Annotated in this window: 93 protein-coding genes and 12 pseudogenes (2 of these 105 running past the window's edge); 58 read left to right on the top strand and 47 right to left on the bottom strand. The window is 70.9% G+C overall.

Translation table 11 applies throughout. The features are described from left to right. The 7 genes and pseudogenes from A8W25_RS13780 to A8W25_RS13750 all read right to left on the bottom strand — a co-directional run. Positions 1-1,784, bottom strand: partial view of an NACHT domain-containing protein gene (locus A8W25_RS13780; RefSeq protein WP_067160449.1) — the 5' portion only. 1,408 nt of this gene lie to the left of the window's left edge; only the first 1,784 of its 3,192 coding nucleotides appear in the window; it begins with the start codon at positions 1,782-1,784; its stop codon lies beyond the left edge, outside the window. 195 nt (positions 1,785-1,979) lie between these two features. Further along, a pseudogene (cseC, locus tag A8W25_RS13775) lies at positions 1,980-3,191 on the bottom strand (two-component system sensor histidine kinase CseC); the annotation flags it as partial. Positions 3,192-3,198: 7 nt separating this feature from the next. Further along, a complete protein-coding gene (gene cseB / locus A8W25_RS13770; protein WP_067160446.1) occupies positions 3,199-3,903 on the bottom strand; it encodes a two-component system response regulator CseB in 705 nt (234 codons plus the stop codon). A 78-nt stretch (positions 3,904-3,981) separates the two neighbouring features. Beyond that, positions 3,982-4,581, bottom strand: coding sequence for a hypothetical protein (locus A8W25_RS13765; protein ID WP_067160443.1), 600 nt, complete (start codon positions 4,579-4,581; stop codon positions 3,982-3,984). A gap of 41 nt (positions 4,582-4,622) precedes the next feature. Next, entirely contained in the window at positions 4,623-5,231 is a 609-nt protein-coding gene (locus A8W25_RS13760; RefSeq protein WP_067160440.1) for a SigE family RNA polymerase sigma factor, read from the bottom strand. A 361-nt stretch (positions 5,232-5,592) separates the two neighbouring features. Continuing rightward, positions 5,593-6,504, bottom strand: a complete 912-nt coding sequence (locus A8W25_RS13755; protein ID WP_067160437.1) for an A/G-specific adenine glycosylase — start codon at positions 6,502-6,504, stop codon at positions 5,593-5,595. Positions 6,505-6,556: 52 nt separating this feature from the next. Beyond that, positions 6,557-7,171, bottom strand: coding sequence for a phosphatase PAP2 family protein (locus A8W25_RS13750; RefSeq protein ID WP_067160434.1), 615 nt, complete (start codon positions 7,169-7,171; stop codon positions 6,557-6,559). A gap of 112 nt (positions 7,172-7,283) precedes the next feature. Here A8W25_RS13750 and A8W25_RS13745 point away from each other — a divergent pair, with 112 nt between their 5' ends. Next, a complete protein-coding gene (locus A8W25_RS13745; RefSeq protein WP_079126002.1) occupies positions 7,284-8,123 on the top strand; it encodes a hypothetical protein in 840 nt (279 codons plus the stop codon). A gap of 460 nt (positions 8,124-8,583) precedes the next feature. Here A8W25_RS13745 and disA read toward each other — a convergent pair whose 3' ends face one another. Continuing rightward, complete coding sequence (disA, locus tag A8W25_RS13740; RefSeq protein ID WP_067160428.1) at positions 8,584-9,708, bottom strand: DNA integrity scanning diadenylate cyclase DisA; 1,125 nt, start codon at positions 9,706-9,708, stop codon at positions 8,584-8,586. Positions 9,709-9,744: 36 nt separating this feature from the next. Further along, the gene (radA, locus tag A8W25_RS13735) at positions 9,745-11,154 is read right to left on the bottom strand and encodes a DNA repair protein RadA (RefSeq protein WP_067160425.1); all 1,410 of its coding nucleotides are present in this window, start codon (positions 11,152-11,154) and stop codon (positions 9,745-9,747) included. A 188-nt stretch (positions 11,155-11,342) separates the two neighbouring features. Here radA and A8W25_RS32315 point away from each other — a divergent pair. Then, a pseudogene (locus tag A8W25_RS32315) lies at positions 11,343-12,059 on the top strand (RNA polymerase sigma factor); the annotation flags it as partial. 27 nt (positions 12,060-12,086) lie between these two features. Here A8W25_RS32315 and A8W25_RS13725 read toward each other — a convergent pair. Both A8W25_RS13725 and A8W25_RS13720 read right to left on the bottom strand, forming a co-directional pair. Further along, on the bottom strand, positions 12,087-13,310 hold the full coding sequence (locus tag A8W25_RS13725) for a serine hydrolase domain-containing protein (protein ID WP_067160417.1): 1,224 nt from the start codon (positions 13,308-13,310) through the stop codon (positions 12,087-12,089). Positions 13,311-13,538: 228 nt separating this feature from the next. Next, entirely contained in the window at positions 13,539-13,988 is a 450-nt protein-coding gene (locus tag A8W25_RS13720) for a hypothetical protein (RefSeq protein ID WP_067160414.1), read from the bottom strand. Positions 13,989-14,161: 173 nt separating this feature from the next. On the opposite strand from A8W25_RS13720, the gene A8W25_RS33950 reads away from it, so the two are divergent. From A8W25_RS33950 to A8W25_RS13705, 4 genes are all read left to right on the top strand, one after another. After that, the gene (locus tag A8W25_RS33950) at positions 14,162-14,329 is read left to right on the top strand and encodes a hypothetical protein (RefSeq protein WP_158942503.1); all 168 of its coding nucleotides are present in this window, start codon (positions 14,162-14,164) and stop codon (positions 14,327-14,329) included. Between the two features lie 120 nt (positions 14,330-14,449). Continuing rightward, positions 14,450-16,351 carry an SMI1/KNR4 family protein gene (locus A8W25_RS13715; RefSeq protein ID WP_067160411.1) on the top strand — a complete coding sequence of 634 codons (1,902 nt, stop codon included), beginning with the start codon at positions 14,450-14,452 and terminating at the stop codon, positions 16,349-16,351. 377 nt (positions 16,352-16,728) lie between these two features. Continuing rightward, entirely contained in the window at positions 16,729-18,399 is a 1,671-nt protein-coding gene (gene cdgB, locus A8W25_RS13710; protein WP_067160407.1) for a diguanylate cyclase CdgB, read from the top strand. Between the two features lie 107 nt (positions 18,400-18,506). Then, positions 18,507-19,511, top strand: a complete 1,005-nt coding sequence (locus tag A8W25_RS13705; RefSeq protein ID WP_067160404.1) for a CBM35 domain-containing protein — start codon at positions 18,507-18,509, stop codon at positions 19,509-19,511. A gap of 26 nt (positions 19,512-19,537) precedes the next feature. Here the strand turns inward: A8W25_RS13705 and A8W25_RS13700 are convergent, their stop codons facing one another. From A8W25_RS13700 to A8W25_RS13690, 3 genes are all read right to left on the bottom strand, one after another. Beyond that, positions 19,538-20,458, bottom strand: coding sequence for a 1-phosphofructokinase family hexose kinase (locus A8W25_RS13700; protein WP_067160401.1), 921 nt, complete (start codon positions 20,456-20,458; stop codon positions 19,538-19,540). A 78-nt stretch (positions 20,459-20,536) separates the two neighbouring features. Continuing rightward, the gene (gene nagA, locus A8W25_RS13695) at positions 20,537-21,682 is read right to left on the bottom strand and encodes an N-acetylglucosamine-6-phosphate deacetylase (RefSeq protein ID WP_067160398.1); all 1,146 of its coding nucleotides are present in this window, start codon (positions 21,680-21,682) and stop codon (positions 20,537-20,539) included. Continuing rightward, positions 21,682-22,680 carry an ROK family protein gene (locus A8W25_RS13690; RefSeq protein ID WP_067160395.1) on the bottom strand — a complete coding sequence of 333 codons (999 nt, stop codon included), beginning with the start codon at positions 22,678-22,680 and terminating at the stop codon, positions 21,682-21,684. The genes nagA and A8W25_RS13690 overlap by 1 nt, the downstream gene beginning before the upstream one ends. A gap of 271 nt (positions 22,681-22,951) precedes the next feature. On the opposite strand from A8W25_RS13690, the gene A8W25_RS13685 reads away from it, so the two are divergent. After that, entirely contained in the window at positions 22,952-24,235 is a 1,284-nt protein-coding gene (locus A8W25_RS13685) for an extracellular solute-binding protein (protein ID WP_067160392.1), read from the top strand. A 160-nt stretch (positions 24,236-24,395) separates the two neighbouring features. Here A8W25_RS13685 and A8W25_RS13680 read toward each other — a convergent pair whose 3' ends face one another. Then, complete coding sequence (locus A8W25_RS13680) at positions 24,396-25,382, bottom strand: HAD family hydrolase (protein WP_067160389.1); 987 nt, start codon at positions 25,380-25,382, stop codon at positions 24,396-24,398. Positions 25,383-25,499: 117 nt separating this feature from the next. On the opposite strand from A8W25_RS13680, the gene A8W25_RS13675 reads away from it, so the two are divergent. The 7 genes and pseudogenes from A8W25_RS13675 (at position 25,500) to A8W25_RS13650 (ending at position 32,032) form a co-directional block, all read left to right on the top strand. Then, the gene (locus tag A8W25_RS13675) at positions 25,500-25,790 is read left to right on the top strand and encodes a glutaredoxin family protein (RefSeq protein ID WP_067160386.1); all 291 of its coding nucleotides are present in this window, start codon (positions 25,500-25,502) and stop codon (positions 25,788-25,790) included. Between the two features lie 367 nt (positions 25,791-26,157). After that, positions 26,158-26,931: a redox-sensing transcriptional repressor Rex gene (locus A8W25_RS13670; RefSeq protein ID WP_067160383.1), complete on the top strand. Its 774-nt coding sequence runs from the start codon at positions 26,158-26,160 to the stop codon at positions 26,929-26,931. Further along, entirely contained in the window at positions 26,928-28,520 is a 1,593-nt protein-coding gene (locus tag A8W25_RS13665) for a glutamyl-tRNA reductase (protein ID WP_067160380.1), read from the top strand. Before A8W25_RS13670 ends, A8W25_RS13665 begins: the two co-directional genes overlap by 4 nt. Then, positions 28,517-29,491, top strand: a complete 975-nt coding sequence (gene hemC / locus A8W25_RS13660) for a hydroxymethylbilane synthase (RefSeq protein ID WP_067160377.1) — start codon at positions 28,517-28,519, stop codon at positions 29,489-29,491. Before A8W25_RS13665 ends, hemC begins: the two co-directional genes overlap by 4 nt. Further along, on the top strand, positions 29,488-31,149 hold the full coding sequence (locus A8W25_RS13655; RefSeq protein WP_067160373.1) for a uroporphyrinogen-III synthase: 1,662 nt from the start codon (positions 29,488-29,490) through the stop codon (positions 31,147-31,149). Before hemC ends, A8W25_RS13655 begins: the two co-directional genes overlap by 4 nt. A 9-nt stretch (positions 31,150-31,158) precedes the next feature. Next, positions 31,159-31,335, top strand: a pseudogene (locus A8W25_RS33945) (bifunctional uroporphyrinogen-III C-methyltransferase/uroporphyrinogen-III synthase); the annotation flags it as partial. Positions 31,336-31,396: 61 nt separating this feature from the next. Then, positions 31,397-32,032, top strand: a complete 636-nt coding sequence (locus A8W25_RS13650) for a hypothetical protein (protein ID WP_067160370.1) — start codon at positions 31,397-31,399, stop codon at positions 32,030-32,032. 22 nt (positions 32,033-32,054) lie between these two features. Here A8W25_RS13650 and argS read toward each other — a convergent pair whose 3' ends face one another. Beyond that, the gene (argS, locus tag A8W25_RS13645) at positions 32,055-33,815 is read right to left on the bottom strand and encodes an arginine--tRNA ligase (protein WP_067160367.1); all 1,761 of its coding nucleotides are present in this window, start codon (positions 33,813-33,815) and stop codon (positions 32,055-32,057) included. A gap of 180 nt (positions 33,816-33,995) precedes the next feature. Here argS and lysS point away from each other — a divergent pair, with 180 nt between their 5' ends. Next, complete coding sequence (gene lysS / locus A8W25_RS13640) at positions 33,996-35,732, top strand: lysine--tRNA ligase (protein WP_067160364.1); 1,737 nt, start codon at positions 33,996-33,998, stop codon at positions 35,730-35,732. A gap of 68 nt (positions 35,733-35,800) precedes the next feature. Here the strand turns inward: lysS and A8W25_RS13635 are convergent, their stop codons facing one another. The 3 genes and pseudogenes from A8W25_RS13635 to A8W25_RS13625 all read right to left on the bottom strand — a co-directional run. Next, complete coding sequence (locus A8W25_RS13635) at positions 35,801-37,060, bottom strand: DUF2637 domain-containing protein (protein ID WP_067160362.1); 1,260 nt, start codon at positions 37,058-37,060, stop codon at positions 35,801-35,803. A 104-nt stretch (positions 37,061-37,164) separates the two neighbouring features. Then, positions 37,165-37,917, bottom strand: a complete 753-nt coding sequence (locus A8W25_RS13630; protein WP_067160359.1) for a DUF3558 family protein — start codon at positions 37,915-37,917, stop codon at positions 37,165-37,167. A gap of 71 nt (positions 37,918-37,988) precedes the next feature. Beyond that, positions 37,989-38,228 (bottom strand): annotated as a pseudogene (locus A8W25_RS13625) (DUF3558 domain-containing protein); the annotation flags it as partial. On the opposite strand from A8W25_RS13625, the pseudogene A8W25_RS13620 reads away from it, so the two are divergent. Further along, a pseudogene (locus tag A8W25_RS13620) lies at positions 38,229-39,005 on the top strand (RtcB family protein); the annotation flags it as partial. It abuts the pseudogene before it with no gap. A gap of 65 nt (positions 39,006-39,070) precedes the next feature. Here the strand turns inward: A8W25_RS13620 and A8W25_RS13615 are convergent. Continuing rightward, positions 39,071-39,835: an SDR family NAD(P)-dependent oxidoreductase gene (locus A8W25_RS13615; protein ID WP_067160353.1), complete on the bottom strand. Its 765-nt coding sequence runs from the start codon at positions 39,833-39,835 to the stop codon at positions 39,071-39,073. A gap of 91 nt (positions 39,836-39,926) precedes the next feature. Continuing rightward, positions 39,927-40,262 (bottom strand): YnfA family protein, encoded by a 336-nt coding sequence (locus tag A8W25_RS13610; RefSeq protein ID WP_067160351.1) that lies wholly within the window; start codon positions 40,260-40,262, stop codon positions 39,927-39,929. Between the two features lie 67 nt (positions 40,263-40,329). On the opposite strand from A8W25_RS13610, the gene A8W25_RS13605 reads away from it, so the two are divergent. Both A8W25_RS13605 and A8W25_RS13600 read left to right on the top strand, forming a co-directional pair. Beyond that, complete coding sequence (locus tag A8W25_RS13605) at positions 40,330-41,022, top strand: hypothetical protein (RefSeq protein WP_158942499.1); 693 nt, start codon at positions 40,330-40,332, stop codon at positions 41,020-41,022. Positions 41,023-41,127: 105 nt separating this feature from the next. Beyond that, positions 41,128-41,607 (top strand): MarR family winged helix-turn-helix transcriptional regulator, encoded by a 480-nt coding sequence (locus A8W25_RS13600; protein ID WP_067160347.1) that lies wholly within the window; start codon positions 41,128-41,130, stop codon positions 41,605-41,607. A gap of 33 nt (positions 41,608-41,640) precedes the next feature. On the opposite strand, the gene A8W25_RS13595 is transcribed toward A8W25_RS13600, so the two are convergent. Further along, entirely contained in the window at positions 41,641-42,405 is a 765-nt protein-coding gene (locus tag A8W25_RS13595) for a Mut7-C RNAse domain-containing protein (RefSeq protein WP_067160344.1), read from the bottom strand. Between the two features lie 236 nt (positions 42,406-42,641). Between A8W25_RS13595 and A8W25_RS13590 the strand changes: the two genes are divergently transcribed. From A8W25_RS13590 to A8W25_RS13565, 6 genes and pseudogenes are all read left to right on the top strand, one after another. Next, on the top strand, positions 42,642-43,880 hold the full coding sequence (locus tag A8W25_RS13590) for a hypothetical protein (RefSeq protein ID WP_079126057.1): 1,239 nt from the start codon (positions 42,642-42,644) through the stop codon (positions 43,878-43,880). Positions 43,881-43,981: 101 nt separating this feature from the next. Then, positions 43,982-44,590 (top strand): TlpA family protein disulfide reductase, encoded by a 609-nt coding sequence (locus A8W25_RS13585; protein WP_067160337.1) that lies wholly within the window; start codon positions 43,982-43,984, stop codon positions 44,588-44,590. 4 nt (positions 44,591-44,594) lie between these two features. After that, on the top strand, positions 44,595-45,395 hold the full coding sequence (locus A8W25_RS13580; RefSeq protein ID WP_420708450.1) for a cytochrome c biogenesis CcdA family protein: 801 nt from the start codon (positions 44,595-44,597) through the stop codon (positions 45,393-45,395). A 2-nt stretch (positions 45,396-45,397) separates the two neighbouring features. Continuing rightward, positions 45,398-47,252: pseudogene (gene resB, locus A8W25_RS13575) on the top strand (cytochrome c biogenesis protein ResB). Beyond that, positions 47,249-48,340, top strand: a complete 1,092-nt coding sequence (ccsB, locus tag A8W25_RS13570; protein ID WP_067160333.1) for a c-type cytochrome biogenesis protein CcsB — start codon at positions 47,249-47,251, stop codon at positions 48,338-48,340. The pseudogene resB and the gene ccsB overlap by 4 nt, the downstream one beginning before the upstream one ends. Before the next feature lie 56 nt (positions 48,341-48,396). Beyond that, positions 48,397-48,897 (top strand): SRPBCC domain-containing protein, encoded by a 501-nt coding sequence (locus A8W25_RS13565; protein ID WP_067160330.1) that lies wholly within the window; start codon positions 48,397-48,399, stop codon positions 48,895-48,897. An 11-nt stretch (positions 48,898-48,908) separates the two neighbouring features. Here A8W25_RS13565 and A8W25_RS13560 read toward each other — a convergent pair whose 3' ends face one another. Continuing rightward, positions 48,909-49,187 (bottom strand): PLD nuclease N-terminal domain-containing protein, encoded by a 279-nt coding sequence (locus tag A8W25_RS13560; RefSeq protein ID WP_067160327.1) that lies wholly within the window; start codon positions 49,185-49,187, stop codon positions 48,909-48,911. A gap of 89 nt (positions 49,188-49,276) precedes the next feature. Here A8W25_RS13560 and A8W25_RS13555 point away from each other — a divergent pair, with 89 nt between their 5' ends. The 3 genes and pseudogenes from A8W25_RS13555 to A8W25_RS32310 form a co-directional block, all read left to right on the top strand. Further along, the gene (locus tag A8W25_RS13555; RefSeq protein ID WP_067160325.1) at positions 49,277-50,731 is read left to right on the top strand and encodes a menaquinone biosynthesis decarboxylase; all 1,455 of its coding nucleotides are present in this window, start codon (positions 49,277-49,279) and stop codon (positions 50,729-50,731) included. Next, positions 50,728-51,630: a menaquinone biosynthesis prenyltransferase MqnP gene (gene mqnP, locus A8W25_RS13550; protein WP_067160322.1), complete on the top strand. Its 903-nt coding sequence runs from the start codon at positions 50,728-50,730 to the stop codon at positions 51,628-51,630. The genes A8W25_RS13555 and mqnP overlap by 4 nt, the downstream gene beginning before the upstream one ends. 47 nt (positions 51,631-51,677) lie before the next feature. After that, positions 51,678-52,256: pseudogene (locus A8W25_RS32310) on the top strand (flavoprotein); the annotation flags it as partial. Here A8W25_RS32310 and A8W25_RS33410 read toward each other — a convergent pair. From A8W25_RS33410 to A8W25_RS13535, 3 genes and pseudogenes are all read right to left on the bottom strand, one after another. Then, a pseudogene (locus tag A8W25_RS33410) lies at positions 52,226-52,924 on the bottom strand (right-handed parallel beta-helix repeat-containing protein); the annotation flags it as partial. The pseudogenes A8W25_RS32310 and A8W25_RS33410 overlap by 31 nt on opposite strands. Before the next feature lie 87 nt (positions 52,925-53,011). Further along, positions 53,012-53,839 carry a pectate lyase gene (locus A8W25_RS13540; protein WP_067160320.1) on the bottom strand — a complete coding sequence of 276 codons (828 nt, stop codon included), beginning with the start codon at positions 53,837-53,839 and terminating at the stop codon, positions 53,012-53,014. Between the two features lie 58 nt (positions 53,840-53,897). Then, a complete protein-coding gene (locus A8W25_RS13535; protein ID WP_067160317.1) occupies positions 53,898-54,890 on the bottom strand; it encodes a pectate lyase family protein in 993 nt (330 codons plus the stop codon). A 343-nt stretch (positions 54,891-55,233) separates the two neighbouring features. On the opposite strand from A8W25_RS13535, the gene A8W25_RS13530 reads away from it, so the two are divergent. The 11 genes from A8W25_RS13530 to A8W25_RS13480 all read left to right on the top strand — a co-directional run bounded on the left by A8W25_RS13530 (position 55,234) and on the right by A8W25_RS13480 (position 67,666). Beyond that, the gene (locus A8W25_RS13530) at positions 55,234-55,890 is read left to right on the top strand and encodes a GntR family transcriptional regulator (protein WP_107470667.1); all 657 of its coding nucleotides are present in this window, start codon (positions 55,234-55,236) and stop codon (positions 55,888-55,890) included. Further along, the gene (locus A8W25_RS13525; RefSeq protein ID WP_067160314.1) at positions 55,887-56,813 is read left to right on the top strand and encodes a dihydrodipicolinate synthase family protein; all 927 of its coding nucleotides are present in this window, start codon (positions 55,887-55,889) and stop codon (positions 56,811-56,813) included. Before A8W25_RS13530 ends, A8W25_RS13525 begins: the two co-directional genes overlap by 4 nt. Beyond that, positions 56,810-58,570, top strand: coding sequence for an L-arabinonate dehydratase (gene araD / locus A8W25_RS13520; RefSeq protein WP_067160311.1), 1,761 nt, complete (start codon positions 56,810-56,812; stop codon positions 58,568-58,570). Before A8W25_RS13525 ends, araD begins: the two co-directional genes overlap by 4 nt. Positions 58,571-58,655: 85 nt before the next feature. Beyond that, positions 58,656-59,597 (top strand): carbohydrate ABC transporter permease, encoded by a 942-nt coding sequence (locus tag A8W25_RS13515; protein ID WP_067160308.1) that lies wholly within the window; start codon positions 58,656-58,658, stop codon positions 59,595-59,597. A 109-nt stretch (positions 59,598-59,706) separates the two neighbouring features. Then, positions 59,707-60,507, top strand: coding sequence for a carbohydrate ABC transporter permease (locus A8W25_RS13510; RefSeq protein ID WP_234386420.1), 801 nt, complete (start codon positions 59,707-59,709; stop codon positions 60,505-60,507). Continuing rightward, positions 60,504-61,691: a Gfo/Idh/MocA family protein gene (locus A8W25_RS13505; protein WP_067160305.1), complete on the top strand. Its 1,188-nt coding sequence runs from the start codon at positions 60,504-60,506 to the stop codon at positions 61,689-61,691. Before A8W25_RS13510 ends, A8W25_RS13505 begins: the two co-directional genes overlap by 4 nt. Beyond that, entirely contained in the window at positions 61,688-62,557 is an 870-nt protein-coding gene (locus A8W25_RS13500; protein ID WP_067160302.1) for a PmoA family protein, read from the top strand. Before A8W25_RS13505 ends, A8W25_RS13500 begins: the two co-directional genes overlap by 4 nt. Further along, positions 62,554-64,065 carry a glycoside hydrolase 43 family protein gene (locus tag A8W25_RS13495; protein ID WP_067160300.1) on the top strand — a complete coding sequence of 504 codons (1,512 nt, stop codon included), beginning with the start codon at positions 62,554-62,556 and terminating at the stop codon, positions 64,063-64,065. The genes A8W25_RS13500 and A8W25_RS13495 overlap by 4 nt, the downstream gene beginning before the upstream one ends. A 101-nt stretch (positions 64,066-64,166) precedes the next feature. Beyond that, a complete protein-coding gene (locus A8W25_RS13490) occupies positions 64,167-65,522 on the top strand; it encodes an ABC transporter substrate-binding protein (RefSeq protein ID WP_067160297.1) in 1,356 nt (451 codons plus the stop codon). Then, entirely contained in the window at positions 65,519-66,331 is an 813-nt protein-coding gene (locus A8W25_RS13485) for a rhamnogalacturonan acetylesterase (protein WP_067160294.1), read from the top strand. The genes A8W25_RS13490 and A8W25_RS13485 overlap by 4 nt, the downstream gene beginning before the upstream one ends. A 27-nt stretch (positions 66,332-66,358) precedes the next feature. Then, the gene (locus tag A8W25_RS13480) at positions 66,359-67,666 is read left to right on the top strand and encodes a pectate lyase family protein (RefSeq protein WP_067160291.1); all 1,308 of its coding nucleotides are present in this window, start codon (positions 66,359-66,361) and stop codon (positions 67,664-67,666) included. 75 nt (positions 67,667-67,741) lie between these two features. Here A8W25_RS13480 and A8W25_RS13475 read toward each other — a convergent pair whose 3' ends face one another. From A8W25_RS13475 to A8W25_RS13440, 8 genes are all read right to left on the bottom strand, one after another. Continuing rightward, on the bottom strand, positions 67,742-70,663 hold the full coding sequence (locus A8W25_RS13475; RefSeq protein WP_067160288.1) for a glycoside hydrolase family 48 protein: 2,922 nt from the start codon (positions 70,661-70,663) through the stop codon (positions 67,742-67,744). A gap of 246 nt (positions 70,664-70,909) precedes the next feature. Then, complete coding sequence (locus A8W25_RS13470; protein WP_067160285.1) at positions 70,910-71,344, bottom strand: GNAT family N-acetyltransferase; 435 nt, start codon at positions 71,342-71,344, stop codon at positions 70,910-70,912. Between the two features lie 88 nt (positions 71,345-71,432). Then, a complete protein-coding gene (locus tag A8W25_RS13465) occupies positions 71,433-71,768 on the bottom strand; it encodes an SCO4225 family membrane protein (protein ID WP_067160283.1) in 336 nt (111 codons plus the stop codon). A gap of 113 nt (positions 71,769-71,881) precedes the next feature. Continuing rightward, positions 71,882-72,586: a DUF6766 family protein gene (locus tag A8W25_RS13460; protein ID WP_067160280.1), complete on the bottom strand. Its 705-nt coding sequence runs from the start codon at positions 72,584-72,586 to the stop codon at positions 71,882-71,884. Positions 72,587-72,668: 82 nt separating this feature from the next. Next, positions 72,669-73,196: a hypothetical protein gene (locus A8W25_RS34855; RefSeq protein ID WP_234386419.1), complete on the bottom strand. Its 528-nt coding sequence runs from the start codon at positions 73,194-73,196 to the stop codon at positions 72,669-72,671. 169 nt (positions 73,197-73,365) lie between these two features. Continuing rightward, the gene (locus A8W25_RS13450; protein ID WP_067160277.1) at positions 73,366-73,563 is read right to left on the bottom strand and encodes a hypothetical protein; all 198 of its coding nucleotides are present in this window, start codon (positions 73,561-73,563) and stop codon (positions 73,366-73,368) included. 110 nt (positions 73,564-73,673) lie between these two features. Further along, the gene (locus A8W25_RS13445; RefSeq protein WP_234386418.1) at positions 73,674-74,810 is read right to left on the bottom strand and encodes an acyltransferase family protein; all 1,137 of its coding nucleotides are present in this window, start codon (positions 74,808-74,810) and stop codon (positions 73,674-73,676) included. A gap of 260 nt (positions 74,811-75,070) precedes the next feature. Further along, positions 75,071-75,787, bottom strand: a complete 717-nt coding sequence (locus A8W25_RS13440) for an SDR family oxidoreductase (RefSeq protein WP_067160271.1) — start codon at positions 75,785-75,787, stop codon at positions 75,071-75,073. Between the two features lie 445 nt (positions 75,788-76,232). Here A8W25_RS13440 and A8W25_RS13435 point away from each other — a divergent pair. Continuing rightward, a pseudogene (locus A8W25_RS13435) lies at positions 76,233-76,376 on the top strand (aromatic acid decarboxylase); the annotation flags it as partial. On the opposite strand, the gene A8W25_RS35440 reads toward A8W25_RS13435, so the two are convergent. Beyond that, positions 76,373-76,498, bottom strand: coding sequence for a hypothetical protein (locus A8W25_RS35440; protein ID WP_267890376.1), 126 nt, complete (start codon positions 76,496-76,498; stop codon positions 76,373-76,375). The pseudogene A8W25_RS13435 and the gene A8W25_RS35440 overlap by 4 nt on opposite strands. Positions 76,499-76,642: 144 nt before the next feature. Between A8W25_RS35440 and A8W25_RS13430 the strand changes: the two genes are divergently transcribed. The 5 genes from A8W25_RS13430 (at position 76,643) to A8W25_RS13410 (ending at position 79,939) form a co-directional block, all read left to right on the top strand. Beyond that, positions 76,643-77,092, top strand: a complete 450-nt coding sequence (locus tag A8W25_RS13430) for an Lrp/AsnC family transcriptional regulator (RefSeq protein ID WP_067160265.1) — start codon at positions 76,643-76,645, stop codon at positions 77,090-77,092. Between the two features lie 54 nt (positions 77,093-77,146). Beyond that, a complete protein-coding gene (gene mqnE, locus A8W25_RS13425) occupies positions 77,147-78,325 on the top strand; it encodes an aminofutalosine synthase MqnE (protein WP_067160262.1) in 1,179 nt (392 codons plus the stop codon). Positions 78,326-78,330: 5 nt separating this feature from the next. Further along, positions 78,331-78,855 carry a GNAT family N-acetyltransferase gene (locus A8W25_RS13420; RefSeq protein WP_067160259.1) on the top strand — a complete coding sequence of 175 codons (525 nt, stop codon included), beginning with the start codon at positions 78,331-78,333 and terminating at the stop codon, positions 78,853-78,855. A 61-nt stretch (positions 78,856-78,916) separates the two neighbouring features. After that, positions 78,917-79,213, top strand: a complete 297-nt coding sequence (locus tag A8W25_RS13415; RefSeq protein ID WP_067160256.1) for a DUF4229 domain-containing protein — start codon at positions 78,917-78,919, stop codon at positions 79,211-79,213. 57 nt (positions 79,214-79,270) lie between these two features. Beyond that, entirely contained in the window at positions 79,271-79,939 is a 669-nt protein-coding gene (locus A8W25_RS13410) for a TetR/AcrR family transcriptional regulator (RefSeq protein WP_067160253.1), read from the top strand. Between the two features lie 45 nt (positions 79,940-79,984). Here A8W25_RS13410 and A8W25_RS13405 read toward each other — a convergent pair whose 3' ends face one another. Beyond that, positions 79,985-80,173, bottom strand: coding sequence for a hypothetical protein (locus tag A8W25_RS13405; RefSeq protein WP_067160250.1), 189 nt, complete (start codon positions 80,171-80,173; stop codon positions 79,985-79,987). Positions 80,174-80,186: 13 nt separating this feature from the next. Further along, positions 80,187-81,389: a glycosyltransferase family 2 protein gene (locus A8W25_RS13400; protein ID WP_079125998.1), complete on the bottom strand. Its 1,203-nt coding sequence runs from the start codon at positions 81,387-81,389 to the stop codon at positions 80,187-80,189. 372 nt (positions 81,390-81,761) lie between these two features. Between A8W25_RS13400 and A8W25_RS13395 the strand changes: the two genes are divergently transcribed. After that, on the top strand, positions 81,762-83,201 hold the full coding sequence (locus A8W25_RS13395; protein WP_067160244.1) for a cellulose binding domain-containing protein: 1,440 nt from the start codon (positions 81,762-81,764) through the stop codon (positions 83,199-83,201). Positions 83,202-83,268: 67 nt separating this feature from the next. On the opposite strand, the gene A8W25_RS13390 is transcribed toward A8W25_RS13395, so the two are convergent. Beyond that, complete coding sequence (locus tag A8W25_RS13390) at positions 83,269-86,586, bottom strand: ricin-type beta-trefoil lectin domain protein (RefSeq protein ID WP_158942497.1); 3,318 nt, start codon at positions 86,584-86,586, stop codon at positions 83,269-83,271. Between the two features lie 598 nt (positions 86,587-87,184). Here A8W25_RS13390 and A8W25_RS13385 point away from each other — a divergent pair. The 3 genes from A8W25_RS13385 to A8W25_RS13375 all read left to right on the top strand — a co-directional run bounded on the left by A8W25_RS13385 (position 87,185) and on the right by A8W25_RS13375 (position 94,758). Next, positions 87,185-93,640 carry an RHS repeat domain-containing protein gene (locus tag A8W25_RS13385; protein WP_067160237.1) on the top strand — a complete coding sequence of 2,152 codons (6,456 nt, stop codon included), beginning with the start codon at positions 87,185-87,187 and terminating at the stop codon, positions 93,638-93,640. After that, positions 93,637-93,999, top strand: coding sequence for a hypothetical protein (locus A8W25_RS13380; RefSeq protein ID WP_067160234.1), 363 nt, complete (start codon positions 93,637-93,639; stop codon positions 93,997-93,999). The genes A8W25_RS13385 and A8W25_RS13380 overlap by 4 nt, the downstream gene beginning before the upstream one ends. A gap of 321 nt (positions 94,000-94,320) precedes the next feature. Beyond that, complete coding sequence (locus tag A8W25_RS13375) at positions 94,321-94,758, top strand: RICIN domain-containing protein (RefSeq protein ID WP_067160231.1); 438 nt, start codon at positions 94,321-94,323, stop codon at positions 94,756-94,758. A gap of 59 nt (positions 94,759-94,817) precedes the next feature. Here the strand turns inward: A8W25_RS13375 and A8W25_RS13370 are convergent, their stop codons facing one another. Next, on the bottom strand, positions 94,818-95,045 hold the full coding sequence (locus A8W25_RS13370) for a DUF397 domain-containing protein (protein WP_067160228.1): 228 nt from the start codon (positions 95,043-95,045) through the stop codon (positions 94,818-94,820). Continuing rightward, on the bottom strand, positions 95,042-95,875 hold the full coding sequence (locus A8W25_RS13365; protein ID WP_067160225.1) for a helix-turn-helix domain-containing protein: 834 nt from the start codon (positions 95,873-95,875) through the stop codon (positions 95,042-95,044). Before A8W25_RS13365 ends, A8W25_RS13370 begins: the two co-directional genes overlap by 4 nt. A gap of 122 nt (positions 95,876-95,997) precedes the next feature. Between A8W25_RS13365 and A8W25_RS13360 the strand changes: the two genes are divergently transcribed. Next, positions 95,998-96,408, top strand: a complete 411-nt coding sequence (locus A8W25_RS13360; protein WP_067160223.1) for an ATP-binding protein — start codon at positions 95,998-96,000, stop codon at positions 96,406-96,408. Here A8W25_RS13360 and A8W25_RS13355 read toward each other — a convergent pair. Together A8W25_RS13355 and A8W25_RS13350 are read right to left on the bottom strand one after the other, a co-directional pair. Then, entirely contained in the window at positions 96,405-97,568 is a 1,164-nt protein-coding gene (locus tag A8W25_RS13355) for a lipase family protein (RefSeq protein WP_067160220.1), read from the bottom strand. The two genes, A8W25_RS13360 and A8W25_RS13355, sit on opposite strands and share 4 nt — an antisense overlap. A 136-nt stretch (positions 97,569-97,704) precedes the next feature. After that, positions 97,705-98,712: an AraC family transcriptional regulator gene (locus A8W25_RS13350; RefSeq protein WP_067160218.1), complete on the bottom strand. Its 1,008-nt coding sequence runs from the start codon at positions 98,710-98,712 to the stop codon at positions 97,705-97,707. Positions 98,713-98,807: 95 nt separating this feature from the next. Here A8W25_RS13350 and A8W25_RS13345 point away from each other — a divergent pair, with 95 nt between their 5' ends. Next, positions 98,808-100,637 carry an AMP-dependent synthetase/ligase gene (locus A8W25_RS13345; protein ID WP_067160215.1) on the top strand — a complete coding sequence of 610 codons (1,830 nt, stop codon included), beginning with the start codon at positions 98,808-98,810 and terminating at the stop codon, positions 100,635-100,637. Positions 100,638-100,750: 113 nt separating this feature from the next. Here A8W25_RS13345 and A8W25_RS13340 read toward each other — a convergent pair whose 3' ends face one another. Beyond that, on the bottom strand, positions 100,751-100,954 hold the full coding sequence (locus tag A8W25_RS13340; protein WP_006347360.1) for a cold-shock protein: 204 nt from the start codon (positions 100,952-100,954) through the stop codon (positions 100,751-100,753). Between the two features lie 261 nt (positions 100,955-101,215). Here A8W25_RS13340 and A8W25_RS13335 point away from each other — a divergent pair, with 261 nt between their 5' ends. Further along, the gene (locus tag A8W25_RS13335; RefSeq protein ID WP_067160212.1) at positions 101,216-102,064 is read left to right on the top strand and encodes a menaquinone biosynthetic enzyme MqnA/MqnD family protein; all 849 of its coding nucleotides are present in this window, start codon (positions 101,216-101,218) and stop codon (positions 102,062-102,064) included. A gap of 66 nt (positions 102,065-102,130) precedes the next feature. On the opposite strand, the gene A8W25_RS13330 is transcribed toward A8W25_RS13335, so the two are convergent. Beyond that, positions 102,131-103,177, bottom strand: coding sequence for an alpha/beta hydrolase (locus A8W25_RS13330; protein WP_067160209.1), 1,047 nt, complete (start codon positions 103,175-103,177; stop codon positions 102,131-102,133). A 201-nt stretch (positions 103,178-103,378) separates the two neighbouring features. Here A8W25_RS13330 and A8W25_RS13325 point away from each other — a divergent pair. From A8W25_RS13325 to A8W25_RS13305, 5 genes and pseudogenes are all read left to right on the top strand, one after another. Further along, positions 103,379-105,114: pseudogene (locus tag A8W25_RS13325) on the top strand (serine/threonine-protein kinase). Between the two features lie 108 nt (positions 105,115-105,222). Next, on the top strand, positions 105,223-106,422 hold the full coding sequence (gene mqnC, locus A8W25_RS13320; protein WP_067160206.1) for a cyclic dehypoxanthinyl futalosine synthase: 1,200 nt from the start codon (positions 105,223-105,225) through the stop codon (positions 106,420-106,422). A gap of 17 nt (positions 106,423-106,439) precedes the next feature. Continuing rightward, positions 106,440-106,946, top strand: a complete 507-nt coding sequence (locus A8W25_RS13315) for an imidazolonepropionase-like domain-containing protein (protein ID WP_067160203.1) — start codon at positions 106,440-106,442, stop codon at positions 106,944-106,946. A gap of 179 nt (positions 106,947-107,125) precedes the next feature. Beyond that, positions 107,126-109,720: a bifunctional FO biosynthesis protein CofGH gene (locus A8W25_RS13310; protein WP_067160200.1), complete on the top strand. Its 2,595-nt coding sequence runs from the start codon at positions 107,126-107,128 to the stop codon at positions 109,718-109,720. 14 nt (positions 109,721-109,734) lie between these two features. After that, positions 109,735-111,306, top strand: a complete 1,572-nt coding sequence (locus A8W25_RS13305) for an ATP-binding protein (protein ID WP_324616208.1) — start codon at positions 109,735-109,737, stop codon at positions 111,304-111,306. On the opposite strand, the pseudogene dapE reads toward A8W25_RS13305, so the two are convergent. Beyond that, positions 111,248-112,192 (bottom strand): annotated as a pseudogene (gene dapE, locus A8W25_RS32300) (succinyl-diaminopimelate desuccinylase); the annotation flags it as partial. The gene A8W25_RS13305 and the pseudogene dapE sit on opposite strands and share 59 nt — an antisense overlap. Before the next feature lie 87 nt (positions 112,193-112,279). Here dapE and A8W25_RS13295 point away from each other — a divergent pair. Continuing rightward, positions 112,280-113,242: a hypothetical protein gene (locus A8W25_RS13295; RefSeq protein WP_420708461.1), complete on the top strand. Its 963-nt coding sequence runs from the start codon at positions 112,280-112,282 to the stop codon at positions 113,240-113,242. 289 nt (positions 113,243-113,531) lie between these two features. Next, a complete protein-coding gene (locus tag A8W25_RS13290; RefSeq protein ID WP_067160188.1) occupies positions 113,532-113,981 on the top strand; it encodes an ATP-binding protein in 450 nt (149 codons plus the stop codon). A 96-nt stretch (positions 113,982-114,077) separates the two neighbouring features. Here the strand turns inward: A8W25_RS13290 and A8W25_RS13285 are convergent. Then, a pseudogene (locus A8W25_RS13285) lies at positions 114,078-114,671 on the bottom strand (aminotransferase class I/II-fold pyridoxal phosphate-dependent enzyme); the annotation flags it as partial. 31 nt (positions 114,672-114,702) lie between these two features. Beyond that, positions 114,703-115,343 carry the 3' portion of an NUDIX hydrolase gene (locus tag A8W25_RS13280; RefSeq protein ID WP_067160185.1) on the bottom strand. Its footprint extends 130 nt past the window's final position, so only the last 641 of its 771 coding nucleotides appear in the window; the start codon falls outside the window, past its right edge; it ends in the stop codon at positions 114,703-114,705.

Genomic DNA, 115,343 nt, shown 5'->3' with positions numbered 1-115,343 from the left:
GTGCGGTGGATGAAGTCGACGGTGCCGGGGGCCGGTTCGCGCAGCAGACCGGAGCGGTGCAGGAAGTGCTCGAAGACGGCCCGCGCGTCGCCGAGCTCGGCGAGTTCCGGTACGGAGGGGAGCAGATCCGCGATGACCGTCTCGGCGCGGCTGCGGTCCATCTCGGTGCGGCCGTTGCGGATCAGCCAGTACGCGAGCTGCTGGAGCAGCTGGATCTGCGGCTCCTGGCGGCGCTCGGGCACCCGCATGTCGCGCTCGCGGTCGCGGCGGATCAGCAGCATGGAGAGCGCCGCGTCGTACAGGTCCTTGCGGCCGTACGGCAGGAAGCCGCGCCGGTCGCGGTGGAGGGCGCAGATCAGGCCGCACATCAGCGGGTTGGTGGCCAGGCGCCCGAGGTCCGGTTTGGCGCGCACGGCGTCGAGGAGCTGGCTCTCGTACGCGGTGAGCTCGCCGTCGTCGTCCGCGCCGGTCCGGGCGGCCGTGTGCCAGCGCCGGACGAAGGCGGCCACGTCCGCGGGGCTCATCGGGCAGAGCGTGAGCTCGGTGAAGTCCTCCTCGCCGAGCCAGTCCTCGCCCACCGCCGAGGGGCGCGAGGTGACCAGCCAGCGGTTGCCGGGGTAGGCCTCGATGAGGTCGCCCAGCCACGCGCGCGTGGCGGCCCGCTCGGTATCCGGGATCTCGTCGATGCCGTCGACCAGGAGCAGCCCGCGCGCGTCCGCCAGGACCCTGGCCTCCCAGCCGGGCGGCTGCTCGCCCGCGAGCGGCGAGCCGACGGCGGCCAGGAAGTCCTGGGGCGCGGGCAGCCGGGCGCCGTGGCGGGTGAGGGTGCGCAGCGGCAGGACGTAGGGGACGCGGTCGTAGAGGTACGCGGTCCCGTGGCCGAGGTCGTCGCGCGCGGCGGACAGGGCGAGCCACTGGACGAGCGTGGTCTTGCCGGACCCGGCCTCGCCGCGCAGCAGTACGCGCTCGTGGTCGGCGAGTACGCGGTCGGCGGGGCGGGGAGTGAAGTCCTCCTCGGCGCTCACGGCGCCCGGCACCGGCGTGCGCTCCTCGCGCGTGCGCCAGGGCCTGGCGGCGCGGCCCACCACCTCCAGCCGCAGATAGGCGGTGTCCAGCGGCCACTTGCGGGGCGAGTTGGCGAGATCGATCCCGTAGATGGTCACCTTGCCGTGCTTCTTCGCCAGATGCGCGAGATAGCGCGCCTCGAAGGCACTGTCCTGCGCGTCAGGACGGGGCGACCGGGCGATCAGCTCGTCCACGCGCGCGATGAGCTCGCTCTGCCGGCGGCTCTGCTCGACGAGGGTGGCGGCCACGAAGGTGGAGCGCTGGGTGAAGAAGTTCAGGACGTGCAGACAGGTGGTGTCGAGCAGGCCCTCGTAGAAGTGGGTGGCGTCGGCGGAGAGGTGGCGCTCGGGGTGGTCGCCCGCGCGGCGCAGCGCGCGGGCGAGCTCCCGGTGGCCCAGGGCGACCGCCTCGGCGTCGCTGAGGGTGAGCTCGCCCAGCGCGTAGAGGGTCCGGGCGAGCGCGTCGGCCACGGCCCGCTCCTCGTCGGCCGGGACCGGCCGCTCACCGGACCGCACGGCGGCCCTGACCAGCTTGGCGGCGAGGGTGCGCAGATCCGCCTGGCCGAGCGTGCGTTTCTCGCCCCGGAAGGAGACGTACGAGGAGATCCGGACGGGCCGGTCGACCAGGGCGGCACCGGCCGGTTCGGCGGTGAAGAGCCTGCGGATCAGCGGGGCGACGGCGGCGGAGGCGACTTTGGCGGCTAACAGTCCGGGTTCCACGACGCGCCAGCGTAGCCGTGGTCACGGGACCTTGGTCCCGAAAAGGAAGGACTTAGGTCCCGCCCGACCGGGCCCCGCGGTGACAAGGCGCACAGCCCGCCACCGGCCTACTACGGCGGATAGCAGCCGTTGACCCGTGCCCGGACCGAATTCCCCGGGTGATCGATACGGCTTTCATTAGTAGATGGGCGTTTTGGGGCGGGATGGGCGGAACGTCAGGCGCGCCCCCAGCACCCGCGCCTGGCCCGCCGCGATCGTCAGGCCCAGGCCGTGCCCGTGGCCCGCCCGGTCGCTGCTGCCCGTACGGAACCGGCTCGGCCCCTCCCGCAGCAGTGCCTCCGGGAAGCCGGGACCGTGGTCGCGGACCCGCACCACACGCCCCTCCACCGTGACCTCCACCGGCCCCTTCCCGTGCTTCGCCGCGTTCCCCAGCAGATTCCCCAGGATCCGCTCAAGCCGCCGGGGATCGGTGTTCACCCAGGACTCGTGGACCACCCGCACCGTCACATCCGGATCCAGCAGCGAAACCCGCCGGCTCACGAACTCGCCCAGCGCGATCTCCTGGAGCTCCGCCCGCTCCGACGCACTGTCCAGCCGGGCCACCTCCAGCACGTCCTCCACCAGCGTCCGCATCGCCTGGGCCCGGTTCCGTACCAGCTCGGTCGGCCGCCCCGGAGGCAGCAGCTCCGCCGCCGTCAGCAGCCCCGTCACCGGCGTACGCAACTCGTGCGCGATGTCCGCCGTGACCCGGCGCTCCGCCTCCAGCCGCTCCTGGAGCGCGTCCGTCAGCGCGTCGACCGCCCGGGCCAGCTCGTCCGTCTCATCGCGCACGACCCCCCCGATCGCGTCCCGCACCCGTACGTCCGTATGCCCCTCGGCCACCTTCGTCGCCGCCGCCGCGGCCTTCCGCAGCCGCCGCGAGATCTGACCGCCGATCAGGATGCCAAGGGCGCACCCGCCGAACACGACCGCGACGGACCCGATGACCAGCGCCCGGTCGAGGTCGGAGATGACGTTGGAGCTGCGGTCGGTGAACGTGCTGTGCAGGGACAGGACGTCACCGTTGCCGACCGGCACGGCAGCCCAGATGTCCGGCACGCCGTTCTTCGGCTCCTGCACGGACGTGGCCTTGCGCCCCCGGTCCGTCTTGGCCTTGAGATCGGCCGGCAGCGCCGGATCGTTGAGCTTCGCGCCGAACCGCGGCGTCGTCGGCGGCTTGCTCGTCTCGTAGATGCGCTGGGCGAACAGCACACGGTCGAGCTGCAGGTCGCGCGCGTTGTCGAGCATCGAGACCCGCGCCGCGTTGTGCACGACGAGGCTGAGCGCCATCACGGTCAGCGCCCCGACGGCGGTGATGGCGATACTGATCTTCCAGCGGACACCGGTCCGCAGGGCGGGCCGCCTCACTCGCGCCTCACGCCTTCAGTTTGTAGCCGAAGCCACGCACGGTCTCGATCCGGTCCTGCCCGATCTTCGTACGCAGCCGCTGCACATGGACGTCCACCACGCGCGTGTCACCGCCCCAGCCGTAATCCCACACCCGCTCAAGGAGCTTGTCGCGGGACAGGACGGTACCGGGCGCCGAGGAGAACTCCAGGAGCAGCCGCATCTCGGTCGGGGTCAGGGCGACGGTCTCGCCGCCCTTGCGGACCTCCATGCCCTCGGTGTCGACCTCCAGGTCGCCGAAGGCGAGGACCCCGCGCTCGGGCTCCCCGTCCGCCTCGGCGGCGCCCGCGCCGGGCCCGCCCGCGTGCCCGAAGCGTCGCAGTACGGCGCGGATCCGGGCGACGAGCACGGCCCCGTCGAAGGGCTTGGTCACATAGTCGTCGGCGCCCGCCTCAAGCCCGAGCACGACATCGATCGAGTCGGCGCGCGCGGACAGCATGATGACGGGGACGGTCGACTCGTCGCGGATACGGCGGCACAGGCTCACCCCGTCCAGACCCGGCAGCATCACGTCGAGCAGCGCGATGTCGGGCTGGTCGGCGCGGAAGGCCTCCAGGCCGGAGAGCCCGTCGGGCATGGCGGTCACGGTGAAGCCGTCGCGCTCCAGCGCGAGCTGGGTGGCTTCACGGATGACGTCGTCGTCCTCGACGAACAGGACATGGGTCTCGGCCATCGTGCTGCTCTCAGTTCGTACGGGTGCGGGCGGTCAGGACCAGGCTAGTCAGGACCGGGCCGGTCGGGCCCGGACCCGTCAGGGTGAGGGAGGCACGGGCGCCTCGGTCCCCTCGTCGTTCCCGACGGCCTTGCTGAAGTCGTTCTCCACCTGATCGTGCTTGGCGAACTTGGTACCCGACCACCGGTAGGTCGTCACGATCTCGCTGGAGGCGAAGGCCGGCTTGTCGCCCTTGGCGTACATCTGCCGGGTCACCACCAGGTCGCCGCGGTCGATCTCCGCGTAGACGGGCGCCTCCTCGGAGGTGAAGACATTGTCGTACGAGGAGCCGTCCTCGCGGTACACATAGGCGCCGAGCCCCACGGCGTCTCCGCAGGTCATCACGTTCACCACGACGTCCTGGCCGGTGGCGCCGGTGATGTGCCCGTAACTGACGTCGATCGGGTACTCGTCCTTCACGCAGGGCTTCAGATCCGCCTTGACGCGCTCGCTGACCTTGGGGTCCGCCTTGAGCAGCCGTACGGCGTTGACCTTCTTGAAGGGCGCCTCGGTGGCCGCGGTCGGCGTCGGCGAGGCGTGGCTGACCTTGTCGGTGTGCGCCTCGCCCTCGTCACGGGTGCCCGTGCCCCCCGTGGAGCACCCCGTCGCGAGCAGGCCGAAGGCGGCGAGCCCGGCCACAGCCGTGGTTCCCGCCGCCAGTACGCCCCCTCTGCCCCTGCCTAGGCCGCGCACCGCTCCCGCCCCTTTTCGTCGCGCTCGTCGCGGCCGACCCGGCGGTCGGCCTGACGGCCCACCCGGCCGTCACGTCCATCAGCGTTGCCGAGCGCGTGGAAGTCAAGCTCGCGGCTCTCCAGCTCCTGCCGGAGCCGGGCCAGTGCCCGGTGCAGCGTGCTCTTGACGGTACCCGCCGACATCCCGAGGGCCGCGGCGGTCTCCTCCGTGCTCATCTGCTCCCAGTGTCGCAGCACCACGACGCTGCGCTGCTTGGGCGCCAGGACTTTCAGTACGTCCATCAGGAGGGCGCGGTCGGCGCGCTGCTCGGAGCCGTCCTCGATGCGCGCGTCCGGCAGCTGCTCGGTGGGCACCTCCTCCAGCTTGCGGGCGCGCCACCACTCGGTCCGCGTGTTGATCATCACGCGGCGCAGATACGCGTCGGCGAGCGCCTTGTCGGCGATGCCGTCCCAGCGGCCGTACGTACGGGCCAGGGCGGTCTGCAGCAGGTCCTGTGCGTCGACCGGGTCCGGAACGAGCCGCCGGGCGCTGCGCAGCAGGGCCTCCTGCCGGGTGCGTACGTACTCTTCGAACTCGAGCACCTCGCCGTGCGCCATACCCAACCGCCTCCGTCCCCGTGACTTTCCTTGCCTGTCCCACTTACCTGACTGAACCTACGGAGCCGTTGTCACGGGCCTGTGCGGAGCAGCCGTCGGGGGGCGCACGGAGAGCCATCGGTTGTGTAACAGCGGAGGTTTGGCCCCTGTTTTCCAGGGGTAGAGGTGTGTCCCCTCGGTGACGCAGAGCTATCCGAAAGAGTCGCGTCCCCGGTCAACAGGCCTTGCCTGACCGGGAGTTCCCGCCCGGTGACACTCCGTCGGGAAAGGGGCCCGGCGAGGTCGGCGGCAGCCGTCGCATCGGGTCGGCGGCAGCAGTGACAACGTGCCGGCGGCGGCCGTTACAACGGGCCGGACCGGCTCACGTCAGCGGCAGCCGGTACACCCCGCCCGCGAGCGGCTCCACGAGGCCGTCCGCGACCAGCCCGTCCAGCGCGCGGGCCCGCTGCACCGGCTCGTGCCACACGGCGTCCAGCGCGGCCTGCGGTACGGGATCCACCGCCTCCCGCAGCACGGCGAGCAGCTTGCCGCGCACCTGGCGGTCGGTCCCGGCGTACGTCTGGCCGCGGCGCGGCGGGCCGTCGTGCGCGGGCTTGCCGGCCAGGTGCCAGGCGCAGCGCGCGGCGATCGGGCAGCGCCCGCAGTCCTCGTTACGAGCCGTGCACACCAGGGCGCCGAGCTCCATCGAGGCGGCCGCCCAGCGGGCCGCGCGGGCCTCCTCCTCGGGCAGCAGCGCACGGGCGAGGCGCCGCTCGGCGGCGGTGGTGGCGTTCGGCGGGTACTGGACGCCGGTGACGGCCCGCGCGAAGACCCGGCGGACGTTGGTGTCCAGAACGGCGTGGCGCTGTCCGTACGCGAAGGAGGCGACCGCGGCGGCCGTGTACTCGCCGATGCCGGGCAGGGAGAGCAGCTGGCCGTGGTCGCGCGGCACGTCGCCGCCGTGCCGTTCCGTTATCGCCACGGCCGCCCCGTGCAGCCGCAACGCGCGGCGCGGGTAGCCGAGCCGCCCCCAGGCGCGCACGGCCTCGCCCGGCGCGTCGGCGGCCAGGTCGGCCGGGCGCGGCCAGCGGGCCAGCCACTGCTCGTACACCGGGAGCACCCGGCTCACGGGCGTCTGCTGGAGCATGAACTCGCTGACCATCACCCCCCAGGCACCGGCCTCGGGGCGGCGCCAGGGCAGGTCGCGCGCGTGCTGGTCGAACCACCCGAGGACGGGGGTGTGGAGAGCGTCGGGGGAGACCGTGTCGGGGTCGGTCGTCGGCATCGTCGTCATGGCACCCCCGATCCTGGCACGGAACGGGGGTGCGACGGGTACGGCGGGCCGCTCAGCGGCGGGCGTGCAGCGGCGCGCCCGGTCCGGTCAGCCAGAGGGCCGCGCCGTTGCCGCTCGCCCGCATCGACTCGACCAGCGAGCGCACCGGGCGCGTACCGGCCTTGGCGAAGAGGAAGGCGACGGCCGTACCGAGCAGCAGGCCCACCGCGACGTCGTGCGGATAGTGCACGCCCACGTACACCCGTGAGAACGCCATGGCCAGCGCCATCGGCACGGTCAGCGCCCAGATGCGCGGCCAGGCCAGCGCGAGCCCCACGGCCGCGCCGCCCGCGATGGTGGCGTGGTTGGACGGGAACGACCAGTCACCGTTGGCCGGGCAGGTGATCAGGGAAGCGGCGGCGCCCTTGACCGCGCGGCACGGGCGCTCCTCGTCCACCAGCGACTTGATCACCTCGCTGGAGAGGTAGGCGGCGGCGGTCGCCAGCGGGGCGAGCAGGGCCAGCGCCATCGCCGTCGAACCGGCGCGGCGCGCCCGCCACCAGCAGACGACGAACAGCACGCCGAACAGGAGCAGCCCCACCTCCGTCCAGAGCTCGACGAAGTGCTGCATCCACGAGGGCGTGTCGTGGGCGAAGTCGGTGATGTCGCGGTAGAGATCGCTATCCATGGTGACGGACAGTATGGAACATCGCCTTCCGGAATGATGATCCGGAAAAGTTGCGGAGGGCGAGCGGCGGGTGGGGCGGGAGTTGGGGCGGAACTCTCGTAGAGTTTCGCCCGTGGGATCTCTGCGCAATCCGGTCGGGCCGCTTCCCTCCTCCATCTACTGGCGACGGAGGGCAGTCGCGCTGTCCTTGCTCGCGCTGCTCGCGGTGGTGATCCTATGGGTCGTCAGTTCCGGTGGCGGAGGCGGCAGTAAGGGCAGCGGCAACGACAAGGGCGCCCACCCGGCCCCCTCGATCACGCCCGGGCCGGGGAGCTCCGGGCCCGCGATCAGTACGGCGCCGGGGGGCCGCGACGAGACCCCGGGCGGCTCCGGCTCGTCGTCCGCCGGTTCCTCCTCTTCCTCCTCGGGCGGCGCTACGGGCGGTTCGTCCGACGGCGCCGGCAACGGGGGCGCGGACGGCGGGGGTTCGTCGTCCGGAGGCGGCGCGGGCGCCGTCGGCGGCGGCTCCTCCGACGGAGGTACGGCGCGGCAGGTGCCCGCGGGGTCCTCGCTGCCGGTCTGCGCGCCGGGTCAGCTGAAGCTGACGGTGCGGAGCCTGAAGAACGCGTACGCGCCCGGGGAGAAGCCGCGGGTCGAGATCTCCGTCCAGAACTCGACGGACTCCACCTGCAAGACGGACCTCGGGCCCAAGGGCGCGGTCCTGGTGGTGACGGACTCCGGCGACAGCAAGGTGTGGGCCTCGGACGACTGCCCCGGTGGGGCGGGGAGCGTGCTGTTCCAGGTGCCGGGCAAGGGGACGGTCACGCGGGTGCTGGCGTGGGACCGGACGCGCAGCGCGGCGAAGTGCGCGACGCCGGCGCCGGGTGCGCCGTCGCCCGGCACATATCTGTTCGAGGTACAGGCAACGGGCTTGCCGGTGGCGCGAGCGCCGTTCTCCCTGACAAAGGACTAGCCCCTCCCCGCCCCTTCACCTAGACCCTCCGGGGGTGGGGACCCCGCTCCTCAAACGCCGGAGGGGCTGGATGTGCCTACCGGAGGGGCTGGAGGTGCCTTAGGGGCGGGGCTGCGGTGACCTGCGGGTCGGTGGGGGCTGGCCGCGCAGTTCCCCGCGCCCCTGAAAGGAACGGGGCTCCGCCCCGGACCCCGCTCCTCAAACGCCGGAGGGGCTGGATGTGCCTACCGGAGGGGCTGGAGGTGCCTTAGGGGCGCGGGGAACTGCGCGAGCAACCACCCACCGGCCCGCAGACAAAGCCCGGGCCGTAAAGGGGCGCGCGGTCAGCCCCCGCCGGAGCCGCAGGCAAAAGAAGGGGGGCCGGGGGCAGCGTCCCCGGTAGGGGATCCCGGACCACCACCCGGCCGCCCGCCCAGGGCTTCAGGGAACGGGCGGGGTGGGGGCAACACCGCGTGCCCAACTACACGTACCGCTCCAGAATCGACGACTCCGCCAACCGCGACAGACCCTCCCGGACGCTCCGCGCCCGCGCCTCGCCGACGCCGTCGACCGTCTGGAGGTCGTCCACCGAGGCGGCCAGCAGCTTCTGGAGGCCACCGAAGTGCTCCACCAGGCGCTCGATGATCGCGCCGGGCAGGCGGGGGACCTTCGCCAGGAGGCGGTAGCCGCGGGGGGAGACCGCGGAGTCCAGCGTCTCGGGGGAGCCGCTGTAGCCCAACGCCCTCGCCACTATGGGGAGTTCGAGCAGCTCCGCGTGGGTGAGGTCGTTCAGTTCCGTCAGCGCCTCGGCCACCGTGCGCGAGCGCTTGGCCGTCGGCTCCGGCACATAGTCCCGGACCACCAGCTCGCGCTCGGGCTCGACGCCCGCGATCAGCTCGTCGAGCTGGAGGGAGAGCAGCCGCCCGTCCGTGCCCAGCTCCACCACGTACTCGGCGATCTCCGTGGCGATCCGTCTCACCATCTCCAGACGCTGGGCGACCGCCGTGACGTCCCGGACCGTCACCAGGTCCTCGATCTCCAGCGCGGAGAGCGTGCCCGCCACCTCGTCCAGGCGCAGCTTGTAGCGCTCAAGGGTCGCCAGCGCCTGGTTGGCGCGCGAGAGGATCGCCGCCGACTCCTCCAGGACCCGGCGCTCCCCGTTCACGTACAGCGCGATCAGGCGCATGGACTGGGAGACCGAGACCACCGGGTAGTTGCACTGCTTGGAGACCCGGTCCGCCGTGCGGTGGCGGGTGCCGGTCTCCTCGGTGGGGATGTCCGCGTCGGGGACCAGCTGGACCCCGGCCCGGTGGATCTTGGTGATGTCCTTGTCCAGGACCAGCGCGCCGTCCAGCTTGCACAGCTCGCGCAGCCGCGTCGCGGCGAACTCGACGTCCAGGACGAAGCCGCCCGTGCACATCGAGTCGACGGTCTTGTCGAGGCCGAGGACGATCAGACCGCCCGTGTTGCCCCGGAGGATGCGCTCCAGGCCGTCGCGGAGTGCGGTGCCGGGCGCGACAGCGCTCAGCGCGGCACGCATCAGCGCTTCGTTGCCGGAGCCTGTGCCGGACTTGCCGGATCCCGCTGCCCGGTCGTTGGCTGCCACTGCACTCCTCCGGTCGCAGACGTTCGACGGCAAAGTCTACCGGCGCTCCTCCTCGCCCCGTGGGGCCTCGGCGCGACGCCCGCGCGGCAGCACCCGCAGGGCGTCCCCCATGTCGGCGACTTCCGTGACCTTCATACCGGCCGGGACCTTGCCGGGGTCGGACGGCACCAGCGCGTGCGTGAAGCCGAGGCGGTGGGCCTCGGCGAGCCGGCGCTGGACGCCCGTCACCCTTCTGACCTCGCCCGCGAGCCCCACCTCACCGATCGCCACCAGGTTCTTCGGCAGCGGGGTGTCGCTCGCCGCCGACGCCAGCGCGAGGGCGATCGCCAGGTCCGCCGCGGGCTCGGAGAGCTTCACACCGCCGACCGTCGCGCTGTAGATGTCGCGCTTGCCCAGCGCGCTGATCCGCCCGCGCTGCTCCAGGACCGCCAGCATCATCGAGACCCGGGAGGTCTCCAGGCCCGACGTGGTGCGCCGGGGCGAGGGGATCTGGGAGTCCACGGTGAGCGCCTGGACCTCGGCCACCAGGGGCCTGCGGCCCTCCAGGGTCACCGTCAGACAGGTGCCCGGCACCGGCTCGTCCCGACGGGTGAGGAAGAGGCCGGACGGGTCGGCCAGGCCCGTGATGCCCTCGTCGTGCAGCTCGAAGCAGCCCACCTCGTCCGTCGCCCCGTACCGGTTCTTCACTCCGCGCACCAGGCGCAGGCGCGCGTGGCGGTCGCCCTCGAAGGACAGGACGACGTCCACGAGGTGTTCGAGGAGGCGGGGGCCCGCGATCGCGCCGTCCTTCGTCACATGGCCGACCAGGAGCGTCGCCATTCCGCGCTCCTTGGACACGCGGATCAGCGCGCCCGCCACCTCGCGCACCTGGGCCATGCCGCCGGGCGCGCCGTCGATCTCCGGAGAGGCCACCGTCTGTACGGAGTCCAGGACGAGCAGGGACGGCTTGACCGCGTCCAGATGGCCCAGGACCGCGGAGAGGTCCGTCTCGGCCGCCAGATACAGATGGTCGTTGAGCGCGTTGATCCGGTCGGCCCGCAGCCGGACCTGGCTCGCGGACTCCTCGCCCGTCACATAGAGCGTGGGGTGCTCCTCGCGGGCCGCCTTGGCGGCCACGTCGAGGAGCAGCGTGGACTTGCCGACGCCCGGCTCACCGGCGAGCAGCACCACCGCGCCCGGGACGAGCCCGCCGCCCAGGACGCGGTCCAGCTCGTCGACGCCGGTCGAGCGCGCGGTGGCCTGGCGGGCGTCCACCTGGCCGATCGGCAGCGCTGCGGTGGAGACCCGGCCCGCCGCCGTCGTGCGCACCGCGGGCGTGCCGTACTCCTCGACCGTCCCCCATGCCTGGCACTCGGGGCAGCGGCCGAGCCACTTGGCGGTCGTCCAGCCGCATTCGGTGCAGCGGTAGGACGGCCGGTCCTTCGCGGATTTCGTACGGGTAGCCATGACGTCACCGTAGCGGCGACCACTGACAGCGCCGCCGGGCAGTGGGCCCGGTGGCGCCGCGTCCACCGTCGAAAGCCGTTCCCCCACAGGGAGGAAGGCAACGTTCCGCGCCGGGGAAGGCAAGCCTCCGTGATGGAAGGCCGGGTTCCTGTCCCCTTTTGAGGGATACCTTCACCCGTAAGGAGTAAATGTGCTCAAGCGGCACGAAGGACCCGGGATCCTGCGCCTACCTTCGCCGGGTGAAGAGCAGCGGTCTGGATCACCCCACGCACACCACCGGCGCACACCGGGCGCAGCGCCGCGCGCCCCGGACGTTGACCCAGCGCCCGCCGGCGCGCTACGAGGCGTATCTCGACGGCCTGTTCACCTACTGCCTGTCCGTGCTCTGCGACCACGACGAGGCCGTCCACGTCCTCGGTGACGTCCTCGCCGTCTCCGAGCGGCAGCACGCGCGCTGCCCCGACACCGAGGACGAGCGCAAGGCCTGGCTGTACGCGCTGGCGCGCTGGTCGTGTCTGCGCAAGCTCGCCGAGCGCAAACGCGCCCGCAAGGGCGCCCACACCGGCCGCCCGCCCACCTGCGAGCAGAGCGGCGGGGCCCCGGTCCCGGCCGAGGAGGCCGAACGGCGCCGGAGCGAACTGGCCCTGCTCGCCTGGCCCGAGGCCGCGGGCACCACTCCCGAGCAGCGCGAGGCCCTGGAGCTCGCCGTCCGCCACCGGCTGGGCCCGCGCGAGGTCGCCTCCGTGCTCGGCATGAGCTACCCGGCCGCCCGCGAACTGCTCGCGGCGGGCGCCTGCGAGGTCGAGCGGACCCGGGCCGCGCTCGCCGTCGTCGAGACCGGCGGCTGCCCGTCGGTGGCCCGGCTCACCGGCGACCACCAGGTGCTGCTCTCGGCGGCCCTGCGCCCCGGCCCCGCCCGCCGTGACGGTCGCCTAGCGCTGCGGCTCCAGGCCCCAGATGTGCTTCGGTGTGATGACCTGCGTGATGGCCGTGCCGAGGACGGTGCTCGGCTCCTGGCCCTTGTAGAGGATGTCCGTGTTGAGCAGGGCGACCAGCGTCGCCTTCTGCTCCGGCAGGTAGACGGTGAGGCTCTCGTACCCGGGCAGTGAGCCGTTGTGGCCGGTCCACCCGTTGACGTTGACGATGCCCAGACCGTATCCCGCGCCGGGGGTGCCGGTGGGGAGCACCTTGAGACGCTCCGCCTGGGTGGCCGGAGACAGCAGGGTGCCGGTGGCGAGGTCCCTGGCCCAGTGCTTGAGGTCATGCAGGTCGGAGATCATCGCACCCGCCGACCAGGCCCAGCTCGGGTTCCAGTGGGTGCTGTCCGCGACCTTGCCGGAGAGCGTCTGGTTGGTGTAGCCGTGCGGGTGCGGGCGCGGGAACTCGCCTGCCTTGGGGAAGAGCGTCTGGTCGAGGTGGCTGGGCCTGAGGACCCGGTGCTCGATGACCTCCCGCACGCTCTTGCCGGTCACCTTCTCGATCACCAGGCCGAGCAGGATGTAGTTGCTGTTCGAGTACTGGAACTTGGCGCCCGGCGCGAACACGTTGGGGTGCTTGAACCCGTAGGCCAGCAGTTCCTTCGGCGTGAAGACCCGCTGGGGGTTGCTGAGGAAGTCGTGGATGAAGTTGTTGTCCGCGGTGTACGAGAACAGACCGCTGCGCATGTCGAGCAGGTCGCGCAGCCGGATGTGGTTCCCGTTCGGGACGCCCTTCACGTACTTCGAGATCGGGTCGTTCAGACGGACGCGGCCGTCGTCGACGAGTTCGAGGACCGCCGTGGCGGTGAACGTCTTGGTCTCGCTGCCGATGCGAACCCTCATGTCGTCGGTCATGGGTTCGCCGGTGCGCTTGTCGGCGACACCGAAGGCGCGGACGTAACTGCCCTTGCCGGGCAGCCACACACCGACCTGGACACCCGGGATGCCCGCCTTCTTCATGGCGTCCCGCACCGCCTTGTCGAGCTTGGCCCGCAACTGCGGGCTCAGCTCGTTGCGGGGGTACAGGTGGTCGTCCTCGCCCCCCTTGGAGAAGGTGCCGGCGGGCGGCGCTGCCTGGGCCGGGGCGATCGCCGCCGGCAGCAGTCCCACGGCGGTGAGCGTCGCCGCGGCGAGCCCGAGGGCCGCCTTCGACCGGCGGGACGGGGAGGGTCTTCTCATGATCGGGCCTTTCTCATCTTCCGTTCGTCTGCCGAGCAGATCGTCCGCGATGAGAGGCTCGCGTCCGCGTTGGGCGGGCGTGCGATCCGGGTGAAGTCGCTGTGATCCACCCGATCGGCCCTCCCACGTGCTGGTGGGCCGCCGGGTGTCCAGGGTGCGGTCGGCGAGGCGGGGCCGACTTGCGCGGTCCGGCGGTTTCCGCAGCCGGAGGCCCGTCAGGAGGTCATGTCAGAGCCTGAAGACCACGCCACGCCACGTCCACCCCGCGTCCAGGACCGCGCCCCGCAGGGGGTCCTTCATCCGTGCGAAGTCGAAGTGCGCCCCTTCCGCCATCCGCGGGCGGCCGTTGTCACCGCGCTCGATCGTCCAGTCACGGGCGACGGTCGTCATCTGCCCGCGCGAGTACTCACGCGTCTTCGCGTCCCACTGCTCGCTGAGCGCCCGCACTTCGTGCTGCGCCGGAACGAGACGCATCCGGGCCCGCACGGTGATGCCCAGCTCCCGCACCCGCCACACCGCCACCAGATCGGCCCGCTCGGAAGGGGCACCGTGGCGCACGACGAACGGCACGTCCGGCCCGTTGACCGCGAGCAGCGCGGCCCGGACCTCCGCCGCCGAACGTGTCGCGACACCGGTCTCGGGGTATCGGGTGCCGGTCAGCCTGTCGAGTATGCCCATCGGGACAACTTACGGATGAGGGGTTGCCCGGCACAAGATCGGGCAACCTCTCCGCCCTGACGAGGCAGGACCACCCGGACGGGGCATCCTCGCGGGGTTCCGGGGGCAACCCGTCGCCGCCGCCGCTACCTTGGCCGCTCCCGCCGGTATCCCGGAGTCGCCATGGAGGCGCCGTGAAACTCTTCTGGGTCCTCTTCGCCCTCCTCCTCACCGCTCTCGCCCTGGGCGGATTCATCAGCGCGGTGAAGGACGTCGACAAGGCGAGCCGCATCGGCGACCTCGTCACCAGCGCGCTGCTCGCGCTGGCGGCCCGGGGAAGCTGGAGACGCGTAGGCGCGTGACGGGCTCCGCCCGCCGCACACCCTCGTGGCCGGGCCCGGTGCCCGTGCGCCGACCAGGCGGAACGCCGTACTCGCCCTGCTCCCGGGGGAGTTGTCAGTGGCGGGTGTCACCATCGGGGCATGATGCGATTCGAATGGCGGCCGTTCCTTGAGCGGTGGAGTGCGGAGTGGGCCGATGTGCAGGGCCCCGAGGGCGAGCCGGGGGAGGGCGACCGGGACGCGCGGGCGGCGCGCTGGCTGGGGTTCGAGCCGGTCGGCGAGGAGCGGCTCGTCGCGCTGGAGCAGCGGCTCGGGCGGCCCCTGCCACCGTCGCTGCGCTCCTTCCTCCAGACCACCGACGGCTGGCGGCACGCGGGGAACTTCGTGTATCTGCTGGCCGGGGCCGAGCGGATCGACTGGTGCGGAGATCCGCACGATTTGGGCAGCATCTGGCTGGAGTCGCTGGGAGAGGACGCGGACGAAGAGGAGATCCGGGAGGCCGGACTGTGGGGACGCTCGCTCCAGCTGGCGGTGGAGTCCGACATGGTGGACGTCCTGCTGGATCCGGACGACGTGGACGAGCGCGGTGAGTGGGCCGTCTATACGTATGCGAGCTGGCGCGGGGCCCCGCCCGAGCGGCACGCGTCGTTCAGGCACTTCATGGAGGACATGTACGAGGAGTTCCTCCGTATGTCCGCCGACCGGCCCGGCTTCGCCAACGATACGACGCGGTCCCTGGACGCCGGAGTGGAGCGGGCGCGGGAGGACGCCCTGAGCGGTGCGCACGAGGCGGCGGCCGAGGTGCTCGCCGAGGCACTGGCGTGCGGGCGCCCCCGGGCCGGGCGGCTGCTGGCCCAGATCCAGGTGCTGTCGGGCGCCGGCGACGGCTCCGAGGCGGGCGCCTCGCTGCGCGATCCGTACGTGGCCCGCGAGACGATGCCCCTGAGCTGCGCGGAACACGTGCGCTCGGGACGCGGCGACGACACGCGGTTCCTCGGGCGGTATCCCGAGGAGGACCGCGCGACGGTGGCGGGGGTGCTGGAGCGGATCCGGGAAGGGACGTTCGCGTACGAGGCGTCCGGCGTGTTCGGCGAAGCGGTCGTCGCCGCCCGCGAGCTGGCCCGACAGGCCCGGCCCGAGGCGGCATGGCGGACCCTCGCGGCGGCCGCACCCTCATGGCTGCCCGTGGCCACCGACCACATCGCCCCGGTGGGCCTGCTGGCCGACTCCGTCCTCGGCCCGGTCCTCACCGCGGAACGGGGGTGTGCGTTGCTGGCGACGCCACGCGCCGGAGCCGAGGCGCCCATGGCGCTCCGGTCCACCCCGGCCGTGGGGGAGCTCGCGCCGGACGCCGACGGCCTGGGCTGGCTCGCCGGCCCCGAGTCGCTGCGGCGCGGGTTCCGGCTGCTGCTGGTGGAGGGAGTCGACCCCGCCGAACTGCACCGGCGCATCGGGTCGGGCGGTCCGGTCCTCCCGGCGCTGAGGGGCTGGGACGCCGAGTTCCGGCACCGGCCCCGGGGCACCGAGACGTGGGAGGACCGAGTGGTCGTCCGTACCGGTAGCGCGGGTACCGGCTGGAGCTTCGCCCATGCCGCGGCGGGGAGGGACGCGCGGACGGCACGCTTCGTTTCCCCGGCAGTCGCCGCCTCCCACGGCACCAGGGCGCTGACCCTCGTCGCCGAGAGCGCGCCCGATCACCGTGACGGCCGGCCGGAGACCTTCCACTTCTCGCTCGCCGAGGACGGCCGGCTCGTCCACTCCCTCACCGTCCACGACGACGAGGTGACGTCCACCGGCGAGGCCCCCCGGCTCCTCGGACCGGGCGGACTGTCCTTCGGTACGGATCCCGGTGGGGCGGCCGACGGGGCCGCCTTCGACCTGCGCCGGGCACTCGACGCGATAGCCGACGCGTTCGGGGTGAGCGTCTCCGAGGAGGCCGTCCTGCACGGGCACCTGGACGCGTTCGAAACGGTCTCCTGGCTGCGGGAGCCCCGCGAGGGGGAGTCCTGGCTCTACATCACCGTGGGACGAGCGGGGGACTGAGCGGAGTGGGCCGTCGGCGGGGCGATGCGTACCCCACGGTTCGCCCCGCCACCGCTCGGCACCGCCCCGGCGAGCCTCGCTGCGCCCCACCCCCACCTCACCCCAAAAACCGGCATTAACGCCTGTTTGCATTCCGGAATTTCGCGGAGCGCTCCCACCCCTCGTACGGCACCTGTCATCACCCCGTGTGACTTGAGTCACAGAGCGCAGTAATTGTTGACCCTGTGTACCGAGTGAGCAGCTCGCTGTGATTCAGTGACGGGGACGCTGCACCAAAAGCGCCCACAAGGAAGCCAGAAGCCGGGCCGGAAGCCGGAGAAGAAGCGCGCCGAATCAGGATCCTGGAGTTGCTGTCGAGGTCTCGGGGAGAGCGAGCAATGGAGACCGAGTCGGAGCCGTACGTCCGTCTTGCGACCCTGCGGCAGCTGCATCAGGTGGTCACCGACCTGAACACGGCCCGCAGCCTGGCGGACACGCTGCAGACCGTCGCCGACGGCGTCATCGCCGGGCTCGGCTACGAGCTGGCCTGCGTCAATCTCGTACGCCCTGACGGGGATCTCGTTGTCGCCGCGTTCGCCGGGAACGCCGCCGCCGAAGCTCTGATCACGGGGCGCGTCGGCTCGCGCGCCTCCTGGGAGCGGCGGCTCACCATGGGCGAGGGCTGGGGCGACCTGCGGTTCATCCCGCACACCGAGGGCTGGGTGCTCCTGGAGGACGACGTCCCGCAGTGGTACACCGAAGGGCCCGAGCCGCGCTTCGAGGACGAGTGGCACCCCCAGGACCGCCTCTACGCGCCGATGTACGCCTCGGGTGGCGGGCGGGAGCTCCTCGGCGTCATTTCCGTCGACAAGCCGCGCAACGGGCGGCGCCCCGGCGCGTGGGGGCGCGAAGCGCTTCAGATGTACGCCTCGCAATCCGCCATTGCGATCAGCAACGCCCGGCTTCGCGCAAACATGCAGCGCGCTCTCGTCCGCCTGGAGCGGGAGCAGCAGGCGCTGCGGGCGAGCGAAGAGAGCTTTCGGCAAGCCTTCGAGTACGCGCCGTCCGGCATGGCCATCGCCGAGATGGGCGGTGACCAGCACGGACGTCTGCTGCGTACCAATGACGCGCTGTGCCGGCTGCTCGGCCGGCCCGCCGCCGTCATGCGCCGCTACTCCTTCGCGGACCTCGTCCACCCCGAGGACATCGGCCTCCTGCTGCGCACCTCGGCCGAGGGCGGCCGCGCCGAGCTGCGGCTGGGGCGCCGCGACGGCTCGTACGTATGGGTGTCGCTGCGCAACTCCGTCGTCGCCGATACCGCCGACGGTCCCCGTTTTCTGCTCACCCATGTCGAGGACATAGAGGAGCGCAAGCGGCACGAGCTCCAGCTCGCCCACCGCGCCTCGCACGACTCGCTCACCGGTCTGCCCAACAGCGCCGAGCTGCGCGCCCGGCTCTCCGCCCGGCTCTGCCAGCGCCCGTACGCGGTGGGCGCGACCGCCGTGGAGGTGCTGGACGCGGCGTACGGAGGGGCGCACGACGGGCGTGGCGAGACCCCGGGGCACGCGGTCTGCGCTCCCGGCGGCTTCGACTTCGACCCGGTGCCGGGCGGCGGCCCCTTCGACCACCACGTCCACATGGTCGCCCCCGAGGGTGACGTCGACGACGGCAGCAAGGGCCTCGCGGTCCTCTTCTGCGACCTCGACGGCTTCAAGTCGATCAACGACCGGTTCGGCCACAACACCGGCGACGCCGTCCTCATCGAGGTCGCGCGCCGGCTCACCACCGGCGTGCGGGACGGCGACACGGTCGCCCGGCTCGGCGGCGACGAGTTCGTCGTCCTCGCCGACGGCCTGGGCGCGGCCGACGCGGCCGACCTCGCGGTCCGGCTGCGCAACGCGATCATCCCGCCGATCCGGGTGGACGGGCGGGCGGTCCGGGTGGGGGCGAGTTTCGGCATCGGCTGGGCCAGCTGCGGGATGTCCGTCGAAGAGGTCCTGCGCTCCGCCGACCAGCGCATGTACATCGAAAAGCGGTCGCGCGCGAAGGTCCACCGGCGCGCCGGTTAACCACCTGTTCCTCGGGTGTGCGACCGAGGTCGCAGCCATGGTGTCGGCCGTTCGGGGTAGGCTCGGCCGGTCGGCGACGGCTGGCGAACAGTGAGGAGTGACCCCGGATGACGCCCGGCAACAACGGCGCGAGCACGCCCGAGGACGACGATCCGTTCGGCTATCTGTACGAGGACGGACAGGCCTCCGGCGCCACCCCGCCCCGCTCCGGCGGTTACGGCTACGGCTACCCCGGCCCGACCACCCCGCAGCAGCCCGGCGTGCCCAGAACCTCGTACAACCAGGTGCGGACGGTCGGCGAGCGCCAGTACGGGCAGGTCCCGCAGCAGCAGTACGGCCAGGGCCCGCAGCAGCCCTACGGCCAGCCCCCCCAGCAGCAGTACGGGCAGCCCACCGCCCAGTACGCGGCTCCCGAGACCTACGGCGGCGGCCCCAACCGGCCCGCGCCCCCGGTCGACGGCGGCGGCGGGCGCGGCAGCCGCGGCCCCAACACCAAGGGCCTGCTGATCGGCGCGGTCGCGGTGGTCGCGGCGGTCGTCATCGGCATCGGTGTGGCGCTGCTCAGCAACAGCGACGGCAAGAAGGACGACGACGCGGGCAAGCCGGCGGGCGGAGGTACCTCCCAGGGCACCTCGCAGCAGCCCTCGAACAAGCCCTCCGACTCGACGTCCCCCGCGGCCCAGGAGCTCCCCAAGCAGGACGCGGCGACGCTGAAGCTGGGCGGGGGCGCGGTGCTGGCCAAGGACGTCAAGGGTGCGCAGGGCACGGACGGGGCGTACGTCAACGGGTTCAACCAGATCGGCGCCTCCCTGACGTGGCAGGCCGATCTGCCGTCGCCCGGCTCGTACTACCTGTACGTGCGGTTCGCCATCCCGGCCAAGGACGCCAACGCGACCGTGACGGTCAACGGCAAGCCGAACTCGCAGCCCATAGGCCTGAAGAACTTCAGGGGGTCCACCGACCCGAACCTGGAGAACAACTGGCAGTACACGTGGGCGCCGGTGACTCTGAAGCAGGGGCAGAACACGATCAAGTTCTCCTGCGAGCAGGGGAACCAGTGCGACGCGGTGTTCGACTGGGTCGAGATCAGCAAGACGAAGAAGCAGTACTAGTACGGCACGGCCCGCAGGCGACTCCCTCAGCCCGGCAGGGTGCTCACCCGTACCCCGGTGAGCAGGTCCTCGTACGCCCCCGCGTCGTACTCCCCCGCCACCGGCGCCAGCACCGTCGCCGTTGACAGGGCCACCGCCCGCTTCAGGCGGTCCGGCCAGGGCAGGCCCTCCACCAGGGACGACAGGAGGGCCGCCACCGCCGAGTCGCCCGCGCCCGTGGGGTTGCCGCGGACCGGGGCCGGTGGGGTCGCCTGCCAGGTGCCGTCGGGGGTGACCGCCAGCAGGCCCTCGGGGCCCAGGGAGGCCACCACGCTGTGCGCGCCCCGGCGGCGGGCGTCGCGGGCCGCGCGCAGGGGCTCGCGGGAGCCGGTGAGGCGGGCCAGTTCGTCGGCGTTCGGCTTGATCAGGTCGGGGCGGGCCGCGAGGCCGCGCCGCAGGGGTTCGCCGCTGGTGTCCAGGAGCACCGGGACGTCCGCCGCGCGGGCCCGGCGTACCAGGTCCGCGTAGGCGCCGACCGGGACCCCGGGCGGCAGGCTGCCGCAGAGCGCCACCGCGTCCGCCTCGCGCAGCAGCGGCCCGTACGCCGCCAGGAACGCCTCCCACTCGTCGGCCGTGACGTGCGGGCCCGGCTCGTTGAGCTGGGTGGTGTCGCCGGTGGCCGTATCGGCCACCGCGATCGTGCGGCGGGTGGTCCCGGCGACCGGGACCAGCGCGTCGACCGGCGCCAGCGGGGCCAGCAGTTCGCGCAGGACCGCGCCGGTGCGGCCGCCCGCGAAGCCCGTGATGACGCTTTCGTGGCCGAGCGCGGCCAGCACCCGGGCGACGTTGACGCCCTTGCCGCCGGGGCGCTCGGTGACCTCGTCCACGCGGTGCGAGGCGTGCGGGACGAGCTCGGGGACCCGGTAGGTGATGTCGAGTGCCGTGTTCAGCGTGACGGTCAGGATCACGAGGTGATCATGCCAAACGGACGGTGGCCGGCCCAGACCCCACAGCCCCGGAATCCGGCCACCGCCCCGTAGGGGGGCTCAGCCCAGGGCGGGCGCCACGATCCACTCGCCCCGGCGCATCACGCCCTTGAGCGCGAACGCCTCGTCCAGGACCACCAGGTCCGCGTCCTTGCCGGGTTCGAGCGAGCCGACCCTGTCGTACACGCCGAGCAGCCGCGCCGGGTTGGCGCTGAGCGCGCGGACCGCGTCCTCGACGGCGAGGTCGTCGACGGTCACCGCGCGCCGGAAGGCGCGGTCCAGGGTGAGGGTCGAGCCCGCGATGGAGCCGCCCTCGACCAGCCGGGCGACGCCCTCCTTGACCTCGACCTCCAGCGGACCGAGGTGGTAGAGCCCGTCGCCGAACCCGGCCGCGTCCATGGCGTCCGTGATGAAGGCGACCCGGTCGGCGCCCTTGTGGTGGAAGGCGAGTTCGAGGGAGGCGGGGTGCAGATGGGTGCCGTCGTTGATCAGCTCCACGGTGATCCGCTCGTCCTCCAGGAGGGCGGCGATCGGGCCGGGCGCGCGGTGGCCGAGGGCGGGCATCGCGTTGTAGAGGTGGGTGGCGACGCTCGCGCCCGCGTCGATCGCCTCGACGGTCTGCTCGTAGGTGGCGTCGGTGTGGCCGATGGCGGCGATCACCCCGTGCTCGGCGAGCAGCCGTACGGAGTCCAGGCCGCCGGGGAGCTCGGTGGCGAGGGTGAACATCTTGGCGGTGCCCCGGGCCGCGTCCATCAGCTTGCGGACCTCGGCCGGGTCGGGGTGGCGCAGCAGGTCCTCGCTGTGGGCGCCCTTGCGGCACGGCGAGATGAACGGGCCCTCGAAGTGGATGCCCGCCAGGTCGCCCTGCTCGACCAGCTCGGAGAGCAGCCCGGCCCGCTGGGCCAGGAAGTCCATCTCGCCGGTGACGGTGGAGGCGACCATGGTGGTGGTGCCGTGCAGCCGGTGGGTGTGGATGCCCTTGAGGACGTCCTCGACCGTGCCGTTGGTGAAGGAGGCGCCGCCCCCGCCGTGTACGTGCATGTCGACGAAGCCGGGCACGACCCAGTGGCCGGTGAGGTCGACGCGCTCGGCGCTCCCGGGCGCGCTTCCGGCGATCCTCGTGCCGTCGACGATCACGCGTCCGCCCTCGACGACGCCGGTCGGCAGGACGACGCGGGCGCCGGAGAGAACCTTTACTGCGGCCATCAGGCGGTTACCTCCGTGGAGTGGGTGGTGCCGGCGTCGGTGCCGGGCGGGGTGGTGCCGGAAGCGGGTGCGGTGCCGGTGGTGCCGAGCAGGTCCCAGGCGAGCAGTCCCGCGCCCAGGCAGCCCGCCGTGTCGCCGAGGGCCGCCGGGACGATCGCGGGCAGCTTCTGGAACGTGACGCGCTCCTCTACGGCCGCCCGCAGCGGTACGAACAAGGTTTCCCCGGCTTCGGCGAGCCCGCCACCGATGATCAGCGTGCGGGGGTCGAGCAGGGTGAGCGCGGTGACCAGGCCGTCCGCGAGCGCGTCGACGGCGTTCCGCCACACGGCGGTGGCGGCGGGGTCGCCGGACTCCACGGCCTTGGCGCAGTCGGCCGCGTCCGCGTCCGGGTCGCCGCTGGCCTCGGCCCACGCCTGGGTGACGGCGGAGGCGGAGGCGAGGCGCTCCAGACAGCCCCGCTGGCCGCAGCCGCAGGGGATGCCGCCGGGGCGCACCACGATGTGGCCGATCTCGCCCGCGTAGCCGTGGGCGCCGGGCTCGATGCGGCCGTCGATGCCGATGGCCCCGGCGATGCCGGTGCCGAGCGGGATGAACAGGAAGCGGTCGGCGCCCCTGCCCGCGCCGATGCGGCCCTCGGCGAGACCGCCGGTGCGCACGTCGTGGCCGAGCGCTACGGGCACGCCGTCGAGCCGCTCGCTCAGCAGCGCCCGCATGGGGACGTCGCGCCAGCCCAGGTTGGCCGCGTAGACCGCGATGCCGTTCTCGGCGTCGACGATGCCGGGCACGGCGACTCCGGCCGCCACGGCGCTCTCGCCGAGGTGCTCCTCGCCGTACGCCCGCAGCTCGGCGGCGAAGCCGAGGATGGTCTCGACGACGGCCTCGGGGCCGCGCTCGCGGCCGGTGGGCCTGCGCGCCTCGTACAGCAGCCCGCCGTCCACCCCGATCAGGGCGGCTTTCATCCCGGTGCCGCCCACATCCAGGGCGATGACGTGTCTCACGGGGGACAGTCTCGCGCGTTCACCCATGAAAGGTCTAGTCCACTCACCGCGTGGCGGGTAAGCGTTTTCCCAAGTGCCGCCCGGATTACGGCCGTACGGGTGGGACGGCAGCGGCAGAAGTTGCGGAAGTGATATCCAACTGGTGTAGACCTCAGCCCCGGCCGCAAGGGAAGATCGCAGCTCATGTAGACAGGACGTTGCGAACAGGACGTTCACGGGGGACCGACTGGCGAACAACGAGGGTGGGACAGAGCACGTGCAGCAGCGGCGGATGGGGTCTCCCCTGCTCTTCAAGAGCTTGGGGAATCTGACGGCGGCGGTTGCCGCACTCGGCATGGCGGCCGTGGGCCTCACCGGCTGCGGCAGCGACAGCGGCTCCGGCAGCGTCACCCTCAAGCTGGTCGCCGCCGACTACGACATCGCGGGCGGCAGCAGCACCAAGGCGTACTGGCACGACGTCGTCGGCGAGTTCGAGAAGAAGAACCCCGGCATCAAGGTCGAGGTCTCCGTCCTGTCCTGGGACGTCGTCGACGCCAAGGTCGCGGAGATGGTGAAGGCGGGCAAGGCCCCCGACATCGCGCAGATCGGCGCGTACTCCGACTACGCCGCCGGCAACAAGCTCTACTCCGTCGACCAGCTGCTCTCCATCCCCGTCCAGGCGAACTTCCTGGCGCCGCTGGCGGACGCGGGCGAGATGAAGCGTGTCCAGTACGGCATCCCGTTCGTGGCCTCCACCCGGCTGCTCTTCTACAACCAGTCGCTCTTCGACAAGGCGCACATCAAGCCGCCGCAGACCTGGGCGCAGCTGGCGGCCGACGCCAAGGCGCTGAAGGCCAAGGGGGTCAAGACCCCCTTCGCGCTGCCGTTGGGCAGCGAGGAGGCCCAGGCCGAGACGATGATGTGGATGCTGAGCGGCGGCGGCGGTTACGTCAACCAGATCTCCGGCTACGACCTCGACTCGCCCGAGAACATCAAGACCTTCAACTGGCTGAAGAAGAACCTGGTCGAAGAGGGTCTGACCGGGCCCGTCGCACCGGCCAAGCTCAACCGGCAGACGGCCTTCGACGCGTTCGCCAAGGGCGAGGTCGGCATGCTCAACGGGCACCCCTCGCTGATGGAGCAGGCCCGCAAGAAGGGCGTGAAGTACGGGATGGTCCCGCTGCCCGGCACCGAGGGCAAGCCCAAGGCGTCGATGGGCGTGGCCGACTGGATCATGGGCTTCAAGCAGAACGGCCACCGCGAGGAGATCGGGAAGTTCCTCGACTTCGCGTTCAGCGACCAGAACGTGCTGGCCTTCGCGGACAAGTACGACCTGCTGCCCGCGACCCGTACGGCGTCGCAGACGATGCAGAACGACGGCAAGCACCCGGAGCTCAAGGAGTTCCTGGCCGCGCTGCCGACCTCCGAGCTGCCGCCGGTCGGCAAGACGTCGTGGCCGAAGGTGAGCGAGACGATCAAGAAGCGGATCGGCGGGGCGGTCTCGCCGGAGGGCGACCCCCGGTCGGTGCTCGAAGGGATCGCGAAGGTCGCCACGGAGGCGGAGAACGCGGAGTAGTTCTGCCCGGGGTTTGTCTGCGGGTGTGTGGTGGGTTGCTCGCGCAGTTCCCCGCGCCCCTCAAATGCGCCCCTTCGGGGCGCCTTTGAGGGGCGCGGGGAACTGCGCGAGCAACCCACCGCCGGCCCGTAGGGGGTTCGGGGTGTAGGTCCGGAGGGGGTTAGCGGCGGCGGCGGTGTAGGGCTACTGCTGCCGCCGTGCCGCCTGCCAGGGCGCCTACTCCGGCCGCCGCCGGGATGCCGACCTTCGCCGCCTTGCGGCCCGTGCGGTAGTCGCGCAGGCGCCATTCCCTCGCCCGCGCGTGCTTGCGCAGCTTCGCGTCGGGGTTGATGGCGTAGGGGTGGCCGACCAGGGACAGCATGGGGATGTCGTTGTGGGAGTCGCTGTACGCCGCGCAGCGCGTGAGGTCCAGGCCCTCCGCCGCCGCCAGGGCGCGTACCGCCTCCGCCTTGGCGGGGCCGTGCAGGGGCTCGCCCACCAGGCGGCCCGTGTACACGCCGCGCACGGACTCCGCGACCGTGCCGAGCGCGCCCGTCAGGCCGAGGCGGCGCGCGATGATCGTCGCGGTCTCCACCGGCGCGGCGGTCACCAGCCACACCTTCTGGCCCGCGTCCAGATGCGCCTGGGCGAGCGCGCGCGTGCCGGGCCAGATGCGGTCCGCCATGTACTCGTCGTAGATCTCCTCGCCGATCGACATCAGCTCGGAGACACGGTGGCCCTTGACGATCGACAGGGCGCTCTCGCGCGCGTCCTGCATGTGCTCGGGGTCCTCGACCCCGGCGAGCCGGAACCACGCCTGCTGCCAGGCGAACCGCGCCAGGTCGCGGCGCTGGAAGAACTTCCGTTTGTACAGGCCCCGCCCGAAGTGGAAGATCGCCGCGCCCTGCATCACCGTGTTGTCGAGGTCGAAGAACGCGGCCGCCAGGTTGTCCCCGACCACCGGGAATTCCGGTTCGGAGGGAGAGAGGGGAGAGGCGGGGGAGGTGGAGTCCGCGTCCGCCTTTCTTCTGGCTTCCGCTTCCGCCTCGGCCAGTTCCGCCAGCTCCTGTTCGGACTTGCGGGCTGCCTCGGCTGCGGCCTCGCCGGCCAGCACACTGCGGGCTGTCGCCGAGCGCCTACGAGGGGTGAGCCATCCCAGTACGGCCATGTCGTGAGCATAGCCAGTCTGTTCGGTCCCGCCCGACACGCCGGGATGCGAGGGCGTGAACTCCACGAGGCGGGCGCGGGGCGGCCGCCCGCCTTCCGGTGGGCGGAGAATGGACTCATGAGTCCTCTCTTCCGGCGTGGGAAGTCCGCGCAGAGCCCCGGCCCCGCCGCCCCGCCGCTCGTCACGCTCATCGGCAAGCCCGGCTGTCATCTCTGCGACGACGCCCGCGCCGTCGTCGAGCGTGTCTGCGCCGAGACGGGAGCCGAGTGGGAGGAGAAGGACATCACCCAGGACGAGGCGCTGCACCGTGAGTACTGGGAGCAGATTCCGGTTGTCCTCGTCGACGGCGCGCAGCACACCTTCTGGCGGGTGGATCCCGCACGTCTCAGGAGTGCGCTGGGCGCATGAGAGAGGAGAGGGTTCTCCGTGGAGGGGGCCCTGTGGCTCCTGTGGCTCGCCGTGAACCCGTTGTCGTGCGATCGCGTGTGATCGAGTGGGTGATCAGCGGTAGTTGTGGTTACCATCGAGGTCGTTTTGTCGCGTTCGGGGGTGACATCGTGGAGAGGTGTGTACGGTTTTGCCCCCTTCGGGTTCTCAACGGGCCGGCCTCGCCGTCGGTTCCCGGAAATCGGCGCCGGTTCGCGTGAGCCCGGTCACTTTGCTCGGACAAAGCGGACACCATCTTTGTGCACGCGTTCACAAAGACATAGCCTGCATTCGACGGGGCGGTCCTGGGACACATGGCCGCCTGCCTCGCTCATCCCGCAGGAGCACCGTGGCAACTGGCCGAACTCACCGACCGGCGACCCGTAGCCGAGGAATCCCCGAGGCCACCGTCGCCAGGCTTCCGCTGTATCTGCGTGCGCTGACCGGACTGTCGGAGCGCTCCGTACCCACGGTCTCCTCCGAGGAGCTGGCCGCCGCCGCAGGGGTCAACTCCGCGAAGCTGCGCAAGGACTTCTCGTACCTCGGCTCCTACGGGACCAGGGGTGTGGGCTATGACGTCGAGTACCTCGTCTACCAGATCTCCCGCGAGCTCGGCCTCACCCAGGACTGGCCCGTCGTCATCGTCGGCATCGGAAACCTCGGCGCGGCGCTCGCCAACTACGGCGGGTTCGCCTCCCGCGGCTTCCGGGTCGCGGCGCTGATCGACGCGGACCCCGCGATGGCGGGCAAGCCCGTCGCCGGGATCCCGGTGCAGCACTCCGACGAGCTGGAGAAGATCATCAGCGAGAACGGGGTCTCCATCGGCGTCATCGCGACGCCGGCGGGTGCCGCGCAGCCGGTCTGCGACCGGCTGGTCGCCGCCGGGGTCACCTCCATCCTGAACTTCGCGCCGACCGTCCTGTCGGTGCCCGAGGGCGTCGACGTACGCAAGGTCGACCTCTCCATCGAGCTGCAGATCCTCGCCTTCCACGAGCAGCGCAAGGCCGGTGAGGACGCGGCCGCGGCCGAGGCCGCCGACGTCGTGGCGCCCGTGGTGCGCGGCGGCGCGGCAGTGGACCGCAAGGGACCCGACGGGGACATGCCCGCGGTGATGCCGGCATGAGCCTCCTGGTCGTCGGCCTCAGCCACCGCAGCGCCCCCGTCAGCATCCTGGAGCGGGCCTCGCTCTCGGCGGACGCGCAGGTCAAGCTGCTTCAGGACACCCTCGCCGCGGAGCCCGCGGCCGAGGCGGCGGTCCTGGCCACCTGCAACCGCATCGAGCTGTACGCGGACGTGGACAAGTTCCACGCGGGCGTCGCCGAGCTCTCCACGCTGCTCGCCCAGCACAGCGGCGTCGGCCTGGAGGAGCTCACTCCGTATCTCTATGTGCACTACGAGGACCGGGCCGTCCACCACCTCTTCTCGGTGGCGTGCGGGCTGGACTCGATGGTCGTGGGCGAGGGCCAGATCCTCGGCCAGATCAAGGACACGCTGGCGCTGGGGCAGGAGCTGCACACCGCCGGGCGGCTGCTGAACGACCTGTTCCAGCAGGCCCTGCGGGTCGGCAAGCGCGCCCACAGCGAGACCGGGATCGACCGGGCCGGGCAGTCCCTGGTCACCTTCGGCCTGGAGCAGCTGGCGGTCGGCGTACCGGTGGAGACCTGGGCCAAGGACAAGCGCGCCCTGGTGATCGGCGCGGGCTCGATGTCCTCGCTGGCCGCGGCGACGCTGGCGCGCGCCGGAGTGCGCGAGGTGATCGTCGCCAACCGCACGCCCGCCCGCGCCGAGCGCCTGGCCGAGATCCTCACGGAGTCCGGCACGGCCGCCCGTACCGTGGCGATGGGCGAGGTCGCACGCGAGCTGACACGAGTCGACGTGGCCGTCTCCTGTACCGGCGCGACCGGTCTGGTCCTGACGGCGCAGGCCGTCGGCGAGGCCGTCGGAGCCGTCGCCGCCACGGACGCTCACGCGCCCGCCACCCCCGAGGGCTGCCCCGCCGACTTCGCCGCGACGGCCGCCGCCGGCGCCTCACTCGCCGCGTACTCGGCGGTGGCCGAGGCCGAGGCCGTACGCGAACAGGGTGAGCCGGTCGACGCCGACTCCCTGGAGCTGCACGGCAGTTGGGCCGACAACGCCACTGGCGCCCGGCCCGCCCGCGGCCGCATCCCCGCGCAGACCGGTCCGGTCCGGCTCGCGCTGCTCGACCTCGCCATGCCGCGCGACATCGACGCCGCCGTCCACCGCATCCCCGGGGTGCGCCTCGTCGACATCGAGTCGCTCGCCGAGGCCTCGGCCGACGCGCCGATGGCCGCCGACGTCGACCAGGTCCGCTCGATCGTCTCCGACGAGGTCGCGGCCTTCGGCGCCGCCCAGCGCGCCGCGCACATCACGCCGACCGTGGTCGCGCTGCGTGCGATGGCCGCCGACGTGGTGGCCGGCGAGGTGGCACGCCTGGAGGGGCGGCTGCCCGACCTGGACGACCGGCAGCGCGCCGAGGTCACCCAGACCGTGCGCCGCGTCGTCGACAAGCTCCTGCACGCGCCGACCGTGCGGATCAAGCAGCTGGCGGCCGAGCCCGGCGGTGCCGGGTACGCGGACGCGCTGCGCACTCTCTTCGACCTCGACCCGGAGACGGTCGCCGCCGTGTCGCGGGCCGATCTGAACGACGTCGACGTCAAGAACCGAGACGCGAAGAACCGAGGGCGGTCATGACCCAGAAAGCACTGAGGCTGGGGACGAGGCGCAGCATGCTCGCCATGGCCCAGTCCGGCCAGGTGGCCGACGCCGTACGGCAGTTGACCGGGCGTCCGGTCGAGCTGGTGGAGATCACCACGTACGGCGACACCTCGCGCGAGCAGCTGGCGCAGATCGGCGGCACGGGCGTCTTCGTGACCGCGCTGCGCGACGCGCTGCTGCGCGGTGACGTCGACTTCGCCGTGCACTCGCTCAAGGACCTGCCGACCACGCAGCCCGACGACCTCGTGCTCGCCGCCGTGCCGGTCCGCGAGGACCCGCGCGATGTGCTGGTGGCGCGCGACGGGCTGACCCTGACCGAGCTGGCCGCCGCGTGCGAGGGCCGTCCGGCCCGCATAGGCACCGGCTCGCCCCGGCGCATGGCCCAGCTGAACGCGTACGCGCGCAGCCACGGCCTCGCCGTCGAAACCGTGCCGATCCGGGGGAACATCGACACCCGGATCGGATTCGCGCACAGCGGTGAACTCGACGCGGTGGTACTCGCCGCGGCCGGGCTGAACCGTATCGGCAGGATCGGTGAGGTGACCGACTTCCTTCCGGTCGACACCATGCTGCCCGCCCCCGGCCAGGGGGCACTGGCGATCGAGTGCACGGCAGCCGATGCCGACCTCGCCGCCGCGCTCGCCGAGCTCGACGACCCGTACACCCGGGTCGCCGTGACCGCCGAGCGGTCCCTGCTCGCCGCCCTGGAGGCCGGCTGTTCCGCACCCGTGGGTGCCTACGCCGACCTGCTGGCCGACGGGCAGATTGTTCATGAGATGCGCCTGCGCGGCGTCGTCGGTACCACCGACGGCTCGACGCTGGTGCAGTTGTCCATCACCGGTCCCGTACCTGCGTCGCACGACGAAGCCGTGGCGCTCGGTCGCGAACTCGCGGTCGAGATGCTTGCCAAGGGTGCGGCCGGTCTTATGGGGGAGCGAGCACTTTGAGCCCCACCACGTCCTCGAACCTTCCCGCCGTCTCCGCGCACGGGTGCGTCACCTTCCTCGGTGCCGGCCCAGGGGACCCGGGACTGCTGACGCTGCGCGCCGTGGAAGCGCTGGCGTCGGCCGATGTCCTGATCGCCGAGCCGGCTGTGCTCGACGTGGTTCGCGCGCATGCGCGGGCAGGTGTGGACACGCCTCAGCTGACGGTTGTTGACGACACGTCAGCAACCGCTGCGGTCCCCGTGTTGCGGGACGCGGCCAATCTTGTCATGGAGGCCGCACGCTCCGGCAGGCGGGTCGTCCGTGCCGTCTCCGGGGACCCCGGGCTCGACGGCAGCGCGGGCGACGAGATGCTCGCCTGCGCCGCGGAGGGTATTCCCTTCGAGGTCGTGCCCGGTGTCGCGACGGCGGTGGGCGTACCCGCGTACGCCGGTGTTCCGCTCAGCGACACCTCGGGCGCCGACGTCCGCTTCGTCGACGCGCGCAGCGCGGGCGAGCGCTGCTGGACCGAGGTCGGCGCGAGCGACGGCACCGTCGTCGTCTCCGCGACCCTGGAGACGGTGGCGGCCGCGGCCGGTGAACTCGTCGCGGCGGGCCGCAAGCCCGACACCCCGATGACGGTCACCGTCGCCGGTACGACGACGCGCCAGCGCACCTGGAACGCGACGCTCGGCTCGATCGCCCAGGTCCTCAAGCAGGCGAAGGTGCTGCCGTCGCCGGACGGGCACCAGCCGGTCATAGCCGTGGTCGGTGAGCGCACCGCCGCGGCCCAGCGCGACCGGCTGTCGTGGTTCGAGTCCAAGCCGCTCTTCGGGTGGCGGGTGCTCGTACCGCGTACGAAGGAGCAGGCGGCGTCGCTCTCCGACCAGCTGCGTTCTTACGGCGCGGTGCCGCACGAGGTGCCGACGATCGCCGTCGAGCCGCCGCGTACGCCGCAGCAGATGGAGCGGGCGGTCAAGGGCCTGGTGACGGGCCGCTACGAGTGGATCGCCTTCACGTCGGTCAACGCGGTGAAGGCGGTGCGCGAGAAGTTCGAGGAGTACGGGCTCGACGCGCGGGCGTTCGCGGGTATCAAGGTGGCCGCGGTGGGCGAGCAGACGGCCGCCGCGCTGGTGGAGTTCGGTGTGAAGCCGGACCTGGTGCCGAGCGGTGAGCAGTCGGCCGCCGGTCTCCTTGAGGACTGGCCGCCCTACGACCCGGTCTTCGACCCGATCGACCGCGTGTTCCTGCCGCGGGCCGACATCGCCACCGAGACGCTGGTGGCCGGGCTGATCGAGCTGGGCTGGGAGGTGGACGACGTCACGGCGTACCGGACCGTGCGGGCGTCGCCGCCGCCGGCGGACACGCGCGAGGCGATCAAGGGCGGCGGTTTCGACGCGGTGCTCTTCACCTCGTCGTCCACCGTCCGCAACCTGGTCGGGATCGCGGGCAAGCCGCACAACGTGACGGTGATCGCGTGTATCGGCCCGGCCACGGCGAAGACGGCCGAGGAGCACGGTCTCCGGGTGGACGTCATGGCCCCCGAGCCGTCGGTGCTGAAGCTGGCGGAGGCGCTGGCGGAGTTCGGTGCGGCGCGCCGTGATGCGGCGGTGGAGGCGGGGGAGCATGTGACCCGGCCCAGTGAGCGGCGTCCTGGCGCGAGGCGGCGTCGCACGACGTGAGCCCCACCCGCCGAGGAGCACGGTCTCCGGGTGGACGTCATGGCCCCCGAGCCGTCGGTGCTGAAGCTGGCGGAGGCGCTGGCGGAGTTCGGTGCGGCGCGCCGTGATGCGGCGGTGGAGGCGGGGGAGCATGTGACCCGGCCCAGTGAGCGGCGTCCTGGCGCGAGGCGGCGTCGCACGACGTGAGCCCCACCCCGCCCCTTCCCTAAACCCTCCGGGGGTGGGGGAGGGCAGGGGTGAGTAGCCCGTGCTGCCCGCCCAGGCCCCGGTGGGCGTGGGCGTCAGCTCGTACCAGTGGGACGGGCCGTGCGGGAAGTTCTATCTGCTCGACCAGAAGCCGAACGCGGTGCCGAAGCCGCCCGACCCGTACGACAGCCGCCCCTGGGCCGGGGTGCTCGGCGGGGTCGACGGCGGGCATCTCACCCTCCAGCTCACCGCGACCGGCAAGACCCGTGAATCGGTCGTCATCAACGCCGTGAACGTGAAGGTCGTGGAGCGCGACGCACCGCTCGACTGGACCGCGTACTCCATGGGTTCGGGGTGCGGCGGCGCGGTCTCCCCGGGCTTCTTCGACGTCGACCTGGACAAGGCGCAGCCGCGCACCAGGCCGGTCGGGGGGACGCAGGGCGAGACCAAGGTGCCCGCCACCGACTTCCCGTACAAGGTGTCCACGACGGATCCGCAGGTGCTCAACCTCGATGTGCACACCGACGCGCACGACGTGACCTGGTACCTGGAGGTGGAGTGGAGCAGCGGCGACCGCTTCGGCAAGATCCCCGTCTACGACGAGACCGGCAAGCCGTTCCACAGCAGTGCCGTCAAGGGCCGTCCGGCGTACGAGTACCGGATGGACACCAACGTGTGGGAGCGGCTCACCACGTGAGCCGCTCCCCGCACGGGGTGGATCAGAGGCGCTCGGGCGTCCGGATGCCGAGCAGGGCCATGCCCTGGTGGAGCGTCCGGGCGGTCAGGTCGCACAGGAACAGGCGGTTCTCCACCAGCTCCGCCGACTCGGCCTTCAGGACCGGGCACTGGTCGTAGAACGTCGTGTACAGCGACGCCAGCTGGTACAGGTACGCGGCCAGCTTGTGCGGCGCGTACTCCGCCGTGGCCTCCGCCAGCAGCTCGCCGAACGCGTCCAGGTGCAGACCCAGCGCGCGCTCCGCCGGGGCGAGTGCGAGCTCCGGGTGGGCGGCGGGCCGCTTGTCGTCGGCCTTGCGCAGGATCGACTTGATCCGGGCGTACGCGTACTGGAGGTACACCGACGTGTCGCCGTTGAGCGACACCATCTGGTCCAGGTCGAACTTGTAGTCGCGGTTCGCCGACGTCGACAGGTCCGCGTACTTCACGGCGCCGATGCCCACGTACCGGCCGTTCTCGACGATCTCCTCCTCGGACAGGCCCACCTTCTCGGCCTTCTCGCGCACGACCGCCGTGGCCCGCTCGGCGGCCTCGTCGAGGAGGTCCTCCAGCTTCACCGTCTCGCCCTCACGGGTCTTGAACGGCTTGCCGTCCGCGCCGAGCACCGTGCCGTAGCCCATGTTGTGGGCGGTGACGTCGTCGGTCAGCCAGCCCGCGCGCCGCGCCGCCTCGAAGACCATCTTGAAGTGCAGCGACTGGCGCACGTCCACGACGTAGATCAGCGAGGTGGCGTGCAGGTCGGTGACGCGGTTGCGGATCGCGGTCAGGTCGGAGGCCGCGTAGCCGAAGCCGCCGTCGGCCTTCTGGACGATCAGCGGGACGGGCCGGTCGTCCTTGCCGCGGATCTCGTCGAAGAACACCACGAGCGCGCCCTCGGAGCGCACCGCGACGCCCATCTCCTCCAGGAGGCGGGCGGTCTCGGGCATGCCCTCGTTGTACGCGGACTCACCGACGATCTCGTCGTCGCGGATCTCCATGTCCAGCTTCTCGAAGACCGAGTAGAAGTAGACCTTCGACTCGTCCACGAACCGCTGCCACAGCTCAAGGGTCTCCTTGTCGCCGGACTGCAGGGCGACGACCCGCTTGCGGGCCCGCTCCTTGAACTCCTCGTCCGAGTCGAAGACCGCGCGCGACGCCTTGTACACCCGGTTCAGGTTCGACATGGCCTGCTCGCCGTCGACGTCCTCGGCCGGAGCCAGCTCGTCGGGGTTCTCGATCAGGTGCTGGATGAGCATGCCGAACTGGGTGCCCCAGTCGCCGATGTGGTGGCGGCCGATCGTCTTCTCGCCGGTGAAGTCGAGCATGCCGCGCAGCGCGTCGCCGATGACCGCCGAGCGCAGATGGCCGACGTGCATCTCCTTCGCCACGTTCGGCTGGGCGTAGTCGACGACCGTGATGCCCGGGTTCTCCTTCAGCGGCACACCGAGCCGGTCGTCGGCGGCGCGCGCGGCCAGCGTCCTGGTGATCGCCCCGTCGGTGAGCGTGATGTTGAGGAAGCCGGGGCCCGAGACCTCGACGTCCTTCAGGAGGTCGCCGGAGTCGAGCGCGTCGGTGACCTTCGTCGCCAGCTCGCGCGGGTTGCCCTTGAGCTTCTTGGCGAGCGCCAGGATGCCGTTGGCCTGGAAGTCGGCCCGGTCGCTTCGTCGCAGCAGCGGGTCGGTGGAGCCGGCCTCCGGCAGGGCTGCCGAGAGGGCGTCCGCCAGGCGCTGCTGGACAGTGGAAGCGAGGGAAGGGACCGAAGCCATGGGTTCCGTTTCCTGTCGTTTGGTCGCCCGCGAAAGGGTTTGCGAGCGGGATGCGTACAGGAGGATTCTCCCACGCAAGCGTCTTCCAGTTCTCCGGGAATACGCGCAACCCCGGAGGGGGTGGTTCCGTCTGGGACAATGGGCGGGCCAGCCCCTTCAAGGCGTACGAGAAAGAAGGACGTGCCGACCGTGGCTCAGAGCAGCACCGAGACCGACTGGGTCTCCCGTTTCGCGGACGAGGTCATTGCCGACTCGGAGCGTCGTGCGCCTGGCAAACCGGTCGTCGTCGCGTCCGGCCTCTCCCCCTCCGGCCCCATCCACCTGGGCAACCTCCGCGAGGTCATGACCCCGCACCTGGTCGCGGACGAGATCCGCCGGCGTGGGTACGAGGTGCGGCACCTGATCTCCTGGGACGACTACGACCGGTACCGCAAGGTGCCGAACGGCATCCCCGGCATCGACGACTCGTGGGCCGAGCACATCGGCCGCCCGCTCACCGCGGTCCCGGCCCCGGCGGGCTCGGCGTACCCGAACTGGGCCGAGCACTTCAAGGCCGCGATGACCGAGGCCCTGGCCGAGCTCGGCGTGGAGTACGACGGGATCAGCCAGACGGAGCAGTACACCTCCGGCGTCTACCGCGAGCAGGTCCTGCACGCGATGAGGCACCGCGGCGACATCGACGCGATCCTGGAGCAGTACCGCACCAAGAAGGCCCCCGCCAAGAAGGGCCAGAAGCCGGTCGACGAGGCCGAGCTGGAGGCCGCCGAGGGCTCCGGCGCCGCCGACGAGGACGACGGCACGGGCTCCACGGGCTACTTCCCGTACAAGCCCTACTGCGGTGGCTGCAACAAGGACCTCACGGTCGTCAGCGCCTATGACGACGAGTCCACCGAGCTCACCTACACCTGCTCGGCGTGCGGCTTCGCCGAGACCGTCCGGCTCAGCGAGTTCAACCGCGGCAAGCTGGTCTGGAAGGTCGACTGGCCGATGCGCTGGGCGTACGAGGGCGTGATCTTCGAGCCCTCTGGCGTCGACCACTCCTCGCCCGGCTCCTCGTTCCAGGTCGGCGGCCAGATCGTGTCGATCTTCGGCGGCGAGCAGCCGATCGGCCCGATGTACGCCTTCGTCGGCATCAGCGGCATGGCCAAGATGTCCTCCTCCAAGGGCGGCGTGCCGACCCCGGCCGACGCGCTGAAGATCATGGAGCCGCAGCTGCTGCGCTGGCTGTACGCGCGCCGCAGGCCCAACCAGTCCTTCAAGATCGCCTTCGACCAGGAGATCCAGCGGCTCTACGACGAGTGGGACAAGCTGGAGGCCAAGGTCGCCGACGGCAGCGTGCTGCCCGCCGACGCCGCCGCCTACGCGCGTGCCGCCCGCACCGCCGCCGGTGAGCTGCCGCGCACCCCGCGCCCCATGCCGTACCGCACGCTCGCCTCGGTCGTCGACATCACCGCCGGCCACGACGAGCAGACCGTCCGGATCCTGAGCGACCTGGACCCGGCGAACCCGCTGTCCTCGCTCGACGAGGTGCGGCCGCGGCTCGACCGGGCCGAGGCGTGGATCAACACGCAGGTCCCCGCCGACCAGCGGACCGTGGTGCGCGAGGAGCCCGACACCGAGCTGCTCGGCACGCTCGACGACCAGGCCCGCGAGTCGCTGCGGCTGCTCGTGGACGGCCTCGACGACCACTGGTCGCTCGACGGTCTGACCCACCTGGTCTACGGCGTGCCGAAGGTCCAGGCCGGGTTCTCCCCGGACGCCACGCCCAAGGAGCTGCCGCCGGAGATCAAGACCGCCCAGCGGACGTTCTTCGCGCTCCTGTACCACCTGCTGGTCGGCCGCGACACGGGCCCGCGCCTGCCCACCCTGCTTCTCGCCGTGGGCGCGGACCGGGTACGCAAGCTGCTGGCGGCGTAACCGCCACGAGAAGGGGGCCCGGGGCTTTCGCCCCGGGCCCCCTTTCGCGTTGAGGAGCGCGCACCCCGCTAAGCGATGTGGTCCGCCTCCAGCTCCGCGTGGTAGCGCTGTTTGAACTCCGGCATCAGCCGTCGCAGCAGCGCCGCCGCACGCGGGTGCGTCACGCCCTGCCCGTCCGCGAGGTGTATCTCCAGCGCCTCGACCGTCGGGTAGTCGCTGAGCTCGTTCACGTACTCGACGAAGACCTTGTACGCCATGTCCGCGAACGCCAGGTCCTCCGGCGCCGGTTCCTCGGCGTACGCCTGCTGCTCGGGCGCGTTGCCCAGCGGGCGGGTGCGGCCCGGGCCCGCCGGGACCATCACCGGCGTCGGCTCCAGACCCTCGACGTACTGGGGGTCGTACGTGCCCTCGTACGCCTCCTGGGACAGCTGCTGCGCCGCGAACCAGGGGCTCTCGACCGGCACGCCGTCCTGCGGGGCCGGCAGCTCCTGGGCCTGCTCCTGAGCCTGCTGGGGCACGGGCACGGGCACGGCCACCGGCTCGGGCTGGGGTGCGGGCGCGGGCGCCGCCGGGAGCTCGACCGGCTGCGGGGTCGCGCTCACCACGGGCGTCACCGGCGGGGCCGTGGGCAGCAGGGTGGGCTCGATGCCGGCGGCGGCGAGGCCCGCCGGGCCGGTGTCTGCCAGCGGGACGCCGAACTTGGCCAGGCGCAGCGGCATCAGGGACTCGACGGGGGCCTTGCGGCGCCAGGCGCGGCCGTAGCGGGCCTGGAGGCGGGCGCGGTAGACGAGGCGGTCCTGTTCGAGCTTGATGACCTGCTCGTAGGAGCGCAGCTCCCACAGCTTCATGCGGCGCCAGAGGCGGAAGGTGGGCACGGGGGAGAGGAGCCAGCGGGTGAGGCGGACGCCTTCCATGTGCTTGTCGGCGGTGATGTCCGCGATCCGGCCCACCGCGTGGCGGGCGGCCTCGACGGCGACGACGAACAGGACCGGGATCACCGCGTGCATGCCGACGCCGAGCGGGTCGGGCCAGGCGGCGGCGCCGTTGAAGGCGATCGTGGCGGCGGTGAGCAGCCACGCCGTCTGCCGCAACAGCGGGAAGGGGATGCGGATCCAGGTCAGCAGCAGGTCGAGCGCGAGGAGCACACAGATGCCCGCGTCGATGCCGATCGGGAAGACGAGGGAGAAGTTCCCGAAACCTTTCTTCTCCGCGAGGGCGCGCACCGCCGCGTAAGAACCCGCGAACCCGATCCCGGCAATGATCACCGCACCCGCGACCACCACCCCGATGAGTATGCGATGCGTGCGCGTCAGCTGCGTCGCGGCCACCCGCGATCCCCCTCCGTTGTCGACAACCGGCGCGCAAAGCCTGGCACATGGATACGGAGTCCTGCCCACAGGGGAGGGCAGGACTCCGTATCGAACCCGGCTCGTTACCGGCTGCCACCGTTGGCGGTGACGACCGACGCCACCGCCTCCTTGGCCGCGCTCTGCGCGTCCTTCATCAGATCACCGGCGTCCGGCGCGTCCGCGCCCTGGTAGCCCGCGCCGTTGTAGTCGAGCACGACCACCGCGTTCGCCGTGCGGGCCACGATCACCGCGTACTTGAAGTCCTCGTCGGTCTTGTGCAGGTCGTAGCTGACCGCGGTCGCCTCGTCGCCGATACCGCTCACCGGCGCCGTCTTCACGTTCTTGGCGCCGTCCGCCGCCTTCGTCGAGGCGAGCAGCCGGGCGTACTCCTTCGCCGCGCGCTGGTCGCCGCTGCCGATCGCCGCGTCCGAGCCGTACCGCTTGAACGAGACGTCCAGCCAGCGGTACTGCGAGCCCTTCACGCCCTTGTCGTCCAGGCCGTTCCACGAGCAGGTGCCCTGCGAGGCCACATCCGTCGACTTGCCCGCCGTGCCCGACTTCGACTTCGCCTTCGGCACCAGGTTCTCGATCGTCTTCTCCGCCAGCGCCTTGCACGGGTCGGGCAGCTTGGCGTACTTCGCCGGGGCCACGGACGGCGACGAGGACTGCTTGCCGCTGGGCGTGGTGGCCGAGGACGACGACCCCGAGTCCTTCTTCTTCTCGTCGCCGGAGTCCGACGAGCAGCCGACGGCGACGAGCATCACGGGGACGGCGGCGCAGGCGAGCACACGGGCGAGCCGCGTGCGCGGGGCGGTGGCGGGGGCGGGTCGGTGCATGGTTCTACGCGTTCCTTCGCTGGTCGCTGCTTGCTGTTCGCGGATCGGGTCCGTCACACGGCCCGGCGGGCTCACTCGCCGAAGAGCTCGGCGAGCTTGGCGGCCAGGGCCTGGGTCTTCTCCTGGAGTTCCTGGCTGTCGGGGGCGGCGGCGTTCGGCCCGGTGGGCTGTTCCGTGTACTCGACGGTCACGATCACATTGGACGTACGGAAGACCACGGTCACGGTACGGCGCTGGGCGGCCGACCCGCTCGCCGTGAGCGCGTCGTCCAGATACGCGGCGTCGCCGAGCCCGGTGAGGATACGCGGCTGGTCGCGGATGCGGTCAAGTTCCGTCACGACCGAGCCGTGAAGCAGATGGGAACGCTCGGATCCGGAAACCACTTCGTCGAGTTCTGCCTCGACGAGTCGGGTTCGGTCTGGCTGATGCTGCACTCCGGGTCCCGCAACATCGGCAAGGAGCTCGCCGACTTCCACATCGGCGAGGCGCAGAAGCTGCCGCACAACCAGGGCCTGGTCGACCGCGACCTCGCCGTCTTCATCGCGGAGACGCCGCAGATGGCGGCCTACCGGAACGACCTGTTCTGGGCGCAGGAGTACGCCAGGTACAACCGCGCGATCATGATGGCGCTCTTCCAGGACGTGGTCCGCAAGGAGTTCAAGAAGGCCAGGGTGACCTTCGAGCCGGTGATCAGCTGCCACCACAACTACGTGGCGGAGGAGCGGTACGACGGCATGGACCTGCTGGTCACCCGGAAGGGCGCGATCCGCGCCGGCTCCGGGGACTACGGGATCATCCCGGGCTCGATGGGCACCGGTTCGTACATCGTGAAGGGCCTCGGGAACGCGGCGTCCTTCAACTCGGCCTCGCACGGCGCGGGCCGCAAGATGAGCCGGAACGCGGCGAAGCGGGCGTTCACGACCCGCGACCTGGAGGAGCAGACGCGGGGCGTGGAGTGCCGTAAGGACGCCGGTGTCGTGGACGAGATCCCGGGCGCCTACAAGCCGATCGAGAAGGTCATCGACCAGCAGCGGGACCTGGTGGAGGTCGTCGCCAAGCTGAAGCAGGTCGTGTGTGTGAAGGGCTGAGGGACTGAAGGCCGAGGGGATGCCGGGCGGTGGCCCGGCGCCCCCTCGGCCATGACGCCCGTGGGTTACAGCTCCCGGTGCACCTTGGTGTTCGACGCCTGGGCGCGGGGGCGGACCACCAGGAGGTCGATGTTGACGTGCGGGGGGCGGGTGACGGCCCAGGTGATCGTCTCGGCCACGTCGTCGGCCGTCAGGGGCTCGGCCACGCCCGCGTAGACCTTCGCCGCCTTCTCGGTGTCGCCGCCGAAGCGGGTCGTGGCGAACTCCTCCGTCTTCACCATGCCGGGCGCGATCTCGATCACCCGGACCGGGCGGCCCACGATCTCCAGACGCAGGGTCTCGGCGATGACCCGGGCGCCGTTCTTCGCGGCGACATAGCCCGCGCCGCCCTCGTACGTGGCGTGGCCCGCCGTCGACGACAGGACGACGACCGTGCCGTCGCCGGACGCGTCGAGCGCGGGGAGCAGGGCCTGGGTGACGTTGAGCGTGCCGATGACGTTCGTCTCGTACATCCGGCGCCAGTCGGCGGGGTCGCCGGTGGCGACGGGGTCGGCGCCGAGCGCGCCGCCCGCGTTGTTGACGAGGACGCCGATGGTGCGGAAGGCGCCGGCGAAGGCGTCCACGGCCGCGCGGTCGGTGACGTCGAGCGCGTACGCCGTGGCCTGGTGGCCCGCCTCGTTGATCTCGGCGGCCAGCGCCTCGATGCGGTCCTTGCGGCGTGCGGTGAGCACCACGCGGTAGCCGGCGGCGGCCAGTTGGCGCGCGGTGGCGGCGCCGATACCGCTGCTCGCGCCGGTGACGACGGCGATGGGGGTCCCGGTGGCGGTCATGGCGTACTCCTCGCGCGAATGATCGGAATGCGGTCAGGATAGGCCGGGTGCGGTGCGGTGCGGGGTGGCGGGGGCGGCCGTCGCGTCGTCCTCAGCGGCCGCGCGGGGCGTACATGATGACGGCCATCCCGGCCAGGCAGACCAGCGCGCCGGTGATGTCCCAGCGGTCCGGGCGGTAGCCGTCGGCGACCGCGCCCCAGGCCAGTGAGCCCGCGACGAACACCCCGCCGTACGCGGCCAGGACCCGGCCGAACTCGGCGTCCGGCTGCAGGGTCGCCACGAACCCGTACACGCCGAGCGCGATCACCCCCGCGCCGATCCAGATCCCTCCCCGGTGTTCCTTGACGCCCTGCCAGACGAGCCAGGCCCCGCCGATCTCAAGAACGGCGGCGAGGAGGAACAGGAACACGGAGCGGACGACGAGCATGCGGACAGAGTGGCACGCTTCGGGGTGGCAACCCGGGAATATAAGCCGCTAAAGGTATCTTTCGGGCATGGCTGGGATGCGTAGGGGGTCGAAGCGGTTCACGGGGGTCAAGCGGTTCACGGGTTTCTCGGCAGGGCTCGGCGCCGTGCTGGTGGCGGTGTGCGGGCTGTGCGCCGGGGTGGCCCACGGCGGCGCCGCGCACGGCGGTGTGGGCGACCCCGTGGGACGCGTGGGCGTCGGGCTCGCGCCCGGTGTGCAGCGCGGTGGTACGGACGCGGCCGTCGGCCCGGACGTCGAGGGAGCCCCGGCGGCCCCTGCGGACCCGGCGGTTCTGGCTGCCCCGGACCCCGGCGTTGTCGCGCAGGCGCCGGCCGGTGCCGAGGCCGATCTCGCCTACCACGGGCACGTCTCCCTCTGGTCCGGGCGCGTCGGTGTGTGGGTCGAGCCGTCGAACCACGGGCCCGCCGCCGTCCCGGACGCCACCGTGCGGCTGCGGTTCTCCACGCCGCTCGCCGGGACCGAGCAGCTGCCGCCGGGGTGTCTGCGCGGCAGTCCGGAGACCGTGCTGTGCTCCACGGGCGCGATGCGGGCCGCCGGTGCGGGGCGGCAGATCGCCCTGGACCTGCGGGTCGCGGGCAGCCCGGCCGAGGTCGTCGTGAACATCAACACCTCCTGGAGCGGCGGGGTGGGCGACCGCAACCCGGACAACAACACGCACCGGGTGCTGGCGCCCGCGACCGGGGACAAGTACGCGTACTGAGTCCGAGTGCGCGTACTGAGCCCGGCCGTGCCCGAGCCTGCCGGAATCAGACTCTGCCGGAATCAGACTCTGCCGGAATCAGACCCTGCGTCGTACAATTTCTGCATGCCGCAGAAGAAAGACGGCCGAGTCCGTCTCATGACCGAGCTCGGTGTCGCATCGCGCCGCTACATGGCCTCGTACGCGCTGTTCAACCAGGCGCTCGCGGACCATCTGCGGCTGCACCCCACCGACCTTCAGTGCCTCAACCTGCTGGGCCTGGAGCCCGGGCCCGTCACCACGGGGCGGATCGCGGAGCTGACCGGGCTCACCACCGGCTCGGCCACCCGGCTCGTCGACCGCCTGGAGAAGGCCGGATACGTCACGCGCCGGCGCGACACCGAGGACCGGCGCAAGGTGCTGGTCGAGGCGGTGCCCGAGCGGATGGCCGAGTTCGGGGCGGTGTGGGGGAAGTTGAACGGGGCGTGGTTCACCATGTTCGACGCGTACGACGACGGCGAGATCGAGCTGCTCATCGCCCATATGCGACGCACGGTGGAGCTCTCCGCCGCGCAGATCGAGCGGCTCAGGAGCGGCGAGCTCTGAACCGGCCGGAGAATCGCGGGCTCTGACCGGGCGTCAGGGACCGGCCGGGCGTCCGTGACCCGGACCCGTCGCCGCCCCGCCGAACTCCGCCATGGCGTCCTCGACGATCGCCTCCAGACGGGCGTGGTGGGCACCGCGCCAGTACACGCGCTCGCACACCGTGCACTGGGCGAAGACGTCGTACGCGCTGCGCGTCCCGTGCTCCAGGAGTTCGCGCACGGAGTCCTTGTCGGCCTCCCGCAGCGGCGCGTTGCAGGCGGTGCAGCGGGTCCAGGGGGCGAGGGCGGGCGCGAACCGCTCCAGTACGTCGCGGAGCTGGTCCTCGGGGCGGTGGCTGTAGACGTAGGCGCCCGCCCAGAGCTCGCGGCGCCGCAGCAGCCCCCGGTCCCGGGAGAGCAGCACCCGCCGCTCGGTCGCGGAGAGCGTGGCGAGCGCGGGGTCGCCGATGTCCTCGCTCTCGTACGCCGCGTCGACGCCGAGGAGCCGCAACCGGCGGGCCAGCGCGCCGAGATGGACGTCGAGGAGGAAGCGGAGCGGGGCACCGGGGACCCGCTGGGGGCGCTCGACGGCGTACACCTCGACGCTCTCGTCCGCGCGCGGGATGTGCGAGACGGGCACCTGGTGGCCGTCGACGACGAGGCGGCCGACCTCGGTCAGCGGGACGCCGAGCGACTCGACGACATGGCCGAGGGTGGACGAGCCGTCCGTGACCACGGCCGTACGCCCCGCGCGGCGCTCCGCCGGGACGAAGAGGTGCAGCTCGGGGGCGAATCGACAGTGGATCTCCGGTCCGTTCACGAGGTCAGGATGCCATCGGGGGGGGGCGGACGGGAGCCATGTATGTGGCGGCCCATCGCCTGAGCCCCGCGACCCCCTCGTCGCCCTGCGTACAACAGAACTGACGAACCGTACGATTTGCGAAGTTTTGTGCGACTGTACGGAACCATCGCGGGCTCATAGGCATCTCATCTGATGTCCACAGGGCTGTGGCCGGTGTGGACACCGGGGACGACGATGCGATGGGGACGAACGGTATGCGTGGGATCAGTCGAAGGGGAATGCTCGGACTGGGACTGGGGGCCGCGGCCGCCGTCGGTGTGGCCGGTTGCGGTGGCGACGACTCGGGCAGCGGCAAGGCCGGCTCCGGGAAGGGCGACGGCAAGGGCGCCCAGGGGTCGGGCAAGAAGGCGGACGTCAAGCTCATCGGTGACGGCTCGACCGCCGACACCGGCAAGCAGCCGCACCAGCCCCCCAAGCCCGTCCCCCTCGAACCCGGCCAGACCCCGCCGCAGTTCGTGGTCTTCTCCTGGGACGGCGCCGGCGAGGTCGGCAACGGCCTCTTCCCGCGCTTCCTCGACCTCGCCAAGAACCACGGCGCGTCGATGACCTTCTTCCTGTCCGGGCTGTATCTGCTGCCCGAGTCGAAGAAGCGGCTCTACCACCCGCCGAACAACAAGGTCGGCGCCTCGGACATCGGCTACCTCACCGACGACCACGTCAAGGCGACCCTCACCAATGTGCGCCGGGCCTGGAACGAGGGCCACGAGATAGGCACGCACTTCAACGGGCACTTCTGCTCCGGCCACGGCGACGTCGCCAACTGGACGTCGGCCCAGTGGCAGAGCGAGATCGACCAGGCGATGTCGTTCGTGACCAACTGGAAGACCAACACGGGCTGGACCGACGAGGACCCGCTGCCCTTCGACTACAAGCGCGAGCTGGTGGGCGGCCGCACCCCGTGTCTGCGCGGCCAGGACAACCTGCTGCCGACCGCCAAGAAGCTCGGCTGGCGCTACGACGCCTCCTCGCCCGGCGGCACCCAGGTCTGGCCGGTCAAGCGCCAGGGCCTGTGGGACCTGCCGCTCCAGGCGATCCCGTTCCCCGGGCATTCCTTCGAGGTCCTGTCGATGGACTACAACATCCTCGCCAACCAGTCGAAGAATTCGACGAAGGCGCCGCCGGCCAACTACCCGGGCTGGCGCAAGCAGGCCACCCAGGCGTACCTCAAGGGATTCAACCGCGCCTACGAGACGAACCGCGCGCCCTTCTACATAGGCAACCACTTCGAGCAGTGGAACGGTGGCATCTACATGGACGCCGTCGAGGAGGCCTTCAAGGGGATGGCGGGCAAGAAGGACGTACGCCTGGTCTCCTTCAAGCAGTACTGCGACTGGCTCGACGTCCAGGACCCGAAGGTGCTCGCCAAGCTGCGTACGCTGGGGGTCGGCCAGAAGCCCGCCGGTGGCTGGAACACGTTCCTCCAGCAGGCGTGAGGCGCGGCGGGCGAGGCTCTTTAGGCGGCCTTGACAAGGGTCTTTACGGGCACTCAGGGGGGTGCCCAAGATCCCCCAAACGGTCATGCGAAACTTTTCACATGTCCGTGAGTCCTGCCCTTCCACGCCGCCGCGCCTTCCTGCTGGTCACGGCAGTCGCGGCCACCGGCGCACTGACCCTCACCTCGTGCGGCTCCGGCGGCACGTCCGGCGGCTCGGGCGACACCAAGTTCGTCACCGGCACCGGCGGCATCTCCACCGTTGCCAAGAGCGGCCGGCACGCCGCGCCCAAGCTCTCCGGCGAGACCGTCGACGGCAAGCAGTTCGACGTCGCCGATCTCAAGGGCAAGGTCGTCGTGCTGAATGTGTGGGGCTCCTGGTGCGCGCCCTGCCGCGCCGAAGCGCCCTACCTCAGCAAGGTCGCCAAGGAAACCCGCTCCAAGGGTGTCGAGTTCGTGGGGATAAACACCCGCGACACCGACAAGGCCCCGGCGGTCGCGTTCGAGAAGCAATTCGACGCGGACTACCCGAGCCTGTACGACCCGATCGGCAAACTGATTCTCCGCTTCCCGAAGGGAAGCCTGAATCCGCAGGCCATTCCGTCGACGATCGTGCTCGACCGGGACGGGAAGATCGCGGCGCGGGCGCTGATGGCGCTCGACGACAAGAAGCTCCACGACATGATCGACCCGCTGATCGCGGAGAAGTGATTCCGTGGACGCGTCCCTGACCGTACTCGCCGCGCAGTCGACACTCGCCGCCCAGTCGGCGCCCGGTGTGAACGACACGGTCCTGAGCGGGGCCCTGCTCATCGCCCTGCCGGTGGCCGTGCTCGGCGGGCTGATCTCGTTCTTCTCGCCCTGCGTCCTGCCGCTGGTGCCCGGCTACCTCTCGTATGTGACAGGGGTCACCGGCACCGATCTCGCGGAGGCCAAGCGCGGCCGGATGGTCGCCGGGGCGAGTCTGTTCGTCCTCGGGTTCACCGCCGTCTTCGTCTCCGGCGGGGCCCTGTTCGGCTTCTTCGGCCAGACGCTCCAGGAGTACAACGGCACGCTCTCCAAGATCCTCGGCGTGCTGATGATCCTGATGGGCGTCTTCTTCATGGGGCTGATGCCCTGGCTCACGCAGCGCGAGTTCCGGTTCCACAGGCGGCCGGTGACCGGGCTCGCGGGGGCGCCGATACTGGGCGCCCTCTTCGGCGTCGGCTGGACGCCGTGCCTGGGGCCGACGCTCACCTCGGTGAACGTCCTGGCCATGGACCAGGCGAGCGCCGGCCGCGGAGCCATACTGACCGTCGCGTACTGCGTCGGTCTCGGACTGCCGTTCGTGCTGGCGGCGGTCGCCTTCCGCAAGGCCCTCGGCGCCTTCGGCTGGGTGAAGCGGCACTACGCGTGGGTGATGCGCACCGGAGGCGTGATGATGATCGCGACCGGTCTGCTGCTGCTCACCGGGGCCTGGGCGGAGCTCATCCAGCAGGTGCAGGTGTGGTCCAACGGCTTCCAGGTGGGTGTCTGAACATGAGCAAGACCGAAGCGGCCCCCGAAACGGCCCCCGAAGAAGCACCGCAGTCGGCGGCCGAACGCAAAGCCGCCGAGCAGGAGCTCGGCGCCGCCGGGTCACAGCTCTCCACGGCCCCGGCCGAGGAACTGTCGAACGGCCCGGTCGGCATCGGCGTGCTCGGCTGGGTGCGCTGGTTCTGGCGCCAGCTGACCTCGATGCGGGTCGCCCTCGTCCTTCTTCTGCTGCTCTCCCTCGGCTCGATCCCCGGCTCGCTGATCCCGCAGACCAATGTGGACGAGCTGAAGGTCGCCGACTTCCAGAAGCGGCACGACACGATCTCGCCGATCTACGAGAAGCTCGGCATGTTCCACGTGTACAGCTCGGTGTGGTTCTCCGCGATCTACATCCTGCTGTTCGTCTCCCTCATCGGCTGCATCGTCCCGCGCACCTGGCAGTTCGTCGGCCAGCTGCGCGGCCGCCCGCCGGGCGCGCCCCGGCTGCTGACCCGGCTGCCCGCGTACACCACCTGGCGCACCGAGGCCGATCCCGAGCAGGTGCGCGAGGCCGCGGCCGCGATGCTGAAGAAGCGCCGCTTCCGTACGCATGTGGTCGGCGACGCGGTCGCGGCGCACCGAGGCCGATCCCGAGCAGGTGCGCGAGGCCGCGGCCGCGATGCTGAAGAAGCGCCGCTTCCGTACGCATGTGGTCGGCGACGCGGTCGCCGCGGAGAAGGGCTACCTCCGCGAGGCCGGGAACCTGATCTTCCATGTGTCGCTGATCCTGATCCTGGTGGCGTTCGCCGTCGGCCAGCTCTTCAAGTCCGAGGGCGGCAAGCTGGTCGTCCAGGGCGACGGGTTCTCCAACACCCTCACCCAGTACGACGACTTCAAGTCCGGCTCGCTGTTCAAGACGGACGACCTCGCGCCGTTCAGCTTCACCCTGGACCGCTTCGACGCCACCTATGAGCGCAGCGGGCCCAACCGCGGCACCGCCCGCGAGTTCGTGGCGCACGTCACCTACTCCGAGGGCGCCGACGGCAAGCCGCAGAAGAAGGCCGTCGAGGTCAACAAGCCGCTGGTGGTCGACGGCTCCAAGGTCTATCTGCTGGCCCACGGCTACGCGCCGAGCGTCACCGTCAAGGACGGCCGGGGCAAGGTCGTCTTCCACGGCGCGGTGCCGCTGCTGCCCATCGACAACAACATCTCCTCCAGCGGCGCGATCAAGGTGTACGACGGCTACACCGACGCCAAGGGCAAGTGGGACCAGCTGGGCTTCGCCGCGTTCTTCGTGCCCACCTACGGCGGCAAGGGCAACGGGACGATGTTCTCCCAGTTCCCGGCGCTGGACTTCCCCGTCCTCAACGTCGGCGCGTACCACGGCAGTCTCGGGGTCAACTCCGGGCTGCCGCAGAACGTGTACCAGCTCGACACCGACAAGATGAAGCCGTTCAAGGACGACCAGGGCAAGGTCCTCAAGAAGACCCTGCTGCCCGGCGAGACACTGGACCTCCCCGAGGGCGCCGGGTCGATCACCTTCGACAAGGACATCAAGCAGTGGGCGAGCTTCCAGATCTCCCAGCAGCCCGGCAACGACCTCGCCCTGACCGGCTCGGTCCTGGCGATCGCGGGCCTGGCCGGGTCGCTGTTCATCCAGCGGCGCCGGGTGTGGGTCCGCGCCGTGACCGGTAAGGACGGCGTCACCGTCGTCGAGATGGCGGGGCTTGGGCGGAGCGAGTCCGCGAAGCTCCCCGAGGAGCTGGCCGATCTCGCGGTCACGCTCATTCCAGAGGCGCCGACCGCGCCTGATCCCGCACCTGAGCCCGCCAAGGACCAGGTGGCAGAACCTGCCGAAGCTGAAGGGGCCGAGAAGTGATCCTCGCCGCCACAACCAACGAGAGCCTGGCGCACACCAGTAACTACCTGATCTATTCGGCGATGGCGGTCTATCTGCTGGCCTTCTTCGCGCACATGGCGGAGTGGATCCTCGGCAGCCGCAGCAAGGTCGCCCGCACCGCGGCCGCCCTCACCGCCGACGCCGCGGGGCAGGACGCCGCGGGCACGGTGAAGGTGCAGGTCGCCAAGAAGGGCGGCGGCACCGCCGTACTGGAGCGCCCCAAGGTCGTCACCCGTTCCGCCTCCGGCAACCGTGACGTGCCGGACGGTCCGGGCGCGGCCGGCGGCGATGTGAAGGGCGACCTCTACGGCCGTATCGCCGTGTCCTTCACCGTCCTCGCGTTCCTCGTCGAGGCCTCCGGGGTGCTCACCCGCGCGCTGTCCGTGCAGCGGGCGCCGTGGGGCAACATGTACGAGTTCAACATCACCTTCTCCACCGTCGCCGTGGGTGTGTACGTCACGCTCCTCGCGCTGAAGAAGAACGTGCGCTGGCTGGGCCTTCCGCTGGTCACCTCGGTCCTGCTCGACCTGGGTCTCGCCGTCACCGTCCTGTACACCGCCAGCGACCAGTTGGTTCCCGCGCTGCACTCGTACTGGCTGTGGATCCACGTCTCCACCGCGATCTTCTGCGGCGCGGTCTTCTACGTCGGCGCCGTCGCCACGCTGCTCTACCTCTTCCGGGACCGCTACGAGGCCAAGCTCGCCGAGGGCGGCAAGCCGGGCAGCTTCGCCACCTCGGTCCTGGAGCGGCTGCCCGCCGCGGCCTCCCTGGACAAGTTCGCGTACCGGATCAACGCGGCGGTCTTCCCGCTCTGGACGTTCACGATCATCGCGGGCGCGATCTGGGCCGGCGACGCGTGGGGCCGCTACTGGGGCTGGGACCCCAAGGAGGTCTGGTCCTTCATCACGTGGGTCGCGTACGCCTGCTATCTGCACGCGCGCGCCACGGCCGGCTGGAAGGGCCGCAAGGCCGCGACGCTGGCGCTGCTGGCCTTCGGTTGCTGGCTCTTCAACTACTACGGCGTCAACATCTTCGTGAACGGCAAGCACTCGTACGCGGGCGTGTAGTCCCCTGGCCACGGCGTGCGCGGGCGCCGCGCGGCCGTTCGGGTGACACTGGTGCCATGACGGATGTGATCCCTCATGGCACCAGTGAGTCCCACGACGGCGCCTGGCTCCTCCGCTACGAGCTCCCGCTGCCCCACCCGCAGGAGCGGGTCTGGGCGGCCGTGGCCACCCCCGAGGGCCTGGGCGGGTGGCTCTGCGCGGCCGACGTCCTGGAGCCCCGGCTGGGCGGCGCGGTGACGTTGCGCTGGCTGAACGCGGGGCCCGAGGGGGTCCACTCCGGCCAGGTCACGGCCTGGGACGTGGACCGGGTCGCCGAGTACACGGTGGACCTGCACGGCCGCGTCCGCTTCCATCTGGAGCCCGCCGGACCCTCGGCGACGGTACTGCGTTTCACCAACGAGTTCCCCGGCGACGACGCACTGCGCCTGGACTGCCTGGCGGGCTGGCACGACCACTTCGAGTTCCTCGCGGACGCCCTGGAGGGCCGCCCGAAGGACTGGTCGACGTGGTCGTCCCAGCGGTGGCAGGAGCTGCGCGACGCGTATGTGAGCGGCTAGCCGACGCGGGCTCAGCGCTCGGGTTCGTCGTCCTTGGGGCGGTTCAGGCTCGCCAGGAAGTCCGGGTTGTCGTCCGGGGCCGTCCAGGCGGGACCCGGCGCCGGGCGGCGCGGGCGGCCCGCGAAGAACCAGGCGACCGGGCCGAGGAGCACCTCGCCGAAGAGCAGGATGATGATGACCCACACCACCTTGGGGAGGCCGCGGACCTCCTCCTCCGGGGTGTTCAGACAGTCGATGAACGCGTAGATCCACAGCGCCAGGACCAGCAGGAACGGCAGATACCTGAGCATGTTCGGAAGGTCCCCCCAGGGAACGGCGGCGGGGCGTCCGGCGGCCCCGGTGACGGGCCCAGGGTAACCGGTGCCCGATACTTGACCCCATGGCTTACGACGATCTTCGCTCGCTCCTGAGGGCGCTGGAGCGCGACGGCGACCTCATCCGCATCAAGGCCGAAGTCGACCCGTACCTGGAGGTCGGGGAGATCGTCGACCGGGTCAACAAGGCGGGCGGCCCCGCGCTTCTCTTCGAGAACGTCAAGGGCGCCGCCATGCCGTTGGCCATGAACGTCTACGGCACGGACCGGCGCCTGCTCAAGGCGCTCGGGCTCGCCTCGTACGAGGAGATCAGCGAGAAGATCGGCGGGCTGCTCAAGCCCGAGCTGCCGCACGGCTTCGTCGGTGTGCGCGAGGCCTTCGGCAAGCTCGGCTCGATGGTCCACGTCCCGCCGAAGAAGGTGAAGGACGCCCCGGTCCAGGAGGTCGTCCTCACCGGCGACGACGTCGACCTCGACCAGCTGCCCGCCCTGTTCACCTGGCCCGAGGACGGCGGCTCCTTCTTCAACCTGGGGCTCACCCACACCAAGCACCCCGAGACGGGCGTGCGCAACCTCGGGCTCTACCGCCTCCAGCGCCACGACAAGCGCACCATCGGTATGCACTGGCAGATCCACAAGGACAGCCGCAACCACTACGCGGTCGCCGCCAAGCGCGGCGAGCGCCTCCCCGTCGCCATCGCCTTCGGCTGCCCGCCCGCCGTCACCTACGCCTCCACCGCGCCGCTCCCGGGCGACATGGACGAGTACATGCTCGCCGGGTTCATCCAGGGCAAGCGCGTCGAGATGGTCGACTGCAAGACCGTGCCGCTCCAGGTCCCGGCCAGCGCCGAGGTCGTCATCGAGGGGTGGCTGGAGCCCGGCGAGATGCTGCCCGAGGGGCCGTTCGGGGACCACACCGGCTTCTACACGCCGCAGGAGCCGTTCCCGGCGCTCACCATCGACTGTGTGACGATGCGCAGGCGCCCGCTGCTCCAGTCCATCGTCGTGGGGCGGCCGCCCACCGAGGACGGGCCGCTGGGGCGCGCCACCGAGCGGTTCTTCCTGCCGCTCCTCAAGGTCATCGTGCCGGACATCGTGGACTACCACCTGCCGGAGTCGGGCGGTTTCCACAACTGCGCGATCGTCTCGATCGAGAAGAAGTACCCCAAGCACGCGCAGAAGGTGATGCACGCGATCTGGGGAGCGCACATGATGTCGCTCACCAAGCTGATCGTGGTCGTCGACGCCGACTGCGACGTCCACGATCTGCACGACGTGTCCTGGCGGGCGCTCGGCAACACCGACTACGCCCGTGACCTCACCGTCGTCGAGGGGCCGGTCGACCACCTCGACCACGCCTCGTACCAGCAGTTCTGGGGCGGCAAGGCGGGGATCGACGCGACCGCGAAGTGGCCCGAGGAGGGCTACACCCGGGACGGCGGCTGGCCGCACATGGTCGAGTCGGACCCGGAGACGGCGGCGAAGGTCGACCGCCGCTGGAAGGAGTACGGCCTCAAGTGAGTGCCTCAGCCGCAGCAGTCCCGCAGCCCGGACGGACCAAGGCGTTCCTTCGCCTGGTCATGATCGAGCACTCGGTCTTCGCGCTGCCCTTCGCCTATATCGCCGCCCTCACCGCGATGTTCCGGCTCGACGAGGAGATCCACTGGGGCAAGCTGCTCCTGGTCACCGTCGCCATGGTGGGGCTGCGGACGTTCGCGATGGCCTGCAACCGGATCATCGACCGCGAGCTCGACGCCCGCAATCCGCGCACCGCCCAGCGCGAACTGGTCACCGGCGCCGTGTCGGTGCGCTCGGCCTGGACCGGCGCGCTGATCGCGCTGGTCGTGTTCCTGGGCGCCGCCGGACTGCTCAACCCGCTCTGTCTGGCCCTCGCCCCCATCGCGGTCATCCCGATGGTGGTGTATCCGTACGGCAAGAGGTTCACCAACTTCCCGCAGGCGATCCTGGGGCTCGCGCAGGCCATGGGGCCCGTCGGCGGCTGGCTCGCGATCACCGGCGAGTGGTCCTGGCACGCGGTGATCCTGGGCCTGGCGGTCGGCATCTGGATCGGCGGCTTCGATCTGATCTACGCCTGCCAGGACGTCGAGTCCGACCGCGAGTGCGGCGTCCTGTCGGTGCCGGCCCGCTTCGGCGTGCCGAACGCGATCCGCGGTGCCCGCGGCTGTCACGCCGTCACCACGGCGCTCCTCGTCTGGTACGCGCTGGCCACCGACGCCGGGGCGTTCTTCTGGATCGGCCTGGTGATCGTGGCGGCGGCGTTCGTCTACGAGCACACGATCGTCAAGCCGCACGACCTGTCGCGCCTCAACCGGGCGTTCTTCACCACGAACGGGTTCATCGGGATCTCGCTCTTCGGCTGCGCGCTCCTCGACCTGCTGGTGCGCGGGCTCTCGGTGTGACGGTTCCCGCCCCCGGGTGGCCGGATAGGCTCGGACACGTGGAGCAGGTGAACGTACACAGTCAGCGAGAGGCGGGGCGGCCCCGCACGCCCTGGGTCGTCGGCGTCTCCGGCGCTTCGGGGACGCCGTACGCGGCGGCCGTGCTGCGCGGGCTGCTGGCGGCGGGCGAGAGCGTCGACCTGGTCGTCTCGCGTGCCTCGCGGCTCACGCTGCTCGACGAGACGGGGATCGCCTTCCGTGACGCGCACTGGCGCGAGGACCTCGCGAAGTGGCTGGCGCGGGGGGCGGACGGGAAGCCCGGGACCTTCGACGTGGACGGGGCTTCACTCGAAGGCGTAAGGCACTGGAGCGCCGGGGACCTCGGCGCCGGGCCGTCGTCCGGCTCGTATCCGGTCAAGGGGATGCTGATCGTGCCCGCCAGCACGGCCTGTGTGGCCGGGGTGGCGCTGGGGCTTTCGAAGGACCTGCTGCAGCGGGCGGCGAGCGTGACGCTCAAGGAGCGGCGCCGGCTGGTGGTCGCGGTGCGGGAGACCCCGCTGAACGGGCAGACGCTCCGCCACCTGGTGGCGCTGGACGAGGCGGGCGCCGTGGTGCTGCCCTCGTCGACGTTGTTCCACAGCCGGGCGCCGCGCACCACGTTGCCCGTACCGCTGCCCTCCTTGATCGCGAGCCCGTCCGCGCTCTCGCCGTTCTTGCGGGGGTCACGGTTGTCGTAGCTGTCGAGGTCGAGGATCTGGTTGTCGCCCGAGGCGCCCTGCAACTGGAATCCGGACTCGTAGTTGTCGTGGGTGCTCAGCCGCGAGAAGACGTTGTGACCGCAGCCGTCGCAGTAGTAGCCGTACGGGCCGTGGACGATCTCCAGGCCGGAGATCCGCCAGTAGGAGGCCTCCTGGTGGATCGCGCCGCGTTCGGCGCGCGGGATGCTGCCGCCGACCGGGGTGTGGCTGGCGGGCAGCCGCTCGCCGTCGATGACGACCCGCTCCCCCGGATACGCGCCGAGGACGATCGGCTTCGACGCCTGGCCCGAGGTGGTGATGGTGATGTTGTCGTCCAGGGCGTACGTCCCTGCCCGCACCGCGATGCTGTCGCCGGGGCGTGCCCGGTCCACGGCCTTCTGGATGGTCCTCAGCGGCCGGGCGAGGGTGCCGGGCGCGGAGTCGTCGCCGTTCGTGGCCACGACGATGCCCGGTGCGGCAGCCACCGCACCGGATGCCGTGCCGGGTGCCGCCACGGTGGCCGCGACCGTCAGCGCGGCCCCCAGTACGGCGCTCGTGATCCTGCCTGTGCCGGGCATCCGGCCTCCCGTGTTGTGTGAGGGGTGGTACCGCCGCCCGGCGTGGTCCGCGCCGGGCGGCGGTGGGGAACCGGCCGTGGAATACGGTCAGTTGTAGGTGATGTCGGAGGCCGAGTAGCGGCAGTACGTGCCGTCCGGTCCGCTGCCGAGCACCTTGGGCTCGGTTCCCGTGTTGTTGCCTTCGTAGCGCACGCACGGCTTGATCTTCTTGCTGCTGTCGCCGTGGATACGGACGCTGCGCAGGGTGGCGCTGTCGCCGTAGTTGCTGTTGATGCCGACGAGCGCCTTGCCGGGGGCGGTCGCGTCCACGTTGTCCACGACCACCTTGCGCTTGTACTGCGTGGAGCAGTTGCCGCAGCTGCGGACGAGCTTGCCGAAGTCGGCGACCTGGAACCCGCCGGTCACGGTCAGGGTGCCGGCGCCGTTGAACTGGAAGACCTTGTCCGAGGCCTTCTTCGCGCCACCGCCCTCCACCCGGTAGACGGCGGAGGCGGACTTGCCCTTGAAGCTGGCCGCGTCCTCGCCGACGTCCTCCCACCAGACGTTCTTGAGCGTGCAGGTGCCCAGGCAGTGGATACCGTCGGCGCCGGGCGCACCGATGACGACGTTGGACAGGACGGCCCCGTCCTTGAGCTGGAACAACGGGGACTGGTTCTCGTTCTGGCCGCCGTCGCCGAGGTCGCCGCTGCCGTAGAAGCGCTGCATCTTTCCGTCGTACACGCCCGAGACCTCGATGGTCGCCGGAACGGGCTTGCTCTTGGTGGGGGTCGGCCAGGCGGCCGTGGTGGTGGCCGCGTTGGCCGTTCCCGTGAGTGAGCCCGCGAGGATCGCGGTACCGGCCAGGGCGAAGGCCGCGGCTCCCGCCGCGAAAGCGCGGCGGTGCGTACGCGAGCGGGCCGGTGCTGATGAAGCCATGTCTCGTCTCCTTGTGCTCCTGCTGGACCTGCTGGACCCCTGCTTGGACCTGCGGCCGTCAGAGCTTTCCGGCTCCGGCTCCCGCGGTCACCGAAGCGACGACGGACGAGGCGGGCTCGGCGGTGTAGGTGTAGGGCGCGGTGGTGAGGGAGCCCGTACGGGAGACCTCCAGGGCGGCGCCGCCGAGGTCGTTGCCCCGCAGGTTGGCATAGCCGTCGGTGCCGCTGTCGCGGTTGGTGGTCACGGCGACCTTCGTCGAGCGGAAGACGTTGTTCTCGACGAGCATCTGGGCACCCATCCGGGAGTGCACGGCGGTGTCGGCTCCTTCGACGTAGTTGTCGTAGAAGTGGCCGGTGCCGAACCGCAGGCTGGGAACGCGCGAGTTGACGTTGCTGAAGTGGTTGTGGTGATACGTCACCCGCAGCTGCCCGGTGTCCTCGGAGGCGTTCTTGTCGCTGTGCCCGACGAGCGAGCCCTTGTAGTGGTCCTTGAAGGTGTTCCAGGAGACGGTGACGTGGTCCGAGCCGTGGGTGATGTCGACGAGCCCGTCGTAGTGGTCCTTGCCGTGGTCGCGGTCCGAGGAGAAGGTGTTGTGGTCGATCCACACCTTCGTCGACTTCTGCACGGTGATGCCGTCGGCCGGGGCCACGGGCTTGCTGATGTTCAGGTTGCGGATGACGACGTTGGTCTCCTGCTTCACCCGCAGGCCGCCACCGGTGAACCCGGAGGCCGAACCGACGCCCAGGACCGTGGTGTTGGAGCCGACGTCGATCTGTCCGCTGAGCGGGATCAGCCCACTCACCTTGACGACCTTGGCGCTGTCGCCGGTGACGGCGGTCTTGAAGGCGGCGAGGGTGGAGACGGTGACCGGGGCGGTGCTGCCGCCGCCCGTGGTGCCGGCGCCGAAGCCGACGGGAGCGGTGTCGGCGGCGACGAGGGGCGCGCCGACGGCGCCCGCCGACTGGGGCAGCCCGGCCAGTGCCGTGGCGGCGACGGCGGTCGCGGCGAGCAGAAGGGTGCGGCGGCGCTTGTGGGGGGCGTGAGTGCGCATGCGGATGGGTCCCTTCGGATCGGGATGTGGCGCATCGGTTCGGGCGATGGGGGATGAGCCCGACGGTTCAGCGTGTGGAACAGTGTTCTACTACCTGACTCGCTCTGATCGCGGCCATGCACGGCAACTGCCGCTACCTCGGCGCGTGCTGCACGGGCGAGCAATCGGGGGTCACACTGATGAATGGAACGTAGATGGTAAGCGCTTTCTCGTCAACGCCCCGGGCGGTTCGGATGTCACGGCGTCAGATCCGTTGACGCGCAACGGAATCGGCTCTACTTTCATCGCGTCGTACCTGATGCGTCATATATGAGACGCGCTACGTGACAGTCGAGAGGCGCGCATGACCTCTGTGCCCACACCCATCCCCTCGCGGACCCAGTTCGTCCTGGAAGCCGTCAAGCACCGTATCCTCACCGGCCAGTTGGCCCCCGGCCAGGCCCTCGTCGAGGTCGAACTCGCCACGCACTACGGGGTGTCCAAGACCCCCGTGCGCGAGGCGCTCAAGACGCTGGCCGGCACCGGGCTCGTCGTGATGAACCAGTACAAGGGCGTCACGGTACGCATGGTGGACGCGGACATGGCGCGCGAGGTGTACGACGTGCGGCTGCTCCTCGAACCCGAGGCGCTGCGCCGTACCGTGCGCGGTACGGCGGACCTGGACGCCGCACGCGAGGCGCTGGAGCGCGCCGACCGCGCGGCGGACACCGCCGAACGCTCCCTGGCCAACCGGGAGTTCCACCGGGCGCTGTACCTGCCGTGCGGCAATCCGCTGCTCGCGCGGATGCTGGACGAGGTGCGCGACCAGGCGGCCCTGGTCTCCGCGGTCGCCTGGGCGGCCGACCCGTCGTGGGAGCGGGAGGCCGCCGAGCACCGGGAGATCCTGCGTCTCGCCCTGGCCGGCGACGCGGACGGCGCCTCCCGCGCCCTGCACGCCCACATCGCGTCCTTCGTCGAGCGGGCCTTCCCCCAGGCGCAGGGGGAGGACGGTTCGCTGTGACGACGACGTACGAGGCCATGCGCGCCGCCCTGGCCGATGTCGTGGCCATCCCGGTGACCCCGTTCGCCGAGGACGGCTCCATCGACCGTGACACACACCGCGCCCTGTTGCGCAGGCTGCTCGACGGCGGTGTGCGGACGCTGACGCCGAACGGGAACACCGGCGAGTTCTACGCGCTGACACCCCAAGAACGCGATGCCGTCGTCGAGTCGACCGTCTCGGAGGCTGCCGGCCGAGCGGCGATCGTCGTCGGTGTCGGGCACGATGTGCCGACCGCCATCGGCGCCGCCCGGCACGCGCGGGAGGCGGGCGCCGACATGCTGATGGTCCATCAGCCCGTACATCCCTATGTCGCGGCGGGCGGCTGGGTCGACTACCACCGGGCCATCGCCGAGGCCGTCCCGGAGCTGGGCGTCGTCCCGTACATCCGTAACGCGGGCCTGGCGGGCAGGCACTTGGCGGCGCTCGGCGAGGTGTGCCCGAACGTGATCGGGGTGAAGTACGCGGTGCCGGACGCGGCGCGGTTCGCCGCCTTCGCCCGCGATTCCGGCCTGGAGCGCTTCGTGTGGGTGGCCGGTCTCGCCGAACCGTACGCGCCTTCGTACTTCTCCGCAGGGGCGACCGGATTCACCTCCGGCCTGGTCAACGTCGCACCCAAAGTGTCCCTGGCCATGCTCGAAGCACTGCGGTCGGGCGACCATCCGGCCGCCATGCGGGTGTGGGAGCAGATCCGCCGCTTCGAGGAACTGCGTGCCGCCGACTCCTCCGCCAACAACGTGACCGTGGTCAAGGAGGCCCTGGCCGTCCTCGGTCTGTGCCGGCGCGATGTGCGCTCCCCCAGCAGACCGCTGGACGCGGCCGGGCGCGAGGAGGTCGCCGCCATCGTCGAGGGGTGGGGCGCGGTCGCGGGGTGGGGCATATGAGCCCGGCCCAGTCACCGAGCCCCGGGGAGCCGCGCCGCCGCGCTCCCGAGGAACTGCGCAGCCACCAGTGGTACGGCACCGACGGCCTGCGCTCCTTCAGCCACCGCGCCCGCACCCGCCAGCTCGGCTATCTGCCCGAGGAGCACCTGGGCAAGCCGGTCATCGCGATCCTCAACACCTGGTCCGACATCAACCCCTGCCACGTCCATCTGCGCGACCGCGCCCAGGCCGTCAAGCGGGGGGTGTGGCAGGCAGGGGGCTTCCCCCTGGAATTCCCGGTCTCCACGCTGTCCGAGACCTTCCAGAAGCCCACCCCGATGCTCTACCGCAACCTCCTCGCGATGGAGACCGAGGAACTGCTGCGCTCGTATCCGGTGGACGGGGCCGTGCTGATGGGCGGCTGCGACAAGTCGACGCCCGCGCTGCTCATGGGTGCGACCTCCGTCGACCTGCCCGCCGTGTTCGTGCCCGCGGGGCCGATGCTGCCCGGCCACTGGCGGGGCCAGGTCCTGGGCTCCGGCACGGACATGTGGAAGTACTGGGACGACAAACGGGCCGGGCTGATCGGCGACTGCGAACTGGCCGGCCTGGAGAACGGCCTGGCCCGCTCCCCCGGCCACTGCATGACGATGGGCACCGCCTCCACGCTCACCGCGGCGGCCGAGGCCCTCGGGGTGACGGTTCCCGGCGCCTCCTCCATCCCCGCCGTCGCCTCCGAGCACGACCGCATGGCAGCGGCTTCGGGGCTGCGGATCGTCCAACTGGTCCACGAGGAGCGGACGTTGTCCGCGATCCTCACCGAGGACGCCTTCCTGGACGCGGTGACCACGGTCCTCGCACTCGGCGGTTCCACCAACGCCGTCATCCATCTGATCGCGATGGCCCGGCGGGCGGGCGTCGAGCTGACGCTCGACGACTTCGACCGCATCGCCCGGACCGTTCCGGTGCTCGCCAACGTGCGGCCCGGCGGCGACACCTACCTCATGGAGGACTTCCACTTCGCGGGCGGGCTGCCCGGGCTGCTCTCCCGGATCACCGACCTGCTCCACCTGGAGCGGCCGACCGTCGCGCACGACACCCTGCGCGAGCAGCTCGCCACGGCCGAGGTCCACCACGACGACGTGATCCGGCCCCGCGCCGAACCGGTCGCGGCCGAGGGCGGGCTCGCGGTGCTGCGCGGCAATCTGTGTCCGGACGGCGCCGTCATCAAGCACATCGCCTGTGAGCAGCGCCTGCTCCGGCACACCGGTCCTGCGGTCGTCTTCGACGACTACCGCCTGCTCCAGCGCACGATCAACGACCCCTCGCTCGGCATCACCGCCGACAGTGTCCTGGTCCTGCGCGGCGCCGGCCCCAAGGGCGGTCCCGGCATGCCGGAGTACGGGATGCTGCCGATCCCCGACCATCTGCTCAAGCAGGGCGTGCGGGACATGGTGCGGATCTCGGACGCCCGTATGAGCGGTACCTCGTACGGCGCGTGCGTGCTGCACATCGCACCCGAGTCGCATGTGGGCGGCCCGCTCGCCCTGGTCCGCACCGGCGACCTCATCACCCTCGACGTCCCGGCCCGCGGTCTCCATCTCCACGTGGCGGACGAGGAGTTGGCGCGCCGACGGGCCGAGTGGACGCCGCCGCCCGCCCGGTTCGAGCGGGGGTACGGAGCCCTGTACACCGAGCAGATCACCCAGGCCGACACCGGATGCGACTTCGCCTTCCTCGCCCGGCCCGGCACGGTGCCGGACCCGTACGCCGGCTGACCCGCACACCCCTCTTTTTTTGTTCGATATTTCGAACAATGTGCGGCAAGCGCTTGCCCCGCACGTTCCCGATCGGAGACCCGTCATGGCCCAAGCCGCCGCCGTGGCCAAGCCGCCACCCAAGCGGTCCGGCAGCCCCCGCCGCACCGGAGCCACCCCACGCACACTGCCCTATCTGCTCATCGCGCCGGCCGCCCTGCTGATGCTGGGCTTCATCGCCTACCCCGTCCTCAGCGTCTTCTACTACAGCCTCCAGCACTTCAACCCCGCCAAACCCTGGCGCAACGGCTTCGCGGGCTTCGACAACTTCACCAAGGCGTTCACCGAGGACCCGGAGTTCTGGCACACCCTCGGGTTCAGCCTCCAGTGGGTCGTCGTCCAAGTCGTCCTGCAACTGCTGCTCGGCCTGGGCCTCGCGCTGATCGTCAACCAGACGTTCGTCGGCCGCGCCCTCGCCCGCGCCCTCGTCTTCTCCCCGTGGGCGGTCTCGGGCGTGCTCACCTCGTCCATCTGGATGCTCATCTACAACTCCCAGACAGGCATCACCCGTTACCTCGCGGACGCGGGAGTCGGCACCTACGGAACGTCCTGGCTCTCCGACACCTCCACCGTCTTCCCGGCCGTGGTCACCGCCGAGCTCTGGCGCGGGGTGCCCTTCTTCGCGATCCTCATCCTGGCCGACCTCCAGTCCGTGTCGAAGGATCTGTACGAGGCCGCCGAGGTCGACGGCGCCGGCCGGCTACGGCAGTTCTTCCACATCACGCTGCCGCACCTCAAGGACGCCATCATCCTCTCCACGCTGCTGCGGGCGGTATGGGAGTTCAACAACGTGGACCTGCTGTACACGCTCACCGGCGGCGGCCCCGCGGGCGAGACCACCACGCTGCCGCTGCGCATCGCCTCCATCGCCGTCGACTCGCACGACTTCGGCTACGCCTCCGCACTGACCTCCATCGCCTTCGTGATCCTCCTGTTCTTCTCGATGGTCTATCTGCGGCTCAGCAAGTTCGGAGGGCAGGAGAAGTGATCACCGAGGAAGCCGGGACACGGGCCACCACCCCCACGGCCCCGCCCCCGCCCGTACCCCCGTCCGCCGCCAGGACGTCAAGCCGTCGAAGCGCCGCGCCTGGGACGAGGTGCCCCGCTGGCAGATATACCTCCCGCTGGGCCTCTACCTCCTCTTCACCCTCGTGCCCTTCTACTGGATGCTGCTCTTCGCGTTCCGGCCCACCGGCTCCACCTCGCTGGCGCCGTGGCCGCTCACCCTTGAGCACTTCGACAAGGTCTGGAACCAGCGCAGCTTCGCGCTCTTCTTCAAGAACAGCCTGATCGTCGGGCTCCTTTCGATGCTGCTGACCACGGTCGTGGCGCTCGCCGGGGGCTACGCCCTCGCCCGCTTCGACTTCAGGATCAAGCGCGCGTTCATGCTGGCGCTGCTGTGCTCGCAGTTCATCCCGGGCGCGCTGATGCTGGTACCGCTGTTCCAGATCTTCGCCGACCTGCGGATGATCAACTCACTGGGCAGCGTCATCATCGCCGAGGCCGTCTTCCAGCTCCCGCTCTCCATGATCCTGATCAGCGGATTCATCAAGAACGTGCCGTACTCACTGGAGGAGGCCGCCTGGGTGGACGGCTGCGGACGCTTCCGCGCCTTCTGCGCGGTGGTCCTCCCACTGCTGCGCCCCGGCCTGATAGCCGTCGGCTCCTTCGCCTTCGTCCACAGCTGGAACCACTTCCTCTTCGCGCTGATGTTCCTCAGCAACCAGGACAAGCAGACGATCCCGGTCGGCCTGGCCACCTTGATGGGCGCCGACAGCGTCGACCTCGGAGCGCTCGCCGCAGGCGGTGTCATCTCGGCCCTCCCCGTCGTCCTGGTCTTCGCCTTCATCCAGAAGTGGCTGGTCACCGGCTTCAGCGCAGGGGCGGTGAAGGGATGAGCCCCCGCCACGAACCGGTCCCCGTCGTCCTCGCGGGTGCGCGCGGCCACGGGCGTCAGCACCTGGAGAACATCCGCCGACTCGCGCGCGGCGGCCGGGTACGCCTCGCCGGAGTCTGCGAGCTCACTCCGCTGAGCCCCGCCGAACTCGACGGCTTCGGCACTCCCGAGCAGTCCACCGACCTCGCGGATCTGCTCGACTCCACGGGCGCCCGCGTCGCGGTCCTCAGCACACCCATACACACCCACACCGACCTGGCAGTCACCGCCGCAGAGCGCGGAGTACACCTCCTCCTGGAGAAACCGCCCGCCCCTTCGTACGCGGAGTTCCAGCGGACGGCCGACGCGGTCGCCGCGACGGGCACCGCCGCGCAGATCGGCTTCCAGTCACTGGGCTCGCACGCGATCGAGGCGATACGCGACCTGATGGCGGGCGGCGCGATCGGCGACCTTCTCGGCATCGGCGCGGCGGGCGCATGGGCCCGCGACGAGGCGTACTTCCGCCGTGCGCCCTGGGCCGGGCGCCGCCGCCTGAACGGCACCGATGTCGTCGACGGCGTCCTGACCAACCCCCTGGCGCACGCCGTCGCCACCGCACTCGCCCTGGACGGCTCGACCCGCGCCGCGGACGTCGGGACGATCCGCACGGAGTTGTTCCGCGCCCATGACATCGAGGCCGACGACACCTCGTACGTCGGCATCACCACGACGTCGGGGCGCCGGATCACCGTCGCCGCGACCCTGTGCGCCGAGCGTCCCGGCGAGCCGTACGTCGTCGCGCACGGCAGCCGGGGCCGCATCACCTTCTGGTACAAGCAGGACCGCGTCCTGGTGCAACGGGCAGGCCACGGCCCCTCGGAGTCCTTCCACGGCCGCACCGACCTCCTCGACAACCTCCTCGACCACCTGGAAGGCCGCGCCGCGCTCCTGGTCCCCCCGGAGTCGACCGGCGCCTTCATGAAGGTCGTCGAAGCGATTCGCACCGCGCCCGATCCGGTTGTCCTGCCGCCCCAGGCGTGGAGCCACGCGACGAGGGAGGAGGGTGCCGTGCGCCGCGTCGTCCACGGCATCGACGGTCTCATCACCGCGTCCGCCGACACCCTCAACAGCTACAGCGGCCTCGGAGCCTTCTGGGCTGCCGCCACGGCAGGCGCGCACGCGAACAGCGGGGCGAGGACCTCATGAACCCCTGTACCGCCGAAGGGCATTCCTCCCCCTCGTCGCTGACGCTGCGCTGCGCCGGGCACCCCGTGGCGCACTACACCGTCCACCCGGAGTGCGAGCCGCGCCTGTCGCCGCGCCCTTTCCTCCACCCGGTCACCACCCTCGCGGGCACCCCCGTCACCGAACACCGGCCCACCGACCACCCGCACCACCTCGGTGTGTCGGTCGCCGTACCGGACGTCGAGGGGCACAACTTCTGGGGCGGCCGCACCTTTGTACGCGGCCAGGGCCCCACCGAGCTCGACAACCACGGCGTCCAACGCCACGAGAGCTTCGTGGTGCGCGGCCCCGACGGCTTCGTGGAGGAGCTCGGGTGGCGAGCAGGCGAGCGCGAACTGCTGCGCGAACGCCGTACGGTCTCGGTGACCGGTCTCTCCCCCACCGCATGGGCACTGGACTTCACGCTCTGCCTCACCAACCTCTCCCCCACCACCGTCACCCTCGGCAGTCCGGCGACCAACGGCCGCCCGGGCGCCGGCTACGGGGGCTTCTTCTGGCGCGCGCCCAGGGGGCAGGGGGCTCCCGAGGTGTGCACGCCGGACGCCGTCGGCGAAGCCGCCGCGCACGGCTCGCCCGCCGAGTGGCTGGCGCTGGTGGGAGAGGAGTGGACCCTCGTCTTCGCGGGCGCCACCGCCGAGACCCGGCGCGACCCCTGGTTCGTGCGCGCCGCCGAGTATCCGGGCGTCGGTTCGTCCCTCGCGGCGGCCCGCCGGCTCGCCATCGCACCCGGCGCGTCCCTCGTACGGCGTGTGGTCACGGTCGTCGCGGACGGACGGCTGCGTCCGCGCGAGGCGCAGGCCCTTGCCCTGAAGGCGGTGAAGGGATGACCCCGCGAGCGACGACCTATCGCAATCCGGTCCTCGACGCCGACTGGTCCGACCCGGACGTCGTCCGCGTCGGCGACGACTTCTACCTCACCGCCTCCAGCTTCGGCCGCGCACCGGGTCTTCCGCTGCTGCACTCGCGCGACCTGGTCAGCTGGAGGCTCATCGGACACGCCCTGGACCGGCTCGTGCCCGAAGAGGCGTTCGCCGTGCCCCGGCACGACTGCGGGGTGTGGGCGCCGTCGATCCGCCACCACGACGGCCTGTTCTGGATCTTCTGGGGCGACCCCGATCACGGGATCTACCAGGCCAACGCCCTTGACATCAGAGGCCCTTGGAGCAGTCCGCACCTCGTCAAGGCGGGCAAGGGGCTCATCGACCCGTGCCCTTTGTGGGACGAGGACACCGGCGAGGCGTACCTCGTGCATGCCTGGGCGAAGTCGCGCTCCGGCATCAAGAACCGGCTCACCGGCCACCGGATGAGCCCGGACGGAGCCGAACTCCTCGACGAGGGCCATGTACTGGTCGAGGGCGACCGGATCCCGGGCTGGTTCACGATCGAGGGCCCCAAGGTGTACCGGCACGACGGCTGGTTCTGGATCTTCGCCCCCGCCGGGGGTGTGGAGAGCGGCTGGCAGGGCGTCTTCCGCTCACGCTCGTTCCTGGGCCCCTACGAGCACCGGGTCGTCCTCGAACAGGGGGACACACCGGTCAACGGGCCGCACCAGGGCGGCTGGGTCCGCACCGCCTCCGGCGAGGACTGGTTCCTGCACTTCCAGCAGCGCGGAGCGTACGGCCGGGTCGTCCATCTCCAGCCGGTGCGCTGGGACGACACCGGCTGGCCGGTGATCGGCGCCAGCGGAACACCCGTACGCGTCCACACCACACCCGACCTGCCCGCGCAGCCGCCGTCCGCGCCTGCCACCGACGACCTGTTCCCCGGCGGCCGGTTCGGACTCCAGTGGCAGTGGACCGCCAACCCCCAGCCCGGCTGGGCGGTCAGCCACACACGGGACGGGCTCCGGCTGACCTGTGTGCGCTCGCCGGACGTACGTGATCTACGGCTTCTGCCGCACCTGCTCACCCAGCGCCTTCCGCTGTCGTGCCGCACCGTGGACGTGGACCTCCAGCTCGACGCCACCACGCCGGGTTCCCGGGCCGGGCTCGCGGTCCTCGGTGACGCCTACACCTGGATCGGTCTGGAGCGCGGCGCCGACGGCTCGACCCACCTCGTGCACCGGTTCGCCGAACCGGCCACCGGGCAGGAGCGCGACGCGACGCACCCGCGCCCGGCGCCGTCCGCCTCGGCCCGGTTGCGTATCGAGGTCACCGCCGGGGCGCGCTGCCGCCTGTACGCGGACACCGGCGACGGATTCCGGCCCTCGGGCCAGGTCTTCGCCGCCACACCCTGGCGCTGGGTGGGTGCCCTGCTCTGCCTGTTCGCCGGAGCACCCCCCGGCAGGAGGTCCGCCGGGACGGCCCTGTTCCGGCACTTCCGGGTCAGCGACTGACCCCGCCCCGACAGCTCACCCCCGCAAGCACACCCCACCCCGTACGCCCGTTGGGAGCCACCATGCATCACCCCCGAAGCGCGCACAGCCGTACCAAATCCATGAGCGACAGCACGCGCCGCAGCAGAGGCCGTCACGCGGCCACCGCCTTCGCCCTGGCCGCCGCCCTCGCCCTGACCGCCTCCGCCTGCGGTGACGACGGCGGCGGCACCAGCGGCGGCAAGGGCGAGGAGGGCAGCGGAAAGGGCGAGATCACCTTCTGGGACAACAACACGGCCGTCCGCCGGGACATCTGGATGCAGATCATCAAGGACTTCGAGAAGAAGTACCCGGACATCAAGGTCAACTACGTCGGCATTCCCGCCGCCTCCGTCCAGTCCAAGTACGACACCGCCATCCAGGGCGGCGGACTGCCCGACGTGGGCGGGGTCGGCGCGGCCATGCTGGCGGGGATCGTGGGCCAGAACGCGCTGGAGCCGGTGGGCGACCGTGTCGCGACCAGCCCGGCCCTCAACGGCAAGCTCAACACGGGCATGGTCGAGTCGGTGAAGGCGGCGGGCGGCAAGAAGGACCTGTACACCGTTCCGACTTCCGCCAGCAACGGCGTGCTGTACTACCGCACCGACCTCTTCCAGGAGGCGGGCCTTGCCGCGCCCACCACTTGGTCGAAGTTCTACGAGGCGGCCGCCAGGCTCACCGACAGCGGCAGGAACCAGTTCGGCTACACCATCCGCGGCGGTGCCGGTTCCCTCGCCCAGGCGCTGGACGCGATGTACGGCCAGAGCGGCATCACCTCGTTCTGGGACGCGTCCCGCACGACGACAACAGTCAACGACGCCAAGAACGTCGAGGCGTTGGAGAAGTACGCGGCCCTCTACAAGAAGGCCACCCCCTCGGCCGACGTGAACAACGACTTCACCAAGATGGTCGCCCAGTGGGACAGCGGCCGGATCGGCATGCTCAACCACAACCTCGGCTCCTACAAGGACCATGTAAAGGCGCTCGGCACCGAGAAGTTCCGCGGTCTGCCCAACCCGACGACGGACAGCGGCACCCGGGTTCAGGTGTCCAACCCCGTCGACGGGCTCGGTCTGTTCAGGACGAGCAAGAGCAAGAAGGCTGCCTGGACGTTCATCGAGTTCGCCGCGTCGCACGAGTCCAACAGCAAGTGGAACGAGTCGGCGGGCGCCATCCCCGCCAACACCGATGCCGCCAAGGATCCGTGGATCCAGAAGGCGGAGCCGACCCGTCTCGCCGCCGAGGCCCTCACCAGTGGCAGCACCACGATCGTGCAGCTGCCGTACTACCTGCCCGACTGGAACACCATCTCCAAGACCGCCAACGAGCCGGCCTTCCAGAAGGTCCTGCTCGGCAAGACGTCCGCGAAGGACTTCCTCGACTCGCTGGCCGACCAGCTCAACAAGGCGCAGGCCGAGTGGAAGAAGCAGAACCAGTGACGGCCGCCGCCGCCCTCGACCGTCGCGGCGCGCTGGCCGCCGCAGGCGCCCTCGCCCTCGCCGCGGCCACCGGCCCCGCCGCCCACGCGACCCCGGGAGTCCCCCGCCGTATGCGCACCCTGCACATCGCCGGAGACTCCACGGCCGCACAGAAATACGCCGACGCGGCCCCGGAGACCGGCTGGGGCATGGCTCTTCCCTTCTTCCTCCACCAAGGCCTCCACGTGGCCAACCACGCGGTCAACGGCCGGAGTTCGAAGAGTTTCCTCGACGAGGGACGTCTCGCCGCGATCCTCAAGTTGATCGAGCCGGGCGACTTCCTGCTCGTCCAGTTCGGCCACAACGACGAGAAGAAGAACGACCCGGCGCGCTACACCGAGCCCTGGTCCACCTACCGGACCTGTCTGCGGCAGTACGTGGACGGGGCGCGGGCGCACGGAGCCCGGCCGGTGCTGCTCACCTCCGTGGAGCGGCGGAAGTTCGCCGCCGACGGCACCGCGCTGCCCACGCACGGCGAGTACCCGGCAGCGATGCGGGCCCTCGCCGGGCAGACGGGCACACCTCTGCTCGACATCCAGGCCCTGTCGCTGGCGCTGTGGCAGCGGCTCGGGGCCGAGGAGACGAAGAAGTACTTCAACTGGACCGCCACGGAGCAGGACAACACCCACTTCAATCCGCCGGGCGCGATCGCCGTGGCGCGGCAGGTGGCCCGGCGGCTTCGCGATCAGCGACTGCTCGCGCCCCGCGACCTGCGGCGCCTGGACGACACGATCCCCGAGTCCTGGATCACCTGGCCCGCGGCCCCCTGACCCTTACCGCTCTGTGAGGAGAACCGCATGACGCACACGTACACGAGGAAGGCCCACCGGGCAGCAGCGACGGCCGCATGCGCGGCGCTGGTGCTCGCGCTGACGTCCACCGTGGGCTCCGCCCACGCCCGGAGCCATGACCTGGGCCGTGAGTCCCTGCCCCCGGGCGACGGCTGGGGGTCGACCGGCTCCGGCACCACCGGCGGCGCGCGGGCGGATGCCGCGCACGTCTACACCGTCACCACCTGGGCCGAGCTGAAGGCCGCGCTCCGGAAGGGCGGCGACACCCCGAAGATCATCAAGGTCAAGGGCACGCTCGACGCCACCGCCTCCGGGTGCGCGGCCTTCGCCGCCGAGGGCTACGACTTCGCCCGGTACCTCGCCGACTACGACCCCGCGGTCTGGGGCCACGACAAGCAGGTCAGCGGGGTACAGGAGGACTTGCGCGCCGCCTCGGCCGCGCGCCAGAAGCCGGCGATCACGGCAGAGGTCCCGTCCCACACCACCCTCATCGGCGTGGGCGGGAACGCGGGCATTGTCGGCGGCAGCCTCCAGATCAAGGGCGCCGACAACGTCATCGTCCGCAACCTGACACTGGAGAGCCCCCTCGACTGCTTCCCGCAGTGGGACCCCACCGACGACAACAGGACCGGCGCCTGGAACTCCGAGTACGACAGCGCCGTCGTCCACGGCTCCACGCACATATGGATGGACCACAACACGTTCACCGACGGCGCCCACCCCGACAGCACCCTGCCCTCCTACTTCGGCAAGATCTACGAACAGCACGACGGCGAGCTGGACATCGTCAAGGGCGCCGACCGCGTGACGGTCTCCTGGAACGCGTTCAAGGACCACGACAAGACGCTGATGATCGGCAACAGCGACGGTGCCACCGGCGACGCGGGCAGACTGAAGGTCACGCTCCACCACAACCTCTTCGCCGGGATCGTCGAGCGCGCCCCGCGCGTCCGCTTCGGCCAGGTCGACGCGTACAACAACCTGTACACCGTCACCGGAGAGCAGAAATACCAGTACGCCTTCGGCATCGGCCACCAGTCCCAGCTCGTCGCGGAGAAGAACGCGTTCACGCTTCCGGCCGGGGTGTCCGCCGCGAACATCCTCAAGAAGTGGAGCGACGCACCGGTCACCGCGACCGGCAACTACGTCAACGGCCACAGCGTCGACCTGGTCGCCGTCCACAACGCGGAGATGCCCGGCGAGGCACTCCGCTCCGGCGCCGGGTGGACACCCGCACTGCGTACCCGGGTGGACGACCCGCGCGCCCTGCCCGGCCTGGTCGGCAGGCGGGCGGGCGCGGGAGGGGCCGGCTGAGCCCCTGCCGGGCATGAGGGCCCCGGTCCGTCCCTGCGGGGCGGGCAGGACGGACCGGGGCCACGGAGCTGTCGGCTATTCGAGCAGCTCCGCGTACGCGCCCATGGCCATCGCGATGTCGGCCTGGGCCCAGAACCGGTGGTAGGTGAAGACCGGGGCGGCGCCGCCCGCGAGATAGGTCTCGATCTTCGACCAGGCCGGGTCGTTCTTGTAGAAGGAGCGCAGCGAGGTGAAGGTCGACGCCGGGTCGATCCTGTCCCCGTTGGGCATGGTCCCGCTCCAGCCGCTCGGTATGTACACCGGGTCGGCGAACCGCTTGTAGTCCGTACGGGTCTCGGGCACCGCGATGCCCAGCGCGTCCTGGCTGTGGTCCCACATACCGTCGATGAGCTTCTTGGCCATCGACTTCGCCGCCGTGTTGCCGGACTTGGCGCCGTAGTAGGTGAGGGTCTTGGCGTAGGCGGCGGCGACGCCCACGTCGTCGGTGTAGTCGGCGACGGTGACGTGCAGGCCCGCATTGGCCCCGGGGGAGGCCGAGCTCCAGGTGTCGGGCTTGCCGGACCACTGGAGGGTGGCCGGGATGCGATAGGTGCCGTCCGGGTTGACGGTGGTCTTGGACAGCGCCCAGCCCACCCACTTGTCGAGCACCGCCTTGGCGGCGGTGTCACCGCTCTGCTGGTAGTACTCGGCGACCCGCTCCATCGACCAGGCCTGGAACCCGAACCACTGGTTGGAGGGCGGGTCGTGGTAGACGGGGGCCTCGTCGTAGTACATGCCGTAGAAGGTGGGTGTACCGGCGGGCGGCGTCGCGTACCGGCCCTGCCAGCTGTTGGTAGCTCCGCCCGCGATGGCGCCCTCGTCGGACTGCAGCCAGCGGTAGAACTCCAGCTGCCGCTTGAGGCTGGTGCCCCAGTCGGCCGAGCCGGTGGCCGACTTGGGCTTCAGATCGGCGTACGAGCTGAGCGCCCAGGCGGCGAGGGGGTTCTGGTAGCCGCCGTGCACATGGCTGGATCCGATGCGCCAGGCCCAGCCCGCCGAGGCGTCGGTGGCGCCGCCCCAGGCGTAGTACCAGGACAGGAGATAGCTGGAGCTGTTCTTGCCGCTGCCGGCCGGGCAGGTCGTCGGCCCGACGCAGTTGCCCTGCTGCTTGAAGTACTTGTCGTACATCGAGTACCGCAGATAGTCACCCATCTTCGCCGCCTTGGCGACGGTCGCGGTCACCTGGCCGCCCCTGCCCTGCTGCTTGGCCCATACATCCGCCCAGTAGGCGGCCTGCACGGCACGCGCGTCGGCGTCGGGGGCGTCGGTGTACTTCCACTGCTTCGCGTACGAGGCGTCCTTGGTGAACAGGTCCAGGTACCCGTTCTTCCCCCCGTACTTGAAGGTGTCGCAGGTGGGCTGGGGAACGGTTTCCCAGACGGACTCCTGGGGGCCGCGCTGGAAGGTGTTGATGTACGAGGGCCCGGACGCGGTCGGCCCGGCCTCACAGGTGCCGGGCCCGTTGCCGTACCCGTACACGTTGTCGACATCCTCCAGCCAGTGCATGCCGTAGATGTCGTCGGTGCCGTAGGCGCTCTTCAGCTCACCCGCGATGGGGTCGTTCCCGACCGGGACGGACGGGTCGAGCTGCGCCGGGTACTGGGACGGAAGGTCTCCCTCGGGCGCGTACGTGGCCGGTTTCGAGGCGTTGTAGAAGGAGTTGGTGGGCTGGTCGGCATGGGTGGGGATCATGAACTTCTCCATGATGTCCCAGGCACCGTTGAACTTGGACCAGTCGCCGCTGACCTTGCCGTACATGGCCTGCAGCCAGATCAGATAGCTGTACGCCTCCGAAGTCGTCTCGTGCCCCTGGTCGGGCGCCTCGACGATCAGCGTCTCCACCGAGTGGTACGGGATGCCCTTGGGCGAGAAGTAGCCGTTCGCCGGGTCGGTGATCTTCCCGTAGAGGGCGAGGAAGCGTGCGTCATACGTCTTGGACGCGGCCAGTTCGGTAGCGGTGACCTCGGCCTTGGCGTGACCGGGGGCGGTGGCCGCGAAGACGGCCGCGCCGGTGCCGGTCGCGTCGGCGGTGACCGTCGCCTGCTGGGCGGTGTTCCAGTTCGACGGGGTGAAGAGCAGGCTCGCGCCGGACGTGAGGGAGAGCCCCGTGTTACCGGAGGCACGGGCGACGCTCACGGTCACGTTGGCGGTCGGCTGGGTGGACAGTTTGACGCCGAATGTCGCCGACTTGCCCTGCTGGACGGAGAGTTGGCCGGGCGAGGCGACGACGGCGGGTCCGCTGGTGACGTGGATGCCGACGGGAGCGGACTCGGCCGAGGCGCCCAGGCTGTCGTACGCCTTGGCATACACCGAGTAGTCGCCCGGGGTGAGCCCGGTCGCGGAGAACGCGTAGGGCGCGGTGGCGTCCGTGCCGAGCAGGGTGGTGTCGCTGTAGAACTCGACCTTGCCGATCGACGCCCCGTCCGCGGCGGCCGCCGTCGCGGCGAGCGGCACCGGGTCGCCCACCGTGTAGGTGGCCCCCGCCGCCGGGCTGGTCAGCACGGTGATCGGGGGTTGGTGGGCGCCCGTGCAGGCTGTGCCGTTGAGGGCGAACGCGGTGGGCGCGGTATTGGTGCCGCTGTAGGTGAACTGACCGCCGGCGGTGACGGCGCCACCGGCGGCGATGGTCTTGTTCCAGTCGGCGGCCTTGACCGTGACGGTCTTCGCGGACTGCGTCCAGGTGCCGTTCCAGCCGTTGGTCAACTGCTGGTTGCCCGCGTAGGCGTACGTCAGTGTCCAGCCGTCGATGGCGGCGGAGCCCCGGTTGGTCACCGTGATGTCGGCGGTGAAACCGGAGCCCCAGTCGTTGGTCTTGTAGTCGACACCGCACTGGACGGAGGCGGCGTGAGCTGCGGGAACAGCTCCGGCGGCGATCGCCCCGAGGGGCAGCGAGAGTGCGGTGGCGTAGGTGAGGAGCAGGCGGCGCAGACCTCGCCTGCGTCTGGTGCGCGAGGGCATGTGGGGGTCACTCCAAGCGGCTCGGTGACGGGGGCGCGGTGCTGTGCGCGAGCTTTGAACCTGTGGGAGCGCTCCCAAACTGCATGAGGCAGGGAGGGGCTGTCAAGGGCCGTTCCGCGATTGGGCGCCGAATGCGTACGAGGGGAAGACGCCACAACTGGCTTTGTGCGAGGGGACCTTGGGGAGATCCGCAAGCGGGTGACCCCCACCACGAGGGTCACCCCGTACACCGCGCGACGGCCCCGCTCACCCTTCCGCGTTCAAGACCATGAAGTTCTCGGGGTGCGGGACCGGGGTGAATCCGGCCTTCGCGTAGACCCCGTGGGCGTCGAACGTCGAGAGGAGCACCCGCTTGAGCCGATAGGGCGCGAGGTGCTCACGAACCGCTTCGGCAAGCCGGGTTCCCAGCCCCCTGCCGCGGTGGCCGGGAGTGACATAGACGTCGCACAGCCAGGCGAAGGTGGCGCGGTCGGTGACCACGCGGGCGTAGGCGACCTGCTCACCGGTGGCGTCGAAGAGGGCGAAGTTCAGGGATCCGCGTATCGACGCTTCGACTGTTTCCCGGGTGCGCCCCAGGGCCCAGTACGCGTCCGTCGACAGCCATCGGTGCACCAACGCCACGTCGAGACGAGCCGGGTCCGTGGACAGTTCATAGCCGCTGCTCCCACTGCTGGTGATCATGGAGCGTCAGCGTAGCCACGCCACTTGGAATTTCCAAGTAAATTTTGGCGCCCGATCGGACGGCGTGGCCGAACGATGGGGGGCGATTTCAGCCGTGGTGGGGATGGGTGAGCCCCCGGCGGCGGCCACGGAGAGCCTTCAGGAGCACTCCAAGGACGAATGACTGGACGAGCGCGCAGGTGATGAGCCCGCCGACGAGGACCCAGGTGGGCACCTCTCCCGTCCCCCAGGCTCCCTGACCGACCGCAACCGCGAACAACAGGGCGGGGAAGGTGAGGAGGGCCGGCCACACCCAGATGAATCCCGGGTCCGAGCTGAACAGCGTGACGGCGGCGGCGATCGCGACGGATCCGCCGAAGAGCCCGAGATAGATCGCCGAAGCGGGGTTGGCGAACGTCAGACGTATGAGGGTGCGAGCGTTCATCGGTTGCCTCCGGGTGACGCGGTCTGTCCCCAGGATCAGGCGGAACCGAGGCCCTGTCGTGAGTATCCGTACCCAGTGCGTCCACCTGGCCTGCTCAACGCTCCGGCGGATCCTCACCCCTCGACGCCCGTGGCGCCGTGGGCCGCGCCGACCGGCTTGGACTCCGGGGAGCCGCGCTGGCGGAGGTAGACGGAGAGGATGACCATGGCGGCGACCGCCAGGAGTTCGGACTGCCAGTTCTGCAGGGTCCTGGCCCAGAATTCGGGTGACACCAGGTAGGAGCCCCAGCTGATCGGGTCCTGGAGCCGGCTCAGCTGCTGTTCGTTGTGGGCGGCCACCCCCGAGATCGACTGGGCGAGCCAGGACAGCAGGAACAGCAGGCCCATGAGCAGCCCCAGGGAGCGGGAGTAGACCCGTTGCCGCCAGTCCTTGGTGCCCGCCCACCGCGGGGAGTCCTCCCGCGCGTGGTCCCCCATGCGCTGCTCGCTCTCGCTCTCGGGTCCCCTCTCGTGCGGTTCCTTGGACTCGGGTGAGCCACGCTGGACGAGCCAGACGGTGCCGAAGATATAGAGGAAGAACTGCAGGAACTCGGACTGCCAGTTCTCGGTGACATCGACGGCGAAGTCCGAGGACATCATGTACTCGCCGAGGCTCAGCGGCTGGAGGTCGGCCACGGTGAGCTGTTCGTTGAACTCGGCGTGCCCGGCGAGCGCCTGGCCGAGCAGGGTGAGGAGGAAGCCCGTACCGAAGGCGAGGGTGAGGCTGTTGTCCTTCCAGAAGTTGGCGCGCCGGTCGCTCCGTCCGCTGTGCCGGGTCATCGGTACATCGCTCCGATCGCGATGAAGTACCCCAGTCCGCCGAAGACGACGGCGAGACAGGTGAAGAAGAGTGCGCGCATGCTCAGCCGCCCTTCACCACGCAGCGATAGGGCTTCTCGCCGCCCCGTGGCGTGCAGCCGGCCGCGACGACTTTCCATCCGCCGGTGAACTGCGCCAGGAAGAGCTTCTGCCCGCCCGCACTGATCGCGGCCTGCCGTCCGTACACTTCAGCGCTGTCACCGGGGCCGGCGGTGGGGAGCTCCTGCCCCGGCAACGCCTGACCGCACGGCTTCTTCTCGTCCTCCTCCAACTGCCGCCGCGTCCCGGGGGCCAACAGACCGCATGCCGCCGCATAGTCGCCCGCCGCCACGGCACGCTGGAACGCGCGGCTCGCGTCGCGGGCGCCGTCCACCCTGCCCGAGCTCGCCCCGCATGCCATCAGCAGGGCGCCGATCGCTCCGGCGCAGAGCGCCGACGCCGCCGCTCGACGCCATGCCGAGCGGGGCGCGCGAGGCCCCCACATCGGCTGTCGGCGCCGGGCAGGGCCGACGGCATCCGAGGCGCCTGTCGTGGTCCTGGGGTCCTCGCGCAGGAGCACGGTCGCGTCCACGGAACTCCTCCCATGCGCGGGCTCGGGGGCGAAGGGTTTCGCTATCCCTACCCGCAGGAGCGAAACCGCGCCGGTCACCGGCGCACTGTCCCCCGTCCGGACCAGAGCGGAACACACCCGCACCCGCCGAGGGCGGTGACCGGCCCGCAAGAGCCGCCACTGGCGCCGCTCAGGCCGCGTCCGAGCGTCGGCCCGCTGTCTGCGACCGCGTGACCGGGCCTTCCTTGCCCCCGTGGATGAGACGCAGGTGGCGCGTACGGGCGTGGCGAGGCGGCCTCGGGACGTGGGTCAGCCAGTCTTCGACGCGGTCCATGCCGTACAGCAGCGCCGCGACGGCCGGCAGCAACAGGCACGCAACAATGAACATGGCTCCGGACTCCTCGCAGAAGACGGCCGTTCACGGGTGCCCTCATCTCTGCGCGTAACGGGCCGGTTGTGTGAAGGTCCGGTGACGGTTCCCGTGCCCCTGCAGAGCCGTCAGAATCTGCGGCGACAGGATTTTTCCCGGCGGGGTCTCGACCAGTGGCGGGTGATGGGCCGCTCGACGAGTGCGTACAGGGCCCAGGACGTCAGGACGCTCACCGCGAACAGGGCAGCGGCCAGGGCGCTCGCCACGGGCGTCGAGTAGAGGTCGTGGCCGAGGAGTTTGCGGCCGTAGGCAAGCACGATGAAGTGCAGGAGGTAGAAGGCGAAGGATATTTCGCCGAGCCAGACCATCGTGCGGTTGCGGAAGAGGGTGAACTCGCCCTTGGCGTCGGCCATCGCGGCCGCCGCGATCAGCAGGATGATCGGGATGATGGAGGTGGCGCGCTGGGCGTAGAGCATGTCCGACTCCTGCGCGAGCCAGTAGCTGCCGGCCAGGAGGACGCTGGACCACAGGAGGCCGATGTTGCGCCAGCGCCCGTTCAGCACCGCGTGCGCCACCAGCATGCCGAGCGCGAAGTCGAGCAGACGCACCGGCGGAAAGAAGTACGCGAACCAGAACTGCTCCACCGAAGCGTCGGCGGCCGCCGAGGTGTTGAGCTGGACGGACTGGGAGTCGGGCAGGACGTTGTAGGTGAACAGCGGTGTGAGGATGATCGCCGCGACGACGGCGCCGATCCAGTACTTCAGCCGGGCCGGGTCGATGCGCAGGAACAGGCGGTGCAGCAGGGGGAACGAGGCGTAGAAGATCAGCTCGCAGCCGAGCGACCAGTTCGCCGGGTCCACGCTCAGCAGGTACGTGAAGTCGGGTATCCACACCTGGACCATGAAGAGGTTGGCGAGCGCGACGCGCGTCGGGGTGTAGGCGGAGGCGAAGAGGAGCATCGCCAGGCCCCAGGTGATCACATAGTTGGGGTAGATCTTGGCGAACCGGCGGCGCCAGAAGGCCCGGGCGGTGTCGTTCGGGCGGGCGGACCAGGTCAGGACGAAGCCGCTGAGCACGAAGAAGAACGCGACACCCAGCGAACCGGCCTTCTCCGTCGCCTTGTTGAGGTCCATGGCCAGCTTGTCGTCCTCGAACAGACGCGTCTGGGGAACGGGTTGCCCGACATGGCTGATGAAGACCAGGAGCGCGGCGGGGAACCGCAGTCCGGTCAGCGAGGGCAGCCGGGAGAGACCGCGAGCGGGCACGCTGTCCCGCCCGGATGCCTCGCGAGGCGTCCGTGGCACGCCGTGCGTCATGGATAACCTTCCTGAATTCGTGGGGAGTTGGGTGTGTCCCGGGCTCAGGGACGGGGAGTCGCGGCGGCGCCCCACGTGGTCGGCCCGGAGCCCCGGAACCGGCCGCCGTCGGGCACGTCCAGGCCACGTGCCCGCCGGGGCTCAGGGGTACGGAACCGGGGTCTTCGCAGGTGGCGACGCCCGCCGGAGCCTCTGCGGTGAGGCGCCTGCTACCAGGCCACCGTGCCCCGCTCGTCGCTGAAGGTGCCGGTCGGACCGTCGGCGTCGAGGGTGGCGAGCTTCACGGCGATGGCCGCGCCCTGCTCGGCGGACCGGTAGCCCTCGCCGCCGTTGATGTCGGTGCGGCACCAGCCCGGGTCGACCGCGTTCACCTTGATCGCGGTGTCCCACAGCTCCCTGGCGTAGGACACCGTGACCATATTGAGCGCGGTCTTGGAGGAGCTGTACGACAGATTGACCGGGACGCGCCAGACCGGATGCTCCGGGTCCAGCGTCTGCCCCAGCGACGACCTCCCGCTGGACTGGTTGACGATCCGGCCCGCCGGCGACTTGCGCAGCAGCGGCAGGAATGTGTTGGTCACCGCCACCACACCGAAGACATTGGTCTCGTAGATGCGGCGCATGACGTCGAGAGAGGCGATGCTGGGCCGGCCCTCCTCTTCGACGACCGTGACCCCCGCGTTGTTCACCAGGATGTCGAGCTTGCCGTACGCGAGGTCGACCCAGGTGGCGGCCTTCTTGATGCTGTCCGGGTCGGTCACGTCCAGCTGGACGAACGGCACCCCCAGCTTCTCGGCGGCGGCCGTGCCGCGCTCCTCGTCGCGCGCGGCCAGCAGCACGGTGACACCTCTCTCGTGCAGCTGGCGCGCGATCTCTAATCCAATTCCCTTGTTGGCACCGGTAATGAGAGCAACGGCCTTCGTCATTTCATCCCCCATCGGACAGTCGGGTCTCGCCCGGAATTCAGGACTCGGTCGACCGACGCGCAGTGAGCGCCGACTACACAGTGCCGGACGAACTCCCGACGAATTTCCCTCAAGTCTTCATGGAGCGTGATCATGCGTCCAGCCTCGGGCGCATTTCCCCACAGGGCTGAAATTAGGCGGTTTGCCCGTTGGTGTGGGGGGTTACTTCATCCGGATGCCGCCCATGAAATCCGCGCAGACGCCAATATTTTCGGTCGCGGAAATCAGGAGGGCCGGTTTTCTCTCAAGGGAGGGGATAATTCCACCACAGACCCCGCAGAAGGTTTGAAAATCTTCACGCCAAGCAGATTTATTTCACAATGAAAACAGCGGGCCGGAGATGACCTGAACCTGCTGCACCGCTGTGACTGCCACCACCCTGCGCACCCCACACCTCCGCACCCCCGCACCCCTTCCCAGGGCGGGGGCGACGCACATCCAGGATCTGGTGGACTTCGTCGCCGGGCGGGTGCTGGACGCGGCGGCCGTGCCGCACGGTCTGTACCGCCGGTGGGAGGGGGAGCTCGGGGGAGGCTCCCGTCCCGGTTAGCGCTTCTTGGCGGCGCGCTTCAGAGCGCGGCGCTTCGTCGCGGTGGGCTGGTGGGCACGCGAGCGGTTGGCCAGGTCCTGAAGCTCGCGCATACGGGCGTAGGCCATCTCGATCGTGTACACGGTGTCAACACTCCTGAAAGATCGTCTTTGATCTGCTGGAAAATGATGCAAGCAGCTGAATGAATCACAGGGTGTCGCCCCTGTGTACCTTAGATTCTACACCTAAACTCGCGGTATTGCTGAACAATGGAAGGCTTCAGGCATATGGACGCCGTGGACAGGCAGCTCATCCAGGCTCTGCGGGAGAACGGCAGGGCCTCGTACGCCGAACTCGGCCGGCTCGTCGGTCTCTCCGGGCCCAGCGTCACCGACCGCATCAACCGGCTGGAGGCGGCCGGCGTCATCACCGGCTACCGCGCCACCGTCAACGCCGCCTCGCTCGGCCTCGGGGTGACCGCCCTCATCGGCATCTCGCTCTCCGACGCCGCCGACCACGAGGACGTCGCGCGCCGGCTGCGCGACCTGGAGGAGATCGAGGACTGCTGGTTCATCGCCGGCGACGACTCGTACATGCTCAAGATCCGCGCCTCGGACGTGGACGGTCTGGAGAAGACCATCCGCCGGCTCGGCTCCACCAAGGGCGTCTCGCGCACCCGGACGACCATCGTGCTCTCCACCAAGTGGGAGAACCGGGTCGGCGAATTGCCCGAGTAGGCGGGGGCGTAACGTGGTGGAGGCTTTGTACGGAAGACATTGGGAGGCCGCCGCATGACCGCATCGATCACGGATGTGGGCTTCAAGCGCGAGCTGGAGGCTAAGGTCCGAGCCGGTGAGCGGCTGTCCCGCGAGGACGGCATCGCGCTCTACGAGTCGGACGACCTGGCCTGGCTCGGCGGCCTCGCCCACGAGGTGCGCACCCGCAAGAACGGTGACGTCGTCCACTTCAACGTCAACCGGCACCTCAACATGACGAACGTGTGCACCGCGTCCTGCGCGTACTGCTCGTTCCAGCGCAAGCCGGGCGAGAAGGACGCGTACACGATGCGCATCGAGGAGGCCGTCCGCCTCGCCAAGGCGATGGAGAGCGAGCACCTCACCGAGCTGCACATCGTCAACGGGCTCCACCCGACGCTGCCGTGGCGCTACTACCCGCGTTCGCTCAAGGCCCTCAAGGAGGCGCTGCCGGACGTCGGTCTGAAGGCGTTCACCGCGACGGAGATCCACCACTTCGAGACGATCTCGGGGCTGACCGCGTCCGAGATCCTCGACGAGCTGATCGAGGCGGGCCTCGAATCGCTCACCGGCGGCGGCGCGGAGATCTTCGACTGGGAGGTCCGCCAGCACATCGTCGACCACGCCACCCACTGGGAGGACTGGTCGCGGATCCACCGGCTCGCCCACGAGAAGGGTCTCAAGACCCCCTCGACGATGCTGTACGGGCACATCGAGGAGCCCCGGCACCGGGTCGACCACGTGCTGCGCCTTCGTGAGCTCCAGGACGAGACCGGCGGCTTCCAGGTCTTCATCCCGCTGCGCTACCAGCACGACTTCGTGGACATGCAGGACGGCAAGGTCCGCAACAAGCTCCAGGCGCGCACCACGATGGCGACCGGCGCCGAGGCCCTGAAGACCTTCGCGGTCTCGCGGCTGCTGTTCGACAACGTGCCGCACGTGAAGTGCTTCTGGGTGATGCACGGGGTGCAGACCACCCAGCTCGCGCTCCAGTTCGGCGCCGACGACATGGACGGCTCGGTCGTCGAGTACAAGATCACGCACGACGCGGACAACTACGGCACGCCCAACAAGCTGACCCGCGACGACCTCCTCGACCTGATCCGGGAGGCCGGGTTCCGCCCGGTGGAGCGCAACACCCGGTACGAGATCATCCGTGAGTACGACGGCCCGGACCCGGCGCTGCGCGAGTCGCCCCAGGCGATGAGGCTCTGACTGCCGTGGGTCTGACGTTCCACCTCGACCCGCCCGTCACGCGTGAGCTGCGCGACGGCGTCCTCGGGCTGTGGGCGGACGTGTCGGAGGCCGGGGGCGCGGTCGGGTTCGTGCCTCCGGTGGCCGTCGAGGACGTACGCGCCGAGCTGGTGCGACACCTCGTCGGGATGGCCGAGGGCCGCGTCCGCCTCCTCGTCGGCCTCGACGAGGACGGAACCGTCGCCGCGGCCGCGTTCCTCGCGTCCAACAGCCACCGGCTGATGCGGCACTGGATCTGGGCGTACACCGTCATGGTGCACCCCGGCGCCCAGGGCAGGGGGTACGGCCGCGACCTCATGGCGGCCCTCGCCGACGCCGCCCGGTCCCTGGACGGGATCGAGGCGGTACGGCTGACCTGCCGGGGCGGCCTCGGTCTTGAGCGGTTCTACGCCTCCTGCGGATACAAGGAGGTCGGCCGCGTACCGGGCGCGATCCGGGTCGCGGACGGGGACGACCGCGACGACATCATCATGCTGCTCCCGCTGAATTGATCCAATTGCGGGCGTGCTTCACTGGTCGGGCAGGATCGCCGTACGAGAGAGAAGGTCAGCCGTGAACATCGCCAAGCCGAGCGCAACCGTCCGGTACACCGCGATGCGCGTCGCCGTCTTCGTCGGCTGTCTGGTGTTCGTCGCCCTCCTGGTCCACTTCGAGATCATGCCCGCCGGGCTCGGCGACGCCAACGCGATCTGGGTCGTCCTGCTCGCCCTGGTCCTCTCCGCGCCGCTCAGCTTCGTCCTGCTGCGCAAGCAGCGCGACGAGATGTCCGCGCAGATCGTGACCAAGGTCGAGACGGCGAAGGCCCGCCTGGAGGCGAACCGCAGCCAGGAGGACGGCGCGGTCCAGTAACCGCCCGCACGTACCCTTGCCCGGGAGCAGGACAGCTTCCCGGGAGGATGCGGACTGATGGGTGCCGGTGGGGGCGCGGACTCGGGCAGGGCCCGGCGGATGCCGCGGGCCGTGCGGGAACAGCAGATGCTGGACGCGGCCGTACGGACCTTCGGCAGGCTCGGGTACCGGGCCGCCTCCATGGACGAGATCGCCGAGCTCGCCGGAGTCTCCAAGCCGCTCGTCTACCTCTATCTGCACTCCAAGGAAGACCTCTTCACCGCCGTGATCCGGCGGGAGGCCCGCGCGCTCGTCGACGCCGTACGGGCCGGGGTCGAGCCGTCGCTGCCCGCCGACGCCCAGCTGTGGGCCGGTCTGCGGGCCTTCTTCGTCCACACCGCCGAGCACCCGGACGCCTGGGCGGTGCTGCACCGTCAGGCCCGCACCCACGGCGAGCCGTTCGCCGCCGAGGTCACGGCGATGCGCGAAGAGATCGTGGCCTTCGTGACCGCGCTGATAGGCGCGGCGGCCCGCCAGGCCTGTCACACCGCGGATGCCCCGGACCTGGCCGCCCGCGATGTGACGGGCCTGGCCCAGGCCCTGGTGGGCGCGGCCGAGTCGCTGGCGGGCTGGGCCAACGAGACGGGTGACGTCTCGGCGAAGGAGGCGGCGGCCACGCTGATGAACTTCGCGTGGGCGGGGCTGGGGAACCTGATGCGGGGGGAGCGGTGGACGCCGGGGCGGTGAGAGCCCGTGGTGGTCCAGGCGCCGCGCCCCCGCGAACCTCGTCCTTTACTCGCCCGCGGCTATCCGCCGGTCGTGCCGGCGGCGGCGGGTGGATGCCGCATAGGTGAACAGCGACACCGAGATGACGACGACGGTGAATGCCAGCAACAGCTGGTCCACGTCGGCGACTTGGGTCAGCGCGTACGCGAGGGCCGCGAGCAGCGCGCAGATCCCCAGACCCCTGAGGGAATTCATTTCTCTCCTCGACTCATTTCCACGCGGATACGCGGGTCAGATACGACTTCACGATGGATGAGACAAGCCAGTAGGTCCGCACCACCGTGAACACCAACTCCGGGATGAGCGCGGCCTCGACGAGCATCGCCTTCCAGCCGAGATTCCTCACCCGGAGTGCCGGATAGACGATCCAGAAGGCAAAGAGCAGCAAAAAGACGAGCGGCATGTTGGCGAAGCCCTGCTTCAGGGCCATCACCAAGTGGGTCGTTCCCCAGCCCAGCACATAGACGGAGCCCAGAATTCCGAGGAACAGCGTGGTGATGGAGTGCCAGGTGAACTTGGTCCAGCCGCGCCGGCGCAGGGTGTCCACGGTTCCCCGGCTCCACCGCTCGCGCTGCTGGATCAGCTCGCGGAGCGTGGGCATGAGGTCGGTGTACGCGATGCAGAGCTGGTTGGCCGTGACCTTCCAGCCGGACTCCTTGAGCGCCAGCGTCGTCTCGTAGTCCTCGACCAGGTTGCGGTGGTCCTCCCAGAAGACCTGGCCGCGCCAGTCGAGCAGGCTCTGCAGGGCCTCGCTCCGGTAGAACGAACCGGCCCCGGACATGGTGTGGATGTCCTTGCGGTACCGCGCGTTCGCGGCCCGGCCGTACTCGATGATCTGCATCCCGAGGAGGTAGCGCTGCCACGGGTTGCGCCACAGGTCGGTGCGGCCCAGGCAGGCGGCGCTGACGCCGCCGATCGCCGGGTCCGAGGCGATGACGTTACGGGCCCGCTCGATGAACTTGGGGTGCAGCTCGGTGTCGGCGTCCATCACCAGGACATGTCTGACCTGGCTGGTCAGCCGCCCTCCGACGGCCTCCCTGAGCCAGTCGAGGCCGTAGTTGAGGGCGCCCGCCTTCTTGTGCGGGTTGTCGTCCAGGTTCAGCACGACGGTGGGCGGCGTGTGCGGGTCGTCCGCGAACTGGTTCGCGTACTCCTCGGTGCGGTCCGTCGAGTTGTTGACCACCACGACGATGAGGTCGGGGTGGCGGCTCTGGGCGGCCAGCGACCTCAGCGAGGTGAAGACGCCGACCTCCTCGTTCCGGGCCGGAACGAGGATCACCGTGTCGTAGAGGGCGTCGCCGCCCAGCTGTACGGGGGAGACGCGGCCTCTGCGGTGCCGGCTCCGCGACGCGCGCGGGTCCCCAGTGCGCGCGCGGCGGCGCGCAGTAGTGCCCGACAAGGTCTCCCCCACTCAGAAATGAAAGTCACAGGCTCCGGTTGGTCTGGACCTGTGAAAGCTCAACGAGAAGGTACATCACGTCCGCGCGCCCCTCCGGTCAAGTTCGGCCACGTCGGCAGTTGTTCATCGTTCCGTAATTCAGGCGTCCGGGGTCGGGGTCCGACAAAACTGGGCAGATGGGGCGTCTGGTGGGCTTACCGAAGGTAAAGCGGTGACCAAGGACACTTTTGGAAGAGCCCATTCCGTGATGTTGGGCGGCCGGTAATGGCAGGACGGCAGGTGGAGAGCCGTGGTTACGATGGTGCGGAATACGACCAGCTGTGAATCGGAGCATCAGTGAGCAGTCCCCGCCGCACTCCCCGTCGTGGGTGGACCGTGCTGAAAATGGTGCTCGTGATGGCGATAGTCGTCGCCGGTGGCACCGCGGCCTATTTCAAATGGGGCCCCGGAGAAGGAGATTCCCCCTCCGGTTCATCCTCCGCTTCCGCAGAACTCACCGTTCGTTACCGGAACGACGCTCCCGCCACCGGACCGACGGCCAAACCCTGGCTTGAAGTCATCAACAATTCCCAGAAGACCGTGGCGCTGACGGATGTCACCGTGCGGTACTACTTCAGCGCGGAGGACGCGGCCGCGTACGGCGCCAACTGCCTCCAGACGAGCCTGCACTGCTCGAACGTGACCCAGAAGGTGGGCGCGCTCGCGGGATCGGCGCCCAAGGCCGACCACTACCTCCAGATCGGCTTCACCGAGGGCGCGGGCAGTCTGAAGCCCGGCGGCACCACCGAGGCGATCGGATTCCAGCTCTACCGCCTGGACCACAAGGCGCTGGACCAGTCCGACGACCGCTCGTTCGACGCCAAGGTCACCCACTACGCGCCCTCGAAGCTGGTCACCGCGTATCTGCGCGGCGCGCTCGCCTGGGGCGAGGAGCCGAGCGGCTCGGCGCCGGGCCGGGCCCAGGCCGCCCCCGCGCCGGCCGCGGCCGAGGGCGTCCTGTTCGACGACTTCCACTACAGCGGCCCCACCGACCCCGCGCTCGCCTCCAACGGCTGGCGGGCGCGCACCGACGGCGGCGGCCCCGGTATCCGCGGCACCTGGTCGGCCGGCAACGTCAGCTTCCCGGCCGGGACCGGCGACAAGCAGAACAACCAGAACAACCAGAACAAGCAGGATGCGGGGGAGACGGCCGGGCAGGTGCTCCAGCTGCGGGTCACCAGCGACGGCACCAAGGGCGGCACCAAGCAGGCCGAACTCCAGCGCGCCGAGCCCGACTTCTTCACCGGGACCGTGGCCGCCCGCGTCTACTTCAGCGACAAGCCCACCGGCGGCCGCAACGGCGACCACATCAACGAGTCCTTCTTCACGATCTCCTCGATCGGCAAGTCGGAGAAGCAGAGCTACAGCGAGCTCGACTACGAGTACATGCCGAACGGCGGCTGGGGCGCGCCGGGCCCCCGGCTCGACACCACGAGCTGGCGCAGCGGCAAGCAGGGGGACCGCACCACCCGCACCCAGAAGCTGAGCCTCAAGGGCTGGCACACCATGATGATCACCGCGGTGAACGGGACCGTCACGTACTCGGTGGACGGCCGCAAGCTGTTCACCCACGGCGGCAAGTACTTCCCGCGCGAGCGCATGGGCATCCACTTCAGCGCCTGGCTCGTCGACCTCCCCTTCAAGGGGAAGCGGACCTGGGACATGAAGGTGGACTGGCTCTACTGCAAGGCCGGTCAGGCCGTCTCCGGGGCCGAGGTGGAGAAGGCCGCGGCGGAGTACGCGACGGCCGGTCAGAACTATGTGAACACCCTGCCCAAGTCCTGACCCGCTGAACGCGCGTGCGCCCGCCCCCGGATCGCCGGGGGCGGGCGCACGGTCGTGTCGGCGCGGGCTAGAACAGACCCACCACGTCCTGCGTCAGGGCGGTGTCGCCCACGATCACCGAGGTGCCGTGGCCCGTCGGTGTGCCGGGATAGAAGCGCAGGCCGCCGGGCGCCGCCTTGAAGACCGCCCAGAAGTCGGGGGTCTCCTGGCCCGTCGTCGGGACGAACTTCAGGTACGTGCCGGTGTCGACGACCGTGCCCTGGGCGTTGCCCGTGCTCGCGAAGAGCGGGATGTTCGTCGACTGCCAGGCGCTCGGGCCGTAGACGGTCCGGGTGCCGATGCCGTACGTCGTGTTGCCCGAGGTGTCCGTGGCGCGGGTGCCCGGGTACAGGTAGAGCTTGCCGTAGTCGGCGCTCGCCGGGTCCGTGGTGACGTGGCGGCCGAGCAGGTCGGGGATGCCGTCGCCGTTGACGTCACCGGGCGAGGTGAAGTCGAAGCGGTCCCAGGAGGTGAAGCCGAACTGCTTGGCGGGCAGCAGCTTGTACGAGCCGGGCTCGGCCGCGAGCGGGCCCTCGGCGGTGCCGGAGTACAGCCACATCCCCTCGCCCTCCTGGACGATGAGGTCGGCGCCGGGCATGCCGTCGGCGTCGCGCGGAGTGAGGATCTGGCCGGTGCCCGCCCAGGTGCCCGGGACGGCCCAGTCCTGGGTGGCGTCGCCGTCGCAGTTCAGGATCTGCGCGGGCGTGCTCTTGACCACGGCGCCGCCCGCCGTGTCCAGGCAGCGGCCCGAGCCCTGGTTGAGCAGGGAGCCGTCGCCGCGGTCGAGCCACTGCTGGGCCGGGCCGCCGTCGCAGTCGGCCAGCTGGACCGGCGAGGCGAGGTCGGTGCCCGCGGCCGCCGCGCACTTGCCGAGCACCTTGAGGGCGCCGCCGGTGAGCTGGAAGTCCTGGGCGGTGGTGGCGTTGCAGGTGTAGATCTGGAGCGGGGTGCCGTTGACGGTGGCGCCGGACTTCACGTCGAGGCAGAGGCCGCCGGGGCCGGTCAGCGGCCCGTTGTCCTTGCCGGTGGGGCGCAGCAGCTCCTTGCGCTGGGTGGTGAGCGGCATCCCGTTGCCGTCGCCGGGGTACAGGTACAGCTTGTTGCCGGTCTTGACGAAGAAGTCCTCGAACCCGTCCATCGTCTGGCCGTCGGTGGCGGCGATGAAGTCGCCCCGGTGGGCCGGCCGGGCGCCGTTCCAGCCGCCCGAGGCGATGGTGCGCGGCGCCTTCAAGGTGCCGTCGCCCTTGCCGCCGAGCAGCCGCAGGGTGCCGTCGGAGGCGGTGGCCAGCAGGTCGACCTGGCCGTCGCCGTCGAGGTCGCCCGGCAGGTCGCCGTGGACCCGCCCGGCCGCGTCGTGCACGAACACGGGCCGGTCGGTGGCGATCAGCGTGGTGTCGGTCGGGGCCGAACCGCCGCCGTACGCGGAGGTGTTGCCCGCCTTGTCGTACGCCTCCACGTGCAGCCGGTTGGCGGGCCACAGGCTCGGCTTCACGGTGACCGTGGCGGTGCCGTCGGCGCCCGCCTTCACATACGTACCGGCCGGGCACTTGATGTCGGAGACGGACAGCGGCTGGTTGAGCGCGTAGCAGAAGCCGTCCACGCCGCCCTGGTCGGTGGAGGCGAACGTGAGCGTACGGTCGCTGCGCGCGGGCAGCTCGGCCACGTCCAGCGGGTGGCCGTCGGCGGCGGTCACGGTGGGCTGGGCGGGCGCGGCCTTGTCCACGCCGAAGCCGCAGGCCGTGGTCCACGCCGAGGTGTCCAGGCCGTCACGGGACTGGACGGACCAGGTGTAGCGCTTGCCGGTGGCGAGCAGCGAGCCGTCGATCCGGGCCTGGGCGGTGCCGCCCGCGGTCACGGTCGAGGTGGGCGAGGCGATGACCGTGCCCGTGTCGTACTCCTTCAGCTGGAAGGCGCCGGTGATCTGGCCGCCCTCCGGATCGGAGATCTTCGCGGTGAGGGTGAGGCCGTTGTTGCCGACGACCGGGAACGCGGCCGGGTCGGTGGCGCAGGCGACCTGCACGAGCCCGTCGGCGCCGGGCGCCCAGGAGCCCTGGTAGGCGGCCGAGGAGTCCACCTTCGGCGCCGTGTTGTACGTGATCTCCAGGCTCGGGTCGTTCTGGAACTTCTTCCAGCTCTGCTCGTTGCCCTCGAAGTCGGCGCGCGAGCGCAGGCCGAGCGTGATGTCGTTGCCGCCGGCGTCCGCGACCGCCTGCACCGCGGTCTTGATCGCGCCGGCGTCGAAGTCCTCGCCGGCGGCGGCGCACTGGGTCGAGGACCAGCCGTGGGCGAACGTCTTCTCCTGGAGGGTCTGCTTCCAGGCGGGCGGGTTGTTCCAGGTGGTGGCGGAGGAGATCGGGCCGGTCAGGCCCAGCTCCACCGGGGTCTTGGTGCACGACCACGCGTAGCTGTTGAAGACGTTGAACTTGGCCGAGATGATCTTCGATCCGGCCAGGCCCTTGGTGTTCAGCTGGAAGTACGAGCGGGCGGTGCCGTTGGTCGACGTCTCGTGGCCGACCCGGGCGAGCTTGTCGCTGAAGGTGCCGCCGTTCCAGTACGCGGTGTTGGCGATCGAGGAGTTGCCCGACTGCTTGTAGGCCATGGCCCAGTTGTTGCGGCCGCCGCCGGAGAAGATCGGGTCGATGACGACCGGGAAGACCGTCTTCGGGTCCTTCAGCATCGCCGCGTCGGGGGTGATCCGCAGCCGGTCGGCGGTGACCTCGGTGCCCATCGCGTGGAGCTTGGGCGGCGCGGTCTCGGCGGCCGGGCGCACACCGCGCGTCAGCCGGGCCGCCGCCTGCTTCGGCAGGTGCGAGGAGTCCCACATGGTGGGTGCGGGGGCGCTGAAGAGACGGGCGCCGGAGCGGGTGCCGGTGGCCGTGAGGTTGCCCTTGGCGTCGGCCTTCAGCCGGGCGCCCGCGGTGTGCAGCGCGAGCGAGAGCTCGGCGAGGCGCGGGTTGGCCGCGGCCTCGCGGGTCTTGACGACGAGGTGCTGGGCGAAGCCGTCGACGTCGGCGCGCAGGGTGAGGTCGACGCCGGGCAGCACCTCGGGGTAGAGGGCGGTGTCGCCCTCGACGCGGGGCTGCGGCAGCGCGTCCGGCCAGGAGAGCGAGAGGGTCCCGCCGTCCTTCGCCAGGGTGGCGAGCGGGCCGGTGCCGCCGCCGGAGAAGGAGATGCCGAAGGTGGCGGCGGCCGGGGCGAGCCGGCCGTCGGCGCCCTGCTTCAGCGTGGCGTCGGCGGTGTGCCAGACGCCGTCGACCCGGGCGAAGGCGGGGCGCACGTACTGGCGCATGGTGAGCGAGCCGTCCGGGTTGGCCAGCACCTGCGCCATTGCGTCGCGGCGGTCCATGATCTCGACCTGGCGGCCGGTCTTCCTGGCCTGCGCGAGCGCCTGCGTCTCGGCCGTGCCGGAATTCCCAGTTCCGGAATCCCCAGTTCCGGAGCTCTCAGTTCCGGAATTCTTGGCTCCGGAATTGCTGATTCCGGACGCGGAATTCTTGGTTCCGTGGGCGCTTGTCCCGGTCTGCGTACCGCTGTTGGCCGTCTCGTCCGCAAATGCCGTGTGCGCCGCGGCCAGCTGAGCAAGGCCGCCCGCGCCGAGCGCGGCTGCCATCAGCGCGGCCGGCAGGCGTCTGCCCCGGCGCATGTGATGTCCCCTCACCAGTCCCCACCCTCATATCAGTTAATGCTGCTTGCAGAGCGGGAGCGTAACGCCGGAATAAGGTCCGAACTGGCCTTTTCGCACCCTTGGCTGCGCCTTTGAGTGCGTATGTTTCGGCGATCGTTCTCCTCTCGTTACATCCCCTCCCAACTGCGATGTTCGCCCGGTGAATTGTTCTTCCGCCCGTAAATTCCTTGGTGTTAAGTTCCCCCAGGCGCCCCTCCCTTGGGGCGCCTTTTTGAGCTGAATACGGAGAGTTGGAGAGATCCAGGTGACTCGTTCACGGGTGGGGACATGGAGAAACGACGAGGACTCGGGAGGAGCGAGACGCCGCCGCGCCACGGCGGCGCTCGGCGCGCTCACGGCGAGCGCGGTGCTGGTCACGCTGCTGCCGAGCGTCGCGGCGGCCGCGGGGAAGGTCGACTTCTCGCTGCGCTCGGTGCAGAAGACGGCCTCGGTGTCCGGCTCCGAGCTGGGCAAGGGCGGTTCCGCCGCCCGGAGCGAGACCGCGAAGCGGCCCTGGCGGGCGCCGAAGGTGACCTGGCCGAAGGCCGGGGACAGTGAGGTCGACCTGAGCCGGGTCGCGGCCGATGCGTTGGCAAAGAGCGCGGCGGGCCGGAGCGTGGCCGGATCGCGTCATGCGGGCGCCTCGGGCAGTCCTGTCGGTATCGCGCCACTCGCCCCGCTCGCGTCCAAGGGTTCGAAGGCCGCCGCCGGTCAGGGCGCGCCCGCCAAGGTCCGGGTGCGGATGGCGGGCCGCGAGGCGGCCGATCGCCTCGGCCTCGACGGCGTCGTCCTCGGTGTCGCCCGTGACGACCGCGGGGCCGTTCCCGGCCGGGCCTCCGTGCAGCTCGACTACAGCGCCTTCCGTGGCGCGTACGGGGCGGACTGGGGCAGCCGGCTGCGGCTGGTGCAGCTGCCGGCGTGTGCGCTGACGACGCCGGAGAAGGCGGGGTGCCGTACGGTCACGCCGCTGCCTTCGCGGAACGACTCCAAGTCCGCCCTGCTGACGGCCGAGGTGGGCCTGGCGCCGGACGCCGCCGTGACTGGGGCGAAGGGCGTGGCCGCGGCGTCGCAGGCCTCCGGCTTCACCGTGCTCGCCGCCACCGCCACCCCCGACGGGGCCAACGGGGACTTCAAGGCGACCTCGCTTTCGCCGTCGGGGAGTTGGGCCGCCGGGGGGAACGAGGGCGGGTTCTCCTGGGAGTACTCGCTCCAGGTGCCGCCCGTGCCGGGGGATCTGACGCCCAAGCTCGCGCTCGGCTACTCCTCCTCCGGTATCGACGGCCGTACCGCCTCCACCAACAACCAGCCCTCCGCGCTCGGCGAGGGCTGGTCGATGGAGATGGGCTTCATCGAGCGGCAGTTCATGGGCTGCAAGGACGACAACGGCACGGGCACCAACGCCCCCGCCAAGTCCGGCGACCTGTGCTGGCGTTCGGACAACGCCGTGATGTCCCTGAACGGCTCCTCGACCGCGCTGGTCAAGACCGGCACCGGCGACGTCTGGCGCCCCGCCGACGACGACGGCTCCCGGATCGAGCGGGTCAAGGGCACGGCCACCGACACCAACAACGGTGACGACGACAACGAGTACTGGAAGGTGACCACGCTCGACGGCACCCAGTACTGGTTCGGCAAGAACCGCCTCCCCGGCTGGGCCACCGGCAAGACCGAGACCGGCTCCGCCTACACCGTCCCCGTCTACGGCAACCACGCGAACGAGCCCGGCCACGCCACCGCCTTCACGGACTCCGTGAAGAACCAGGCCTGGCGCTGGAACCTCGACTACGTGGTCGACCCGCACGGCAACGCGATGGCGCTCTTCTACACCCAGGAGAAGAACGCGTACGCCAAGAACTCCGGCGGCTCGACGACCACCAAGCCCAAGGCGGACGCGGCCTACACGCGCGCCGGCTACCTCGACCACATCGAGTACGGCCACCGCGCCGGACAGGTCTACGCGGCCCAGCCCGCCGCCAAGGTGAACTTCGCCGTGTCCGACCGCTGCCTCGGCACCGCCGCCGAGTGCGCCTTCGACAAGGCGCACGCCTCCAACTGGCCGGACACCCCGGTCGACGAGGTCTGCACGGTCGGCGCGGACTGCCTCAACGGCTCGCCGTCGTTCTGGTCGAAGAAGCGGCTGACCTCGGTCTCCACCCAGGTGCTCAAGGGCACCGGCTACGCCGACATCGACAGCTGGACCTTCGGGCAGAGCTTCCCCGGCACCGGTGACACCGGCGGCAACGGGCTGTGGCTCGACTCGATCAAGCGCACCGGCAAGGCGGGCGGCACCGCCCTGTCCCACCCGGCGGTGACGTTCGGCGGCACGCTGATGCCCAACCGCGTGGACGCCTCCGAGGGCCGCCCGCCGCTGAACAAGTACCGCATCACACGCATCGGTTCGGAGTACGGCGGCGACACCCTGGTCGAGTACTCGCCCACCGAGTGCGCCTACGCCAGCCCGCCCGCCGAGGCCACCAACACCAAGCGCTGCTACCCGAGCTGGTGGACCCCCGAGGGCGGCAGCCAGCCGGTCAAGGACTGGTTCCACAAGTACGTGGTGACCAAGGTGACCGAGGACGACAAGGTCGCGGGCACCGACTCGGAGGTGACCGAGTACGAGTACCTGGGCGGTATCGCCTGGGCCAAGGACACCAGCGAGTTCACCCTCGACAAGCACCGCACCTACAGCGACTACCGGGGCTACGGCAAGGTCCGCACCCGCACCGGCACGACCAACAGGACGCTGTCGGAGACGACGTATCTGCGGGGTGTCGACGGCGCCCAGGTGGCGGACTCCTTCGGCAACCTGGTCACCGACGCCGAGCAGTACAGCGGCCAGGAGCTGGAGAGCGTCAGCTACGACAAGGACGGCGGCAAGATCGTCGAGTCGTCGGTGGACAAGCCGTGGTCGAAGCTGACCGCGACCCAGACCCGCCCGGGCACCACCGATCTGCACGCCTACCAGAGCGACACCGAGTCCAGCACCGACCGGACCCTGCTGGACGACGGCAGCTGGCGCACCACGCGCTCCTCCGCCACCTTCGACGCCTACGGCCAGACCCTCACCTTCCAGGACGAGGGCGACCTCGCGGTCTCCGGCGACGAGCAGTGCACCCGCACCACCTATGTGGCGCCGGACACCACCAACCACCTGATCTCCTACATCGCCGCCGAGCAGAAGACCTCCACGGTCTGCGGCACGGCCCCCTCGGCGGGCACCATCACGGCCGAGAGCCACACCACGTACGACACCAGCGCGTACGGCGCCGCCCCCGTCGCGGGCAAGGCGATGCCGTCCAAGATCGAGGAGCTGGACCACTACAACGCCGGTCTGCCGGTGTACGTCACCACCTCCACCGCGCTCTACGACGCGTACGGGCGGATGACGCAGACCGTCGACGCGGCCGGGGCGAAGACCCTCACCGCGTACACCCCGGCGACCGGCGCCCAGCCCACGACGGTGAAGACCACCGACAACAAGGGCTTCACCACCAGCGTCGACCTCGACGGTCTGCGCGGACTCACGGTGAAGGCGACCGACGCCAACGGCCGGATCACCAGCCAGGAGTACGACGCGCTCGGGCAGCTCACCGCCGCCTGGAAGCCGGGCCGGGTCAAGCCCGCCTCGGCGGACGTCACCTTCTCCTACCAGGTGCGCGACGACGGCCCCACCGCCGTCACCTCCAACACGCTGCTGGAGAGCGGCAAGTACCGCAAGGCGGTGACCCTCTACGACGGTCTGCTGCGCAAGCGGCAGACCCAGACCGAGGCGTACGGCGGCACGGGCCGGCTGGTCACGGACAGCTTCTTCGACAGCCAGGGCCGCACCTACAAGGACAACGCCGAGTACTACAACGACCAGCCGGTCGCGGCGACCCTCCTCTCGGTGGCCGACAGCCAGGTCCCGGCGCAGACCGTGACCGAGTTCGACGGCATGGGCCGCGCCACCGCGTCCATCGCGCTCACCAAGGGCACCGAGCGCTGGCGCACGAGCACCACCTACGGCGGCAACTGGACGGCGACCGTCCCGCCGAGCGGGGCCACCGCCACGCTGGTGATCAACAACGCCCACGACAAGCCGGTCGAGCTGCGCCAGTACAAGGACGGCAACCCGGTCATCGGCGCGAGCGCCGACAAGTACGAGGCGCTGAAGTACACCTACGACACCGCGGACCGGCTGACCCGGCTGGTCGACGCGGCGGGCAACACCTGGTCGGCCGGCTTCGACCTGCGCGGCCGCCAGACCACCTCCTCCGACCCGGACAAGGGCGCGGTCTCCACGACGTTCACGCCGGACGGCAAGACGGAGACCACGAAGGACGCCCGGGGCACCACGCTCGCGTACACCTACGACGAGATCGGCCGCCCCACCAGCCTGCGCAAGGACGGCGTCACCGGCCCCAAGCTCGCCGAGTGGACGTACGACACCCTGGCCGGCGGCAAGAAGATGCTGAGCTCGTCGACCCGCTGGGACAACGGCAACGCCTACACCACGGCCGTGAAGGGCTATGACGCGGTGGGCCGGGCCACCGGTTCGGTGATCACCGTCCCGGCGGCCGAGGGCAAGCTCCAGGGCACCTACGAGTTCGCCTCCACCTACACGCCGAACACGGGCCTGGCCAACACCACCACCTTCCCGGCCGGCGGCGGGCTGCCCGCGGAGACGGTCCGCCAGGGCTACACGGACTACGGCCTGGCGACCACGGTCGGCAACGGCACGGACGTGTACTCGCTGGGCAACCAGTTCTCGCCGTCCGGCGACATCCTGCAGACCGTGCTCGGCTCCGTCGGCGCCCGCACGGTCCAGACGTACACCTACGAGGACGACACCCACCGGCTCAGCGGCGTGGTCAACGACCGCGAGTCGCAGGGCCCGCAGACCATCGACAACAAGGTCTACGCCTACGACCCGGCGGGCAACATCACCCGCATCCGCAACGACCGCGACGACAAGTCGGCCACCGACACGCAGTGCTTCACGTACGACTTCGCGGCGCGGCTCTCGCACGCGTGGACCGGCACGGACGACTGCGCGCTGAAGCCGTCCACGGACGTGCGCCCGAAGGTGGGCGGCGTCGACCCGTACTGGACCTCGTACACCTACGACACCGTCGGCAACCGGGCCTCCGAGGTCCAGCACGACATCGGCGGCGACACCGGCAAGGACGTCCGGCGCGGCTACTCCTACCCGCAGCCGGGCGAGACCCGTCCGCACGGCATGGACAAGGTCGACGTCACCGGCCCCGGGGCGCGCACCGACGCGTTCGAGTACGACGCCTCCGGCAACACCACCCGCCGGGTCACCTCCGCCGGTGACCAGAAGCTGACCTGGGACGCCGAGGGCAACCTCGCCTCCTCCACGATCGGCGGCCAGACCTCCACGTTCCTCTACGACGCGGACGGCTCCCGGCTGCTGCGCCGGGACCCGGGCGCGGTGACCCTGTACCTGGGCGCCGAGGAGCTGACGCTGACCAAGGCCAGCAACTCGGTGACCGGGGTCCGCTACTACACGGCCGGGAACGCGACCGTCGCACGCGGCTCGGACGGCTCGATCACCTATCTCCTCGGCGACCACCAGGGCACCGACGAGGTGGCGGTCGACTCGGTGACCCTGGCGGTCACCCGGCGCGCCTCCGGCCCGTTCGGCACCCCGCGCGGCACCCAGCCGCAGTCGGGCTGGCCGGGCGAGCGGGGCTTCGTCGGCGGCACCGCCGACAAGTCCACGGGCCTGACCCACATGGGGGCCCGCGAGTACGACGCGGCCAACGGCCGGTTCGCCTCGGTGGACCCGGTCATGGACCTCTCGGACCCGCAGCAGATCAACGGGTACGCCTACGCCAACAACTCACCGGTCACCGACAGCGACCCGAGCGGCGCGTTCCACATCGGCCACATCTTCAAGAAGATCAAGCACGCGGTGAAGAAGGTCATCCACGCGATCAAGCGGATCGTCCGCCGGGTGGTGCACAAGGCCGCGAAGCACTTCACGCCCTTCTACCGCGCCATGCGGGCGATGTGGTCGCACGGCGAGAAGGGCACCCAGTTCGGCCACTTCAACGTGGGCAAGGGCCCCGACCGGGGCATCATCATGATGAAGTTCTTCATCCACACCAAGGACGCGATGAAGATCCCGGGCCTGGGCTACCAGCTGCTCGGCGACAACCGCGAGTACTCGACCGACCCGGACGCGGCCTACCGCATGGTCCTGTTCTGGGACACCGCCACGGGTGACGTGACCTTCAAGGTCTCGCCCTCCCACACCAAGCCGTCCACCAAGCACGTCTCGTCGTATCTGATGGGCCAGGCGGGCGGCGGTTCCGGCTATGACATCGAGTCGCCGTCGCGGATGATCCCGGCGGACCCGCTGTCGCTCAACGACTACCCGTCGGAGAGCGTCACCGGACGCAACATCGTGAACTACAGCTTCCTCGGCAAGTACCACTCGAACTCGTCCAAGCTCGACCTGGGCATAGCGGGGGTGAACAGTCTGATGCCCCTGTTCTCGGTCGACACGCATGTGACGATCGCGGCCAACAAGGGCTCGGTGACGGTGACGAGGAAGGGCGACCATTACCCCGATATGGAGGTCGTCCAGTACCGTCGCTCGCAGCCGCCGACGGTCGTCGCCCACGACCGGATGGACAACGTCTCCGGTCTGGACTCGATGCCCTGGTACGGCAACAAGGACATGCGGTACTGGAACTCCGCCCAATGCCTGAAGGATCCGCCGAAGTGACCCACGCACCCTGGTTCCCGCGCTGCGCGGCGAGGTACGTGCCGGTCTGCGCGATCGGCTGGTTCCTGGCCATGGCGCTGACCCCGCGCGGCGCGCTCTCCTTCCCGGAGCAGCTGGCCGACGGCGTCGACCTGATGCTGTTCGTCGGGGCGGTCTCCCTGCTCCTGCTCCTCCTCCTGGGCCTGCTCAAGAGGTACGGAACGCCGGGCGGCTTCCGCACGGCGGCGGTGTTCCTGCTGCTCATGCCGGTGCTGCCGCTGGCACTGGGCGGCGGGGCGGCACTGTTCGGGATCATGCTCCTCACCCAGGTGGTCTTCGCGACGGCGGTCATGCCGGGACCGGAGCTGCTGGCGGTGTGAGGTAGCTGAAGCGGGGAGGGGCCCGGCGCCGATCTCGGTGCCGGGCCCCTTCGCGTTTCGGCAGGGCACGGGCGGCCGAAGGGGTCCCGGGGCGGGAGCGGTTCCGCTTGCGGCCCTTGACGGCGCCGAGCTCGCGATTGTGGTGAACGGGGAGAAATATCCCGGCCAGCGGGGCCGAAATCATGGGGGTGAAGGGCATACGGCCCCGGCCATCCTGAATTGCGCGGTACGACGAGAAGTGCCCGTTACGGGATGGGCTGATGCCGCCTAGGTTGGGGCTCGCTCGATCAAAGCCGTCCCCTTGTTCACCCAGGAGGATTCATGGCAGCCGAGTTCCTCACCCACGGCACGTACGCGATCAAGAACGCCGCGTACCAGGACCGCGTCATCGACGTCCGCGACGCCCGCCCCGAGGCGAACACGCCGATCATCGGCTACAGCTACCACAAGGGCGAGAACCAGCAGTGGGAGGTCGAGCTGTTCCCGGGCAACCTCTACCAGCTGAAGAGCAAGCTCACCGCCGGCGGCACCCAGATCTTCTTCGCGCAGAGCATCATCAGGATCTACCCGCCGATGATCGCCACCCAGCCGTACGGCCAGCAGTGGTCGATCGAGCCCGTCGGCGACAACCTGTTCCGGATCCACTTCCCGTACATGGACGGCGTGGCGACGCTTCCTGACGAGAAGGAGAAGACCCAGCTCATCATCGAGCCCTGGGAAGGCCGCGAGAACCAGAAGTGGCGCTTCGAGAACGTCTGAGCCTGACGGCACGGCGGCTGCGCCGACTTACAAAGTCGGCGCAGCCGCTTTTTCCTGCTTTACCGCGTGGCGTACGCGACGAATGCGGCCCAGGCGGCCGGGGGGACGGTGACTTCCGGGCCCTGGGTGACTTTCGAATCGCGGATGTGGATGGCGGAGGGGTGGGACGCGACTTCGACGCATGTGCCCCCTTCGGCTCCGCTGTAGCTCGACTTGTGCCAGTCGTAGGCGACTTCTATGCAGGCGCCGCCCTCGCCGTCGCTGTAGCTGCTCTTGAACCAGTTCATGCGTCTCCCAGCATCTTCTCGATCAGGGACAGAGACTCCCGTGGGGTGAGAGCCTGCGCCCGGATGATCCCATAGCGTTCGGCGAAGACGCGGACGTCGTTGTGATCGGTGATCAGGCGGGGGTGCCCGTAGATCTCCGTGTACGCAACCTGCTGCTTCCCCTTGGGTGTCAGCAAGATGAACGGCCCGCCGAGCCCGGCGTGGTCTTCGCGGTCGGTCGGCATCACCTGAAGCTCAACTGTTCGGAGGCTACCCACGTGCAGTAGCCGCTGAAGCTGGTTCATTTGGACAGTCAACCCGCCAACTGGCCTGGACAGCATGGCCTCTTCGAGTACGAAGCTGAAGGTCGGCGCGGGCCAGCGGTCGAAGATCTGCTGCCGGGCCAGACGGTCCGCTACTCGTTTCTCGACGGTCTCTTCGTCCAGGAGGGGGCGACGCTGTGTGAACACGGCTCGCGCGTACTCCTCGGTCTGGAGCAGCCCAGGCACCGCTTGCGTGCTGTAGTCGTGCAGCGCGACGGCCTCCGCCTCCTCCTTGGCGTAATCCCGGAACCAGCCAGGATGCCGCACACGCCCCTTCGTCTGAGCCCGCTCGATCGCCTTCCGTGCGGCCCGCAGCACACCCCCCGCGTTCAGGACGTCGTCCGCCTTGTCGAGGAAGTCCGGCTGAGTGATCCGTACGCCTCGCTCCAACGCGGAGATCTGGCTCTCGGTGTACCCGACGAGACGGCCGAACTCACGCTGGGTGAGTCCCGCCCGGACCCGCAGCACCTTCAACTGCTCGCCCACCGCGATGAACAGCTCCGAGGTGCTGCCCTCGTCCTCCTCCATGCACGCCTCCACGGGGTCACGGGCGACGACTCGTACACGGCGCGGGCCGTACCCGTACAGAAAGGCCGGTGTCGCGCGGACGCCCCTGTTCAGCGTACGCACATCTCGTCACGCTCGGTGACATGAATCCCCAAATCACCACCCCCACCATCGAGTTCGCGCGGCGGTTCAGCAGTACGCGGCGGGGCGCCAGCAGTGCGCGGAAGCTGGCGCTCGGCCAACTGGACGCGTGGGGCGTCCCGCACGGGAGCGAGCGCTCCGAAACGGCCGCGCTGATCGTCGCGGAGCTCGCGGCGAACGCGGTGCTGCACGGCCACGTGCCGGGCCACGAGTTCGAACTCCGGCTCGTACTCGGCACGGTACTCCGCATCGAGGTGACCGACACCAGGGCCATGCGCAGGCCACTCCGCCCGGAGCCGGCGGGGGACGCCGAGTCCGGGCGGGGGTTGCTGCTGGTCGAGGCGCTGACGAAGGCGTGGGGCGTGGACGCGCGCCCGCCGGGGAAGACGGTGTGGGCGGAAGTGGGGGTCTAGCAGTTGCTCTCGGACCCGCGTCCCGCGAACCTGTCGGCCAGCCAGTCCGCCGCCGGGAGCGCACCCACCGTCACCCCGCCGATGTGACCGAGGAGCGGCAGCGGGTGCCAGGACACGTTGGCGCCCTTCCCGCACCAGTCGGCCCGCAGACCCTTGCCCACCTCGTACGGAATGAGCTCGTCCACCGTGCCGTGGTACAGGTACACCGGCGCGTCCGGGGCGTGGGTGCCCAGGCGGGAGTCGTTCAGGGCGGCCTGCCAGTCCGGCTGTTCCAGGGGGTTCTCGACCGTCAGGTCGGTGATCTTCTTGAAGGACCCGGCGACCGTGTCGATGGCGACGCAGTTCGTCCGGAAGTAGTCGACCAGCGCCTTCCCGGCCGTGTTCAGGTACGAGTCCAGCTTCAGCTCCGGGAACGCCGCGTTCTGGCCCGCCGCCGCCATGAAGATCAGGCCCGAGCCGAGGCCGCCGTCGTTGGAGTGGGCGACCTTCATGAGGTCGGCCGGGACGCCGCCGGTCGCCGTGCCCTTGACCTTGAGCTCCGGTGCGTACGAGTCGTGCAGCTCGGCCGCCCAGCTGCTGGCCTGGCCGCCCTGGGAGTACCCCATGATCCCGACGGGGGAGTCGGCGGAGAGGCCGGGGATGCCGAGGCGTTGGGCCGCGCGGGCCGCGTCGAGCACGGCCGTGCCCTCGGCCCGGCCGACCGTGTAGGTGTGGTCCCCGGGCGTACCCAGGCCCTCGTAGTCGGTCACCGCGACCGCCCAGCCGCGCTGCACGATCTGGTTGATGAGGGTGGCCTCGATGGTCGTCCCGTACGGGAAGCCCGCGCTCGGGGCACACGAGTCGCCCATGCCGACCGTGCCGACGGCGTAGGTGACGAGCGGACGCGGACCGGTCCGGCCGTCGTTGGGGACGATCACCGTGCCGGAGACGACGTTCGGCCCGCCCTTGGCGGTGGTGGAGCGGTAAGTGAGGTGCCAGGCCTTGGTGTTGGTCCACTGGCCGGGCAGCGGGTGGAACGCGGTGGGGGCGGAGGTGACGACGTCACCCGGGCGGGCGGCGGAGGCGTCGGTGCCGTCCGTCACCGCGAAAGCGGTGGGGGTGGCTGCGGAGAGGAGGAGCCCGACGGCCAGCGCGCCGGCGACTCTCGTTCGGATGGGCATTGCGGCTCTCCCAACGTCCTGTGGGGTGGGGGCAGTTGAGGAGACCGTAGTGACTGACCGGTAGGTACGGCGCTGACCGGAACGCTCACCTTCACTGGCCGGGCCGCGCCCCCGGGCCGGACGGCGCGCCTTTACGTCAGTGGCCCAGCCGGTACGCCCCCGGCGTCGTCCCCGTCCAGCGGCGGAACGCCCGGTGGAAGGACGTGTCCTCGGAGAAGCCGAGCCGGGCCGCGAGTTCGGCGATCGGCTCGTGCCCCTCCGCCAGGCCCGCGATCGCCGCGTCCCGCCGCACCGCGTCCTTGAGCTGCTGGAAGGACGTGCCCTCCTGCTGGAGGCGGCGCCGCAGGGTCGCGGGGGAGAGGGCGAGCCGGAGCGCCGTCTCGTCCAGCGACGGCAGCCGGGGCGAGGCGAGCAGCGCGCGGCCGAGGTCGCGGTGGACCTGCTCGGCCACCGTCGTCCCGTACGCCCGGCGGCTCAGCAGTTCGAAGGGTGAGCGCCGCAGCAGCTGCTCCAGCGCCGCCTCGTCCCGCACGAGCGGCGCGGTCAGCCAGCGCGCGTCGAACACCGCTTCCGTGCGCGCGTCCCCGAAGCGGACCGGGCAGCCGAACAGTGACGGGTACTCGTCCTTGTGCGGGGGCGGCGCATAGCCGAACGACGCCCGCAGGAGCGGGATGCGGCGGCCCACCAGCCAGCTGCACAGCCGGTGCGAGATGATCAGCAGGCACTCGGTGAGGAACCGGTCCCCGTCGCGCCCGCCGAGGTCGCCCCGGACGGCGAAGACGGCTGCCCCCTCGTCCGTGGTCAGCGTCAGCCTCGGCCCGCCCGGGAACAGCCCGTAGAACGTGATCCCGCGCCGCATCGCCCCGCCCAGATCGCGGCAGGCCAGCGAGGCGTAACACATCATCGCGAAGGTGCCGGGGCGGCTCGGGGCCGTGCCGAGCCCGAGGAACTCGTCGTCCGTGGCCCGGTACAACGCCCGGAACAGCAGCGCGAACTGGGCGGAGGTGACCCGCGCCCGGTCGTCGCCGAGCAGCAGCGGCGGGATGCCGGCGGACTGGAGGAGCGGCACGGTGTCGATGCCACGCCGCTCGGCGCCGCGCAGCACGGCGCGCACATGGTGCACGGTGATCGTCCCCTTGCCCATGGCCAACGACCGTAGCGGGATTGAGCGGTGCGGTCAGCGGGGGTGACGTTTCCGGTCATCCCCGGTGGCCGACGGGCGTCCCTACCGTCGGGTATATGACGGAACCGACTGCACGACGCCCCAGGACGCTGGCCCTGTTCGCGGAGTGGACGGGGGAGCGGTACGCCTCCCACCCGGCCCTGCGGTTCCGCACGGCGGACGGGACCTGGACCTCCATGGCGTACGCGGACCTGCGCGACACGGTCCGCCGTACGGCCCGCGCCCTGCTGGCCCTGGACCTGCGCCCCGGCGACCGAGTGGCGATCCTCGCGGAAACCCGCCCCGAGTGGACCCACACCCACCTCGCCTGCCTGGCCGCGGGCACGGTGGTGGTCCCGATCTACCCCACGGCGGGCGAGGAGGAACTGGAGTGGGTCCTGAGGGACTCGGGGGCGAGGGCGGTGGTGTGCGAGGACGCGGCCCAGGCGGCGAGGGTGGAAGCCCTCAGGCCCCGCCTCCCCGACCTGGGCGAGGTCTTGCTCTTGCCGGTCACCTACCAGGGGCGCGGGGCAGTGGCATCCGCGGCTCCGCCGCGTGGGCGCGACCAGCCGCACTCGACCGAAAGCCGCGCGACGCCGCACCCGGCACCCCCAGTGGGCGAAGGGCCGTGGCGCACCCTGCCGAGCCTTCCCACAGCCCCGCTGGACCACCTCTTGGCCCGGGCGGAAGCGGTCCGCCCCGAGGACACCGCCACCCTGGTGTACACATCCGGCACCACCGGCCCCCCCAAGGGCTGCCGCCTCACCCACGCCAACCTCGGCGCCGTCCAGGACGCCACCCTCCCCCTCACCGAGGGCGGCCCGGGCGACAGGACGTATCTCTACCTCCCCCTCGCCCACCTCCTCGCCCAGCTCATCCAGTTCTCGACGCTCCTCTACGGCGGCGAGCTCTGCTACTTCGGCGGGCGGGTCGAGGACGTCGTCGGCGAGCTGGCCGAGGCACAGCCCACCCACCTCCCCTCCGTACCCAGGCTGTTCGAGAAGGTGCACCAGAGCGTCCTGCGGCTCGCGGAGGCCCAGGAGGGCGGCAGGGCCCGTTTCGAGGAGGCCATACGCATCGGCGTGCTCGCCGCCGACGGCAAGCTGCCGCCCGAGCTGCACGAGGCCCACGCGGCCGCCGACAAGGAGCTGTTCGCGCTGGTCCGGGCCGTGTTCGGGGGCCGCCTTCGCTGGGCGCTGACCGGCGGCGCCCCCATCGCCCCCACCACCCTGGACTTCCTGCGGGCCGTCGGGATCGCGGTGTACGAGGGGTACGGCATGACCGAGTCGGCCGGAGTGATCACGCTCAACCACCCCGGCGCCGTCCGCCACGGCACGGTCGGGCGGCCCATCGAGGGCTGCGAGGTGAGGATCGCCGAGGACGGCGAGGTGCTGGCGCGCGGGGCGAACGTCTTCCCCGGCTACCACGCCGACCCCGCCGGCACCGCCGACGCGCTCGACGGCGACGGCTGGCTGCACACCGGGGACCTGGGCGCCCTGGACCCCGACGGGTTCCTCACGATCACCGGCCGCAAGAAGGACCTGATCATCACGTCCGCCGGGAAGAACCTCACCCCGTCCGAGGTGGAACTGGCCATCGAGCGCTCGCGGTTCGTCTCGCACGCGGTGATGGTGGGCGACCGGCGGCCCTATCCCGTCGCCCTGATCACCGTGGACCCGGCCGAGGCCGGAGGGAGGGACGCGGCCGCCGTACGGGCCCTGGTGCAGGAGGCCGTGGACGAGGCCAACACCCGTGTCTCGCGCCCCGCCCGTATCCGCGCCTTCGCCGTCCTGGAGGAGGAATTCACGATCGAGAGCGGGGTGCTCACCCCGACCCTGAAGGTCCGCCGCCGGGCGGTCGTCGAGCGATATGCGCAAGAAATAGAACGACTGTACGAGACCGGCTGAGCCGGAATACGTAGAGATTGGTGGAGGCGAAAGGCAGGAGCCCTTTTCCGTACGTCGCCGTACGGGAAAGGGCTCCTTGGGTACTGCTAGTCAGCGATCGCCGACCCGGGCAACTAGGCCGGGGTGACGTTCTCCGCCTGCGGGCCCTTCGGACCCTGCGTGACGTCGAAGTTCACGACCTGGTTCTCCTCAAGGGAGCGGAACCCGGCCGCGTTGATCGCGGAGTAGTGGACGAAGACATCCGGGCCGCCGCCGTCCTGGGCGATGAAGCCGAAGCCCTTTTCAGCGTTGAACCACTTGACGGTTCCGGTAGCCATAAGCCCTCCTTGGGCCAAAGGGTTGCCCTGCTCCAGAACCTGCTAAGAAGTCTGAAAACTACAAAAGCCTGCGGGTTACATGCTCCGCAGGCTCTGTACTGCAAGGGAAACCAAACTGCAACTTGCGAGGAGCGTAGCACGCAGGATCGGGGCTGCGGTAGAGGGAAAGATCACGTCACTCGGACGTTTGACTAGCCCTCCGACGCGCTGACGCACCTACCCGCCGTAGCTGGACAAACCGGACAGGTCTAGTCTCGCGATGTGGACCAAACAACCACCCGGCCACGGGTCGGGCACATCCAGTTCCTCAACTGTCTGCCGCTCTACTGGGGCCTTGCCCGGACGGGCACCCTGCTGGATCTGGAGCTCACCAAGGACAGCCCCGAGAAGCTGAGCGAACAGCTCATCCGGGGCGACCTGGACATCGCTCCGGTCACCCTCGTGGAGTTCCTGCGCAACGCGGACGACCTGGTGGCTTTCCCGGACCTCGCGGTCGGTTGTGACGGGCCTGTCATGTCCTGCGTGATCGTCTCGCAGGTGCCCCTGGAGCAGCTCGACGGAGCCCGGGTGGCACTCGGTTCCACCTCGCGCACCTCCGTACGCCTGGCGCAGCTGCTGCTCGCCGAGCGGTTCGGCGTCACGCCCGACTACTACTCGTGTCCGCCCGACCTCGGTCTGATGATGCAGGAGGCGGACGCGGCGGTGCTGATCGGCGACGCCGCGCTGCGCGCCTCGCTGCACGAGGCCCCGCGTCTGGGCCTCCAGGTCCACGACCTGGGGTCGATGTGGAAGGAGTGGACGGGCCTGCCGTTCGTCTTCGCCGTGTGGGCGACCCGCAAGGACTACCTGGCCCGCCGGCCCGAGGTCGTGCGCGAGGTCCACGAGGCCTTCCTGGCCTCCCGCGACCTCTCCCTGGAGGAGGTCACCAAGGTCGCCGAGCAGGCCGCCCGCTGGGAGGTCTTCGATGCGGAGCTGCTTGAGCGCTACTTCACGACGCTGGACTTCCGCTTCGGCGCCGACCAGCTCGCGGGCGTACGGGAGTTCGCCCGCCGGACCGGGCCGACCACCGGGTTCCCGGCGGACGTGGCGGTCGCGCTGCTCGGCGCGTAAGGGAAGGCCGCGCAACGGGAGATGCCGTAACGGAAGACCGCGCGGCGCGGGGTCCCGCGTTCCGTGTCAGGGAGACGGGATCGGGGCCTGCAGCTTGCTGCTGATCCACTGCATGGTCCCGTCGCCCATCCCCTTGATGTAGGTGTGGGCGTTGTGCTTGCCGCCCTGGATCACCTGGAGGTGGGTCTTGACCGGGCCCTTGCCGTACTTGGCGATGAAGCCGTTCAGATTCGCCATGCCGCCCTCCTTGGTGCCGATCTGGAAGGCGAGGTCGACCTCGGGGCCGTTTCTGTCGATCAGGGCCTGGGCGAGCTTCTCCGGGTTGTTCGCCTGCTTCTCGGCCTCGTGGCCGGCCCACAGCGGGGAGTCCGGCACGGTGTCCGGGCCCGAGGCGATCACGGCCTTGAACTGGTCGGGGCGCTTGAGCACCGACTTCAGGCCGACGAAGCCGCCGGAGGAGGAGCCCATGAACGCCCAGCCGTCGCGGGACTTGAAGGTGCGGAAGTTCGCCTTCACGAAGTCCGGCACGTCCTCGGTCATCCAGGTGCCCATCTTGGGCTGCCCCGGTATGTCACTGCCGTCGTAGTAGTACTTCGCGTCCGGGTTGAGCACCGGCATCACCACGACGAACGGGACGCCCTTGCCCTGCTTGGACCACTCGGTGATGCTGCTCTGCAGCTTGAGGTCGGTGCCCATCCAGTAGTTCTTGGGGTAGCCGTTGCCGCCGGGCAGGGCTATCAGCACCGGGAAGCCGCTCTGCGCGTACTTGGGGTCGAAGTACTGCTTCGGCGCCCAGACCCACACCTTGCCCGTGAAGCCCGACTTCTTGCCGTGCAGCGTGGTCATGCCGATCTTGGTGCCGTCCTCCAGCGTGTTCTGCGTGGTGAACTGCGCCTTCGGGCCGGTCGGCAGCAGCGTCTTGGCGGCGACCTCGGAGACCTTCTTGTCGCCCGGCTTGTTCTGCCCGGCGCCGCCGCTGCCCTTGGGCGCGGGCGCCTTCGAGGAGGCACCGCCGTCGAAGCTCACCGGCTCGCCCTCGTCGGAGCAGCCCGACACCAACGCGACCGAGCCGAGGACGGCGGCGGCTATGAGTGCGGTGGTACGGCGATTCATGCGATGCTCCGAGACGTTTTGGGGCGTTTGGCGGCCAACTGTGAGGTTTACCGTGCGAACTCCGCAGAGAGAGACGACCTGGATTTCGAATCGGTTCGCCGCCGTACGTCCCTGATCGGGCCCGGCCGAGTGATCCGGCGCACGTCACGCTCTACCCTGCTGTGCGACCGTACTTGACGGCATGGGGGAGAGCAGATCGCGATGCAGCCGCTCGAAGCCGGCGAACCGCACACCATCGGCGCCTACCGGCTGCTCGGCAGGCTCGGGGCCGGCGGCATGGGCCGGGTCTATCTGGGCCGCAGCTCCGGCGGCCGCACGGTCGCCGTGAAGGTGGTCCACCCGCACTTCGCCCTCGACGAACAGTTCCGCGCCCGGTTCCGCCACGAGGTGGAGGCGGCCCGCCGGGTCGGCGGCGCCTGGACCGCACAGGTCCTGGACGCCGACCCCGAGGCGCCGGTGCCCTGGGTCGCCACCGGCTATGTGGCGGGGCCCTCGCTGGCCCAGGCGATCGCCGCGCACGGCCCGCTGCCCGAGCACGCGGTGCGCGCGCTGGGCGCCGGGCTCGCGGAGGCGCTGGCGGCGGTGCACGCGCTCGGCCTCGTCCACCGCGATGTGAAGCCCTCCAACGTGCTGCTCACCCTCGACGGCCCCCGGCTGATCGACTTCGGCATCGCCCGCGCCACGGACGGCACGGCCTCGCTCACCGCGTCCGGGGTCTCGATCGGCTCGCCGGGCTATATGTCGCCCGAGCAGATCCTCGGCAAGGGCGTCACCGGCGCCGCCGACGTCTTCTCGCTGGGCGCGGTCCTGGCGTACGCGGCCACCGGCGCGCCCCCGTTCCCGGGCGACTCCTCGGCCGCGCTGCTCTACAAGGTGGTGCACGAGGAGCCCGAGCTGGACGGGCGGCTCGACGGGGAGCTGCGGGCGGTGGTGGGCGCGTGCCTGGCCAAGACGGCCGGGGCCCGCCCCGCCCCGCCGAGCTTGCCCGGCGGCTCGCCCCGGGCGGCGCGGCCGCCCTGGTGGCGGGCGGCTGGCTGCCGGGGGCGCTGGTGGAGGAGGTCAGCCGGTCGGCGGTGCGGCTGCTCGACCTGGAGCCGGAGGAGCGGGCGGCGGACGCCTCGGGCCCGGTGGCGTTCACCGGCCCGGCGGTGGGGGTGTTCGGCCCGCCGGACGCGTCCTACGGGGCGGCGGGCTCGCACGGGTCCGCGCCCGGCTCGTACGCGCGGGGGACCGGTGCGGGCGGTGGGCCGGGCACGGCGTCCGTCGCCGATGCCGTGCCCGGGCCGCGTACGCCCGAGCCGCCCACCGTCGCGCCCCGCGTCTCGCTCTCGGTGGGCACGGCGGTCGAGCGGGGCGAGCGGGGGCGGGGGCGCAGGGTGAGCTGCACGCTCGCGCTGGCCGTCGCGGGGGCGCTGGCGGCGGCGACCGTCGGGGCCGCGTTCGTCTTCGACCTGATGCCGGGCGGCGGCGACCAGAAGGACAACTCGGCGTCGAGCGGCCCGGGCAAGTCGGGCGAGCCCGCGGACACGAGCCCGGGGGCCACGGGCGGCCCGGCGGTGTCGGAGGTGCCGAAGGCGTTCCTCGGGACCTGGAAGGGCCCGATGACCGAGTCCACGAGCGGCCAGCCGCACGGCGATCTGACGGCGGTGTTCAAGGCGGGCGCCACCGGCGAGGACGTCCTGCACACCTCCTCCAAGATCACCGTGATCGGCACGACGGTGGAGTGCTTCGGGGTGGGCAGGCTGGTCTCCGGCACCGCCCAGCGCGTGACGATCGAGGAGCGCACCGACGGGACGCGCCAGAGCACGGCGGGCCTGTGCACCACCGGCACGGCCACCCTGGTCTTCACCCGCAACTCCGACGGCACGCTGAAGTACGAGTCGAGGGAGCTGGGCGCGGGCAACCCGTACGCGACGCTGGTCAAGGAGACGGGCTGACGGGCGCGGTCCCGTTCGCGCAGGCCCGGCACCCGGGCCGAAGGGGACCGGGCCCGCTGGCGTAGGCTGGCGCGGTCCGTCCGCAACCCTGCCGAAAGGGACACCCCGGTGACTGAGAAGGCCGACCTTCAGTCCGTTCTCGACCGTGCCGCCGCGGGTGGACGCATCACCCCCGAAGAGGCGCTCGACCTCTACCGCTCGGCGCCGCTGCACGCGCTGGGCGCCGCCGCCGACGCGGTGCGCCGCCGCCGGTACGCCGGGACCGAGCACATCGCCACGTACATCATCGAGCGCAACATCAACTACACGAACGTGTGCGTCACGGCGTGCAAGTTCTGCGCCTTCTACGCGGCCCCCAAGGACACCAAGAAGGGCTGGACCCGCGACCTCGACGACATCCTGCGCCGCTGCGCGGAGACCGTCGAGCTGGGCGGCACCCAGGTGATGTTCCAGGGCGGCCACCACCCGGACTACGGCGTCGAGTACTACGAGAAGCACTTCAGCGCCATCAAGCAGGCCTTCCCGCAGCTGGTCATCCACTCCCTCGGCGCCTCCGAGGTCGACCACATGGCCCGGATCTCCGGGGTCTCGGTGGAGGAGGCGATCCAGCGCATCCACGCCGCCGGTCTCGACTCCTTCGCGGGCGCCGGCGCGGAGCTGCTGCCCGAGCGGCCGCGCAAGGCGATCGCCCCGCTCAAGGAGAGCGGCGAGCGGTGGCTGGAGATCATGGAGACCGCGCACCGGCTGGGCGTCGAGTCGACGTCGACCATGCTGATGGGCACCGGCGAGACCAACGCCGAGCGCATCGAGCACATCCGGATGATCCGCGACGTACAGGACCGCACGGGCGGCTTCCGCGCGTTCATCCCGTACACCTACCAGCCCGAGAACAACCATCTGAAGGGCCGGACGCAGGCGAGCGTCTTCGAGTACCTGCGGATGCTGGCGGTCGCGCGTCTCTTCCTCGACAACATCGCCCACATCCAGGGCTCCTGGCTCACCGTCGGCAAGGAGGCGGGCCAGCTGTCGCTGCACTACGGCGCGGACGACCTCGGCTCGATCATGCTGGAGGAGAACGTCGTCTCCTCGGCGGGCGCCAAGCACCGCTCCAACCGCATGGAGATCATCGACCTGATCCGCAAGGCGGGCCGGGTGCCTGCCCAGCGGGCGACGACGTACGAGCACCTGCTGGTCCACGACGACCCGGCGAACGACCCGGTCGACGAGCGGGTCATGTCGCACATCTCCTCGACGGCCATCGAGGGCGGGACGGCACACCCCGAGCTGAAGCTCCTGGCGTCCAACTAGCCCTCCCGTAGCTTTCCGTGCTGACGATCCACGCCCCGGAGGCGGGCGACTCCGTCCTGGTCGACGGGGCGGTGGTGGCCGCGCTCGGGCCGTACGAGGAGCTGGCCGCGGCGTATCCGGCCGCGCGGGTGCGGCGCTGGCCGGGGGAGGTGTCGCCGGGGCTCGTCGACACCTCTGGCCCTGAGCTGCTGGAGCGGGCGTACCACCCGGACCCCCGCGAGGCGGACGCGCTCGGCACGGAGCCGATCCTCTCGCCGTCCTTCCCGATCGACGACGTCCGCCGGGGCGGGAGCGCGCGGCGGGGCGTGCAGCGGCTGCTGGCGCGGGGGGTCGTGGCGGTGGTCGGGGAGTTGCGGGTGCGGGTGGTCGCGGAAGCGGTACGACGCTCGGGCCTCGCCGTGGTCCCCACGCCCGTCCTGCCCCCCTTGACCGTGGGCGGCCCAGCCCGATTCGCGATCTTCGATACGGATGGGGTGTGCGTGGCGACCGTGGTGGGCGGCCGCCTGGTGTACCGCGCGCGCTGACCCCCCACCTGCGGGCCGTCTGTGGCTGCTCGCGCAGTTCCCCGCGCCCCTGGGCACCTAGGGGCGCGGGGAACTGCGCGACAAGCCCCCACCGGCCCGCAGATGAAACGGACACCCTCGGAGAGTTTCGGGAAGGGGCGGGGTGGGACCCCGCCCCGCCCCGCTCGTATGCTCGGGGGATGACTTCCAGCACGCAACCGCCGCAGGCCCCCGCACCGACCGCCAACGCGATGCGGCGCGCGCTGAAACGGGCCCGGGACGGCGTCGCGCTGGACACCGCCGAGGCCGCCGTGCTGCTTCAGGCGCGCGGCGAGGACCTGGTCGACCTGGCCGCCTCGGCCGGCCGCGTGCGCGACGCGGGCCTCGCGGCGGCGGGCCGCCCGGGAGTCATCACGTACTCCAAGAGCGTCTTCGTCCCGCTCACCCGGCTGTGCCGGGACAAGTGCCACTACTGCACCTTCGTCACCGTCCCCGGCAAGCTGCGCCGGGCCGGGCACGGGATGTTCATGTCCCCCGACGAGGTGCTGGACATCGCCCGCCGGGGCGCCGCACTCGGCTGCAAGGAAGCCCTGATCACCCTCGGCGACAAGCCGGAGGACCGCTGGCCGGAGGCTCGCGAGTGGCTGGACGCGCATGGCTACGACGACACCATCGCCTACGTCCGGGCGATCTCCATCCGCATCCTGGAGGAGACCGGGCTGCTGCCGCACCTCAACCCCGGCGTGATGTCGTGGACCGACTTCCAGCGCCTCAAGCCCGTCGCCCCGAGCATGGGCATGATGCTGGAGACCACGGCGACCCGGCTGTGGTCGGAGCCGGGCGGCCCGCACCACGGCTCCCCGGACAAGGAGCCCGCCGTACGGCTGCGGGTCCTTGAGGACGCCGGGCGCTCCTCCGTCCCGTTCACCAGCGGGCTGCTCATCGGGATCGGCGAGACGTACGAGGAGCGCGCCGACTCGCTGTTCGCGCTGCGCCGCGTGGCCCGCTCGTACCACGGCATCCAGGAGCTGATCATCCAGAACTTCCGCGCCAAGCCGGACACCGCGATGCGCGGGATGCCGGACGCGGAGCTGGACGAGCTGGTCGCCACCGTCGCCGTGGCCCGGCACATCATGGGCCCCTCCGCCTGCCTCCAGGCGCCGCCGAACCTGGTGGACAGCGAGTACGGACGCCTCATCGGCGCGGGCATCGACGACTGGGGCGGGGTCTCGCCGCTGACCATCGACCATGTGAACCCGGAGCGGCCCTGGCCGCGGATCGAGCAGCTCGCCACCGAGTCGGCCGCCGCCGGTTTCGAGCTGCGCGAACGCCTCTGCGTCTACCCCGAGTTCGTGCGGCGCGGCGAGCCCTGGCTGGACCCCCGGCTGCTGCCGCACGTCAGGGCGCTGGCGGACCCGGAGACGGGCCTGGCCCGGCCGGACGCGGTGGTCGAGGGCCACCCGTGGCAGGAGCCCGAGGAGGCCTTCACCTCCACCGGCCGCACCGAGCTGCACCGCACCATCGATACCGAGGGCCGTACCTCGGACCGCCGCGACGACTTCGACGAGGTGTACGGCGACTGGGAGGCGCTGCGCGAGGCGGCCGCGCCCGGTATGGCGCCCTCCCGTATCGACACCGACGTACGGGCCGCGCTCGCCACCGCCGCCGACGACCCGACGAAGCTGACCGACGACGAGGCGCTGGCGCTGCTGCACGCGGACGGCCCGGCCCTGGACGCGCTCTGCCGGATCGCGGACGAGCTGCGCCGGGACGTGGTGGGCGACGACGTCACGTACATCGTCACGCGGAACATCAACTTCACCAACGTCTGCTACACCGGCTGCCGCTTCTGCGCCTTCGCCCAGCGCCGCACCGACGCCGACGCGTACACCCTCTCGCTCTCCCAGGTGGCCGACCGGGCCGAACAGGCCTGGGACGTGGGCGCGGTGGAGGTGTGCATGCAGGGCGGGATCCACCCCGACCTGCCGGGCACGGCGTACTTCGACATCGCGCGGGCCGTCAAGGAGCGCGTCCCGGGCATGCATGTGCACGCCTTCTCCCCGATGGAGGTCGTCAACGGCGCCACCCGTACCGGCCTGTCGATCCGCGAATGGCTCACCGCCGCCAAGGAGGCGGGCCTCGACTCGATCCCCGGCACCGCCGCCGAGATCCTCGACGACGAGGTCCGCTGGGTCCTCACCAAGGGCAAGCTGCCCACCGCCACCTGGATCGAGGTGGTGAAGACCGCGCACGAGCTGGGCATCCGCTCCTCGTCCACGATGATGTACGGGCATGTGGACCAGCCCCGCCACTGGCTCGGCCACTTCCGTACGCTCTCCCGCATCCAGCAGGAGACCGGCGGTTTCACCGAGTTCGTGACGCTGCCCTTCATCCACACCAACGCGCCGGTCTATCTCGCGGGCATCGCGCGCCCCGGCCCGACCACCCGCGACAACCGCGCGGTGATGGCGATGGCCCGCCTCCTGCTGCACCCGCACATCCCCAACATCCAGACCAGCTGGGTGAAGCTGGGCACCGAGGGCGCCGCCGAGATGCTGCGCTCGGGCGCCAACGACCTGGGCGGCACCCTGATGGAGGAGACCATCTCCCGGATGGCGGGGTCGAGTTACGGCTCGTACCGCTCCATCAAGGACCTGGTCGCCATCGCGGAGGCGGCGGGCCGCCCGGCCAGGCCGCGCACCACGCTGTACGGCGAGGTGCCCCAGGAGCGCCAGGACGCGGCCCTCGCCTCCGACGGCCATCTGCCGCAGCTGCTGCCGGTGCTGGGGGACTGAGGTGCCCGGGGGCCATGGGGTCGCATACTGATCCCATGGCAGCGGGCAAACCCTCGATGCAGGAGCTCATCCGGCGGCGCAGACGGGCGGGGTTCGTCGGGCGGCGGGGCGAACTCGCCGCTTTCCGGGAGAACTTCGACGTCCCGGTCGACGACGAGCGGCACCGGTTCCTCTTCCACGTCCACGGCGCCGCCGGGGTCGGCAAGACCTCGCTCGTGCGCGAGCTGGAGCACACCGCGCGCGAGCGCGGCGCGCTGACGGCCTACGCCGACGAGGCCGTCAACAGCGTCCCCGAGACGCTCGCCGCGATCTGCACCCACCTCGCCCGCCAGGGGCACCCGCTCAAGTCCCTGGAGCGGCAGCTGGCGACGTACCGGCAGCGGCGGTACGAGGCGGAGTCCACCACCGCGCCCGCCGACCCGGCGGACCCCGCGCCCTCGTCCGGCTCCACGGTCCTCGCCCAGGCGTCCCTGGTGGGCCTCGGGCTGGTGCCGGGCGTCGGGGTGCTCGCGAACGGCATGGACGCCCAGCAGCTCGCGCTCGGCGCGGAGCGGGTCCGGGCGGCCCTGAGCGCCCGGTTCGGCAAGCAGGAGGACGTCCAGCTGGTCCTGGACCCGGTGAAGGTCCTCACCCCGGTGCTGGTGACGGAGCTGGTGCGGCTCGCCGAGGAGGCGCCGTGGACCGTGCTCTTCTTCGACACCTACGAACGCACCTCGCCCTTCCTCGACACCTGGCTGCGCGACCTGGTCACCACCGAGCGGTACGGGCCGCTGCCCGCTCAGGTCGTGGTGGTCCTCGCCGGCCAGCGCCGTCTGGACCCCGGCTGCTGGGCGGACAGCGCGGACCTGGTGGAGGAGCTGCCCCTGGACCTGTTCACCGAGCCCGAGGCCCGGCAACTGCTCGCCGCCAAGGGCGTGGTGGACGAGGAGGTCGTCCGCGACGTCCTGCGGCTCTCCGGCCGGCTGCCGGTCCTGGTGTCCACCCTCGCCCAGAACCCGGGCGACGCGCGCGCCCCCGGCGCCACCGCCGTGGACCGCTTCCTGAAGTGGGAGGGCGACCCGGTGCGGCGGGCGGCAGCGCTCGCCTGCGCGCTGCCCCGGCACATCGACGAGGACGTGTTCCGGGCGGCGGTCGACGAGGACGCGGCGGGCCTGTACGGCTGGCTGTGGTCGCTGCCGTTCGTGAGCGACCACGGCGGGCGCGCCCAGTACCACGGCGTCGTGCGCGCCGCGATGCTCGGCGTCCAGCGCACCGGCTCGCCGCAGCGCTGGAGCGCATGCCACCAGCGGCTCGCCGAGGCGATCGGGGTGCGTCGCGAGGCCGCCGCGGAGGCGGTCCCGGCGCGTCGCCTGTGGACCCGGGAGCAGTGGCGCGAGCTGCGCCTGGAGGAGTCCTACCACCTGCTGTGCGCCCGGCCGGGGGCCGCGCTCGCCCAGATGCTGCGCGACGGCGTGGACGCCTGCGACGCCGGGCCCGCCGTCGCCCGCCGCTGGGCCACCACGCTCGCCGAGGCGGGCGAGGACGCCGACGGGAGACGTCGGTCCAGCCGAACTTGGGCTGCGGGGTACCGCCGACCGCCGCCATGAAGGCCGCGGCGGCCGGGTGCGAGAGCCCCGGCAGGGCCGCGCCCGAGTGGTCGTCGACGGTGAACTCGGAGATCGCGCAGTCCGCGAAGACCTCGCGGACGTGGGCCAGCGCCTCCTCGGCGGTGCGGTCCGGGGCGTACCGGTAGTTGACGGTGACCGCGCAGGCGTCGGGGATGACGTTGTTGGCGACGCCGCCCTCGATCCGTACCGCGTTCAGGCCCTCGTGGTACTCCAGGCCGTCGATCACCGGCCGGCGCGGCTCGTACGCGGCGAGCGCGGCCAGGATCGGGGCGGCCGCGTGGACGGCGTTGGAGCCCATCCAGCTGCGCGCGGAGTGGGCCCGCTCCCCGGCCGTGTGCAGGATGACCCGCAGGGTGCCCTGGCAGCCGCCCTCGACCTGGGCGTCGGAGGGCTCCAGGAGGACCGCGAAGTCCCCCTCGATCCAGTCGGGGTGTGCGTCCGCCACATGCCCGAGACCGTTGAGGTGTGCGGCGACCTCTTCGTTGTCGTAGAAGACGAAGGTGAGGTCGCGGTTGGGTTCGGGGACGGTCGCCGCGATCCGCAGCTGGACGGCCACGCCGGACTTCATGTCCGAGGTGCCGCAGCCCCACAGAACGCCGTTCTCGTCGAGGCGGGACGGCACGTTGCCGGCGATCGGGACGGTGTCGATGTGCCCGGCGAGGACGACCCGCTCGGCGCGGCCCAGGCGGGTGCGCGCGACCACGTTGTTGCCGTGGCGGTCCACGGTCAGATGCGGCAGCGTCCGCAGCGCCGCCTCGATCGCGTCCGCGAGCGGCTTCTCCGTTCCGCTCTCGGACGGGAAGTCGACGAGCCACGCGGTGAGCGCGGGGCCGTCCAGGGTCAGGTCGAGTGCGCTGTCTGCCATGGCCCCGACCCTAGCGCGGGCGCCCCGACCAGGGCCGGGGTGTCCAGAAGGGCAGGGCCGGGGGCACCCGCCCTGCCCTCCAGTACGGTGGTCCCCGTGCCCCAGCCCGTCACCCCCGACCGACCCGTGAAGCGCGGCCGCCTCTTCCGTTTCGTGGCCGCGGCCGTCGTGCTGCTCGCCGTCGCCGGATATCTGGTGGTGCAGTACGTGAGCGGGGGGCCCGGGGCACCGAGATGCACGGTGGGGTCCGGGGACGACACCTACCGGTTCAGCCCCGAGCAGGCCGAGAACGCGGCGACCATCTCCGCGGTCGGCACCTCGCGCGGGATGCCCGAGCGGGCGGTGACGATCGCGCTGGCCACCGCGCTCCAGGAGTCCGGCCTGCGCAACATCACCCACGGCGACCGCGACTCGGTCGGCCTCTTCCAGCAGCGGCCCTCGCAGGGCTGGGGCACCGTGCAGCAGATCATGGACCCGGTCTACTCGGCCGGGAAGTTCTACCAGCGCCTCGCCGAGGTGCCCGGCTACTCGCGGCTGCCGCTCACGGTCGCCGCGCAGCGGGTCCAGCGCAGCGGTTTCCCGCAGGCCTACGCCAAGCACGAGCCGGATGCGGCGCTGCTCACCGCCGCGCTCACCGGCCGCTCCCCCGCCTCGCTGACCTGCACGATCGCCAAGGACGCCCGTCCGGGCGACCCGTCCCGGGTACGCGCCGAGCTGGCTCGCGCGTTCGGCGCGGGCGTGGCCCCGGACAAGGGCGACGGGCACGAGGTCACGGTCCCGGTGCACGCGCCCGCGCGGGCCGGTGGCGACGCCGGGGTCGGCGCCGAGCAGCACGGCTGGGAGCTGGCCCACTGGGCGGTCGCGCACGCCGCGGCGTTCCGCGTCGAGCAGGTCTCGTACGCCGGGCGCACCTGGCGCGTGGACGGCTCCCGCAAGGGCTGGCACACGGACGACACCCAGGCGGACGCGGGCAGTGCCGCCGGACGGAACACCGGCGGCGGCGCGAATTCCGGTGCGTTCGGCCAGGTCCGGATCCAGCTCGCCGGATAGCACGCGACACCCGTTCGGACGGCCACTCGTGCGGGGCACAGATGGCTTTCGCGTACACCGTTTCGTACACCCACCCCCGCGCCTGCCCGAAGAATCGTCAATTCCCTTGGAAACAAAGGGAACTGGCGGCGTTCAACGTATTGTCGCGACGGTTCGTTTGCCCGTTTTTATCCGAACCCGATAATGCGACGCATTGCGAACTCTTTACCTGGGTCCTCCGCAACCTCCGCCGCACCCCGAGGTGTTGTCACAGCGTCCGAACGCCGTTCCTCCCGTCTCAAGGAGCATCATGTCCCTCCCCCTGACCCGTCGGATCGCCCGTGCCGCACTGCTCATCGCGGCGGGTGCAGTTCCCGTGGTCGGCGCGGCCGGCGCGGCGAGTGCCGCGGCCCTTCCGGAGACCCCGAACCTGGGCGGCCTGACCGCCCTCGACGGCGCGAACCTCGGCAACACCGTCGACGGTGCCGCACAGAAGGCCACCGGCCTGGCGGGCGACGCCGGCAGCAAGGCCGTCAAGCAGGCCGTCCCGGCGGCGGGCAAGACCGTCGGCAAGGCGGGCAAGACGGCGACCCCGGCGGCCCAGAAGACGGCGGGCGAGGCCGCGGGCAACGCGGGCGACCTGCTCGGCTCCACCACCAAGTCGGCCAGCCTGGACGGCCTCCCGGTCGGCGGCGGGCTGCCGACGGAGGGGCTGCCCGCCACCGACCAGCTGCCGCTCAAGGGCCTGCCCGTCGGCTGAGCCGCGCGGCCGCGCACCGCGCGGCACACGCCGAAGGGGCCCCGGGATCCTGTCCCCGGGGCCCCTTCTCGTGCCGGTGGGCCCGTACGCCGTCAGCTAGCCCGGGAGCCGGCCCAGGCGCTTGACGGCCGCCTCGACGCGCTCGTCCGTCGCCGTGAAGGCCACCCGTACGAACCGCTCGCCCGCCTCGCCGTAGAAGTCGCCGGGCGCCACCAGGATGCCGAGTCCGGCGAGATGGGCCACGGTCTCCCAGCAGCCCTCGTCGCGGGTCGCCCACAGGTACAGGCTGGCCTCGCTGTGCTCGATCCGGAAGCCGTGCCCGACCAGCGCGTCGCGCAGGGCGGCGCGGCGGGCCGCATAGCGCGCCCGCTGCTCCTGGACGTGGACGTCGTCGCCGAGCGCCGCCACCGTGGCCGCCTGGACTGGCGCGGCCGTCATCATCCCGCCGTGCTTGCGGATCTGGAGCAGCTCGCCGAGCACGGCCTCGTCGCCCGCGATGAACGCGGCGCGGTAGCCGGCCAGGTTGGACCGCTTGGAGAGCGAGTGGACGGCGACGACGCCCTCGTAGCTGCCGCCGCAGACGTCCGGGTGCAGCACCGAGACCGGCTCGGCCTCCCAGCCCAGCTCCAGGTAGCACTCGTCGGAGAAGACGAGCACGCCGTGCTCGCGCGCCCAGGCGACGATCCGGGTGTACGGGTCGAGGCGGCGGGCCCCGGCCCGGTCAGACCTCCGGGCGGAGCATCGGGGGGTTCAGCAGGGTCGCGCCGCCCGCGCGGAACAGCTGGGCGGGGCGGCCGCCCTGGCGGGTCGTGGTGCCGCCGGCCGGGACCAGGAAGCCCGGGGTGCCGGTCACCTTGCGGTGGAAGTTACGGGGGTCGAGCGCGACCCCCCACACCGCCTCGTACACCCGCCGCAGCTCCCCGACGGTGAACTCGGCCGGGCAGAACGCCGTGGCCAGCGAGGAGTACTCGATCTTGGAACGGGCCCGCTCCACGCCGTCCGCGAGGATCTGGGCGTGGTCGAAGGCGAGCGGTGCGGGCTGCTCGTCGTCACGGCCGAAGCCGCCGTCCTGGCTCAGCAGGTCCTCGACCGGCGCCCAGCGCGCGCTGTGCGCGTCGCCGCCCGCGCGCGGGGCGGGCAGATCGGGGGCGAGCGCCAGATGCGCCACGCTGACGACCCGCATCCGGGGGTCGCGCCGGGGGTCGCCGTAGGTGGCGAGCTGCTCCAGATGGGCGCCGTTGCCCGGGGCCGGGGCGGTGGCCGCCGGGTCCTGGGCGCAGAGTCCGGTCTCCTCCGTCAGCTCGCGGGCCGCCGCGGCCGAAAGGTCCTCGTCACCCCGGACGAAACCGCCGGGCAGCGCCC

The organism is Streptomyces sp. ERV7 (assembly GCF_001653515.1).
Lineage (GTDB): Bacteria > Actinomycetota > Actinomycetes > Streptomycetales > Streptomycetaceae > Streptomyces.
The sequence above is the reverse complement of the archived record's forward strand: the minus strand, read 5'-3'. Positions and strand labels throughout refer to the sequence as shown.

Coding starts and splice junctions, on each gene's coding strand:
- A8W25_RS13350 (WP_067160218.1), bottom strand. CDS start 98,712: ATGGGCAAGGGGACGATCACCGTGCACCATGTGCGCGCCGTGCTGCGC.
- A8W25_RS13685 (WP_067160392.1), top strand. CDS start 22,952: ATGGGGTCTCCCCTGCTCTTCAAGAGCTTGGGGAATCTGACGGCGGCG.
- A8W25_RS13495 (WP_067160300.1), top strand. CDS start 62,554: ATGACCCCGCGAGCGACGACCTATCGCAATCCGGTCCTCGACGCCGAC.
- A8W25_RS13610 (WP_067160351.1), bottom strand. CDS start 40,262: ATGCTCGTCGTCCGCTCCGTGTTCCTGTTCCTCCTCGCCGCCGTTCTT.
- A8W25_RS13450 (WP_067160277.1), bottom strand. CDS start 73,563: ATGTTCATTGTTGCGTGCCTGTTGCTGCCGGCCGTCGCGGCGCTGCTG.
- A8W25_RS13530 (WP_107470667.1), top strand. CDS start 55,234: ATGACCTCTGTGCCCACACCCATCCCCTCGCGGACCCAGTTCGTCCTG.
- A8W25_RS13725 (WP_067160417.1), bottom strand. CDS start 13,310: ATGAGAAGACCCTCCCCGTCCCGCCGGTCGAAGGCGGCCCTCGGGCTC.
- A8W25_RS13540 (WP_067160320.1), bottom strand. CDS start 53,839: ATGGCTTCATCAGCACCGGCCCGCTCGCGTACGCACCGCCGCGCTTTC.
- A8W25_RS13715 (WP_067160411.1), top strand. CDS start 14,450: ATGATGCGATTCGAATGGCGGCCGTTCCTTGAGCGGTGGAGTGCGGAG.
- A8W25_RS13470 (WP_067160285.1), bottom strand. CDS start 71,344: ATGATCACCAGCAGTGGGAGCAGCGGCTATGAACTGTCCACGGACCCG.
- argS (WP_067160367.1), bottom strand. CDS start 33,815: ATGGCTTCGGTCCCTTCCCTCGCTTCCACTGTCCAGCAGCGCCTGGCG.
- A8W25_RS13405 (WP_067160250.1), bottom strand. CDS start 80,173: ATGAATTCCCTCAGGGGTCTGGGGATCTGCGCGCTGCTCGCGGCCCTC.
- A8W25_RS13565 (WP_067160330.1), top strand. CDS start 48,397: ATGACGGATGTGATCCCTCATGGCACCAGTGAGTCCCACGACGGCGCC.
- A8W25_RS13585 (WP_067160337.1), top strand. CDS start 43,982: ATGTCCGTGAGTCCTGCCCTTCCACGCCGCCGCGCCTTCCTGCTGGTC.
- A8W25_RS13705 (WP_067160404.1), top strand. CDS start 18,507: ATGACGCCCGGCAACAACGGCGCGAGCACGCCCGAGGACGACGATCCG.
- A8W25_RS13460 (WP_067160280.1), bottom strand. CDS start 72,586: ATGACCCGGCACAGCGGACGGAGCGACCGGCGCGCCAACTTCTGGAAG.
- A8W25_RS13480 (WP_067160291.1), top strand. CDS start 66,359: ATGACGCACACGTACACGAGGAAGGCCCACCGGGCAGCAGCGACGGCC.
- A8W25_RS13290 (WP_067160188.1), top strand. CDS start 113,532: ATGTCCCTCCCCCTGACCCGTCGGATCGCCCGTGCCGCACTGCTCATC.
- A8W25_RS13410 (WP_067160253.1), top strand. CDS start 79,271: ATGGGTGCCGGTGGGGGCGCGGACTCGGGCAGGGCCCGGCGGATGCCG.
- A8W25_RS13360 (WP_067160223.1), top strand. CDS start 95,998: ATGAATCCCCAAATCACCACCCCCACCATCGAGTTCGCGCGGCGGTTC.
- A8W25_RS13630 (WP_067160359.1), bottom strand. CDS start 37,917: ATGCACCGACCCGCCCCCGCCACCGCCCCGCGCACGCGGCTCGCCCGT.
- araD (WP_067160311.1), top strand. CDS start 56,810: ATGAGCCCGGCCCAGTCACCGAGCCCCGGGGAGCCGCGCCGCCGCGCT.
- hemC (WP_067160377.1), top strand. CDS start 28,517: ATGACCCAGAAAGCACTGAGGCTGGGGACGAGGCGCAGCATGCTCGCC.
- nagA (WP_067160398.1), bottom strand. CDS start 21,682: ATGGCCGCAGTAAAGGTTCTCTCCGGCGCCCGCGTCGTCCTGCCGACC.
- A8W25_RS13505 (WP_067160305.1), top strand. CDS start 60,504: ATGAGCCCCCGCCACGAACCGGTCCCCGTCGTCCTCGCGGGTGCGCGC.
- A8W25_RS13515 (WP_067160308.1), top strand. CDS start 58,656: ATGGCCCAAGCCGCCGCCGTGGCCAAGCCGCCACCCAAGCGGTCCGGC.
- mqnE (WP_067160262.1), top strand. CDS start 77,147: ATGACCGCATCGATCACGGATGTGGGCTTCAAGCGCGAGCTGGAGGCT.
- A8W25_RS13560 (WP_067160327.1), bottom strand. CDS start 49,187: ATGCTCAGGTATCTGCCGTTCCTGCTGGTCCTGGCGCTGTGGATCTAC.
- cseB (WP_067160446.1), bottom strand. CDS start 3,903: ATGGCCGAGACCCATGTCCTGTTCGTCGAGGACGACGACGTCATCCGT.
- A8W25_RS13305 (WP_324616208.1), top strand. CDS start 109,735: ATGGGGTCGCATACTGATCCCATGGCAGCGGGCAAACCCTCGATGCAG.
- A8W25_RS13375 (WP_067160231.1), top strand. CDS start 94,321: ATGGCAGCCGAGTTCCTCACCCACGGCACGTACGCGATCAAGAACGCC.
- A8W25_RS13355 (WP_067160220.1), bottom strand. CDS start 97,568: ATGCCCATCCGAACGAGAGTCGCCGGCGCGCTGGCCGTCGGGCTCCTC.
- A8W25_RS13605 (WP_158942499.1), top strand. CDS start 40,330: ATGGCTGGGATGCGTAGGGGGTCGAAGCGGTTCACGGGGGTCAAGCGG.
- radA (WP_067160425.1), bottom strand. CDS start 11,154: ATGGCTACCCGTACGAAATCCGCGAAGGACCGGCCGTCCTACCGCTGC.
- A8W25_RS13345 (WP_067160215.1), top strand. CDS start 98,808: ATGACGGAACCGACTGCACGACGCCCCAGGACGCTGGCCCTGTTCGCG.
- A8W25_RS13310 (WP_067160200.1), top strand. CDS start 107,126: ATGACTTCCAGCACGCAACCGCCGCAGGCCCCCGCACCGACCGCCAAC.
- A8W25_RS13370 (WP_067160228.1), bottom strand. CDS start 95,045: ATGAACTGGTTCAAGAGCAGCTACAGCGACGGCGAGGGCGGCGCCTGC.
- A8W25_RS13490 (WP_067160297.1), top strand. CDS start 64,167: ATGAGCGACAGCACGCGCCGCAGCAGAGGCCGTCACGCGGCCACCGCC.
- A8W25_RS13760 (WP_067160440.1), bottom strand. CDS start 5,231: ATGGCGCACGGCGAGGTGCTCGAGTTCGAAGAGTACGTACGCACCCGG.
- A8W25_RS13365 (WP_067160225.1), bottom strand. CDS start 95,875: ATGGAGGAGGACGAGGGCAGCACCTCGGAGCTGTTCATCGCGGTGGGC.
- A8W25_RS13755 (WP_067160437.1), bottom strand. CDS start 6,504: ATGACGACGATGCCGACGACCGACCCCGACACGGTCTCCCCCGACGCT.
- A8W25_RS13675 (WP_067160386.1), top strand. CDS start 25,500: ATGAGTCCTCTCTTCCGGCGTGGGAAGTCCGCGCAGAGCCCCGGCCCC.
- A8W25_RS13500 (WP_067160302.1), top strand. CDS start 61,688: ATGAACCCCTGTACCGCCGAAGGGCATTCCTCCCCCTCGTCGCTGACG.
- A8W25_RS13340 (WP_006347360.1), bottom strand. CDS start 100,954: ATGGCTACCGGAACCGTCAAGTGGTTCAACGCTGAAAAGGGCTTCGGC.
- A8W25_RS13720 (WP_067160414.1), bottom strand. CDS start 13,988: ATGGGCATACTCGACAGGCTGACCGGCACCCGATACCCCGAGACCGGT.
- A8W25_RS13600 (WP_067160347.1), top strand. CDS start 41,128: ATGCCGCAGAAGAAAGACGGCCGAGTCCGTCTCATGACCGAGCTCGGT.
- A8W25_RS13440 (WP_067160271.1), bottom strand. CDS start 75,787: ATGACGAAGGCCGTTGCTCTCATTACCGGTGCCAACAAGGGAATTGGA.
- A8W25_RS13395 (WP_067160244.1), top strand. CDS start 81,762: ATGGTGCTCGTGATGGCGATAGTCGTCGCCGGTGGCACCGCGGCCTAT.
- A8W25_RS13665 (WP_067160380.1), top strand. CDS start 26,928: ATGAGCCTCCTGGTCGTCGGCCTCAGCCACCGCAGCGCCCCCGTCAGC.
- A8W25_RS13475 (WP_067160288.1), bottom strand. CDS start 70,663: ATGCCCTCGCGCACCAGACGCAGGCGAGGTCTGCGCCGCCTGCTCCTC.
- A8W25_RS13615 (WP_067160353.1), bottom strand. CDS start 39,835: ATGACCGCCACCGGGACCCCCATCGCCGTCGTCACCGGCGCGAGCAGC.
- A8W25_RS13555 (WP_067160325.1), top strand. CDS start 49,277: ATGGCTTACGACGATCTTCGCTCGCTCCTGAGGGCGCTGGAGCGCGAC.
- cdgB (WP_067160407.1), top strand. CDS start 16,729: ATGGAGACCGAGTCGGAGCCGTACGTCCGTCTTGCGACCCTGCGGCAG.
- A8W25_RS13680 (WP_067160389.1), bottom strand. CDS start 25,382: ATGGCCGTACTGGGATGGCTCACCCCTCGTAGGCGCTCGGCGACAGCC.
- A8W25_RS13390 (WP_158942497.1), bottom strand. CDS start 86,586: ATGGACCGCCGCGACGCAATGGCGCAGGTGCTGGCCAACCCGGACGGC.
- A8W25_RS13430 (WP_067160265.1), top strand. CDS start 76,643: ATGGACGCCGTGGACAGGCAGCTCATCCAGGCTCTGCGGGAGAACGGC.
- A8W25_RS13535 (WP_067160317.1), bottom strand. CDS start 54,890: ATGCGCACTCACGCCCCCCACAAGCGCCGCCGCACCCTTCTGCTCGCC.
- A8W25_RS13590 (WP_079126057.1), top strand. CDS start 42,642: ATGCGTGGGATCAGTCGAAGGGGAATGCTCGGACTGGGACTGGGGGCC.
- A8W25_RS13330 (WP_067160209.1), bottom strand. CDS start 103,177: ATGAATCGCCGTACCACCGCACTCATAGCCGCCGCCGTCCTCGGCTCG.
- A8W25_RS13750 (WP_067160434.1), bottom strand. CDS start 7,171: ATGGATAGCGATCTCTACCGCGACATCACCGACTTCGCCCACGACACG.
- A8W25_RS13465 (WP_067160283.1), bottom strand. CDS start 71,768: ATGAACGCTCGCACCCTCATACGTCTGACGTTCGCCAACCCCGCTTCG.